Below are 115,343 nucleotides of genomic sequence, written 5' to 3' on the forward strand. Positions count from 1 at the left end.
GAGCCGGCAAAGCAATCGAGTACGGCTGCGTCACGTGTATCTTGCATTAGCCAGTTAAATACAGTCTCTTTAATACGATCTGTCGTCGGACGTAAGCCCTGCACATCTTTTACGGGCAGTTTTCTGCCACGGAATTGACCACTTATGATACGAATAAAGCCATTGGCTGCTTTATTGTTAGCGGCTTTAACTGGGCGTTTAGCTGTTGATTTTTTTCTCATTTAACTCACTAATCATTGGTAACTGACCACTTGCTCAGATAATATTGTAAGCAATGGCTAGCGTGTCATTTTTCTAAAGCGCTAAAAGTGTTAGTATTGCGACCCTAGCGATAGATGGTATCCGTTTTAGTTTGGCTAAATTAGCTGGACTACCACCAAACTATTATTCATGTAAGTTTATCAGATTTTTATAAGTGGTTATTAGCAAGTATGGCAAAAAAAAGTAAATTCTTGTCTTGGTTTGGTTTTGGCAAATCAGAAAAACAAAAAGCAGAGCAAACAGCGACTGAGGCTGATAACCAGAAGCAATTAGAAGAGCAACAGCGCATCGCTGCTGAAAAAGCAGAAGCTGAACGTTTAGAACAAGAACGTATTGCTGCAGAAAAAGCAGAGGCGGAACGTTTAGAGCAAGAGCGCATCGCTGCTGAAAAGGCTGAGGCTGAACGTTTAGAGCAAGAGCGCATCGCTGCAGAAAAGGCCGAGGCTGAACGTTTAGAGCAAGAGCGTATTGCTGCAGAAAAGGCCGAGGCTGAACGTTTAGAGCAAGAGCGCATCGCTGCTGAAAAGGCTGAGGCTGAACGTTTAGAGCAAGAGCGCATCGCTGCTGAAAAAGCAGAGGTGGAACGTTTAGCTCAAGAGCAGCAAGCGGCAGAACAACAACGCCAAGAACAACAAGCTCGTCTTGCTGAGCAAGAAGCAGCTATGAAATTAGAGCAAGAACGTGCTGCAGCAGAACAGGCGCAGCGTGAAGCTGAGCAACTTGCAGCAGAAAAACGCGATGCTGAACGTGCAGAGCAAGAACGCATTGCTGCCGAAAAGGCTGAGGCTGAACGCTTAGAACAAGAGCGTGTTGCTGCCGAAAAGGCTGAGGCTGAACGTTTAGAACAAGAGCGTGTTGCTGCCGAAAAGGTAGAGGCGGAACGTTTAGAACAACAGCGCATCGCTGCCGAAAAGGCAGAGGCGGAACGTTTAGAGCAAGAACGAATTGCTGCAGAACAAGCAGAGGCGGAACGTTTAGAACAACAACGAATCGCTGAAGAACAAGCAGAGGCGGAACGTTTAGAACAACAACGAATCGCTGAAGAACAAGCAGAGGCGGAACGTTTAGAACAAGAACGAATTGCTGCAGAACAAGCAGAGGCGGAACGTTTAGAGCAAGAAAAAGCTGCTCAAGCTGCGGCTGAAAAACCAAAGAAAGAAGGTTTCTTCGCACGCCTTAAAAAAGGCCTATTAAAAACTCGCGTTAATATAGGTTCAGGCTTTGCGTCTATTTTTAGTGGTAAGAAAATAGATGATGAGTTATTTGAAGAACTAGAAACACAATTACTGACTGCTGATTTAGGTGTTGATACAACAATGAAGTTGATTGATAACCTAACTGATGCAGCAGACCGTAAGCAATTAAAAGACGGTGATGCGCTTTACGAGCTGATGAAGCAAGAAATGGCAAGCATGCTCAAAACGGCTGAGCAGCCGCTGGTTATTCCTAGTGACAAAAAACCATTTGTTATCTTAATGGTAGGTGTAAATGGTGTTGGTAAAACCACCACGATTGGTAAATTAGCTAAGCAGTTCCAAAACGAAGGTAAGTCAGTGATGCTTGCAGCTGGTGATACTTTCCGAGCTGCAGCGGTTGAACAGCTACAAGTGTGGGGCGAGCGTAATAGCATTCCGGTTATTGCCCAGCACACAGGTGCAGACAGTGCGTCAGTGGTATTTGATGCATTTCAAGCTGCAAAAGCACGTAACATTGATGTGTTAATCGCCGATACAGCAGGGCGCTTGCAAAATAAAGACAACTTAATGCAAGAGCTTGAAAAAATTGCTCGTGTAATGAAAAAAATCGACCCAGATGCGCCACATGAAGTCATGTTAACTATTGATGCTGGCACAGGGCAAAATGCAATTAGCCAAGTTAAACTATTTAATGAATGTGTTGGTTTAACTGGGATCACCTTATCTAAGCTTGATGGTACAGCTAAAGGTGGTGTGATCTTCGCTGTTGCAGATAAATTTAATATTCCAATTCGTTACATTGGTGTTGGTGAGAGTATTGATGATTTACGTACATTTAATAGTAATGACTTCATTGATGCACTATTCAGCCAAGATGAGGACGATGCATAATTAATTAAAAGGGAGCGTGCTCCCTTTTTCGCTGCAAGATGATTGATAATTAAAATGATAAATTTTCAGCAAGTCAGTAAAACATACCCAGGTGGCCACCGTGCCCTTGAGAAAGTTAGTTTTCATATAAAGCCTGGCGAGTTAGCCTTTTTAACGGGTCACAGTGGCGCAGGTAAAAGTACTTTGCTAAAGCTCATAAGTTTGATGGAGCGACCATCGGCAGGGCAGGTACTTATTAATGGTGTAGACTTAAACGCTGTTAAATCGCGGCAAATACCTTATGTGCGCCGCGATATAGGGATCATCTTTCAGAATCACCGCTTATTAGAACGTTACTCTGTGTTTGATAATGTTGCTTTGCCTTTAATAATCGAAGGGACGCATCATAAACAAATTGCAAAACGAGTAAATGGTGCGCTTGATAAAGTGGGCTTACTTGATAAAGCCAAATGTAATCCTGCGACACTATCGGGTGGTGAGCAACAACGTGTTGGTATAGCCAGAGCAATCGTCAACTCCCCCCCGATTCTACTTGCCGATGAGCCAACGGGTAACTTAGATCCTGAGCTTTCTATGGATATTCTGCGTTTGTTTGAAGATTTTAATAACCACGGTACTACAGTGCTTATTGCGACTCACGATATAGGTCTTATTGCACGCATGCGCTATCGCAGTTTAACGCTCAAAGATGGTCGTATGATTGAAGACCCGTTAGCTGAGGGGGCACTATGAGTTTATTATTTAAAAGCCGGCCTAGCCAAAATGAGCGCCAAAAAAAATCACTTTTAGCAGCGCCGTACTTCTTTATTCTTAACCTTATTCGTCAAGGTATTCACAGTTTGGGTGAAATGTGGCGAACGCCTCTTGCCTCGTTAATGACCATTGCGGTATTGGGGTTAAGTTTAACGCTCCCTGCGACACTTTATTTAGTAGTCAAAAATGTCTCACAAGTAAGCAGTGGCTTTGAAGATGCAGCAGAGATCTCATTGTTTGTTAAAGAAACTATGACAGAGCAACAAACGCAAACTTTAGTTAAGCGTTTAGCACTCTACCCAGAAGTTGATAAAGTGGAGTTTATCTCAAAAGGTGATGCCCTCACTGAATTCAAACAAGTATCAGGATTTGGTCAAGCACTTGAGTATTTAGACGCTAATCCGTTGCCAGATGTTGTGATTGTTACGCCTACAGCACGATACCGTCAGCCGAATACAGCCAAGCAATTACTGCAAAAGCTGGAAGCCGAAAGAGAAGTTGATTTTGGTAAGCTCGATATTGCTTGGCTTGAACGCTTAAATGCACTTTTAAGTTTATTAAAAGAAAGCGTTATTACCATTGCTCTACTATTATTAACTTCCGTCACTTTGATCATCGGTAACACTATCCGATTGTCAATTATGGATAAGAAAGATGAAATTCAAGTGATGAAATTAGTTGGCGCAACGAACACCTTTATTCATGCGCCATTTTTATGGACAGGGATTTGGTACGGCATTATTGGTGGTTTGTTCTCTTTTATTTGTGTTGCTTTAATGATGTGGTGGCTAGGAGCTGCGGTGAGTGAAGTGGCTGGCGTATATGAAACAAGCTTTGATTTAATCGGATTAACTTTGGCTGAGTTTGCTATTTTAGTTGCTCTTGCAACTGGATTAGGATTTGTTGGTTCTTACTTATCTGTAAACCGTTATATAAAAGAAATAGAACCTGATAAAGTTTAGCTAGTCGTATTGAGCGCTATAATTTTAGCGCTTTTTACTGTCGTTAATTTGTCATATTTAGCCGTTATGCTGTTTATTTAGGTTTGGAAGGGATACTCTATTTACCTTTCAAAACGCCTAAAAAGCTAGAATTCATCGCTTATTCAGCGCCTTAAAGTAAAATAAAATTATCTTAAAAAAACCACTTGATTTGAACTTTAAAAAAGTTTTTAATTCAAGTTAGCACTCTCGCTTAAAGAGTGCTAAGATGGTTTCAAATGTTTATCACTGAGGTGAAAAATGAGTAAAGATTTATACGCAATGGCACTTACTGCAGGTCAACAGAGCGCAAGTATGGACGGCTACCTTCAAGCGGTTAGCACTATTCCTATGCTTGATGCAGAGAAAGAAAAGCAGTTGGCGACACGTCTTCAGGAAGAAGGTGATCTTGAAGCTGCGAAGCAACTCATTATGTCGCATCTACGCTTTGTTGCTCATATTGCGAAAAGCTATTCAGGTTATGGCTTACCGCAAGCTGATTTAATTCAGGAAGGTAACATCGGTCTGATGAAAGCGGTAAAACGTTTCGACCCAAGTGTAGGTGTTCGCTTAGTCTCATTCGCAGTACATTGGATTAAAGCTGAAATTCATGAGTACGTACTGAAAAACTGGCGTATCGTGAAAGTTGCAACAACAAAAGCGCAACGTAAATTATTCTTCAACCTACGCAAAAATAAAAAGCGTTTAGGTTGGTTTAACCAAGCTGAGGTTAGCACAGTTGCTAATGAGCTAGGTGTAAGCGAAAAAGAAGTACGTGAGATGGAATCACGTATGAGTGGCCAAGATATGGGCTTTGACTTAACGGGCGACGACAATGACGATGCACCGACAAGCACATACTCGCCAGTACAATATTTAACAGATGGCAGTGCTGACCTTGCTGACGATATCGAAGAGCAGCAATGGCAAGAGCAATCTCATGCTCGTTTATTCAGTGCGTTAAAAACCCTTGATGAACGTTCACAAGACATCGTAAGTGCACGTTGGTTAGCTGATGACAAAGCAACACTGCAAGAACTTGCTGAGAAATATAACGTTTCAGCAGAGCGTGTTCGCCAGCTAGAAAAAACAGCGATGAAAAAACTGCAATCAGCAATGAGCTAATAGCAATCGCTATAGCAAACCATCTTTAGTAGACTACAAAGCCTCGCAAATGCGGGGCTTTTTGTTTTAAGGACGCGGTATGTCACAGATTGATTATCAACACGTATTAGATGAAATCACAAAAGAAGTTCAGCCATTACTGAGTCAAGGTAAGGTTGCTGATTATATCCCTGCACTTGCAGAGGTTGAGCCCAACCAGTTCGCTATTGCGATTCATACCGTGGATGGGAAAACCTACTGTGCGGGTGATTGTGGTGCACGTTTTACTATTCAATCTGTTTCTAAAGTAATGACCTTAACCTTAGCACTTCAGCGTTATGGTGATGAGCTGTGGCAACGAGTCGGAAAAGAGCCTTCAGGTACTGCCTTTAACTCACTAACACAGCTTGAATTTGAACAGGGTATACCACGCAACCCATTTATTAACGCCGGTGCTATTGTCACCTGTGATGCTTTATATAGTCGTTTATCAGCACCGATGCATTCAATGCTTGAGTCATTTCGTCAGTTATCAGGGAATCCTCAGGTTGTTATAGATAAAAAAGTCGCAAATTCTGAATATGAGTTTCGTCACCGTAATGCCGCCATGGCGCATTTAATGAAATCATTTGGCAACTTTAATAATGAGGTTGATGATGTGTTATGGGCCTACTTTAACTTCTGTGCCATTGAACTTAACTGCGTAGAATTAGCAAAAGCTTACAATTACTTAGCGAATCAAGGTAAAGATGCCAGCGGCAATAAAGTGCTCAGCGCCAGACAAAATAAGCAGTTAAACTCGTTACTGTTTACCAGTGGTTTGTACGATGCTGCGGGAGATTTTGGCTACCGTGTTGGTATGCCGGGTAAATCAGGGGTATCGGGTACCATATTAGCTGTGTTACCGAATCAATTTACTGTGGCTGTTTGGGCGCCAAGGCTTAATTCGTATGGTAACTCAGTAGCTGGGATAGCCGCTCTTGAGCGTTTATCCCAGAAACTGGATATTTCGATTTTCTAAAAGCGGTTACTGATCCCAGTAAACTTGCTCTAAACAATCTTCACGTTCAGGTAAACCACGCGATAAACGTGGAGAGTGCTGAACAAGTACTTCATAACTTGCACGGTTAGCGTATTTACTAATTTGTGCAAGTGATGAGTAAGTCATTGCAGGTTGCTGATGCTTCGCTGAGTTTGCCACATTAAGTTTGTGGTAAACGTTTGCTGATAAGTCATGTAATACCGCAGCAAGAGCACAATCGCCAGCACCATTGGTGTTTTTAATGCTGTCTGGGCCACCCATAAATGGTGCTGTGTGGCTATAAGCACGAATAGGGTTTTGGCAATCGTCTTTACGCATAGCGCGCGAAAATTCATAGCGGTTAAAGTCAGCAATCGCACCCGGTAATAGTGGATATTCTGTTTCACGCTTGAATGAATCGTCTACATAACCTGCCATAAATAAGCCTTTTTCGCCGGCAGTGCAAATAACTAAGTCTGTCCAGTCTAGTGCTTTGTCGGCAGCTAGAAGTGGGTCTTCAAAGCCAGTAATAGCAAGCCCTTCTTCTTCGTTCATCGCAAGAATATCAACATGTTCTTTAACGAAATCAGCCCACCAGGTAGGGTCTTGTTCAATTAAGAACTTAGTTCCAAGGGTTAAAACCACAGGTACGCCTGCATCATTGGCATATTTTACTGCCTGCATGGTGGCTTCTGTCATGGTTTCATCACCTTGCGTACGCATTAGGTATGCGCTGATCACCAGTGCTGAAGAGTTCTCAATAAGTTCTTGATCGATAGATTCAGGGCGAAGATGATTCATAAGTCCAGCGCTGATCGCAAAGGTACGTTCACCTGTTTCGTCAATCAAGGTAAAGCAGCGACCAATTGGGCCGTCTACAGGCTGAAGATAATCAAGATCAACACGGCTAGAGGTATTACATAAAAAGCGGTATGCATAGCTACCAATTTTAATGTTTTCACTCATGACCCCTAATAACACTGAACGGTCGTCAGCTAGTGTTGAGTAGTTGTGCATGGTGTTACCTACTGTACCGCCGGCAAACTCATAGTCGATCATGTTGTCGAGTTTCAGTCTGTCGTATAACGCATTGGTAATATCGCTATCGATTACTTGCGACATGCCACGGCGCAATTGAAATTCATCTAGGAAAGCTTGATCAACTTTCGCTTCAATATCCACCACAATTTGGTCGATACCCGTAATATAACTACGTTGTAGTCGTTCGGTTGAGTTAAGTTGATTCGTCAGTGGATCTTTGGCTTCCACCGGAAAATAATGTTTATGCCTGCGGCGTCCAGGAAATTTCATTTGCTACCCGTGTTGTAAGCTAAATAAAAAAAGCGCGAGATTATAGCGCAATATGAGGCTGTTGAGCCATGAAAAAGCCACTAAATTTTGCGTTAATTTTTAAGTGTAGCAGTATTTATTGCCGACATTTTTCACTAACTAGGTATAATTACTCACAGTTTTACAAGATTTGTGTGATATATGAGCGAACAATTTAGCGACCAGTATTGGATGGAAAAAGCATTGAGCTTTGCCAATGAAGCGGCAGCGATTAATGAAATTCCGGTTGGTGCTGTGCTCGTAAAAGACAATCAACTAATAGCTTTTGGCTATAACCGCTCAATTACCGATAACGACCCATCCGCTCACGCAGAAATGATGGCAATCCGCGAAGCAGGCAAAGTACTTAATAATTATCGCCTAATAGATTGCACCTTGTATGTCACCCTCGAGCCCTGTTCGATGTGTGCAGGACTATTGGTTCATAGCCGCATCAAGCGACTCGTATACGGTGCTAAAGATGCCAAGACGGGCTCTGCGGGTTCTATTATGAATCTATTACAAGAACCAAGGCTTAATCATCAAGTTGAAGTAACTGGTGAAGTTATGAGTGAGCAGTGTGGGGCGGTGATATCTAAGTTTTTTAAGCGTCGTAGAGAAGAGAAGAAGGCGGCTAAGCTTGCAGCTCGCAACGCCTAGTTATACAACCGGCGTTGCAGGAACTTGAGCTTCCATTAACTGCATCGCAAATAAGCGGCGACGCCAAATAACTTTTTTGTGTGTATTACGCAGCATGATACGACGGCGTGTCGCTGTTGAGTAAATAACATTACGCTTGAACTTATGTGTCTTGCGTCTTCTTTTTAACATGTGTGCTCCTTAAGTGAGAGAAAAGCATTATATACCCAAGCCACCTCAAGATGCGAGTTTCAGTTGGAATTAAAAGCGATTTAGGCAAGGCATTGATTGCAAGTAATAGTGGTTCTATTGTTAAAATCAATAACGCAGTATAAATCGCTTTTAAACCAACCGTTTGGGCGTTTCACAGGCACTTACTCTCATCGTTGTTACTTCTTAAAAGGGATGGCCATTCTTGCAAAGTAACGCCTTGATATTAAGCACCTGTGAAGCGCTGAATTCTGCATCTTGAGGTGGCTTGGGTATATTGATCTCTACAGGAAGATAATGATCATTTGATGACAAGTAAACAGATTTCTGGTGCTTTAGGTTAGTTGTTTTCTAACGTCTGCTGCTCTTGGGAGTCTGGTTGTGTTGTGTCGTTTGGCTTTTCGCTCGTTTCTGTGGAAGTGTTAACCTCTTCAATGGTTTGCTCTTCTTCGCTTGGGTTAGCAATTGCATCATTTTCATCAAGCCAAACCAACGCATCGTAATAACGACGAATATTATCAACATACTGCACGGCAACATCGCCACGTGCATAACCATATTTGGTTTTACGATAATAACGCTTTTTAATTAAAAGCGGTAAGCGCTTTTTAACATCAGCCCACTTATCGGGGCTTGCACCTTCTTGCTCGGTAATAATTCGCGCGTCATTTACGTGGCCCCAGCCAACATTATAAGAGGCTAAGGCAAACCAAGTTCTATCGGGTTGTGGAATACGTTCAGGGATCCACGAAATAACCTTCGCTAAATATTCGGCACCGCCTTTGATATTTTGCTCAGGCTCTAAACGGTTAGTAACACCAACTTGTTTTGCTGTAGTTTGCGTAAGCATCATGATCCCGCGAACACCTGTCGGTGACTTGGCTTTAGGGTTCCACATTGACTCTTGATAGCTCAAGGCGGCCAGTAAGCGCCAATCAATATTCCCTGAATATTGCTCAAACCAAGGTTGATATTTGGGTAGTGTTTCTTTGATAGCTTCGATATAGGCTAGGGTATTAACATAATTAAACTGACGAACGTGGCCAAAATACTTTTCTTCTAATACATAAAGTTGGTTGTTTTGTTTTACATCACCAAAAAAGGGCACCATCAAGGCATATAAAGAATCGTCACCATCCTTTCTTAGTAACCAAGCGATAGGGTCGTTACGAGTCACTGAAAAGCCAATACTTAAATTAGGGTGGTAGCGGCGAAATAATGACAAGGTGTGAGAGTCTGCGAGAGTGTAATCAATTTCACCATCAATGACAGCTTGCAGAAGTTCTTCTTCATCCATATCTTCTGTTTCATGCCATGTTAAGTCTGGATGAAGCTGTTTAAGTTGCTGTAATGCAAGTGAGTGACTACTTTTCGCAAGAACCGTTAGGTTCCCCGTTAAATCGGCAAATTCTCGAGGGCGAGTGCGGCCTTGCTTGTATACTAGCTTTTGGCTAATGGTGCGGTAAGTTGGCCCAAAACGATAATGTTCAGCCCGAATGGTATTATAAGTAAGTCCAGAGGCAATAATGTCTAAATCACCACTTTCGAGGCGAGAGAACATATCTGTAAGATTAAAAAAAGGCACCATCTCGAGCTCTACGCCAACATAATCGGCAAACTCTTGTGCTAATTCGTACTCAAAACCCTGCACACCTTGCGGTGCTTGATAGTAATTACTCGCGCCGGCTAAGGTGCCGACTCTTATCTTATTCTGTGCTTTGATATGAGCAAGTTGTGATGGTTGTTGTTGCATATCGCATGCACACAACATGAGCACAAGCGTAAATATAGCGAGTATTTTTTGCATAAATTAGAAATGCCCCTTAAACCATTACGTTACCGTTATAGCAAAACTTCACTGCCACGTCACTTCGCATATAGTTTTATATCTCTATTTAAAAATTAATAACTGTAATAGTGGCGGTAATAGATAAGTCATACAGAACAACAGCCTGCGGGAAAATAAAGAGTACTAAGATAGTTAATTGTTGCAACCATAATCGCGGTTATGAAGATTATTTAAATAAAAGCGCAATTTTGAGTTAAATCTAGACGTTATTTGCACTATAATACGCGCCTAAAATATCGTTCAATCCCTAACCCCGGATGAAAATACCTATGTTGATCCTTCGTGGTGCACCAGCACTTTCCGATTTTAGAGTTCAGAAAATTTTAGCGCGTTGCCAACAGGCACAACTTCCAGTCACTAACGTTTATGCTGAGTTCATGCATTTTGCTGATCTTACTGCTGAGCTTTCAGCAGATGAGCAAACAAAGCTTGAAAAGCTGCTTACTTATGGTCCAACGATTGCAGAGCACAGCCCTGCAGGCACGTTAATTCTTGTAACGCCGCGTCCTGGCACTATCTCGCCTTGGGCATCAAAAGCAACCGACATCGCACACAACTGTGGCTTAAGCCAAGTTCACCGTGTTGAACGTGGTATTGCATACTACGTTGAAGGTAATCTATCAGCTGAGCAAACAGCTGAAGTAGCAGCGTTATTACACGACCGTATGACTGAAGCAACGCATGCGGATATGGCTGATGCAGCTAAATTATTCCGCCACGATGAACCGCGTCCAATGTCATCAGTTGACATTTTAGGTGGTGGCCGTGAAGCACTTGCTAAAGCCAATGTTGAGCAAGGTTTTGCGCTTGCAGATGACGAAATCGATTACTTGGTAGAAAATTTCCAAAAGTTAGGGCGTAACCCGAACGACATCGAATTATTTATGTTTGCACAAGCAAACTCTGAGCATTGTCGTCATAAAATCTTTAATGCTGATTGGACAATTGATGGCATCGAACAGCCAAAATCATTGTTCAAAATGATCAAAAACACTTACGAGCAACACCCTGAAAATGTGTTATCTGCATACAAAGATAACGCAGCGGTAATGAAGGGCTCAGTAGCGGGTCGTTTCTTCCCGAACAGTGAAGGCGAGTACGCATACCATCAAGAAAACATCGAAATCTTGATGAAAGTTGAAACTCATAACCACCCAACAGCGATTGCGCCATTCTCAGGTGCATCAACAGGTTCTGGTGGTGAGATTCGTGACGAAGGTGCTACAGGTCGTGGTTCTAAACCAAAAGCTGGTTTAGTGGGCTTCACTGTATCTAACCTTCGTATTCCTGGTTACGAGCAACCATGGGAAACCGACTTTGGTAAGCCTGGTCGTATCGTTAATGCACTAGATATCATGACTGAAGGTCCATTAGGTGGCGCGGCATTCAATAACGAATTTGGTCGCCCTAACTTACTTGGTTACTTCCGTACTTACGAAGAAAAAGTATCAAGCCACAACGGTGAAGAAGTACGTGGTTACCACAAGCCAATCATGCTTGCAGGTGGTTTAGGTAACATTCGTTCTGAACATGTTCAAAAAGGTGAAATCCCAGTTGGTGCAAAACTTATCGCACTAGGTGGTCCGGCAATGAACATTGGCCTTGGTGGTGGTGCTGCGTCTAGTATGACATCAGGTCAATCGAACGAAGATTTAGACTTTGCGTCGGTACAACGTGAAAACCCAGAAATGGAACGTCGTTGTCAGGAAGTTATCGACAAATGTTGGCAGTTAGGTGATGCAAACCCAATCGCTTTCATTCACGATGTGGGTGCAGGTGGTCTTTCAAACGCATTCCCTGAGCTTGTAGACGACGGTGGTCGTGGTGGTAAATTCCAACTTCGTGATATTCCAAACGATGAGCCGGGTATGGCACCACACGAAATTTGGTGTAACGAATCTCAAGAGCGTTACGTATTAGCAGTTGCAGCTGAAGACTTCGCGCGCTTTGAAGCAATCTGTAAACGTGAACGTGCACAATACGCGGTTATCGGTGAAGCAACAGAAGAGCGCCACTTAACGGTTGAAGATAGCCACTTTGGTAACAACCCTGTTGACCTACCGCTTGATGTTTTACTTGGTAAAGCACCAAAAATGCACCGCGAAGTTGATTCTAAAAAAGCACAATCGCAACCATTAGACGTTGCAAACATTGATGCTGCAGATGCTGCACAACGTTTATTACGCTTACCAACGATTGCTGAAAAAACATTCTTAATCACCATTGGTGACCGCACGGTAACAGGTTTAGTTGCGCGTGACCAAATGGTGGGTCCTTGGCAGGTGCCAGTAGCAAACTGTGCGGTAACAGCCGCTGCGTTTGATACTTATCACGGTGAAGCAATGTCACTAGGTGAGCGTACACCAGCTGCACTGTTAAACTATGGAGCTTCTGCTCGTTTAGCTGTGGCTGAGTCATTAACGAACATCGCGTGTGCTAACATCGGTGGCCTTGAAAATATCAAGCTATCTGCAAACTGGATGGCTGCTGCAGGTCACCCTGGCGAAGATGCAGGTCTTTACGAAGCTGTTAAAGCGGTAGGTGAAGAGCTTTGTCCGGCACTTGGTTTAACAATCCCTGTGGGTAAAGACTCAATGTCGATGAAAACTCAATGGGATGAAAACGGTGAGCAAAAATCGGTTACTGCACCATTATCACTAATCATCACTGCCTTTGGTCGTGTTGAAGATGTGCGTAAAACAGTAACGCCACAGCTACGCACTGATAAAGGTGAGTCATCACTATTATTAGTTGATTTAGGTGCGGGTCAAAACCGTATGGGTGCATCAAGCCTTGCACAGGTTTATAAGCAATTAGGTGATGTAACACCTGATGTTGATAGCCCTGAGTTATTAAAAGGTTTCTATGAAGCAATGCAAGCGCTTGTTGCTGATAACAAGTTACTTGCCTACCATGACCGTTCAGACGGTGGTTTATTCACAACTATCGCTGAAATGGCATTTGCTGGTCACACTGGTGTTACTGTTGACCTTGCAGGCCTTACAGGTTCAGACATCGAAGCGCTTTATAATGAAGAGCTAGGTGCGGTTATCCAAGTGGCAAACGCTGATTTAGATGCAGTGAAAGCCGTTCTTGCTGCTCACGGCTTAGCAGCTATCAGCCATGAAATTGGTACATTAAACGCTGATGACCGTGTGGTATTCACTCGTGGTGATGATGTGGTGCTTAACCACACGCGTACTGAGCTTCGCACTATTTGGGCTGAAACAACTTACCAAATGCAAGCACGTCGCGATAACCCTGAGTGTGCTAAGCAAGAATTTGACGCTAAGTTTGACGCAAAAGACCCAGGTCTTAACGTAAAACTAAGTTTTGATTTAAACGAAGATGTTGCTGCGCCTTACATTGCAACTGGTGCGAAGCCGAAAATGGCGATTCTACGTGAGCAAGGTGTTAACTCTCATTTAGAAATGGCTGCGGCATTTAACCGTGCAGGCTTTGCAGCGGTTGACGTACACATGAGCGACATCCTTGAAGGTCGTTTAACACTTGAGCAATTTAAAGGCTTAGTGGCATGTGGTGGCTTCTCTTACGGTGACGTATTAGGTGCTGGTGAAGGCTGGGCTAAGTCAATCTTATTTAATGAGATGGCGCGTGAGCAGTTCCAAAGCTTCTTCCACCGCGAAGATACATTCAGCCTAGGTGTGTGTAATGGCTGTCAAATGCTTTCAACATTGAAAGAATTGATCCCAGGCACTGAGCACTGGCCACGTTTTGTAACCAACAAGTCAGAGCGCTTTGAAGCTCGCTTTAGCCTTGTAGAAGTGCAAGAAAACCCATCAGTATTCTTTAACGGTATGGCTGGTTCTCGTATGCCTATCGCTGTTTCTCATGGTGAAGGTCATGCTGAATTCGCTAACAGCGATGCAGTTAAAGCTGCGCTTGAGTCAGGCACTGTGGCAGTGAAGTTTGTTGATAACTACGGTAACCCAACAACGCAATACCCAGCTAACCCGAACGGCTCGCCTGAAGGTATCACAGGTATTACCTCTACTGATGGTCGTGCCACGGTTATGATGCCGCACCCAGAGCGTGTATTCCGTACTGTTGCTAACTCATGGCACCCAGATGAGTGGACAGAGGATAGCCCATGGATGCGTATGTTCCGCAACGCACGTAAAAACGTTGGCTAGAACTTAGCTATATACCTAGCTATACAAGCTAGGTTCATACAAACCGTTTAAACTAAAAAGGCTGCACTATTAAGTGCAGCCTTTTTGTTTATAATGGTGCTAGTAAGTGTAAGTTCAAAGGCAAGGAGAGTTTTTTGAGTTTTAAGCGGGTAAGCGTAGGGTTGCTAGGTATTGTGCTAAGCATGCTGCTGTTGGCGTATCTGTTCAGGCTACCACTGACATCGTGGTACTTAACGCCTATGCTTAGTAAAAATGGCGCTGAGCTTCACTGCATTGATTGGTCATTGACCAGCCAGCTTGATTTAAATATCGAGAAATTATGCTTAACTTATCAAGGGCAGCAAATAGAGTTAGCTGGCATCCTTGCTAACAAGCAACAGGTTAGGGTTTCTCGCGCTAATCTCATCGTTAGCGACCTTGCAAATAAACAACAACCAGAATCAGCACAGACTGAATTTAAAAAGCTCGCTTTAGTATTACCAGAGCAAAGACCGCTAATAAGCATTGAGCAGCTTGATGTAGTCTCACCGTTTACCGATAGCCCTGTTAGGTTGGCAATACAAGAAAAACGCTTAAACCATTTTACGATTTCACGTGATCTTAATGCAGATGTTGAAATATCTAATTATGAAATAAAAGCCGATCTCACCCTTGATGAGCAAGTAGCTAGGCGGTTCATAACATTGCCAGCAAGCAGCCATTTTAGCACTCAATCGCAGGTTAAGTTTGATGGTATTACGGTTGCAATTGAAAGCACCGTCAATGCAAGTTATCAGCATGCTCTAGCGCAATGCGACCTAGGTTTTACCACTGAAGGGCAACTGAGTGCGAAGTATCAATTAAACCAACAGCATTTATCTGCGGATTTATCAGCGTTACAAAATCAACTTAGCGCAAACCAAGCGTGTTTAAGCATCATCACAGACCAACAGCATCAATCATTTATTGAAGCGCAGCTACCGCTTACTTGGCAGTTACACATTGAAAAACCAGTTAGTGTAGAAGCCGAGCAGCTATCAGTCCCAATCGTAAAACTGCTAGCAACTGAAGGGCAAAGTGAAGTGACAGTCAGTAATACGACCCTTTCTTTACAGGATCCGCTCGCATCACTTAATAGCCAAGTTAGTATTGATTTTAACAGTAAAGATATTGATGAGCTTAAGCTAAATGCGCATTTGCATGAAAGTGACGTTAGCGCTGATTTTCAACTGTCACTTGATTCACTCCCTGCATTTTTAGATTTTCAGGCTGACGGTGTTCTGGTTGAGGGTATTGGGGCTAAAGGAAAGCTAAAAATTGATGAGTTATTTTCTAGCCCGATAGCTGCTAGATTGAACGCAAATGTCAGTGTTAAAAACGCGCTTATATCAGGTGCTCAGATAGCTGACTTTACCAGCACGATTGAGGCTGAGCATAATGCCGAGCAACACTTAATTGTTAAAGCCAACAGTAAGGTTAAATCATTAAATTATAATGATATTCACGCAGCAAAAATCAGTAATGAGCTAACCCTTAGTACAGATCTCAGTGTGGGGGAATTATTTGCTGATATTGATGCCAAAACCACGGCTGCTAAATTATCAACACCTGAACTTACTTTAAATAAGTTGTCTGTCGTTACAAATGCCTTACAAAGCCGCGCCTTGCAGGCAACGCATCATGTGTTTGCTGATGGCTTTGAAGCGCTTGTTAGCCATCATATGTCTAAGGTTGCGCACCCATTTGAATTGGTGATACCTGAGCAGGCAGTATCCAAGCTTAATCCGATAATTGCTCAGTTTGAGCCCCTTGCAACCATCACTGATGGGGTGGTTTCAGGGATTATTAAAGGTGATGTAAATCTTCAGCAAGCAGAAGGTAGTGTTCACATTAATAAACTCAGTGCGCTTTATAATGACTACCTAGCAAATGATTTTGCCGTGGATTTAGATGGGACGTTTAATTCAGGGAAGCTTAATATTGCAGCGACTAAATTTACACTCAATGAACTGCGCGCAGGTGCTGTGGTCAAAAATATGCAGGGTCAGTTGCAGGTAACGGCTAATCAGCCTTGCGCAGCTGATCTAACCGGTCAAGTTATGGGCGGCAAATTTGTGGTGAATAAATACTGCCCACTGAGTGACAACCAAACCGCGACCGTTAAGTTTGAAAATATTGATGCCAGCAAATTAGTCACCCTTGATGCTGAGTCTGGAATTAGTTTAAGCGGGCGCTTAGCGGGCACCTTACCTGTTGTTATAAGCAAACAGGGAATAGAGGTAAAGCAAGGGCAGCTAGTTAATCAAGGTGATGGTAAATTACTGATCACCAATAATGCGGGTTTTGAAGCTGTAAAAGCGCAGCAACAGGAGCTGAGTACCACGCTGAGTTTACTTGAGAATTTAGATATTAAAAAACTACGCAGCAGTGTTAACCTCAAACCTGATGGTTGGTTACATTTAGGTGTTAATTTAGAAGGTTATAATGAAGCGCAGCAGCAAGCAGTGAACTTTAATTATAACCATGAAGAGAATGTATTTACTTTACTTAGAGCGCTGCGTTTAAGTGATGAAATTACTCAAAAAGTTGAGAAAGAGTATGCAAAAAAAGGAAGCAATGATGGCTAAGTGGTTAGTAATGCTGACGGCAGTAGGCATGCTGAGTGCCTGTACTCACCGTGTTGAGGTGGCAGCAAAAGAGCCGATTACAATCAACTTAAATGTAAAAGTTGACCATGAGATCCGCGTAAAAGTGGATAAAGAACTTGATACCTTATTCAGTGATGACAGCGAATTATTCTAAGGAGCACACATGCGTAAATTACAACTTAAAAAACTAAATGTGATCACCTTGATCAGTGCTGTTTGTTTCTCTTTTTCTGCGTGGGCTATTAGCCTTGATGACGCAAAGAGCCAAGGCTTAGTGGGTGAAGATAGCTCAGGCTATTTAGGTTTAGTGGTTAATAATAGTGAAGCAAAAGCAGTCGTTGATGAAATTAATGCAAAGCGCAAAGAGCAGTACTTAAAGCTAGCGAAAAAGAATAACCTTTCGTTAGCGCAGGTAGAAGCACTTGCAGCTGCTAAAACTATCGAGAAAACTAAGCCGGGCCACTACATTGAAGTGAACGGTGAGTGGGTAAAAAAATAACTCACTAAGTTAAATTAGAAAAGCCAGCATTGCTGGCTTTTTATCTTTATAACGCCGGCAGGCGTTAGCGTTTATCGATGCAGCTTTGTAATAGCTGCTGCCAAAAGTCGATGCCTTTACGTCTTGCAAGTTTAATGTTGTGCTCTGGGATAGACTCAGGTTCATTGTAGTTATCTAACGCTTCGCTCATACTGGCTTCACGGATCAAATGTAGTGTTGGATAAGGTGCGCGGTTAGTATAGTTTGCAGCATCGCTGTTATCGCTATCGGCAAACACATAGTCAGGATGAAAGTTAGCTATTTGATACTTACCCTCATAACCTTGCGCAGCTAAAAGTGCATTGGCTAAATCGACTAAATCTAAGAACTCTTCAAAATCCTTAAAGCCTTGCTCAAACATCAACAGGGTTGTTTCACGCTGTGCTTGTTGGTCTAACTCGCTACACTGCTCAAGCATATCCATTACCGCATCATCAAGTGTAATAGACTGGCTGATTTGATAATGAATGCAATTGCTTTCAACTTCTTTGCGGGCAAACGGGCAGAAATTGTATTTCACGATTACACTTGATACCCATTCGCGCATTTGTTTTTCTGGGCGATTCATCACTTGCTTTGAAGTCACGTTATTTCTCTATTCTATGTCTCTATTTTACTTTTCTAAGTAAAGCTCAATTAAATTAACCGTTTTACTGATAGCACCTTGATTATTAGCCACGCATTTTGCAGCTTGTTGACCAAGCTTTATGGTCTGTTCTGCATCATTACTCAAAGCGATAAGCGTGTCAGCAAGTTGGTTTTCATCAGTGACAATTTTAGCTCCTTGAGCACTAATAAGCTCAGGGTATATATGGTCAAAGTTATAGGTATGAGGGCCTGCTAATACGCCAACCGAAAACGCTGCTGACTCTAACGGATTATGGCCGCCTCGCTCTATTAAACTACCGCCAATATAGCTGATGTTTGCCACTCCATATAAGCATTGTAGCTCGCCTAACGTATCCGCTAGCACAACTTGCTGGTTGTTATAGTTATCTGCACTGCGACGGCTAAAGCTCATATCTGAGTTTTTTAATATCTCCGCGACTTTATCAAATTGCTCGGGGTGACGCGGAGCAATAATCAAAAGAGCGTTGGGCAAGGCTTTTAACAGCTTTTTATGAGCACTTAAAATAAGCTCATGTTCAACAGGGTGAGTGGAGCCTGCAACCCAGATAAAGCGCTCGTTGTTATACTGATTTTTAAGTGCTGCGACTTTATTTAATTGCTCATCTGACGGCGTGATATCAAATTTAATTGAGCCAAACACGCGAGCCTTTTCAGGTTTTAAACCTAGTTCAATAAAACGTTTGGCATCATCTTGATTATGACTAGCAAGGTCGCTAATTGATTGCATGATCAGCTTAGTCAATGGCATCACCTTTTGATAGCCTTGCTGTGATTTAGCTGAAAGCCGGGCATTTAAAACAAGTACTTTTGTGCCGGTGTTGTTGCTTTGAGCCATAAGGTTAGGCCACAGCTCTGTTTCTAAAATACACAGTACCTTTGGCTTGATACGCTTTAAAAAACGCTGTGTAGAGAAGAAAAAATCAATCGGTAAATAACAGCAGCTAACAGTATCGTTAAAGTTGTTTTTTATTTGCTCGCGGCCAGTTGGGGTATTGCAGGTTACTAAAATCGTAAGCGCAGGGTGTTCGGATTGAACTGCCTTAATAAGCGGGGTTGCTGCTAGCACTTCACCTACAGAGGCACAATGAAAAACAATATCGTGGCGCGATAAATCTGCATAGCCAAAGCGTTCAGCAAAATGCATTCGGTAGCCTTGGTTTTTCTTACCTCGCAAAACATATAAGTAAAAAACAATTAGCGGACTCAAAATGTATAGGAGTAAAGAATATATAATACGCGCCATTGGTTAGCCTATATGAATAAAACCCTATGATAGCGTGGAACATACGCTATCTAAATATAAAATGTTAAATAGGGTTATCTATGAGAGTTTTAAGTGTTTAGTTTCAGGTAATTTGGTAGTATTTCGATTACTTATTAAATAAACGAAGCAGTTATGAAATTTAAAATGATAAAAGCCTCGGTAGTAGGTGCTCTCTTAAGTTGCGCTATGCCTTTATATGCAACACCCACCGCTTATTTACCTGTTGGCATGGACGCACAGCTTGATCATCAATTAGATACTTTGTTTGCACTAACAATTGGCACTCCTATGGCTAAACCATATCGTTTAGCAGAAGTAGAGAAAGCACTTCTTGTACTTGAAAAGGAGGAGCCTGGGTTAGTTGCTGCTATTCGTTCAAAAATAAAGCCATATCAAAGTGATGATGCAGTGACTCGTGTCGGTGTAAAACTACAAGTAGATACGGATAATGCAAAGAAAATAGCGAATCAAAGAGGCCTAAGCTCGGATGAATGGGGGCAAGGTTTTTTTGAAGGTATTTGGCGTGCTAATGATTATACCTTGGTACAAGTGGGTGTAGATTACCGAGCCAAAGCTAATAAATTTGTAAATTATAATTCGTTTATAAGTTTTGCTGGCGAAGATTTACAGTTAAATCTTGGTTATAAAGAACACTGGTTCTCGCCGTTTAAACATTCTGCGCAGATTATTTCTACCAATGCTAAAACAGCACCTTCGATTTCATTGGGTATGGTAAAACCAGCCCACAATTGGTGGAATTTTGATTTTGAGCTTTATTATTCTGAGCTTGAGCATGTCGATAATGGTATTCTTTATCAAAATGAGCTCCATAGCGGCACACCAAAGCTCGCTGGGACGCATTTTAGTATTGAGCCGCTTGATGGTTGGAAGCTGGGCCTTAATCGTATGATGCAGTTTGGTGGGGGCCCCCGCAAAGTCGATGTTGGTGATGTGGTCGATGCATTTTTTGATCCTGCGGGTAATGACAACTCAGGGCTCACTGGTAGTAAAGATAATGAGTTAGGTGACCAATACGTAACAATTACCAGTACGGTGAATTTTAATTGGGGAATGCCAGTTGAACTTTACTTTGAATATGGTGGTGAAGACACAAAAGACCACAAAAACTACCAATTTGGTAATACTGTTAGCAATTTTGGCTTCTTCTTGCCAAAACTGAGTAATACAATGTCGCTTAGGTATGAATATACCAACATGCACAGCCTGTGGTACGTCAATGAGATTTATCCAGTATATGGTAATACAGTGGGTGGTTTTGTAACGGGTCATTATGCGGCTGATCAACGTTATACTGAGTTACATGCGAATGGTGTTGCGAGGGTTTATGCAGATGCGCCACCGACGCAAGTGCACAGCATGGAGTTAACTTATAGTGAAAACTACCGTTCACTTTGGCGCAGTAAGCTCACACTGATAGAAAACGAAAGTAATTACCTAAATGAGTGGGGTCAAACGACCGGAGACTATGAGCGTGCCGTTGAACTGCAATTAAGCAATACACGCCAATTAAACGAGCATACATTAGAGACAACTCTTACCTATGGCGAAGATGTATTTGGCGATAACTATACGTGGTTATCTGTTGCCTATTTTTGGTAAGTAAGCCGTTAATACTTTTTAAGGAATTTATATGTCTAATCTTGATTCTGTAGCGGCAAGCTACCTCGAAAGTTTAAATCGCCATCAAATGTTGTTTGAAACGATGGAGACCTACCACCCAGAAGTGATGCAATTACTTGAAGCATGTCACAGTGCTTTGCAAGCGGGTGGCAAAGTCATTTGGTTTGGTAACGGCGGAAGTGCGGCAGATGCACAGCACTTAGCTGCTGAGTTTGTGGTGCGTTATAAATTAGAGCGCGGTCCACTTGCTTCAATCGCACTGACTACTGATACCTCAATTTTAACAGCGCACAGCAATGACTATCACTTTGATACTGTATTCGAGCGCCAAGTTCAGGCCCTGTGTAAGCCAGATGATTTGGTTATTGGCTTAACTACCTCGGGTACTAGCCCTAATATTAATTTAGCGCTTGCTGCTGCTAATGAAATCGGCGCTTTTACCGTAGCATTAACAGGCCGAGATGGTGGCAAAGTAAAAGACATCGCTAAGTTACCTATTATTATTAAAAATGATGAAACCGCACGTATTCAAGAAGCCCACATGTTCATCGGGCATTGGCTATGTGAAGCCATCGATATGGTTGTAGCGGAGCAAAAGTAATGGATTTAGCGTTACTAAAAAACCTTTCAAAGGCACGTATTTTAGTTGTTGGTGATGTCATGCTAGATAGATACTGGCATGGCGATTCTGGGCGAATTTCACCTGAAGCACCGGTCCCGGTAGTGAAAGTGAGTAAATTTGAAGACAAAGCCGGTGGTGCAGCAAACGTCGCAAAAAATATTGCTCGTTTAGACGGTAAAGTTGGCCTATTAGGTTTAGTCGGTGAAGATGAAAGCGGGCAAATTCTTGAAACCATCTTAAGTTCAGAAAAAATTGATTCGCAACTTGTAAGTGTGTGTGACTTACCGACAATTTCTAAAATGCGTGTTATTAGTCGTCATCAGCAAGTTGTTCGTTTAGACCTTGAAGAAACCTTCACTGAGCAGCACAGTCAATTATTACTTAATCGCCTAGAGCTAGTATTGGATGATTATGACTTTGTGTTGTTCTCTGATTACAACAAAGGCTCACTGAGCTTAATCCAACAAATGGTTCAGGTTGCAAAGAAAGCAGGCAAAACAGTGCTTATTGACCCTAAATCATCAGACTTAAGCTTATACCGTGGTGCTGACTATATTACGCCTAACCTAAATGAGTTTAAGCTTGCTGGTGGTTTGACGGACTCTGAGCAAAACTTGACTGACAGTGCTCGTAAATTAATTAGTGAAGCGGGCATAGCTGCGATGCTATTAACGCGCTCAGAGCATGGTATGTCGTTAATTAGTCAGACAGAAAAACATGATTTTGCAGCCCAACAGCTTGAAGTAAGCGATGTAACCGGTGCCGGCGATACTGTAATTGCGACATTAGCAGTGATGCTAGGCGCTGGTATGGCAGCAAAAGATGCGGTTGAAATTGCCAACCTTGCAGCAGGTATTGCTGTAAGCAAGCTTGGAGCTGCCACTGTTTCGCCTGAAGAACTCAGCCGTAAGCTTGGTCAATATTTACAGCAAACTGGCGAGCATTATCAAACACCGTTTGAAGATGTACTTCAGCATATTGAGTTTGCCAAACAAAATGGTGAAAAAATTGTTTTCACTAATGGCTGTTTTGATATTCTTCATGCAGGTCACGTACGCTATCTTGCACAGGCAAAAGCTCGTGGTGACAGGCTTGTTGTTGGCTTAAATAATGACGAGTCTATCACTCGCTTAAAAGGTCCACAAAGACCAATTAATCCACTCGATGAACGTGCCATGGTTTTAAGTGCGCTGGCGTCTGTTGACTGGGTTATTCCATTTGGTAGCGTTGAAGAGAATGACACGCCAGCTAAGCTCATTGAGCAAATTAGCCCCGATGTACTAGTAAAAGGTGGCGATTACACTGTTGACCAAATTGCCGGAGCTGATCATGTATTACGCCATGGCGGTAAAGTCGAAGTGCTTGAGTTTCTTAATGGTTGCTCAACATCTAACGTAATTAGCAAGATTAAGTCTTAAGCAAAGCTTGGTAGTCGCATATTAGTGACTGCCAATCACTTTGTCGCCAATGCATCTGTTCGTTACGGCCTTGCTCTTTTGCAAATGAACGAGCAAGGCGTTTAATATTCTCTGTTTGCCAGCTAGGGTGCGGCTTTTTGATTTCGCCGCGGTCAAAGTCGATGATAAACACCTTGCCTGTATCATCGAACAAGATGTTATTGATGTTTAAATCTGCGTGGTATACCCCGTGATTGTGAAAATCGCTGAGGGTGGCTGCAATCGCTTTGAGTTCAGACTGGCTTAGTGGGCGCGTGATTAAAATATCTAATACACTTTTTGCGCCTGTCACTGCCTCGGTGATGATATCGCCCCGATAGATAAAGCCGCTGGTTTTAATTTTGGCCCCAATCGGTGTGGGCACATTCAGGCCAAGCTCACGCAAACGCATCATTAGTGTAAATTCTTTATAAACTCGGGTTTGTTTTAAGCCAAAGTATAGGTACTGATCGCTGAGTAACTTACCAACGAGTCCTCCTCGCCAATAGTGGCGCAGAACACCTGTGAGCTGTTGATGTTTAAAAAACCACGCTGTTGCTCGGCCTTTTTTTGCGCCAACTATTTTTTCTTGTTGTTGCCAGTAGCTGGCATCGAACCACTGTTGCGTGAGCTCATCTTTATAGTCAGGGTGACACAAAAGGGTGGTGTTTTGTAGATGCTGAGTTTCGAACATAACAACTTCAAGATTAAATAGAATTAGCGCTATCTTACCGTATTTTTAGCTTTTCGCATAAGTGCTTGCATTAGCATCAAGTTAATTTAAGATCGCATATTATTTGCTGTAGCTAAGGGCGCACGTGACTCAATCAACCTCCTATTCAGATATTTGTATTTTAAGGCTTTCGGCTATTGGTGATGTATGTCACGCAGTATCCGCAGTGCAAGCAATTCAAAAGGCACATCCGAAGGCAAAAATTACCTGGGTGATAGGTAAAGTTGAGGCTATGTTGTTGGCTGATTTACCGGGCGTTGAATTTGTTGTATTTGATAAAAAACAGGGTAAACAGGCCTATCAGCAACTAAAAGATACTTTCAAGGGGCGTAAATTTGATGTGCTCTTACACATGCAAGTAGCACTAAGAGCAAATTTAGCAGCTCGTTGTATTCCGGCAAAAGTCAAAGTAGGGTTTGATTGGGCTCGTTCAAAAGAGTTACATAGTTTATTCATTAATAAGCGTATTGCCCCGCAATCTGAGGCACATGTCCTTGAGGGCTTTAAGGGCTTTGCTCAAGCGATTGGTGTGCCTGACTATACGCCTCACTGGCAAATGCCAATCACAGATGAACATCAACAAGCTGCTGATGCCTTATTGGGTGAAGAACGTTTAGCTGGGCGTATTTTTGTTATCTCACCTGCGGCAAGTAAAAAAGAGCGTAATTGGTTGCCCGAGCGTTATGCGGCACTTGCAGAGCATGCGTATCAGCAAGGTTTTTCGGTGGTTATCACAGGAGGACCAACACCTTTAGAAATAGAGTTGTCTGAACAAATAATTTCGCAAACGAATGCGCCTGTGCTTAACTTAGTAGGTAAAACTAAGCTTAAAGAGTTGTTGTGTGTATTGAAGCGCGCTTCTTTAGTTTTAGCTCCTGATACGGGGCCTGCACACATGGCTGTAACTGTTGGTACACCTGTAATAGGTTTGTATGCCCATTCAAACCCGAAACGTACAGGTCCATACTTGTATCTAGATTACGTGGTTGAGGTGTACCACCAAAACTTACGTGAACAGACAGGCAAAACAGCTCAAGAGCTACCTTGGGGAACACGCGTTAAAGGAGCTGATTTAATGACGCAAATAAGCATTGATGAGGTTATAGCTATGTTTAACCGTGTTGTAGATAAAGAGCAATTGTCATGAGTAAAGTACTGTTTTTAGACCGCGATGGTGTGGTTAATGCTGATCACGGTTATGTATATAAACCGGATGAGTTTGAGTTTTTACCCGGTGTGTTTGATGCGTGCAAAAAGTTTATTGATGCAGGTTATGAAATTGTCATTGTGACTAATCAGTCAGGTATTGGGCGTGGCTACTATTCAGAACAAGACTTTTTAAACCTTACAGACTGGATGAAAGCTGAGTTTATGCGTCATGACGTGCCAATTCTTGATGTGTACTTTTGCCCGCATCATCCGACTAAAGCAGAGCCTGCCTATTTACAGGATTGTCATTGTCGTAAGCCTGCTCCTGGCATGCTGTTACAAGCCATTGAAGAGCATAGTATTACTCCCTCACAAAGTATTATGGTAGGCGATAAGCTGGGCGACTTAATTGCAGCAGAAAGAGCGCAAATCGCGACCCGTGTGCTGGTTCGTTCAGGGCAAAGTTATGCTGAATCAACAGAACAACATGCTGATTACGTATGTGAGTCTTTAGCTGATTTACCTGCTTTAATTTTACAGTCTTAGCAGGTAAGACCAGTTTTATTTCTTTAGCCTCAAGGTTTGCGACGAACTGCAAACAGTGCAATTGTTCGTCTAAGCTTTTACAATAGGCGCAAATTTTACAGTCATGCTAATCATTTCTGGTTAGATACAAGAATATTTGGAGATTACAGATGAGAGCATCTGCGTTTTTTAATCAGCTGCAACAGCAAATCGACGAAGTAAAAGCTGAAGGTTTATACAAAAGTGAACGTGTTATTACATCGCAGCAGCAAGCTCAAATTGAAGTTGCCTCAGGTGATAAGGTAATCAATTTTTGTGCGAACAACTATTTAGGTTTAGCCAATAGCCCTGAGCTGATCAAAGCCGCGCAACAAGGTTTAGATGATCATGGTTTTGGTGTTGCTTCTGTGCGTTTTATTTGTGGTACTCAAGATATTCATAAAACATTAGAGCAAAAGATTTCTGAGTTTTTAGAAACCGAAGATACGATTCTTTACTCATCTTGTTTTGATGCAAACGCTGGTTTATTCGAAACAATTCTCGGCCCAGATGATGCAATTATCTCTGATGCGCTAAACCACGCCTCAATTATTGATGGTGTTCGCCTTTGTAAAGCAAAACGCTTCCGTTACGCTAATAACGACATGAGCGACCTTGAAAAGCAACTTATTGCTGCTGATGAAGCGGGTGCTAAAACAAAACTAATCGCAACTGACGGCGTTTTCTCAATGGACGGTGTGATTTGTAATCTTAAAGCGGTTTGTGACCTTGCTGACAAATACGATGCCTTAGTTATGGTTGATGACTCTCACGCTGTTGGTTTTGTCGGTGAAAATGGTAAAGGTACGCCGGAGTACTGTGGTGTTCTTGACCGTGTTGATATCATCACAGGTACACTTGGTAAAGCACTTGGTGGCGCATCAGGCGGTTACACATCTGGTAAAAAAGAAATTGTAGAGTGGTTACGTCAGCGTTCTCGTCCTTATCTTTTCTCAAACTCACTTGCGCCATCAATTGTTACTGCGTCGATTAAAGTACTTGAAATGCTGAGCAATGGCGGTGAGTTACGCGCAAAACTTTGGGATAACGCAAAATATTTCCGTGAACAAATGGAAGCGGCAGGATTTACCTGTGCAGGTAAAGACCATGCAATTATCCCAGTTATGTTAGGCGATGCAAAAGTCGCTTCTATGATGGCAGACAAATTACTTGCCGAAGGTATTTATGTAACAGGTTTCTCATTCCCTGTTGTACCTAAAGGCCAAGCACGTATCCGTACGCAGATCTCTGCGGCGCATACAAAAGAGCAATTAGATACCGCTATTGCTGCTTTTACCCGTATTGGTAAAGAAATGGGTGTTATCTAATTTTATTTCCTAAACCGAAGCTTTTGCTTCGGTTTTGTTTAATTGAGTGTAAATCATGAAAGCATTATCTAAATTAAAAGCAGAACCAGGGATCTGGATGACTGATGCGCCAAAGCCTGAAGTTGGCCATAACGATCTGCTTATTAAAATCCGCAAAACAGCAATTTGTGGAACAGATGTCCATATTTATAAATGGGATGAGTGGGCACAAAATACAATTCCAACTCCTATGGTTGTTGGCCACGAGTATGTTGGTGAAGTAATTGATATGGGTCAGGAAGTACGTGGTTTCCAAGTAGGTGACCGTGTCTCTGGCGAAGGCCATATTACTTGTGGTCATTGCCGCAACTGCCGTGCTGGTCGTGTGCATTTATGTCGCAATACAACTGGTGTTGGTGTTAATCGTGAAGGCGCATTTGCAGAATACCTTGTGATCCCTGCTTTTAATGCATTTAAAATTCCAGATAATATCTCAGATGAATTAGCCTCAATTTTTGACCCATTTGGTAATGCAGTTCACACCGCATTGTCGTTTGATTTAGTGGGTGAAGATGTATTAATTACAGGTGCAGGCCCAATTGGTATCATGGCAGCTGCGGTTGCTAAACATGTTGGTGCGCGTCATGTAGTTATCACAGACGTAAACGAATACCGCCTAGATTTAGCACGTAAAATGGGTGCGACTCGTGCAGTAAATGTAGCAAATGAAAAGCTTGAAGATGTAATGAAAGAGCTTGGCATGACAGAAGGCTTTGATATTGGTCTTGAAATGTCAGGCGTACCCGTTGCATTTAATAGCATGCTAAATAACATGAACCACGGCGGAAAAATCGCTATGCTAGGTATTCCACCTTCAGATATGGCGGTTGATTGGAACCAAGTTATTTTTAAAGGCCTTATCATTAAAGGTATTTATGGTCGCGAAATGTTTGAAACTTGGTATAAGATGGCGAGTCTAATTCAGTCTGGTCTTGATCTTAACCCAATTATCACGCATCAATTTTCGGTAGATGACTTCCAAAAAGGTTTTGATACAATGATTTCAGGCCAGTCTGGTAAAGTTATCCTGAATTGGGATTAAATGAAGGTCTAAAAGCCTCAAAATTAAGGCGGCTTTAGGCCGCCTTTTTAGTTTAGAGAGTATTATGTCGTATAAACATATTTCAGTTAGCGAAACCTTTTCGCTGTTAGACAAAGACGATGTCGTGATTGCCGATATTCGCGATCCGAATTCATTTCAAAGCGGACATATTCCAGGCGCTGAGCATTTATCGAATGCAAATATCAGCGAGTTTATGATGAACAAAGAGTTTGATCAGCCAATCATCATCGTTTGTTATCATGGCGTAAGTTCTCAAGGTGCTGCGAGCTATTTAGTTGAACAAGGCTTTGAAGATGTTTACAGCATGGATGGTGGCTTTACTGCGTGGCAAACGCAACTTCCGGAGCATATAGAACGATGATTGAACTGGGCAGCATTAATAATCCGCGCGCCGCACAAGGCTTTATTGACTACATTAAAAGTAAAGGATTACAGGGTGAACTGCGCTCGCAAGATGGACAAACTGTGATTATTTGTGTTGCTCCAGAGCATTTTCATCAAGCTCAACCTTTATGGCAAGAGTTTGCTGAAAATCCCAACGATGAAAAGTACTTACAAGCTTCATGGCAGGTAGGAAGTACACAATCGCCGTTGTCATATCAAGGCCAATCACTTGATTTAAAAGCGCGATTTAAGGCTTTAAGTTGGCTTAATCGTACCGTAACCTTAGTATCTATAGTCATCTTTGTTGCTTTTCTGATGGGTGGCTTTGAAACTATTTATGGCATGCTCCAATTTAACCCTGCCAAGCCACTTACTTGGCTTACCCCTGCCATTGTGCATTTTAGCTCTATCCATCTTATTTTTAATTTGATCTGGTGGATGACGCTGGGTAACGATATTGAAAAGCGCAGCGGTAAATTAACCTTAGTAGGGTTATTTTTAGTTACGGCGTTTATTAGTAATTGGGCACAATTTATAGTTGTAGGCCCTAATTTTGGTGGATTAAGTGGCGTTGTTTATGGTTTGCTTGGGTTTTGCTGGATTTATAGTGCAATGCGCCCTAACGAACCACCTTTAGTCAGCAATAGTATTGTTGGTTTTATGTTGGTTTGGCTTATTCTAGGCTTTGTAGATATGTTGCCAGTGAGTATGGCGAATTGGGCTCACTTAGCAGGTTTGCTGGCTGGTATGGCATATGCGGTGTCTGATAAGCTGCTTACACGTAAATAAAAAAGGCGGTTAAACCGCCTTTTTTATTAAACAAACTATTAATGGTACAAATACTTAGTAAATAACACTTCTCTGACAATTTCTTGGCCAGTTTCTTGTTTAAGTAGTGACTTTAATTTTGTAGTACAGCGTTTTCTGATTTCTTCTCGACCAGTAAGCGATTTAATGTTTTCTTCAGGCTCTTTTGAGAGTATTTCAACAATCGCATCACGCAGTAGAGGGGTGTGATGTTCAACAACGCTGATATCGGCTGTATCATTTAGCATAAGGTCAACGGTAATGCGCACGTAGCCTAGCTTCTTATTACCTTGGCCTATGTAGTTGGTGATGATATCAGGCTCAAAACCAAAGTAGCCAACTTTTGACTCAGCCTGTGCAGACAGACTGGTCATTGCGCCAATTAGTAGCATACTGACTAAGTAAATTGATAACACTGATGTTTTCATAATTAAAAATATTCCACCCTTTCAATGGTTTTAGTCTATACCCAAATTCGCTTGAGATACAGGCTGTTCTGTGATTTTTAACCGTGCTTGAGATTAAATCATGACTTTTGCCAAACGTGCAGCAGTGATATCATTTGCACGGTTTTTAAAAATAATGAGTCGTTGTGATCACATTCCCAGTTTCATTAGCTGCAAATTGGCAGCCTGCTTCAGCATTTCCAGATTTGACGCAACAACAGCAAGGTTGGCTGCTTGAAGCCGGTTCATTAACAGCTAAGCTCAAAAGTCACTGTCAGGCTTTTTCAGTTGAGGTACTAAACGAAGCGCCTTTTGATTTAACTGCCGAGCAACAAGCGCTACTAAATACCTCTTTAAGTCAGGCATTAAACCGCGAGGTGCTATTATTGTGCGATGGTAAACCTATGGTTTATGCGCAGAGTTGGTTACCAGCAGACGATACTTTAAAGAAACAGCAGTTGTTAAATATGGGGACGAGGCCGCTTGGCGATGTTATTTTTCAAGACCCCAGCTTGCAGCGAACAGAAATCGAGGTGGCTGAATTTTCTCAGCAGCATGCTATTCAAGCGTTAACAGCTCACCTTGGCTTACCGTCAAATTCATTGTGGGGCCGACGCAGCGTGTTCGCATTATCAAATGCTCACTTTCTTGTGGCTGAAGTGTTCTTACCTGAGGCATATATCTACTTATGAAATTAGCTGCATTACATCGCGCAAACATTCCTTATTACAAACAACTGATGCGAACGGATAAGCCAATCGGTACTTTGTTGCTATTGTGGCCAACATATTGGGCTTTATGGCTTGCTAATCAAGGCACGCCTAGTTTGTTAAATTTTGTAGTGTTTAGCTTAGGTGTCTTTGTGATGCGAAGTGCAGGTTGTGTGATCAATGACTTTGCCGATCGTAAAATCGATGGTTCAGTAAAGCGAACTGCTCAGCGCCCTCTGGCTGCAGGACTGGTTTCTAGTGCAGAGGCAATGAGTTTGTTTGTGTTACTTATTGCAGTGGCGTTCGGATTGGTTATGTTACTTAGCTGGTCAACTATTTTGCTTTCATTTGGTGCTTTAGCACTGGCGTTTTGTTACCCATTTATGAAGCGTTATACCCAATTACCGCAAGTAGTGCTTGGTGCTGCATTTAGTTGGGCAATTCCGATGGCCTATATGGCATCAATTGGTTCAGTACCATTAGAAGCCTGGCTACTATTTACCGCTAATCTTGTTTGGACTGTGGCTTATGACACCATGTATGCCATGGTTGATAGAGATGACGATTTAAAAATAGGGGTTAAGTCAACGGCAATCTTGTTTGCCAGCTATGACAGACACATCATCTTTTTACTCAATGCCTTATTTATCGCGATTCTTGTTTTCATCGGCATGAGTAACCATCTTGGCTTGCCTTATTGGTTGGGTTTAGCGGCAGCGGTTGGGTTTTTACTTTATCAACAAATGCTTATTGATAAACGAGAGCGAGACCCTTGCTTCAAAGCATTTTTGAATAATCACTATGTGGGGTTAGTGATTTTTATCGGATTAGCAGCATCCTTGCCACTGCCATTTTAATTATCTAGGTGGGTCGATAATACCGCTGATCGAGGCATTTTTTCTGAACCAACCCGCAATAGAGTAGCGAACATCATTTGCGGGTAATACCTCATGCATAAAGCGTTCGCTTTCAAACATTACCAGCATGCCAGCTTGAGGTTTTACGACAATCTCAATATCTTTACTTTTCGGCTTGTAAATCACCAACTCACCGCCAGATTCTGGCGTATTTAAGTAACAAACTGTTGTGAAAATACGGTTCGAACGGCCTTTGAAGGCATCATAGTGCTTTTTATAAAAGTCACCCTGTTGATACTTTGCATAATGGCATTCGTAGTCAAATAACCCTAAATAAAAACTACGATTTAACTGCGTTTTTATCGCTTCCATGGTCGCCAGATAAGTAATTTGTGCTTGGCTTGAACTATCAAACCAAAAGGTCTTATCTTTACGGACATTTTTATCAATTTGTTGGTCGTTTAAACGACCAATACCCGCTGTGTGAAAATGCGGATTTATACGATAGCAGTCGGCGATTAAATCATTGATTAATGTTTCATCAATCGCGTTTTCAACAATAGCATAACCAGCTTGTTCAATTGCATCTAAATAAGTGTCAGAAATCAGCTGAGCGTTCATTTATATACACAATAAAAAAAAGGTGCGTAAGTGTATCTGAAAAATAATGCGATGCACGCTTTTTATGCAATAAATAAGTGATTAGTAAAAGACGGGAGAAGCTAGCCTGTTTAATTCAGGCTAGCAGAAATAAGAGACGACTAATGCTGGCTTGCTAAGGCCATTTTTTCAATAAGATCAAGCAAGTGACTTACATGAGAGTTGTCGTTAATTTTTTGATTTGTTTGTATAACAAGTTGCTCTTGAGCAACACCTTTGTTGGTTTTTAAAAGCTGCAAGGCCGGATCAGAAGCAACATTGTTCGCGTGTTCAATGCTAGCTATTGCAATATGGTTCGATCGTTTTAGTCCTTCCATAACTTGTTCAATACTACCTACTTTAACACTGGCTGACTTATCGAATGAATCAATGGCGTCGTTTAGCATCTGTTGTACTTGTTTCGATTGTGAAAAGCAGCTGTACATAGGGTAGTCGGCAAAATCGCGTTTGCTGATATCACTCTTATTCGCTAATGGATGATCTTTAGCAACAAATAAAATCAGTTGGTCAGGTAAATGGATATCGCTTCCTATACTATTCATTGCTTGCGAACAAACACTAATATCAATTTCACCAAGCTGTAGCTTACGCATTAGCTCGCTTTGCTCTTGTAGTTGCATCTCGATTTTTACATGAGGATACTGCGCTAAAAATTGCCCGCAAGATACAGGAACGACAGCACTGGCTTTATTAGTGTAACCAATAACAAGCTTTTCGCTTGCGCAGCCATTTAGTGATTCGAAAAGATGTTGTTTTGTTTCTTCTAGATTGTCGAGGGTTTGTTGCGCATATTCTAAGAAAATTTCACCTTCTTTGGTTAACTTAACGGAGCGGGTTGAGCGAGTTACCAGCTCATAACCAATTTCGTCTTCAAGAGTTTGAATACTCCGGGTTAACGCTGAAGTGCTTATTTGTGTTTTTTCAGCAGCTTGGCGAAAATGCCTTAATACGCCTAATGCTACAAACTGTTCAAGTTGTTCAAATCTCACTTTATATAGTCCCTTGTTATAAGTAAGCCCTACATCCAGGCAATATAATTATAATCTACAGTGGCATAGTAAATTATAGTACCTGTTTTGGGAAGTTCGTTTTACAGAAAAGTTACATCTAGTCAGGGTAACGATCTTTAATCTCAAGGAAAAGTGGTAAATTTTCAAGTAACAAGTCAACAAGATTTGGATCAAAATGTTTCGAACGTTGCTCTTTTATCAATGACAGTGCTTCATCTAAGGGCCAAGCAAGCTTGTAGCAACGGTCGCTACATAGCGCATCAAACACATCGGCAAGGGCGGTTATGCGACCAACAATGTTGATTTCATTGCCAATTAAACCTTGCGGATAACCTGAACCATCCCATTTTTCGTGATGCTGATATGAAATCAAAGCGCCGCAAGTCAGAATTTCGTTACTTGAATTTTTTAAAATTTCGTAACCCACTTCTGCATGAGTTTGCATTATTTTCCATTCTTCATCAGTTAATTTACCTGGCTTATTTAAGATGCTATCAGGAATACTAATTTTACCAATGTCATGTAGTGGTGAAGCGAGCTTGATAATTTCACATTGAAATGGACTGAGTTGTGATAGTTTTGCAAGTAATTCACTATATAAAGCAACGCGCTTAACATGGGAGCCTGTTTCTTTAGAGCGTTTTTCAACGGCTTCACCTAAAATGTAAGACAACTCTTTTTGTGATTCTTTAACCATTTCTCTAAGCTTAAGGTTGTCGTAGGCTAGGGCAATATTGTTCGCGTAAAACTCTAATAGTTGATGATCGGTTGTTTGCAGTTTACTTCCTTTATGAACATATAACATGGTCTCAAGGCCTGCTTTTGTCGGAAAGTAACCAATATAGTCGGTGCTCGTTTTTAATGATGATTTACGCTCATGGGCGTCAATAAATAAACTTTTCACCTCATCTGGAATAGTATTTTGATTCGGCGTTGGCCCAACTCCCGACGCGGCTAATAGTTGAAAATCTTTCGCCGGTGAGGACTGAAAATTAACTGCTGCAGCGCAATAGATTTGTGCGTCATTAATTCCCATTACATTCGTGACGTGACTTAAAATAGTGGATGCAAATTCGTTAACACTATCGCATTTTAAGAAATTAGCAGACGCATTAATAATTTGCTCTAGGCCACTTTTATGGCGATCAATAATTTGTATATCGCGATGCCCTCTGAGTGCAGAATAAAGAAGCGTCTTAATTTTTATAGCCGTTAGTTCGGTTTTATTCTTGTAATCGTTTATATCATAATCACGGATAATCGACTCTTCAGGTGCCTCTCCAGGCTGACCTGTACGCAGAATTAAGCGAATATCATGGTTTTCTATTTCATCGCGAATGTATTGAATAAGCTCAAGACCTGCATGGTTTGTTTCCATGACAACATCGACAAGCGCGACTGAAAAAGGAATATTTTGCTTTAATAACTCTTTTGCTTCGGCTGCTGAATAGGCGTCATAAAAGCGCAGACCTTTATTTTCGAAAGTGAAGCCAGCTAGCACTAATTTCGTAACTTGGTGAATATCTTCTTCATCGTCAACAACAAGAATATGCCAACATTCTGATTCATCAATAGGAACGTTATTTTCTTCTAGCTGCTCATCAGAAAATAAAAAATCTTCCACAAACACACCACTTATTGTTGCATCTCGTAACAATAAGTATAGAGGCAGAAATTTACTCTGCCTTATCAGCTACTGGTTTTTTTTCGATATTTTTTAATTCGATTTCGATGGCATCGCATGAAATGTGGATCTCATACAAAGAGGTTAAAAGTGACATCGCTAAGCAAGCTAGGCTAATCCCAAATAAGATGATGCCTGTGGTATTAAATTCTATAAATAAAGCGAACATTGATAAGGTGCACATTAAAAATGAGGCAACGCCGTATACTTGCATCACTCTTATTAACTTAATGCGCTTTCTTAAGTTGGTAATTTGTGCGACAACAAGAGGGCGAATACTTTCCCCTTCGCGCGCATTCAGTTCACGAATAAGTTGAGCGAGCACCAAAAAACGATTGGTGTAAGCGAGTAAAAGTAAAGAAATCGCAGGAAATAGTAGTCCTGGTGTCGTTAATGTCATGTAGTTACCTTGAAATAAGCATTGCGGCAAAGCTTTTGTAGTTTAGGTTTTATATTTAGAAAAGTAAAAGAGAAGTAATTTGCAAAATAAGAAATTAAATCAAACCGCTAGCTCAGAACCGTTCAAATGGGTACGAGTATTTCAGGCTGAAAACAGCCTTGAAGCGAATATTATTAAAGGGCTGTTAAACAGCAAAGGCATTGAGTGTCAGTTACAAGGTGAGCTCTTACAAGGGGCATTGGGAGAGATACCCTTTGAACAGACGGGAGTTGATATGCTTGTTTACGCATTAAAAGAGCGCCAGGCGCAAGAAATATTGTTAAACTATCAGCAAGTAAAACAATCGGCTCCTGATTGGGTGTGCCCAAAGTGTCAAGAGCTTAACGGATCAACATTTGAACTTTGTTGGTCTTGCGGGACTGTTAAAAATGACGAAAGCGAATAATTTTCAACGCATTAGAGAATTAAACTATTTACAAAAAGCAGTATTAGGTGGTGCTTTGTTAGAACGCATGCTGCCTAATTACAGTTTATTCTGTGAAGCCACAGGGTTTGGTGATGCTGCGGTTTTTCGTAGTGCTTTGAATGTTTGTTGGGAGAAGATTTTACTGCCAAAAAGTAAAATTAGCCTCGAAAAACAAATCGAAAAAATAGAGCCTAATGTGCCTGAACTAACTGATTTTGATATGTTTGGCACTTACCCTGCTATTGATACAGCAACAGCTTTACTGGGCATGTTACACGGCTTAATGGCAAAAGATGACCAAGAGTTTTTGAACATTAGTAAAATTTCACAGGCATCGGTGGCACGTTACATTGAATATCAACTTACCGTTGATGGTGAAGTAGCTGACAATAAAGCAGTTCGTGAACACCCATTAATGCAATATGAAATTGAAGTACTGGCTGAGTTAATTGATTTTGTTGAGCAAATGGGCCGAATTAGCTCTGAAAACGTAAAAGAACTCAAACAGCTTGCGGTATCAGATGGTCAAACCAACATTGGTATTGCAATTTAATATTCAGTAATGCGTATTTTCACTGTAAAATACGCGTTTATTTTTCTTGGCGGAGTAATTGATGCGAATTTTAGGTATTGAATCATCATGTGATGAAACAGGTATTGCCATTTACGATGATGAACAAGGCTTATTAGCACATCAACTGTATAGCCAAGTAAAAGTGCATGCTGACTACGGCGGTGTCGTACCTGAACTTGCGTCACGTGACCACGTGCGTAAAACCTTACCTTTAATTGATGCCGCCTTTGCACAAGCGGGCTGTGGCCCAGAAGATTTAGATGGCATTGCTTATACTGCGGGCCCTGGATTGGTTGGCGCACTCCTTGTGGGTACTTCTATTGGTCGTTCTTTAGCCTATGGTTGGAATATACCAGCGGTAGCGGTTCATCATATGGAAGGGCATCTTCTTGCGCCAATGCTTGAAGAAGACAAACCTGAATTTCCGTTTATCGCGTTATTAGTATCTGGCGGCCACACCATGATGGTTAAAGTATCTGGTATTGGTGAATACGAAGTATTAGGTGAGTCAGTTGATGACGCCGCAGGTGAGGCATTCGATAAAACGGCGAAATTACTTGGGCTTGATTACCCAGGAGGCCCGCGTTTGGCAAAACTTGCTGAGCAAGGTACACCTGAGCGCTTTGTATTCCCGCGTCCGATGACTGACAAACCCGGCTTAGATTTTAGTTTCAGTGGTTTAAAAACGGCTGCGTCACTCGCTATTCGTGATAGCGATGATGATGAACAAACTAAAGCGGATATTGCTCATGCATTCCAAACAGCGGTTATTGATACCTTAATTATTAAGTGTAAACGTGCATTAAAGCAAACCGGTATCAAGCGCTTAGTGATTGCTGGGGGCGTGAGTGCAAACGTGCAATTGCGTGCGCAACTTGAGCGAGTAATGCAAGGTATGAAAGGGCGTGTGTACTACCCGCGCACGGAGTTTTGTACAGATAACGGTGCGATGATCGCTTACGCTGGTATGCAGCGCTTAAAAGCAGGGCAGTTTGCTAGCCTTGATATGAAAACAAAGCCGCGCTGGCCAATAGACTCGTTAGAGGCTATTTAACATCAACCTTCTTCATGTTCAGGGGCTTTTTTCTTAGCCCCTACTTTTGGCTCTTCACCGGCGAGTAAGCGAGTGATATTTGCTCTATGACGGAAAATTATCAACACGGTTAAAAAGGTCACAGGCAACGTATACAAAGGTTTTATCCACCAAGTATAAAGAGGTGCTAACGAAACCGTGACTAGTGCTGCAAGAGATGAGTAGCGCGTGATAGCAACAATTAAGATCCAAGTTGCAATTAACATCCCACCTAACGATAAACCAATGGGTAATAACGTGCCAAAAGCGGTCGCGACAGCCTTACCGCCTTTAAAACTGAAAAACAGCGGGTACATATGGCCTAAACAGGCTGCTACACCAATCAAGCCGAGCATAAGTGGCTCTATTTTTAAGAAGTAAGCACCCCAAACCGGAATGGTTCCTTTTAAAATATCAAAGACAAGAACAAGTACAGCAGGGACTTTTCCACCTAAGCGATAGACATTCGTTGCACCTGGGTTGTTCGATCCGTGACTGCGTGGGTCCGGTAGTTTAAACAGCCGAGAGACAAGGATTGCGGATGAGACCGATCCCAGTAAATAGGCTAAAACTAACATTAGGGCTGTTAACACGCGCTTCCTTATTTTTAAATCTGCACTTTTGGGCTATCATTGGCGGCAAAACCATCTGCCACTATTTTTGAGTAGAACATGTGAGCAATAATGCATCGCATCTACCCGTTATTGTAGGGGTAATTTTTATATATTAAAACAGTATGACAACTTATAGCGCGGATTATTCAAATCAATAAGCGTTTAGTATGAGAGGTGTTTTAATATTTATGTCACTTGGAGTATCAATGGACAAGGTATATATATCACAATTGCATGTAGACACCATTATCGGTGTGTATGATTTTGAAAAAGAAAGTAAACAAAGCCTGTATTTTGATATTGAAATGCTATGTGATATTTCTGCGGCAGCTGCGACTGATGATATTAACCTTGCACTTGATTATGCAAAAGTCAGCGAGCGGGTTATCGCTCATACAACAGCAAAACCAGTAGAGCTGCTTGAAACCTTAGTTGAACAATTAGCGGCCATTATCTTAACTGAGTTTGCAACTGAGCAAGTGACCATTCGCGTGAGTAAACCTGCAGCAGTGCCACAAGCCAAAACGGTGGGAGTCGAAATCACCCGTCGCAAGGCATATTAACATGGCGCAAATTTTTATTAGTTTAGGCTCTAACGTTAATAAAGAGCATTATATTCGTCAGGCGCTTGATGCTCTAAAAGTACATTTTCCTGATTTTATTCACTCATCAGTTTTTGAGAGTGAAGCGGTCGGTTTTGCAGGCAGTAACTTTTATAACTCAGTATTAGGGGCGCAAACTGATATGCCACTACCTGAACTGTGTAAGTTATTGAAAGAAATTGAGCTTGAAAATGGCCGTACCCGTGATGACAAAAAGTTTAGTCCACGAACGCTTGACCTAGATCTTTTATTTTATGATGACGTAATTTGTGATTCGCCTGCACAGTTACCTCGCGATGAAATTACCAAAAATGCATTTGTTCTTCAGCCTTTAGCTGAAATAGCCCCTGATTTTTTTCACCCTGTAGCAAAATGCACGCTAGCAGAGCTATGGGATAATTATAATAATCCGCAACAAAAACTATGGAAGGTGGAGTTTTCTTACCCATGAGTATTATTGAGATAATTGTTTTAGCCTTAATTCAAGGATTGACTGAGTTTTTACCTATTTCGAGCTCAGCACATTTAATTTTACCTTCGCAAGTTTTAGGTTGGCACGATCAAGGTTTAGCATTTGATGTGGCCGTTCATGTCGGTACTTTAGGTGCCGTGGTATTGTATTTCCGTAAAGAAGTGGTAGACATTCTAGGCGCGTGGTTTAAATCGTTTGGTTCACAAGGCGCAACCGATGACAGCCGCTTAGGCTGGTGGATTATTGTCGCAACCATTCCTGCATTATTAATTGGTTATTTGTTTAAAGATTTCGTTGAAAGTTACTCGCGAAATGCGTGGGTTATTGCCACCTCTACTATTGTGTTTGGTTTGTTACTTTGGTATGCCGATGTAAAAGCAAAGCAAGTTAAGAACATTTACCAAATCAATTTTTTCAGTGCGCTATTGTTAGGCTTTTCACAAGTGCTGGCTATGGTATTCCCTGGGACATCGCGTTCAGGTATTACCATCACCGTAGGTTTAATGCTGGGCCTTAACAAGCAAAGTGCTGCGCGTTTTTCATTTTTAATGTCAATTCCGGTCATTGCAGCAGCGGGTTCCTATTATGTGTATCAGCTTGCAACAGCGGGCGAGGCGATTGATTGGCATGCGATTTTACTCGGCGCAGGCTTATCATTTGTATCAGCTTATGCGTGTATTTTCTTTTTCTTAAAAGTTATTGAGCGCATGGGTATGATGCCATTTGTTATCTACCGCTTGTTACTTGGTGTTGGTTTGTTTGCATTCTTAATGCTGTAAATAACCATTCAACTTAATTCGAAAAACACCTCAAATTTGAGGTGTTTTTTATGATGGCTATTTGGCAATACTCTATTGACCGCTAGTCATGGTAAGTAAAGCTTATATTTGGCATTATAACGCTTTAGTTTATCTCTCATTCATTTTGCTCAGGACAGTAGATGCATATTCATATTCTTGGAATTTGTGGCACCTTTATGGGTGGTATTGCCGCAATCGCTAAATCGTTAGGTCATACAGTGACAGGCTCTGATCAAAATGTGTACCCACCGATGAGCACGCAATTAGAAGAGCTAGGTATTACGCTCACCCAAGGTTATGACGTTGCTCAACTAGAGCCTGCGCCAGATATGGTAGTAATTGGTAACGCTATGAGCCGAGGCAACCCTTGCGTTGAATACGTGCTTGATAAAGGCTTACCTTATACTTCAGGTCCTGAATGGTTAAAGCATAATCTGTTGCAAAATTCGTGGGTGTTAGCTGTCGCTGGTACACACGGCAAAACAACAACAGCGAGCATGTTAGCCTGGTTATTAGAGTATGCAGGAATGAAGCCTGGCTTTTTAATTGGTGGGATAGTACAAAATTTTGGCGTGTCAGCACGGGTTGGTGAAACGCCATTTTTTGTTATCGAAGCCGATGAGTACGACACGGCATTTTTTGATAAACGTAGTAAATTTGTTCATTACTTACCACGTACCTTAATTCTTAATAACCTTGAATTTGATCACGCTGATATTTTTGAAGATTTAAACGCAATAAAGAAACAATTTCATCACTTGATGCGTACATTACCCTGTAGCGGTAAGGTTATTTGGCCAAGCCAAGATGAAGCCTTACAAGATGTGATTGAGCGTGGTCTTTGGAGTGAAAGCGAAACGCTGGCAGGTGATTGGGATTACCGTTTACTGAAAGCGGATGGTAGCGAATTTGAAGTGCTACTTGAGGGAGAAGTTCAAGGCGTTGTTAGTTGGCAAGCGATGGGCGAGCATAATGTGAAAAATGCTATCATGGCTATTGCAGCAGCGCGCCATGTCGGGATTGCCGTACCAGTCAGTATTGCGGGCTTGGCTGAGTTTATTTCTCCTAAGCGCCGTATGGAGCTTAAAGCCGATATTAACTCGATTAAGGTGTATGACGATTTTGCCCATCACCCAACGGCAATTAAAACAACTTTGGCAGGGCTTCGTGCAAAAGTGGGCGATGAGAAGATTATTGCCATTTTAGAGCCTCGTTCAAATACCATGAAAATGGGCGTGCATCAGCAAACCTTGATTGACTCACTTGAAGCTGCCGATGAGGTGTATTTATTTGAACCAGACAATTTAAGCTGGTCACTCAAAGAATACGCCGCTGCGGCAGGTATGCATTGTAGCTCTAGCACTGAAGAAATTATTAAACACGTGGTTGCAGGTAAAGCGCCTAAGCAGCATGTTTTAATTATGAGTAATGGTGGCTTTGAGGGGATTCATCAGCGCTTAATTACCGCTCTTGAACACAACTAATCGGTATATGGAGCGTCAAAATATGCAATTTAAAGATAAAATAACCTTAGCTTTTAGCGGTGCCTCTGGTGCGCCATACGGTTTACGGTTATTAGAAGTGTTACTTCAGCAGCAGTTTCAAGTTTATGTGTTGATCTCAAGTGCTGCTCGAGTGGTTTTTGATACCGAATCAAATATCAAGCTATCGGGTAACGAAGATAAAGCGACAGAACAGTTAAGCACGCTTTTTAATGCTGCGCCTGAACAACTAAAGGTGTTTGGTAAAGACAACTGGTTTAGTCCTGTTGCGTCGGGCTCTGCTGCACCGAAAAAAATGGTGGTTTGTCCGTGTAGTGCAGGTTCAGTGTCTGCAATTGCGGTAGGTGCGTCAGATAACTTACTTGAACGCGCCGCCGACGTGGTTATAAAAGAACGGGGGCAGCTGATTTTAGTCCCGCGTGAAACGCCATTTAGCGAAATTCATCTTGAAAACATGCTGAAACTAGCAAGGCTAGGCGTAACAATTATGCCTGCGGCACCGGGTTTTTATCATCAGCCAGAGCAGATTTCAGACTTGGTTGATTTTATGGTGGCGCGAATTTTAGATCATTTAAACATTGAACATACTCTGACCAAGCGTTGGGGTTATGGAGAGGGCAAACAGTGAGCGAAAAAACGATCGCATTAAATATTGAAGGCCTAAAAAAGGTTTATAAAAATGGTGTTGAAGCCGTAAAGGGCATCGACTTACAAGTTCAACAGGGCGATTTCTTTGCTTTACTTGGTCCGAACGGTGCCGGTAAATCAACTACCATTGGTGTTATCTCATCGTTAGTGAACAAAAGCGCTGGCCGTGTCCAGGTGTTTGGGCATGACATTGATACAGATTTAGAAGCCGCTAAGTCTGAACTAGGTTTAGTGCCGCAAGAGTTTAATTTTAGCCAATTTGAAACACTGAACCAAATTTTGGTTAACCAAGCGGGCTATTATGGTGTACCAAGAAAGCTGGCGCATGAGCGTGCTGAAAAGTATCTAAAGCAACTGGGTTTATTTGAGAAAAAAGATAAGCAAGCGCGTACGCTGTCAGGTGGTATGAAGCGCCGTTTAATGATTGCTCGTGCTCTGATGCATGAACCTAAATTACTTATTTTAGATGAGCCAACAGCCGGTGTTGATATTGAGCTACGCCGCTCGATGTGGGACTTTCTTCGCGAGATTAATAAGCAAGGTGTGACCATCATCTTGACTACTCACTACCTAGAAGAAGCTGAGCTGTTATGTAAAAACATCGCGATTATCGACAGTGGCGTGATTGTGGAAAACACCACTATCAAAGCGCTACTTGCCAAGCTCGATAAAGAGACCTTTGTACTTGATTTAAAGCAGCCAGTGCAACCAATTAGCATTGAAGGTTACAAATATACACTAACTGATGACCACACTTTAGAAGTTGAAGTGGCGAAGTCTCAGGGCTTAAACCAAGTATTCAGCGCGTTGACCGAACAAGGTAATACCGTGCTGAGTATGCGAAATAAAGCAAATCGTTTAGAAGAGCTTTTTGTAGGATTATTAGAACAAGGGCGAGGCGAATAATGTTTAAATATGGAGTAGCGCTAAAAAGTATTTGGATCAAAGAGTGTATTCGCTTTTTACGTATTTGGGTGCAAACCTTAGTTCCGCCAGCAATCACGATGAGCCTTTATTTTGTTATTTTTGGTAACCTGATTGGTTCGCGTATCGGTGATATGGGTGGCTTTACTTACATGGAGTTTATTGTACCGGGTCTGATTATGATGTCGGTGATCACTAACTCTTACTCGAATGTAGCTTCAAGCTTTTATTCGACCAAGTTCCAAAAGAGTATTGAAGAGCTATTAGTTGCACCAGTGCCAAATTACATTATCGTACTTGGCTACATGGGCGGTGGTATGACCCGCGGTATGCTAGTTGGCTTAATCGTTACCTGTGTATCATTGCTGTTTGTTGATATCCAAATTCATAATATTTTTGTGATCATGGCGACGGTTATTTTAACGTCGGCTGTGTTTGCGTTAGGCGGACTTATCAATGCAATTTATGCTAATAGCTTTGATGATATTAGTATTATCCCGACCTTCATTCTTACTCCACTGACTTATCTAGGCGGAGTGTTTTACTCAATCAGCTTGTTACCTGAGTTTTGGCAAGGTGTATCGCAAGTGAATCCAATCATCTATATGGTCAATGCATTTAGATATGGTTTCTTAGGCGTGTCTGATGTCGATTTATCGGTAGCTTTTGGGGTACTTGGTTTATTTATTGTGGGTTTATTTACTTTAGCGTTAACGCTTATTAAACGTGGTGTGGGGCTTAGACACTAATGACTGATGCAAATTCGAGAAGTATTGTATCGAATCAGCCTGGCTTACATGAAAAGTTAGACGAAATAGTTTTAAAGCACTTAAGTGCGGATTTTAAAAAGCCGATTGCACAGCACACGCAAGCGGCTTTTGATGAGGTAAATGAAAAGGTTCAAGCGTTTAACGGGCCTATAATCCTTGATTCGTGTTGTGGTGTAGGTGAAAGTACGGCTAACTTAGCTAAGCGTCACCCTGATGCGTTGGTGATTGGTATAGATAAGTCATCTCATCGCTTAGAGAAGCATGAGATAGAGTACAAGCAAACCGATGCGGGCCAGTATATTTTAGTGCAAGCAGACTTAAACGACTTTTGGCGTTTAGCGGTAGCTGCTAATTGGCAACCGACGCATCATTATTTGCTATACCCAAATCCATGGCCGAAAGCAAAGCACTTGCAAAGGCGCTGGCATGGCGCTGCTATTTTTCCGTTTATCATTAAATTAGGCGGTCGTTTAGAGCTCAGAAGCAATTGGGATATTTACGTGAAGGAATTTGCCCGCTCGCTCGAGATTGCAGGACATCCTTGTGATGTTCAATTATATGAGAGCGATATAGCAATCACGCCATTTGAACGTAAATACTGGGCTAGCGGTCAGCAAAGCCACCGTTTAGTGATCAACCTTTAATGAATGTAGGGAGCTGGCGATGAAAAGTGGCTCCCCTGCATTAAATTAATCCCCGCACGAGACAGCGCGTCAGCAATTTGTTCGTTATCGACTTGCTCAGCGATAACTTGCAGGTTTAGCTGATTAGCGTACTTTACTAAATTCTCAATAAACAAAAAGTTATCATTATTACTGTGAATTTGACTCACAAGGTTTTTATCGAGTTTTAAACCATCGATCTCTAATTTTAGAATATGCGGTAAGTTTGAAAAGCCTGAGCCAAACTCATTAATAAACACCTGCGCTCCTTTATTTTTTAAAAGGCTAATAAAGGTTTTTACCTCACTAAAATAAGCAATAGCATCACTTTCATGAAATTGAAAAATAATGTTATGAGGCTGTGGGTAGCGTCTTAGTTGCTGTTCGAAAAACTCACTTAAGCTTGGATCAAGAATATCTTGCGCGGTGATGTTAATGCTCCAGCTTAGGTTGGTTTTTCTAAAATGCTCAACACAACGGGTAAACATGGTACGCCTTAACAGCCCATCCATACGTGAGCGTTTGAGCACCGTCATAAAGTAGTCAGGACTATGAATACGGCCTTGGGCACTGGCTAATCTCGCTAGGCATTGGTAGTGCTCAATCTGCTCAGTGTTGGTATCATAAATAGCTTGAAAGTAAGGCACAATGCGATTGTTATCAAATGCTTCTTTCACCTCTTTGGCAAGCGTTACATTATTTCTAAAGCGCTCTTCGACTTGTTTAAAAACATTTTCATAGCGAACAACTCGCTGATTATTAAACTTTGCTTGCTGTAAGGCTATGTGGGCATTTTCGATAAGCATAAGCTTGTTGCCAGATGCAATGCCTGCATACAAGCTAACGTAAATGAACGGTTCTTTTAACACCGGGATAGCATTGTTGAAGGTGTTAATTATTTCTTCTAATTCTTTGTCAGAGCTGCGCGTTTGCAACAAAGCTATCTTATTCGTGGCAAGGCGATAGGCAAAGCAGTCATTCGGCAAACGTGCTTGGAAGTAGCCAAGTAAACTTGCCATAACTTTATCGCTGACTTCGGTACCGTAAAAACTACTGATATCGTCTAATTCATTAATGACGATAACCGCGAGCTCCATGCGATATTTTGTTGTCTTTTTTAAGTAATACTCTAGCGCTACATGGTTGGCAAAGCCTGTGCGAGCATCTGTTGATAGTGAACGTTTGAGTTGTAAAAAATAGAGGCCTGCAATTAATACTGCTATAAAGAAAAAGAAACAGGCTGTAATTGCTGCGCGAGTAACACTGTATTGCAATTGCTGATTAAAATCGCTAAGTGTTATGTCTGCACCGGTGATGTAGGTCTGGCCGTTGTTATCGACAAAGGTTACGAAAATGCTTTTAAAGTAGCCCCATTGATCTTGTGAAATTTCATAAACAGGTTCTGTTGAATTAAAGGCTTCTTTATTTAATTCTGTTGCTTCAGAGTAGATGTCAAAAAACTCGGTAACTTTGCCTGTATTTTGATCTTTTTGAGTATAGCTTGAAGCACTGAAGTAGACGGTATCATCACGCTTAACCATGGCATAGACATAGGCAAGTTGCATTTGTTTTGCATACTCAGAGAGTGCGCGACTTTTTTCTTTGTATACAGCAGGAGAGATAGCTAAACCAGCATTAACTCGATCATGGTAATCATCACCTAAGATATGTTTTACACTCACAGCAGCATTAAATAATTTGTTATCAACATGCGTGATTATTTCATTGCGAGTGGTTTCATAGGTATAGTAAATGTAACCAAATAAGCTAACAAAAAAAGCGGCAAAGCCATAAAGTAGCCAGCTGGTTTTTTGCATTCCTTTGGGCATAAGTGCTCCCTTAGCTGTTATTACTTGATTATACTGAAAAAAGACTTAATCGATAGTATAAAATTACCGCAAATGTCATTTTTAGATCACTTTTTTGTCATCGAAGACGTGGCTTTTTTGCTTTAGACGAGACATTTTCGTGATATTCCAGTAAAGTTAGCCAATTTCGTAGCAACAGTGCCGCAAAAGTGAAAACGGTGATGTTTCAACATCTAATTCATTTTTAGCTGCTTAGAATGGGTATTAGGATGGATCAAAAGCGTTGTGCCGTCGCCTCAAAAGAAAGCTTGATTCGTATATTTACGGTGCCAGAGGCACCTGACTCAACCTTGAGTAAAATCGAATCAGAAATTTCAAGCAATCTTGCTGGGTTCTTAAATGAGAACATAGCGGCGATTGAGAAGCCCTTGCACGAGATTGAAAAAGATTTTCAGTCGGCCACTATCCCTGAAGAGCCAACTTTCGTCTCTGACTATGCACAAGACATTATGGAGCAGTTAGTTGCGCATTCTGTTCATACTGCAGCACCAAGCTTCATTGGTCATATGACCTCGGCATTGCCGCACTTCGTTTTGCCATTATCAAAACTGATGGTGGGCTTGAACCAGAACCTAGTTAAAATTGAAACATCAAAAGCGTTTACACCCCTTGAAAGACAAGTGTTAGGCATGATGCACCATCTAGCCTATAGTGAAGACGATGCTTTTTACAGCAAGTGGATGCATAGCGCTAAAACCTCTCTTGGGGCGTTTTGTTCAGGTGGCACAGTAGCCAATATCACCGCATTATGGATTGCCCGCAATCGGCTATTAAAAGCCGATGGTGATTACAAGGGAATTGCAGCACAAGGTTTAATCGCCGGTATGTTGCACTACGGCTATAAAGGGTTGGCTGTGCTTGTTTCTGAGCGGGGTCATTACTCTTTGGGGAAAACGGTCGACTTATTAGGTATTGGTCGCGATAACATTATTGCCATCGAAACTGATAAGAATAATAAAGTTGACGTTAATGCCATGCGTAAGAAGGCTTATGAACTCGAAGCGTCAGGTATTAAAGTGATGGCATTAGTAGGGGTTGCTGGCACTACAGAAACCGGCAGTATAGACCCACTAAATGAAATGGCTGATTTAAGTGCTGAACTAGGCTGTCATTTTCATGTCGATGCTGCATGGGGGGGAGCCACTTTACTGTCAACGAATTATCGCCACCTACTAAGCGGTATAGAGCGTGCTGATTCGATCACTATCGATGCGCATAAGCAAATGTATGTGCCTATGGGGGCAGGCTTAGTGTTATTTAAAGACCCTGCTGCTACAGATGCGATTGAACATCATGCCGAGTATATTCTTCGTAAAGGCTCGAAAGATTTAGGCAGTCATACACTTGAGGGAAGTCGCCCAGGTATGGCGATGTTAGTGCATGCTTGCTTACGTGTTATTGGCCGTAAAGGCTATGAAATGTTGATTGACCGCGGCATAGTAAAGGCGCGTACCTTTGCGCAGATGATTAAAGAGGATGAAGACTTTGAGCTTATTTCTGAGCCTGAGCTTTGTTTATTAACGTACCGCTATGTGCCTAAAGAAATTCAGGCCAAAATAAAAGACGCCGACGAAGAGACCAAGCTCGACATCTATGCGTCATTAAATCGCTTTACTGCAAGTATGCAAAAGCGTCAGCGTGAAGCCGGTCGTTCTTTTGTATCGCGTACTCGTTTGACACCTGCAAAATATGACCATCAACCAACTGTGGTATTTCGAGTTGTATTAGCAAATCCGCTCACTTCTAAAGCCATCCTTAAAGATATTTTGGCGGAGCAAAAAGAGCTGGCGAAAACCGATCCGGTATTTAAAAAGTACTTAAGTAAGTACATGGATTAAAAAAGGGAGCGTGATGCTCCCGTTATTCACTAAAGCAGCTTGCTTTAATCATCTTGCTAATTATCTCTTGTGACGGTTTTATTTTTTCCATCGCTAAAAACTCATCAGGCTGGTGGGCTTGATTAATTGAACCTGGCCCCATCACAATCGTTTCGCAACCTAGTTGTTGAATAAAGGGAGCTTCAGTGCAGTAGTTTACAGCAACAGCAGGTTGTCCTGAGATTTTTTCAGCTAGTTTTACAAGCGCAGTATCTGTGCTGCCACTAAATGCAGGGATAGGTTCATGCATGTCGATAACACTCACTGCATTTGGGTATTGGGTATTTATTTCTTCAGCAGCACTTAGCAAAATCGCCTGCAGTTCTTGCACGCTCAAACCGGGCAGTGGTCGCATATCGATGTGCATTTCACAGCAGCCACAAATACGGTTGGCGTTATCGCCACCATGAATATGACCAAGGTTCAAAGTAGGGTACGGAATTTCAAAGTGATCAACTGAATATTTATTCTTTAATTCTTCTTTAATGATTAACAATTTTGTAATCATTTTATGCATCACTTCGATGGCGTTTAAACCACGTTCAGGATCAGAGCTATGACCTGAGCGACCAATTACCCGAATGGCTGTACTCATATGTCCTTTATGAGTGAAAACAGGAGTCATATCGGTTGGTTCACCAATAATACAGCGCGCTGGTTTCAAGTTAGGGTGGCGGCATATTTGTTGCGCACCCGCCATTGTGGTTTCTTCATCGGCGGTTGCTAAGATTAATAAAGGCTCTGTTTGCTTTGTTGCATCAAGCTCACTAATCGCTTGTAAAACAAAGGCAAAAAAGCCTTTCATATCAATACTGCCTAAGCCATATAATTTATTGTTATGCTCGCTGAGTTTGAAGGGATCATAATTCCAGCGGCTATCATCAAATGGCACTGTATCGGTATGACCTGCCAACATTAATCCACTGTCACCTTCACCGCGTTTTGCCAATAAATTATAACGGCCTTTACCTTGCTCCAGTTCTGTTATTTCGCAAGTAAAACCGAGGCTTTCACACCAAGAGGCAAGCAAGGAGATCACCTCTTTATTGCTCATACATAGTGAATCTTCAATTGCACTGATTGAAGGCGCTGCAATCAATTGCTGGTACATAGATAAAAAAGACGGTAAAGACATAAAAAATCCAAAAATAATTATTCAATCTAATTGCATAACAATATAAAAGTATTTATGATGAATATCAATTCACTTTTTAAGCATAAATATTAGTGTAACTGTACTATGAACACAAAACGACGATAACCTGATTTCATTACTTTAGACAGTGTTTTTATTCGCTTTTCAGCGAGAAGTTTTAGGCGTATCGATAAATAGATTTAATAGGTAAAAGTAAGCAATGAATGTAGTGATTATTGGCGCAAGTGGTTATAGCGGCGCAGAGCTAGCAAGTTTAGTTGCTAAGCACCCTAAATTAACCCTACAAGCATGTTATGTCTCAGAGGGCAGTTTAGATAAAGGTAAATTATTAAGTGATTTATATCCTGAGCATTTAGGGCTGTTAGAGTATCCTTTACAAGCACTAACAACAGCTGCTTACAAAGATATTGAAAATAATGCTGATTATGTGTGCTTGTGTACTGATCACAAAGTAAGTGTCGACCTTGCGCCACAATTTTTAGCTATGGGTAAAAAAGTATTCGACCTTTCAGGTGGTTTCCGTTTAGCTGGGAATGAGGATTACCAAACTTATTACGGTTTCGCACATGAACACCCTGAGCTTTTAGCACAAGCTGCATATGGTTTAGCTGAATGGAATAGTGATGCGATCAGTAAAGCAAACCTTGTTGCTGTAGCGGGTTGTTATCCGACAGCAGCGCTTAACGCATTAAAGCCCCTTAAACAAGCAAACTTACTGGCTGAGCAGCCTGTTATTGTTAATGCTGTGTCAGGTGTGACAGGCGCTGGTAGAAAAGCCAGTGTTAATACGCATTTTTGCGAAGTATCACTTGCCCCTTATGGTTTATTTAATCACAGACACACGCCGGAGATTGAGCAGCATCTTGGACATCCAGTGTTATTCACCCCGCATTTAGGTAATTTTCCACGCGGCATCCTAGAAACCATTTATGTGCAGCTAAAGCCAGATGTCACTCCTGAACAGGTTAAAGAGGCATATCAAGTTTTAGCCGATGAGCCATTGATCCGCTTATTAGGTAATAAGATCCCAAGTATAAAAGGTGTTGCAAAACAACCTTATGTAGATATTGCATGGCAACAAAAAGGTCAGCAATTAATTGTAATGTCTGCGATTGATAACCTATTAAAAGGTGCTGCAGGCCAAGCGTTGCAATGTATTAATTTAGCGATGGGTGAACCTCATCATACAGGCCTTAGCGGAGCACTATGATGAAAACATGGGTTATTAAAATTGGTGGTGCAGTATTAAACACTGCCGATGCAGCAAAAGCATTGTTCGATGTTCTAGCATCGCAAGAACACGCTAATTTTGTGATTGTGCATGGCGGTGGAGCGCTTGTAGATGCATGGTTAAAAGAGGCGGGTTTTGTAACTGCAAAGCACCAAGGATTACGCATCAGTCCTAATGAACAAATGCCTTATATTGTCGGGGCACTTGCAGGTTGTGCTAACAAACAGCTTATGAGTCAAGCTATCGGTGCGGGCCATAAGCCTGTTGGTTTGAGCCTTTATGAAGCGGGCGTTGTAGTTTCAGAAAAACTCAAAGTATTAGGCCAAGTTGGTCAATGTAGTGGAAGCTGTCATAGCGTGTTACCGAGCTTATTAGAACAAGGTCGCTTACCTCTTGTTAGTTCAATAGGCTTTGGAGAGGACGGTCAGTGGTATAACGTAAATGCCGATGAAGCAGCCGCAGCCATAGCGAAAGAGCTCAATGCAGAGCTTATTTTTATGACTGATGTAGAAGCTGTACTTGATGCAAATAAGCAGCCATTACATCAATTAAATACGCAGCAAATCGATACACTTATCCTTGAAGGAGTTATTCAGGGCGGGATGGAGGTCAAAGTAAAGACCAGCCTTCTTGCTGCCCAACATTTACGACGTGGTGTGTATATCTCAAGCTGGCTAAAGCCAGAAAACTTAGTCGCTTTATTACAAGGCGAGCACGTAGGAACGAAAATTACACCATAGGTATTTCATGTTAAATCATTTTTTATCGGGTCTAGAGTTAGACCAAAAAGGCGCACTTAAACTTCTTAACCTAGCGCAAAAAATTAAAGCAAATCCTGCAGATTTTAGCCAAGCGCTTGCAGGTAAATCAGTGGTTACTTTATTTGAAAAACCTAGTTTACGTACCCGTTTATCATTTGATATTGGTATTAATAAGCTAGGTGGTCATGCGGTCTATCTTGATTCACAAAATGGTGCCATGGGCGCACGTGAATCAGTTAAAGACTTTGCACTTAATATCTCAACGTGGGCAGATGGTATTGTTGCTCGTGTATTCGAACACAAAACACTTACCACTTTGGGTGAGTTTTCAAGCGTACCTGTTGTTAATAGCTTGTGCGACTTATATCACCCATGCCAAGCTTTGGCTGATTTCTTGACTCTTCAAGAAGTACATGGCGATGTTAGTAAACTTAAGCTAGCTTACTTAGGTGAGGGGAATAATGTAACTCACTCACTGATGCTATTAGCAGCCACTTTAGGTACTGATTTTGTGGCAGTTTGCCCTAAAGGTAGCTCACCTGATTCGCAAATTCTTAAGCAAGCTGAGCAAATTGCAGCGATGAATGGCGCCTCTGTAATGGTCAGTGACCGAATTGAAGCGGCAGTTGGTGCAAATGCAGTCTATGCTGATACGTGGGTTTCGATGGGTGATAAAACACCGCTTGAGCAAGTTAAAGCTAAGTATATGCCGTATCAGCTAAATCAGGCATTGCTTGAGAAGACTGGCGCACAAACTGTGCTGCACTGTCAGCCGGCTCATCGAGAGTTTGAAATTACCTCTGAGGTAATGGATGGCCCGGCATCAAAAATTATTCAACAAGCAGAGAACCGTATGCATGCGCAGAACGCTCTTCTTGTGACATTACTAAATCCAAATTTTGTTTAAGGAACACCAATGAGTTCAATTAAAAAAGTCGTATTAGCCTATTCTGGTGGTCTAGATACATCGGCAATCGTGCCTTGGTTAAAAGAAAACTATGGCTGTGAAGTAATTGCCTTTGTTGCTGATGTAGGTCAAGGCGCAGAAGAGCTCGAAGGCGTTGAAGCAAAAGCGATTGCTTCAGGTGCGTCTGAGTGTCATATAGTTGATTTAAAAGATGAAATGGTAAGTGATTATATTTACCCAACATTAAAAACTGGCGCTATTTACGAAGGTACGTACTTACTAGGTACGTCTATGGCTCGTCCGATTATTGCTAAAGCACAAGTTGAAATTGCTCGTAAAGTAGGTGCCGATGCGCTTTCGCATGGTTGTACGGGTAAAGGTAACGACCAAGTGCGTTTTGAATCATGTTTCGCAGCCCTTGCACCAGACCTAAAGGTGATTGCACCTTGGCGTGAGTGGGACTTATCAAGCCGTGAATCATTACTTGATTACCTTGCAGAGCGTAATATTCCGTGTTCTGCTTCTGCGACAAAAATTTATAGCCGTGATGCAAACGCATGGCATATTTCACACGAAGGTGGTGAGCTTGAAGATCCATGGTGCCAACCAAGTGATCAAGTATGGACTTGGACTAACTCTCCTGAACAAGCTCCTAATGAAGCTGAATATGTGACATTAAATGTTGTTGAAGGTGAAGTGGTTGCTGTGAATGGTGAATCACTAAAACCGTATGACTGCTTAGTTAAATTAAATAACATTGCTGCGCCACATGGTGTTGGTCGTGTTGATATCGTAGAAAACCGTTTAGTAGGCATGAAGTCGCGTGGTTGTTATGAAACGCCAGGAGGCACTGTGATCATGGCTGCATTACAAGCTGTCGACGAACTAGTGCTAGATAAATCAAGCCGTAAATGGAAAGAAGTACTAGGCGGTGAGTTTTCACACTTAGTGTATGACGGTCGTTGGTTTACACCGTTAAAAGACTCAATTTTAGCGGGTGCGGAGTCTCTGGCTAAATTGGCAACAGGTGAAGTAGTACTGAAGCTTTATAAAGGCCAAGTAACTGCGGTACAGAAGAAATCTCCAAACAGCCTTTACAGCGAAGATTTTGCAACCTTTGGTGAAGATGATGTTTATGATCAATCACATGCAGAAGGCTTCATTCGTTTATTCTCGCTTTCTAGCAGAATCTCAGCACTAACGAAAAAGTAATTTTATTATCGCCCCGCTTTGCGGGGCGATAGCCCAATTTGGAGACAGTTCAATGGCATTATGGGGCGGACGTTTTTCTTCGGGTCCAGATGAAGCGTTTAAACAATTTAACGACTCACTTCCTTTCGATTATCAGCTTGCAGAGCAAGATATTATTGGCTCAGTTGCATGGGCCGGTGCTTTAAAGCAAGTTGATGTTTTAAATCAGCAAGAGTATGACGATCTTGTTGCAGCACTGAATACTTTGTTAGAAGAAGTTAAAGCTAATCCACAAGCTGTAGCAGTTGCAGGTCATGAAGATATTCATTCATATGTTGAGTCAGCACTGATTGACAAAGTAGGTGATTTAGCAAAGAAACTGCACACCGGTCGTAGTCGTAACGACCAAGTTGCTACAGACTTCCGCTTATGGTGTCGTGACACCGCAGAGCACATCTTAACAGCAATTAGTGACTTAAAAGCGGAGTTTGTTGCCTTAGCTGAGCGTGAACTCGGTACGATTTTACCGGGCTACACACACTTGCAGCGTGCTCAACCTGTGTTATTTAGCCATTGGTGTATGGCTTATGTTGAAATGCTTGAGCGTGATGAAAGCCGGTTAAATGATGCCAAAAACCGTATGAATTATTGCCCATTAGGTAGTGGTGCATTAGCAGGTACTGCGTACCCAATTGACAGGCAGGTTCTTGCCGAGGGGCTAGGTTTTACCGGGGCAACACGCAATAGTCTTGACGCTGTATCTGACCGTGACTTTGTGGTTGAGCTATTAAGCTGTGCATCAATTTCGATGATCCACTTATCGCGTATGGCTGAAGATCTGATTTTTTATAATTCAGGTGAAGCAGGCTTTATAGAGCTTTCAGATGGCGTAACCTCTGGCTCATCATTAATGCCACAGAAAAAGAACCCTGATGCATTAGAATTGATCCGTGGTAAAACAGGCCGTGTTTTTGGTGCATTTAGCGCCATGATGATGACATTAAAAGCGTTGCCACTAGCCTACAACAAAGACATGCAAGAAGATAAAGAAGGCTTGTTTGATGCAATGCCAACTTGGCTTGCTTGTATTCATATGGCGCAAGCATGTATTAAAGGTATCAAAGTAAAAGCTGATAAAACGCTTGCAGCAGCTAAAGGTGGACACTCAAATGCGACCGAGCTTGCGGACTATTTAGTTGCTAAGGGAATTCCATTTAGAGAGGGTCACCACATTGTAGGAACCTTAGTGCAAATGGCTATTGCCCAAGGGAATAACTTAGAAGATTTAAGTTTAGAAGAATTTAAGTCTGTGCATAGTATTTTTGAGTCAGATGTTTATCCTGTACTAGAGATAGATGCTTGTATTAAAGCCCGCCGAGCTCTTGGTGGCACTTCATTAGAGCAAGTGTCGAGTGCAATTAAGCAGGCAAAAAAAAACAGCAAATAACGGTTCGTGATGCTAACTTAGGTGATGTTGAATCGATAGCAAAGCTTATCCAATATTGGGCTGCGGTAGGTGAAAACCTTCCGCGAGCTAAAAGTGATATGGTTCATTCAATCAACGAGTTTGCTGTTGCACAATGTAATAACAAAATTACTGGCTGCGCATCACTATATATCTATGATACCGGTCTTGCCGAGATCCGCTCGTTAGGCGTTGATCCACAAGCAAAGGTGTCGGGACAAGGTAAGCTACTTGTTGAGCACTTACTTGTAAAAGCCAAAAAATTGGCGCTTAGCAGGATCATTGTACTTACGCGTGTGCCAGAATTTTTTGCAAAGCAAGGGTTTAGCCACTGTAGTAAAGACAGCTTGCCCGAGAAAGTTATAAAAGACTGTGAGCTTTGCTTACGAAAAGATAATTGCGATGAAGTTGCAATGGAATTCATTTTAAAGCCAAGTACTAAAGCGGTGATCCCGTGTAAAAGCGTGGCTTAAATTCCCTGGATAGAAAAAACGCACGGTTACCCCTGTGCGTTTTTTTATGTCTAATAATAAGCTGAAGATCAAAAAGATCATATGTTAACGAAAAGTTGGATCGCTAATTGCTTTTAGATTAGTGTGGTGGCAACATCACATTAATGCACAAAAAAGCGTCAAAAAAATGAGAACGTTAAGAAAGCTTACATTCAGCATGTAAAGTCAAGGTGCACAACAGTTAACTTAAAGGAATTATCTTATGCAAATTTCAAATAATAGCCAATTGCAAATGCAGGCATACAGCCAAATGCAACAAACTAAGCCAGCTTTGGAACAAACTACTAGTAATAAAACCCTGCAATCTGATACAGTAACTTTATCAAATGAAGCGCTTTCTTTATCTGGTGGGGCTGAGATCCAACGCGGTGGCGGTGGTCTAGTTTTTCCAGATAAAAAAGAGACATAATTATTGGAAATAAAAAGTTAGATGTATTTTGATTTAAGCTCGCTTGGTTTACATTTCGATACGATTATAGTTTTAGGGATGCTACTCGCATTTTTACTTAATTTGTTTTTTTATGTAAGTGAGCTTAATAAAGACAAGTCTTTATTAATAACATCTTTTTTCATGGCTGTTTCTTATTTCAGCAGCAACCACTTTATTAATCTTGAAAGCTCTAATACTAACTTATACATCGAATGGTTTATATACGATGTTATTACACTCGCCTTCATTCTCATATCTCATTATTTCTTATCTAAAACATCAATAGCAGCAAAATATATTTATGCAGGGTTAGTAGTTAATAGCGTTCTTTATGCTCTTATTCATATTGATTTAATAGTTCTGTGGAATAGAGAAGTCTGGTGGTTTTGGACTTTTTACTCTATTGGAGTTAACGTTGTTGATTTTTTAATGATTGTAGCTTTAATCACTAACAAAGATTTTCTGTTTATAAGTAAAATAAAACGTAATTTGTTTGGCAATCGTAAAAAACATAAACTTAACTATAGATAATAAAAATTTTATCCGTATATAGCATTTAGCTTAGCTTCTTCCCTGATACAAAAATTTCTTGTAGTGGCATTTCTCTTTCTATGAATTTCAATAGTTTATTGGTAAGCATTCAGCAATCATTCGGTACTTATCTAGCCACATTTATCATGTGGAGTTTTTTTGATGGCTTTCTTATTCAATTTGGTTAAGAGATCATCACTTGTTCATACAGATAAAACATTGATGTGGATTTCTTTGGCAATTTTTCTGTCTTATCTAATGACAGATCCTTTAGTATCTATGGCTTTCGAGATAAAGTTTCTAGAAAGTGCTTCAGGTTTTATTCTCTGGTGTTTTCTAGATTTAGCATGTTTATTCATCATTATGTTCGTGACTCGAGGTAGTTCTATTGAAGATTATCCCGCTAAGTTGTATGTCATTGTTGGGCTGCTTATAAATAGCACTTTGTTCTTTTTTTTATACATAGATGTTGATGTGAATGGTAATGATGAAAGGTGGTTTTTATGGGATTTATACACGGTCACTGTTAACTTGATGGACATAACAATGTTAGTAGCATTACTAACTAATAAGGATTTTTTTAAGTTCGTGGCATTGTTCAAGCTTGTTAGACGTAGATTATTTAAAGTTAATATCGAATGCTTAAATTAATCCAAGAAAACTTTGGGGTCTATCTCGCCGCATTTATTATGTGGGGGTTTCTGATGTCTTTTTTATATAACATGGTGAAGAAGTCGTCTACGCCAAATGGTGACAAAACACTAATGTGGATGTCGCTGGCACTGTTTATCTCTTATATGATGAGTGATCCATTACTAAATATAGCGCTAGGCTATAATATTCTAGACTCGAGCTTTGCTTATATGATCTGGGCTGTTTCGGATCTACTAATACTTTTAATTATTAGCTTAATTGCTCGTGGCAGAAAGGTAACTTTGGTGCCAGCAAAGCTCTATATTTTTACTGGGCTTTTGATCAACACATCGCTTTTTTTAGGTATGTATTATGACATCAATTATGCCTATACGGGTGATTGGTGGTTCTGGAGCTTTTATACGGTTACAGTCAATGTCATGGACATCATGATGCTCATTGCACTTTTCTCTAATAAAGACTTTTTGGGGCTGGTGCGGCTCTATAAGGGTTTAACAGGTCAAGCTAGGCTAGCTTGACCTCAATAAGTTAAAAGCGGTATTCCCAACTGGTTCTGAGGGCCGTGTTGGTTTCGTTGTTATCGTTTAATTCATCTCTTGAAATTAATCCAGTTACTTTCCAAAGACCGCTGAGTAATGCTTGTTGATAGCCTACTTCTAACTGCAATTGGCTACTCTTAATGATATTTTCACTATCAATCCAGCGTAGTTTAGCATGTCCGCCATAGCCGTTGAGGGTGTGATAATAAGCCCCAAGCACTGCTGATTTACTTTGCTCTGGTGTTGAGCTGCCAATTAAACGCGAGCGCTGAGTATAGCTGCCTGAGCCATACACACAGTCACTGGCAATATTACATTGTTGCTGAGTATTCGAGTATTCGAGATACGTTTTTAGCAAGCTATCAGTTGTACCAAAGTAGCTTTCAAAGCCAACGGTGTAAAACGGCTCACTTGGTGCCAAACCGCTTTCGTTGCGGCCCATTAATTCACCATATACGGCAATAGGAACTGACATTAAAGTGGTTGAGTATTTAACATCAATCCCTGTTAAACGATGCGTTTGCTCGTTATTCTCAAGATTAATAGGAGCTAATTCTGGAGTTGTTAAATAGTCAGACCCAGCTGTATTAACAGCCACTTCTAAACCATTTAAAGGGGTACTAGCAAACCTCAACGCCCAATAATCACCTTTGTCGCTTGTATTCAAATATGGCTTTTGTTTGGCATAAATACCAGTCAGTTGCCAATTACCAATAAATGATAACCAACTAGGGCCTACATATTGAGTATTCGCTCTTGTAAAGCGTAAACCTTTCATGGGAGCTGCATTATTTGAAAGTAGTAACGCGTTATCGTTACTTGGTCCCCACCAATGACTGACTTGTTCGGCACTGAGTGACCAATTACCAACCAGCACCGCTAAATAGCTATCTTGGTAGTTTACATGCTGTTCGTCGAGTGCATCATCTGCGTAATTAACACTCACTTTTGCACTTACACGTTTACCCGTTATTGAACCGTAGCTATTAACACCGCTTTGCTGTTGATGGCGTTTACCAAACCCTTGTTGAGTATCAGTGCTGCCATTGTAGTTTAGTCGAACCCCTGAATCTGTTTTTTGCTTGGCAATATTTAACGCGTGTTTCACATGTTGATAAGCAAATTGAGACTGTTCATCAAGTTGATTGCTATCTACAAGGCTAAGATCGCGAGCAATACCTTGCCACATCAAAGGGTAGCTATTTATAGGCTGTTTAATCACACCTTGGTTAAATAACATCTCGATTGAGGCGCGTAATAATGGATCGTCACTTTCAACCCAAGGGCCTGCTATAGTCGGTGTCGAGACCATAAAAAAGGCCCCTAGGGTAAGTATTTTTTTTAGCTTCATCCGCGAATTTTTTCCTGTAAAGCTTTAGCAACAATAGGATCAACAAACTCGCTAACATCACCATTGTGTCTTGCTACTTCTTTTACTAAGGTTGATGAGATAAACGAATTTTTTTCGGCGGGTGTTAAAAATACACTTTCTAAATCAGGGTTAAGTCGACGGTTCATATTGGCTAATTGAAACTCGTAATCAAAGTCAGAAACAGCTCGAATACCGCGAATGAGCACTTCAGCTTTATGGTCGCGAGCTAAATCTGCTAATAGTCCAGAAAAACCAATTACACTCACATTATCTAGGTGTGCCAAGATGTTATTAGCAAGTTCAACGCGCTCATCAAGTGTAAAACACGGTTGTTTACTTGGGTTGTGCGCAATAGCAACGATGACATGGTCGAACATTTTCGCTGCTCGGTGAATTAAGTCAGTATGGCCATTTGTAAGTGGGTCAAATGTACCCGGGTATATTGCAGTAACGTTCATAACTATCAGCGATTTAGAAATTTGCCTGCTATATTAACAGTGTTTTAGCCTGTCTGCAGCTTAGAAAATACGCGTATCTTATTAGATTGTAAAACCCATCTAAGGTACTGCACCGATTGAGGTTATTATTTTTCAAGGTAGTATTTAATTGTCACGCATTTGTTTATACTGCTTGGCTTAGCAGGGCAATAGAATGCAATAACCACAACAACAGAGTAAACAGCATATGAGTACAAAGGATAAAATCATACACACCAGCATCGAGTTATTTAATCGCCACGGTGAGCGTGCTATTACAACCAACCATATTGCTGCACATATGGGCATTAGCCCTGGTAACTTGTATTACCATTTTAAAAATAAAGAAGACATTATCCGTCATATCTTTGCTTTGTATAGTGAACATTTACATACGCATTTTAAACCCTTGTCTCCTGATGATGATGCACTTGAAAACCTAGCAGGTTACCTTGATTCGCTGTTTGAACTGATGTGGCGTTATCAATTTTTTTATGACAACTTGGGCGATATTTTATCTCGCGATGAAGTATTAAAAAAAGATTACATTGATTTTCAAGCGGCGTTGCTAGAGCAAGTGAAAGAAGTTTTATTAGCACTTCGTGCTGGCGGTATCATCTGTATTGAAGATGATGATGTTACAGAGCTTGCACACATGTTAAAAATGACGGTTAGCTTTTGGACCCCGTATATAAAGGCGCGTCGCTTAAGTGGTGAGTTAGCAAGGGAAGATATCTACAATGGTATTTTAAAAGTGCTATTGCTGTTAAAAGCGCATTGCACAGAGCAGCATTTACCACAGGTAAATCAGCTAAGGGCAAAATATTTAGCGCTCAGCGAAGCCTCAGATCCTGAACAATAACCCCAGCCAAGCAGTTTATTTCCTAGACGCTATAATTTTTGTTATAATCGCGCGCCCTTGAGGTTGGTATTGCCTTGGGGCGTGTGAATCCCACAGTCTAAGAGTGAACTATGCTTAAATTTATCGTCAAATTACACCCTGAAATCGCTATCAAGAGTAAATCTGTTCGTAAGCGTTTTACCAAGTTATTAGAAAATAACATTAAGATCGTCTTACGTCGTGTTGACGAAAAAGTACAAGTTAGAAACAACTGGGATAATATTTCGGTTGTGAGCCTTTTAGATTCTGAGCAAGTTCGCCTAGATATCATCGATGGCTTAAAACGCATTCCGGGTATTGTGCAATTTATCGAAGTTACAGAAACAGACTTTGATTCGTTAGACGATATTTATCAAGAAGCCCTTGAGCTAATTGGCCACACTATCGAAGGTAAAACATTCTGTGTGCGTTGTAAGCGTTCGGGTAAACACGATTTCACTTCTAGCGATGTAGAGCGTTATGTTGGTGGCGGCTTAAACCAGCATGTTGCAGGTGCAAGCGTAAAACTATCCCATCCTGAAGTAACCATTCGTTTAGAAGTGCGAGATGATAAAGCGTATATCGTTACTGAAACTCACTTAGGTATGGCAGGCTTCCCGTTACCAACACAAGAAGATGTACTGTCGCTTATGTCGGGTGGCTTTGACTCAGGTGTAGCAAGCTACCAGATGATCCGCAAAGGCGCACGAACTCACTTCTTATTCTTTAACCTAGGTGGGGCAGCTCACGAAATCGGTGTTAAACAAGCCAGCTATTATATCTGGAAACAGTTTAGTTCTACCCATAAAGTAAAGTTTGTCACTGTAGATTTTGAACCTGTTGTAGCTGAAATCTTAGAAAATGTAGAAAACAGTCAAATGGGTGTGGTGCTTAAGCGTATGATGATGCGTGCAGGTAGCCAAGTTGCAGAAAAGTTAGGTGTGCAAGCATTAGTAACAGGTGAAAGTATTGGCCAAGTATCAAGCCAAACACTGGCTAATCTAAGTGTGATTGACCGTGTAACTGAAACTTTAATCATTCGCCCGTTAATCCAACACGACAAGCAAGATATTATTAATATTGCTCGTAAAATTGGGACCGCAGAAATGGCAGAAAGCATGCCTGAATACTGTGGTGTGATTTCTAAAAAGCCAACGGTTAAAGCCAAAATTAAAACGATTCTTGCCGAAGAAGCTAAATTTGATTTTGACGTGTTAAATATGGTTGTTGAAAATGCCCGTGTGATGGATATCCGCGATATCGACACCGAAGCTAAGCAAGAAGTAAAAGAAGCCGAGTCTGTATCTGATTTACCAAAGGGAGCGGTTGTTGTTGATATTCGCTCACCTGAAGAAGAAGACGCAAATCCACTTGAGCTTGAAGGTATTGAAGTTGTGCATTTACCTTTCTTCCGCTTAGCGACTAAATTTGGTGACTTACCAAAAGATAAAGAATATTACTTATACTGTGCTAAAGGTGTGATGAGTCAGCTTCAAGCGCTGATCTTACACGAAGAAGGCTTCAGCAACGTTAAAGTGTATCGTCCGTAAGGGATGGTGATAAAAGCGCGACAGGTTCGCGCTTTTTTAATGCCTGAAATAATTGTCAGAAGCTAGTAACTTTACTCTTTCCTCTAGTAGCTAGCTTTTTATTTTTATCATACTCAGCATGGCTTGGTTATACGGTGTTTTTACACCTAGCTTAGCGCCTTGTTCACACACATAACCACAAATTGCATCTATTTCTGATTGTCGGTTATGGCTGATATCTTGCTGCATAGAAGAAAAGTTTTCTGCAGTTGCAGTCATCACCGAGTAGGCTTGATCCAGTGCTTCGCAAAGCTTTACATCAACACCTTGTTTATTGGCTACCAGACATGCTTCACTCAGTAAATTAATGATGCGAGTGCTAAATTGCGGTGCACGGAGTTGGCCATTTTTAACGTTATGGATTGCTGTTAATGGGTTAATGGCAATATTGACTAACAGTTTTTGCCAGCGCAATGAGTGAATATCATCACTCACTGAAAAGTGTGGCAGGCTGCTAAATAGATGGTCAAGTTCATTGAGTTTTTCAGTTGCTGCTGCATTACATGCGCCAAGCACACTTTCGCCATTTCCTGTGTGGTTTACACTATAGGGCGTTGCTTTAAAGCCAGCTAAACGAGTTGTTAGAAACGATAACCCTTGAGTGTCTAACAGTTGGGCATTAAGTTCATCGACATTACCCATACCATTGTGAGAAATAACAAGTTGGCAGTTTTTAGTAAGGTAAGGTTTTATTTGCTTAAAAGCTGCTTGCACCTGAAATGCTTTAACAGTAATTAATACCAAGTCAAAGGGCGGCGATTGATTTAATTCTGCATAATTAATAAGGCGCGCTTTAATAGGGTGTGATTTGCCATTACTTGCTTGATAAAAACGCGTGGTCAGGGTTGGCTTACGAGTCAGTAATGTGATGTCATGTTGTGCAGATAAAAAATGGCTAAATAGCAGGCCTATTGCGCCATCACCCACTACTAATAAATTAGCCATTACGTTGCTTACTACCTAAATGAAAGCCAAGCTTTATAGCAAAATAGCTTACAGCACCAATAAAGTCAGCGATAAAGTCACCAACTGAGGCTTGGCGATAAGGCAGCATATCTTGCATAAATTCAATGGCGGCTCCGTAGCCTGCTAACAGTAAAATTTGTACCATTAGAGGTAACTTAAATGCCTTGTCCATCACCAAAGCGAGTGTGAAGAAGATACCAAAGTGCGCTACTTTATCGACGTGAGGAAACAGGTTGCCAACCCCTTTAATTTCTTTGGCAAATAAAATCGTAAAGCCAATAATGCTGGCTAAAAAGATAACTTGGTAAACACGCCTTGTCACAATAACCCCTAAAAATGCCGAAATTGAATGGCCAGTATATCAAACAATTTTTGCATCGCACCTGAACAAATCGGATAAAAATAGAAAGAATCGACAAATAAGCGTTATAATTGCCAACCATAAACGAATTTAAAAAAGACTATGTTAGGAGAACCCCATGCCTTCATTTGATATTGTTTCTGAAGTAGAAATGAACGAAGCGCAGAATGCAGTAGATAATGCAAAGCGTGAACTAGAGACGCGTTTTGATTTTCGTGGTGTTGATGCATCAATCGAACTAAGTGACAAAGTAATTAAGTTAAAAGCTGAAGCACCACAGCAAGTGATGCAACTTTTTGACATTCTTGCAGCAAAAATTTCAAAGCGTGGTTTGGATGTATCTAGCCTTGAATTAAGAGACGAGTCGCGTAGCGGCAAATACGTAATGCGTGACGTTGCACTTAAGCAAGGTATCGAAAAAGACGTAGCGAAGAAAATCGTTAAGTTAATTAAAGACTCAAAAATCAAAGTACAAGCCGCGATTCAAGGTGAAGAATTACGTGTAACTGGTAAAAAACGTGATGATTTACAAGAAGCAATGCAAGTTGTTCGTGCTGCTGATTTAGGTCAACCATTCCAGTTCAAAAACTTCCGCGATTAAAACTTATAGCTTTAAGCTGTAAGCCAGTAAGTTTCTGAGCTTTACAAGGAGCGTATCATGAGACGAATATTAGGTTACAGAGAAAAAGATATCTTCTAGCTATTTTCAGCTAGAGGATATTTATGTCAGTAAAAAACAAAACAATTGACCGTAATAAATACGGTAAAATAAACAGAAAATACACAGGTCCACACAGTACTTATTTTTATCAACAAACACCAAGTTGGTGGGTAAAAATGACGATGACTAAGCCAAGAAGACGCTTAAATAAAGCACTTTGCAAGCGTGTGATGAATGGTGCTGACCCAGAAGGAATTGTTTTTCCGTTAGGAAACTCAAAACCTCATGAGTATTTCTGGTAATTATTTGTTTGATAAAAGCCAATCACCATGTGATTGGCTTTTTTACTTTCGGCTTACGGCTTACAGCTTAAAATTTGTCTTTAGCGGTATAGCCGTCCATTGACATTCTTCCCTAAAATCATCACAATAGCAGCCTATTTTCAAGGTGCTTGCTGTATCTACAAAGATACGTGTTATTTCAAAGGGTGAAATAGTCGCAAGATAATCGGGAAGTCGGTGCGTTTTCAGGGAGAAAACAATGCCAACACTGCCCCCGCAACGGTAATGTGTATGCCATACATACGCAGAGTCCGGAGACCGGCCTTGAAGTAACTTACTATTTGCGTGTGCGGTGGGCACAGGCTAGGGGATATCATGCTAAATAAATCTGCGTTAGGCGTAGCGATTGCTGCTGCGTTGTCTTTTTCTGTATCTGCTGACGAGCAATCAATCGAGCACATCACAGTTACTGCCAATAAATTCGAACAATCAATTAATGATGTATTAGCTAGTGTTACAGTTATTGACCGTGCTGATATTGAGGCAAGCTATGTTCGTGACTTACCAAGCTTACTGGCAACTCAAGCTGGCTTTCAAATTAATGCCAATGGTGGTTTTGGGCAAAGCTCAGGTGTTTCATTACGTGGTGCAAGCTCTCGCCATACGCTAATTTTAATTGATGGTGTACGCACCGGCTCTGCAACACTTGGCTATAAAAGTATTAGCAATATTCCTTTAAACAGTATTGAGCGTGTTGAAGTAATTAAAGGCTCACGTGCTGCTGTATATGGTTCTGATGCGCTAGCTGGTGTGATCAATATCATTACGCGTAAAGCACAAAATACGACTTTAGATGTTACTTTTGGCTCAGACTCTTACCAAGAGTACCAAGTAGCGACAGGTGGTCAGTTTGCGGGTGTTGATGTGGCCGTTAATGCCGGTTATGAAAAAACAGATGGCTTTGATGTCCTTCAAGGCTTAGCGCCAGATGAAGACGGCTACGAGAACAAAAACCTTGGCTTTAACCTAGGTTATCAAAATGAGCAGTTAGGTGAGTTTTTAGCGCAAGCACAATACTCAGAAGGCGAAGCACAATACGATAGCGCTTATAGCCCTGCAGACAGCACTGTAGAAAAAGGCGAGTTCGAAAATTACCAAGCTTCACTAGGTTGGAAAAAAGCTTTCGAAAAACACAGCCATGCCATTGATATTGCAATATCAAGTGATAGTTCAGATGACTCACGTATTGATTACACTGGCGCGACAGTAGTCGATAAGTTTGAAACTGAGCGTGAGCAAATTGATTACAATGGCCAATACTTTTTCAATCAAGCGCTGACTCTTAGTGGCGGTTTGAATTGGTATAAAGATGAAGTGAACACTAACTCAGGTACTTACTTAAAAGACAACCGTGAAGTATTCGCTGCGTTCATTGGCGCTTATTATGATGATGAACAAGTACTTGCAAACCTAACTGTCCGCCAAGATGATGACCAGCAGTTTGGTGATGAAACCACTTACACAGCCGCTGTTGGCTATCACTTAAATGACATCGCCACATTCCGTGTAAGTCAAAGTACTGGTTTTAAATCTCCAACTTTTAATGACCTATATTATCCAGGCTCGGGTAATCCAGAGTTAAACCCTGAAACATCAGATAACCAAGAGCTAGGCCTATCACTCAATGTGAATGATATTAGCCTTGATATTGCGATTTTCCGCAGCGAAATCGACAACAAAATCGCCTGGGCGCCAAATGCAGCAGGGCAGTGGATCCCAACTAATATAAACGAAGCTCGCCATGAAGGTGTTGAGTTTAGCTTTAAAAACCAAGTGTTTGGCTTTGATCACAGCTTTAACTTCACTTACCTCTCTGCTGAAGATACCGAAACCGGTCAGTCACTAACCTATGTGTCAAACCACAGTGTGAATTGGTCATTACATAAAGCATGGGGTGATTTTGATGCCGGTATTGATATGCAATACCGTGGTGACCGTGATGGCAAGCTAACTCACTTACCTTCGTATACGTTATGGAATTTAGTCGGTCACTACCAAGCGACTGACAACTTAACTGTGTCTTTACGAGTAGAAAACCTATTCGATAAAGAGTATAACGCCGTTGATGCCTATGGCACTGACTTAGATGGTGACTTTATCAACGACGAGTTTTATTACTACAACACGGCCGAGCGCCGCTTGTTTGTAGGTGCCCGTTATCAGTTCTAATAATAAGGAAAATTATTAGTTCTGCGTCTAAAAGCTCGCTACCTACTTAGCGAGCTTTTTTCATTTTAGTTTATCAGCGAAGTATTGACCGAATTTCTCAAGTTTAGGCGCGATAAGGATACTGCAATAACCTTGATTCGGGTTTTCATTGTAATAGTCTTGGTGATATTGCTCTGCTGGGTAAAAGTTCGATATTGGGCTAAGTTCAGTGACAATTGGCTCACGAATTTGCTTCTGTAAAGCTGCTATCATCGTTTGCGCTTCAGCTTTTTGTTGCTCAGTATGATAATAAATAACACTACGATACTGTGTGCCTACATCGTTGCCTTGTCGATTTAATTGTGTGGCATCGTGTAAAGTAAAGAACATTTCAAGAAGGGTATTATAGCTCACAATACTGCTGTCAAAATCGAGCTGAACAACCTCAGCATGACCCGTTAAGCCAGTACATATTTGCTGATAACTAGGGTTTTCAATTTCACCGCCTGCATAGCCAGAACTGACATTAAGCACGCCTTTCACTCGTCTAAATGCAGCATCAATACACCAAAAGCAGCCACCGCCAAAAGTAGCTATTTGTATGTTGTTATCCATCGTTTATTCCCTCACTGTTTTGCTGACTATAGCTGAAAAAACAAAACGCCGTAAAGACGGCGTTTTATTGTTGCTTAAAGACAGTTCTAAATTTCTTCCAACGGTTTGTCTTTAGCTTGTTGTTCTAACTTGCTTTGTAAATACTCAGGCGACTGAGTATTACGGGCTAGGGCAGTATATGCTGCTGGCACAACAAATAGAGTTAGTAAGGTTGCCACTATTACACCTGTAAATACCACCACACCAATTACCATACGGCTCTCTGCACCCGGGCCACTTGCAAGTACCAGTGGTACCGAGCTCATAACTGTGGTCAGTGAGGTCATAATAATCGGGCGTAAACGCTGCGTTGCCGCTTGGGTAATCGCTTCGTTAAATTCAACGCCTTTATCACGCAGTTGGTTGGCAAACTCAACGATTAAGATACCGTTTTTCGCGCTTAAACCAATCAGCATTACGATACCAATTTGGCTGTAAATGTTTAGAGTGAGATCTGTGTACCAAAGGCCAAATAATGCGCCAACTAAGCCAAGCGGAACAGTCAACATAATCACAAATGGGTGAATAAAGCTTTCAAACTGTGCAGCAAGAACTAAGAAAGTTACTGTGAGCGCAAGAATAAACACATAGGTCATTGCTGATGCGCCTTCATAGAACAGTTGCGACTCACCTTTATAGTCAATTGCACCATCGATGTCGTTTTCTTCAGCGGCAACTTGATTTAAGAAATTAAGCGCTTCTTCTAGGGTATAACCATCGGCTAAGTTTGCACTTAACGTAATTGCGCGCATACGGTTATAACGATTTAAACGTGAAGCGGTGGCTTCTTCTTTTAAGGTAATTAAGCTATCTAGCGGCACTAATTCGCCACTGCGTGATTTTAAGTAGATATTTGAGATATCGGTCGGGTTCGCAAAGTCTTCTTTAGTACCTTTAAGTATCACATCGTATTCTTCACCACGGTCAATAAAGGTTGTTACGCGGCGCTGCCCCAACATGGTCTCGAGAGTGCGGCCTACATCAGACACCGAAACCCCTAAATCCGCTGCTTTGTTTTTATCAATGTTGATTAAAAACTGCGGGAATGTTTCTTTATAATCATGGTCGATTCTTACCAAGCCTGGGTTTTTCTCTGCACGCTTAATAATGCGGTCTCGCCAATCGGCTAGTTGGTCGTAATCATTACCTTGCAGTACAAACTCAATAGGACGTGATGAGCCACCGCCGCCAATACCACGGCGCATAATTGCAAACGCACGCACATCAGTTACTTCGGTCATTTTACTGCTTATCTCGTCCATTACTTCCCAGGTTGAGCGCTTACGCTTATCCCAGTCAGCCATGCCAATGATAGCAACACCACCTTGACCACCCCAGCCAGGCACACGAACAAGCACTCGGCTTAATTCGCCAGACTCAGAGTAAGGCATTAAACGTTCTTCAATTTTCGCCATGTTGGCTGCGTTATTTTCATAACTTGCACCCTCAGGGCCACTCATCATGATAAAGAAAGTACCACGGTCTTCTTTTGGCGTAAGCTCTGATGGCACTTTTTGGAATAGCATAAAGCTGGCAACACCGGCCAAAATCATGGTTAGTAGTAAGCTCCACTTACGGCCCATATTAGAAGTAAGTGAGTTACGATAAGCATTTTCGATTTTGGCGAAGGTTTTATCCATCCACTGGCTAAATTTACTCTCTTTTTCAGAAGCCTTGAGTACTTTTGAACACAGTGCCGGAGAAAGTGTTAATGCCGTAATACTAGAAAAGAATACAGCAGCACTAACAGCCATCGCAAACTCGGTAAATAAAGCACCAATACGGCCATCCATAAACACCAGCGGTACGAACACAGAGATGAGGACGAGGGTAGTGGCAATAATCGCAAAACCAACTTCACGAGCACCACGGAACGCAGCCAATAAAGGTGGCTCGCCTAACTCAATGCGGCGGTGAATATTTTCTAGCATAACAATCGCGTCATCTACCACTAAACCGATAGCCAATACCAGTGCTAGCAGAGTTAATAAGTTGATTGAGTAGCCCATAGCAAGCAAGAACATAAAGCTACCCACTAACGCAACAGGTACTGTCACAGCAGGGATAAGCGTTGCGCGAATATTACCTAAAAATAAGTAGATAACTAACACAACCAGCGCCATTGAAATCGCAAGCGTTCTATATACTTCGTCAATCGATTCTTTGATGAAAATTGATGAGTCGTAGCTGTCTTGAATAGTGGTGCCTTCTGGCAAGTTACGCTTAATTTTTTCGAGCTCAGCACGGGCGTTATCAACTACGGTAAGCGTGTTCGCTTTGGCTTGTTTTACAATACCCAAACCAATCATGTTACGGCCATTACCACGGAACAGGCTTTCGTCGTCAGCAGCTTCTAAATGAACATCAGCTACTTCACCTAAACGCACTAAATAGCCATCTTCACCACGTTTAATTACTAAATTTCTAAAATCTCGCTGATCTTTATAACTACGCGCAGTACGTACTGTAAAATCACGGTCGATAGATTCAATTTCACCGGCGGGTAATTCAACGTTTTCTGTACGTAATGTATTTTCAATATCGCTACTGGTAATGCCGCGTGCAGCCATCGCTTTACGGTTTAACCAGATTTTCATAGCGTATTTACGCTCACCACCAACGCGCACGTTAGAGACACCATCAACAACGGCTAATCGATCAACAATAAAGCGTTGTGCGTAATCAGATAACTGCAATGAATCCATGGTGGTACTGTTTAGTACGAACCATGCGATTGGGCTTTCATCACTGTTTGATTTAGAGACCTCAGGCGGGCGAACCTGCTCTGGTAAGCTATCAAGAGCACGGGCTACACGTTCGCGTACATCGTTAGATGCGGCATCAATGTCGCGGCTGATATTAAACTCAATGGTGATGTTAGAGCGACCATTACGGCTTGATGAGTTAATGCTTTTGATGCCCTCAATACCCGAAATGCGATTTTCGAGTACTTGGGTGATTTTAGTTTCGATAATTTCTGCACTGGCACCGGTATAGTCAGTGCTTACACTAACTATTGGCGTTTCAATATCAGGGTATTCACGCAGTGGTAGCATTGAAAATGCCACCAAACCAAAGGTGAGTAATAACAGGTTTATTACGATCGCAAAAACCGGGCGTTTAACGCTAGTATCTGTAATTTTCATGGTTTATCCCTTGATACTAACTTTACTGCCGGTACGAATTTTAATAATGCCCTCGGTTACAACTTGTTGACCATTTTCAAGACCTTTATCAATAGCAACCCAACCGTCATGACGACCAGCAACATGTACTTCTACTTTGTTTGCTACACCGTCTTCAATTTGGAATACGTAGTGTTTGTCTTGTTGAGGGATTACGGCTTTTTCTGGCACCATTAATGCCTGACTTGAGCTTAGCTCCAATGCGGTGTTTAACAGCATACCAGGTCGTAATAAACCGCTTTCGTTAATAAAGCTTGCGGTGACTTCAACGCTGCGAGTAACAGAATCTATGCGCGAGCTGATGTGGGTCACTTTACCTGTGAAGGTTTTATCAGGATAAGCATCATTTTGCGTCATCACTTTCATACCCAGTTGTAATTGCGCTAAGTACTTTTCAGGTACTTTAAAATCAACTTTAATGATGCTGATATCATCAAGGGTGGTGATGTTGGTAGTGTTGTTAACGTAAGTACCGATAGAAATTTCGCGCTTGCCAAGTAATCCTGTGAAGGGCGCTTTGATGGTCATTTCAGCAAGCTTTGTTTTTGCACTTTCAAGTTGTGCTTCGGTTGCGTCTACGCGTGAAAGTTGCTCTTCTAATAACGATTTAGCGGTTGCTTGCGAGCGTGAAAGCTCGGTTAGACGGTCTAATTGGCGTTTTTCTTCGCGTAGGTTGATACTTAACTCTTTAACGGCGAGTTCTTCTTCTTGTGCTTGTAATTGTACGAGTTTTTGACCTTTACTTACTAAGTCGCCATCATTGAAAAAGATGTCAGTAACATAATCGTTTTGAGCGCTTCGTATGTAAATAGCCTGATTGGCACGTGCGCTGCCTATTGCTTCAATAAGCACTGCGTTTTCTTCAGCGGTGACTGTGTGTGCTTTTACTTGCGTTGTGCGATCGCCAAAATTTGATTGCTCGCCTTGACTTGAAGGTAAGTACAAATAAATACATAACCCTAGCAATAGTGTGATAATAAAAGGAAAAAGAGCTTTACCGGATTGTGTAGAATACATCATCGTGTTACCAGAAAATTAGTTGAGAGTAGTGTACAAAATTAGTACGTGCCACGTATGTCAGATATCTCGTTTATTTGTGAATTTGGCGTAAAAGTTAAAAGTTCGGCAAATTTGTTCCTTTTATGAGATGAAAAGAGAGGTTTTGGTGTGAGTAAAGAACCAAAGTGTAACTATTGTTTAACGATCCGAAAGATAGTTTTGGTCACTATTATTATGTTTATTTTTTATTTTTCGTTTTATGGATAAGCAAGCCCCTATTTTGCGAGTGCGAGCCCAAGCATCTCGACATGGTATTGAATGTTTACTTGTTGGGGGCATTGGGTTGGTGTTTATTATGTTGATTAACCTGCTTAGGCCAGGTGAGATCAGCATTATCGAAATATTTTTAGCAACAAGTTGTATTGCCGCTATTTTCATTGGCTTTTTAAAGACTCAAGAGCCATATTATAGTTTTACTTTTTCTGGGAAATTACTTATTTTTCATCATAAAGCTGGCAATTGGCAGCTGAATCGCGATAATTTTTACCAAAGTGGTATACCAAAAGTGCATCTAGACCTCGAATACCTTGAGTTAAACGCAGTTGGTATTAAACTCAATAATATAGATGAATTTTTAACGCAGCTCCCTCCCAGAATTGCCGGGCGATTATTGATAGAGCAACGTCATTTATTTATGCAAGTTATTAAAAATCATTGCAAAAATGGCGATTGCCCATCAGAATGGCTTATAGAAGACACGGAATACACTGCCCCAAGTGGTCAGCTTTACAAAGGATTGATTGCTATGTTTGCTAATCGCACGCAGCATTTAAGGCAATTGACTGGATATGATTTATTATTGCCTGCCAATGTTCTTGATACTGACATTTGGCAATTTAGTGCAGATTTAAATCGTTGGAAGTTAAACCCAAACAAGTTTATTAATACTCGCTTAAATAATGAGCAGTAGGTGGTAGTAAGTAGGAACAGGCTATGAGTCAAGAACGTGCTTTTATTAAAAGCGGTCGCAACACGATTATTCATAAAGATAAGAAGCTCGACTTGGTGATCGTCAATGGCGAAACTCACCCACGAATTAAAGTGACCCAAAATGGCCTAGAGCCGTTCAAAGATGAACTGCCAAAAAACCGCCGTGAAGCCAAAGAACGTTATTTAGAAATGGTTTATATTTCAAGCACTGATGTGTTTGCAGAAGAAAAGCGATTACTGTTTATTCAAGCCCTTGATGGCAGAGAGTACAAAGTAGACTACAGTAAAGTCGGTACTAAATTGTTTGTCCGTATCCACCAAGAAAGTTACCTATAACCCTTAGCTTGGCACTTAATTTGCTTATTACTTCCTTATTTGTCAGTTCCTAATAAATTGGCGTGGTTAATTTAAGGTGGTAAATATGAGATTAGTGCTTCTTACCTTTGTTGCATTAACGGCACTATCGGCCTGTGGCGGAGGAGGTGGTTCAAGTGAAACCCCACTTGCAGCGACTGTTAATGCTGGTCTTGATCAGCAAATTATCGAAAAAAGTGAGTTTACCGTTTCTGCGAAGGGCTCTCCCGCTGATGGTACGTTTACATGGCAACGCGTCAGTGGTCCTGTTATTGAAGGCTTTCCAGCACAAGGAGCTGAGCAAACACTGACTGCTCCCGATATTAAATTAGATTCAGAGCTTATTCTGAGAGTTAATTATCAAACGACGGATGGGCAACTGGTTTCTGACGAGGTGAGTATTTTTATTACCTCTAATAATCAATTACCTGTCGCTGTAATCACTCAAATTGCCCCTGAAGAGCTGCCATCACAGTATAACGACACAATCGTACTCAGTGGTGCAGAGTCAATCGATATTGACGAAAATGGCTCCGTTGACAGCTATCTTTGGAATAAACTCGATGGCCCAGAGCTCATCGTTGATAGCTTTGAAAATCAAACAATCAGTTTTACCCACCCATTACTTGAATCAAATACGCCAATTACTTGGCGACTCACGGTGACTGATGACGAAGGCGGTTCAGCCAGTACCGAGCAAACATTTACCTTAAACAAAACTCTTGAAGTGATTATTGCCAATGCCGGTGAAGATCAACAAGTAATTGAGTTTGATACGGTCACTCTTGATGCCAGTGGTAGCGAAATTGTTACCGCAACAAAAGAGTGTTTTTGGCAGCAAATGAGTGGCGAAACAGTCACTCTTGCTAATCAAAATCAGTGTATTACCACTTTTGTTGCCCCTGATGTTGATACCGATACCGAGCTTAGCTTTGAAGTAACAGTAACAGACAGTAAATCGCGTAGTGACACCGACACGGTGACTATCGATATTAGCCCAAAACCGCTTGGTTTAATTAACGATACTGGCATGAGTGATTGCTATAACAATTCACAAAAAATAAACTGTAAGAGCGCTGATTTTCCAGATCAAGATGCGGATCTTGGTCGCGATAGCGTTGCAAACCAACTGGATAAAATTGGTCAGGGCGATTTAGCATTCGATTTCACAAAAATGAATGAATTTGCTGATGAACTACCTGATGATGCGACCACATTTAGTTGTGTTCGAGATAACGTTACAGGATTAATTTGGGAAGTAAAATCCCCAAGCACAGCACTGCCTCCAGCCACAACAACTCGCGCTGCGACTAACCACTATACTTGGTATTTAACGACTTCAAACGGCATTCAAGCAGGCAGCGTTCAAGGCGCTGCAAATTCAACTTGCCCAAGTGCAACATCGTGTGGTTTACAAACTTATGTAAATGAAGTGAATGCCACTGACTTCTGCGGCGGAACGAATTGGCGTGTTCCTACTTATACTGAGTTACTCGGGTTACTCGATTATGCTAAACAAGGTGGTACAAGTTTACTATCAACTGAGTTTTTCCCCAATCAGCCAAATGCAATGCAATTAAGTACTGATGGCAGTGCATTCATGCCGTACTGGACTTCACAAACTGCAGCGGATGGTACCAGTTTGTCGCAAGCTTATATCATAAATATGAGTAACGCGAATGACTTAGCTTATCCAAAAGGCAACACGGCTTTTGTGCGTTTAGTAAGAACTCCGGGAGAGTAAAATGATGAAATATCTATCTGCAGCCGTTACTTTACTGGTTAGTGTACCGAGCATTGTCAGTGCTCAGGTCTGTTATGATGCAGCAACCGAAACAACCCCAACAAGCCGCTTTGTCACGCATATCGATGGTACTGTTAGCGATATTAAAACGGGTTTGATGTGGCAGCGTTGTACTTTTGGGCAAAGCTATAATAGCGATATTGATGCATGTGAAGGCACCAGCCAGCAATTAACATGGGGTGAAGCGCTACGTGGTGCTAAAAATGCTACATTCGCTGGTTATTCTGATTGGCATGTTCCTAATATTAAAGAACTTGCAAGCATCTTAGAGCATAGTTGTGTGCAGCCTAGCATTAACGAAACAGTATTTTTATCAACTAAGCTGCAAAACTACTGGAGTAGCACATCCGGTATAACTCGCAGTGATTTAGCGTGGGTGTATCAGTTTGATAAAGGTATCAACAGTTTACATGCTAAAACATCGGATATTTATTTACGCCTTGTACGTTACGAGAAGTAACGACTAATGGCGCTGAGCCGCGCTTGTTCGAGCGCGGTTTTTATATCGGCCCCTTTAATACCTTGTGCGATAAATTGCTGAGGGTTAACAGCCTTTGCTTGATTTGCTGCAAGTGTTAACGACTCATGGCATGGTACGGGGTGCTGTAAACTGATTTCTAACACTTTAAGTACCTGTTGAAAACGCTCTGGGCGTCGCCATAAATCAAGCTGGTTAAAGCAGTTAAAAACCTCGTCGCAACTAGGCTGTTCGCTAGCTAAAACCGCTTGATGGGTTTGCGCGTTAATAGCCAGATCGCGTACTTCATTCGGTAAGCGAATTGTATTTGCGATACTGTTAATTTCCTGACTAGATAAACTTAGCGTTACTTGGCTGAATAAGAGTGCAGTATCATGCAACTGATGGTTATTAGCATAATCGAACCGAGCTTTGAGTGTTTTATAAGTATCCTCATTCCACTGTTTTTCAAGCTCTGCACTGATCACACTCAGGCCACCAATACTTGCAAGAACATTTAAAAAATCGCTAAATGCACCATCGCTTAATGACTTTTCACACTCTAACCACACTCGCTCTGCAGTGAGGGTTGTAAGCTCACCCGCTTTAACCATAGCAATGAGCAACTGTTTAGTTTCGGGGGCAATGGTAAAGCCCAAGTAATGATACCGAGCAGCAAAACGCGCTACACGCAATATCCGTAATGGGTCTTCGCTAAATGCATCGGATACATGACGTAATACACGCTTTTTGATGTCATCTTGGCCACCGAATGGGTCAACTAAGCTGCCATCTTCGGCTTGAGCAATGGCATTGACGGTTAAATCACGGCGAATTAAATCTTGCTCTAGAGTTACCTCTGGAGTGAAATCACAGATGAACCCTGTATAGCCTTGCCCTTGTTTGCGCTCGGTGCGAGCAAGTGCATATTCTTCTTTGGTTTTTGGGTGCAAAAACACCGGAAAATCTTTGCCAACTTGTTGGAAACCTTGGTTTATTAGCTGTTCAGGTGTGGCGCCGACAACCACATAATCGCGTTCTTTAATTTCACGACCAAGTAGAGCGTCTCTGACTGCTCCACCGACTAAATAAACCTGCATAGATCACCTTCAATTTTGTGTTTTCAGTATTTTACGTTATTTGTTCAATAAAATGCGAACAAGGTTTTAAGTAGCGTTGTTTTTTGCCATTATAGGCGGTGATTTTAAACGCAAGGAATATCACGGTGTATTTAAGCTATTTCGGCTTGTCAGAAAAACCTTTTTCGATTGCCCCCAATCCTGAGTATTTATTTCTGAGTGAACGCCATAAAGAGGCGTTGGCACACCTTACTTATGGACTCGGTGAAGCGGGTGGCTTTGTGCTATTAACAGGTGAAGTCGGTACAGGTAAAACAACATTAATAAGAAGCCTGCACGAGCAGTTGCCTGAAAACACCCAAGTAGCGCAAATCCATAATCCAGCTTTGTCGCAGCTAGAGTTGCTTGCCAGTATTTGCGACGAACTGAAAATTGATTACGACAGTGACAATGCCACATTAAAAACCCTCACTGATGTGATTAAAAAGCACCTTGAGGCAAATAACCAAGCTGGTGGCCATACCATCTTAATTATTGATGAAGCGCAATTACTCGCACCAGATGTACTTGAGCAGTTGCGCTTACTGACCAACATCGAAACCGATCACAAAAAGCTGCTGCAAATTGTGTTAGTAGGGCAGCCAGAGCTACAGGAGCTTTTAAAACGTACTGAACTTCGACAACTTGCCCAGCGTATTACGGCACGTTACCACCTACTGCCACTGACTGAAGGGCAAGTATTTGCCTATGTCAAGCACCGCTTGTTTAAAGCGGGCACTGAGCAAGCCTTGTTTTCAGGTGATGCGTTAAAAGCGATTTATCAAGTTACTCAGGGCGTACCTAGATTAATCAATTTATTGTGTGAGCGTTGTTTGGTGGGGGCTTTTTCGCAGCAAAAACTTACCATAGACAGTGAGCTTGTGATGCGTTCAGCCGAAGAGGCATTGCCGCCAACCAGCACTGAAGTTATACCTAAAGGTGCTCGAGAGCCGAGCTATGTATGGCTTTACCCTGTTTCATTTTTAGCCGTATTAGGAATGGGTATTGGTTTATCCTACCTAATTTAACGAGTGATCAATTATGTCATTACTTTTAGATGCAATAAAACAATCGGCTCAACATGAGCAAACAGCCGTTGATCACGATCAGGCTGCTTTACAGCTTAAACAGCAGCAAGAGTTAACACGCTATAAGCGTTTAGCCTTTTCATTTGGGTTATTACTGGCTGCAATTTTAACGCTAATGGCTGGTTTTTCGATTGGTAAGTGGTTACAGCAAAGTAAGCCATTTGCTGAGCAGCCAGCACTAACAAATGAGAATGAAAAAGTACCCAGTGTGACAGCTGAAAATGTGTCGGGTTCTAAAGATCAAGAGCAACTTCAAACAGATAACTCTGTAGCTAAAGTACCGTCTGGTTCGCAACCTGTGGTGGCACAACAGCAAATGATGCAACAACCCCCTCAGCAACAAACCATGATGCAGCAAGTTCCTGTACAAGGTGCTCAGCAGTACCAATGGGTACAAGTGCCTGTAAACACAGTGCCAGTTTATGCAAATCAAGCACAGCCGCAATATGCTCAGCCAGTGTATCAAAATCAAGCCGCTTATCAGCCGCAGCCACAGTTTTCGCAACCGATGCAAATGCAGCAAGCTGCACCACAACCGACAAATAGTAATGGCATTGATTACAGTAAATACAAGGTACTTGGTAAGCCTCTTGATGAGAACGCCAATAATCAAACTAAGCAAGCTGAGCCTGATGATGAGTTAAACGAAGTGTCGGATTCGTTAAAAAAAGCTTTTGCGCAAGCGGTTCAGGATGTTGACCAACAACGTTCTTCGCAGGTAACGCATAGTACTAAAAATTCGTCTTATGCTGATCCGATAGAGCTGCTCCCTGAGTCTATTCAAAATGCAATTCCAACACTTAAATACCAAGCGCACATCTACGCATCTGAGCCATCAAAGCGTTGGATAAAACTCAATGGTCGTGAGCTTTATGAAGGTGATAATATCGGTGTGTTATCGTTAATCGAAATCACGCCAGAGCAGAGTTTACTTAGCTATGATGGCTATGAATTCACTTTAAAAGCACTGCAAGACTGGCCTGAGTAGCCAGTCATGATGAATCAAGCTTAAGGTAGAATTGAGCTTTTGAAAAAACGGATTAGATCGATGTTAAATTCACTCGGTCTGACCGCTGCTTCAAGGCTGTCGTGGCAGCGACTGTTTGCTAAATCGATATCTTGTACTTCTGTATATCGGGTATGTTTAGCGTGATAAAAGACTTTCACTTGAGGTTTAAGTGGGCTTGTTGGGTTGCTGCGAGTAACCACACCAAGTTTTTGGCTTTCTAGCCTTACCAATGTGCCAACTGGGTGAATACCAATGCATTGAATAAATTTAGTGACCAAATCACCATCGAAACTATCTGGGCAGCCATCTTTTAATATTTTGAATGCTTTGATTGGTTCCATTCCTGCCTTGTAGACTCTTTCTGCGGTCAATGCATCATACACATCAACAATCGAGGCCATACGTACATACAGGCTTATTTCATCGCCACTTTTACCAAAAGGATACCCACTACCATCTAAGCGCTCATGGTGAAAGCCTGCAATATCAACGGCAATACCACTGAGACCAGACTGCTCTAATATTTCTTTGCTAAAGCGCGCATGATTTTGAACGAGTTGGTACTCTTCATCAGTCAATTTACCTGGTTTATTGAGTATTTTATCGGGGATATTAATTTTGCCGATATCATGAAGTAATGCACCGGTGGCAAGTTCTTGAATAATCGATTTTTCGATACCTAAATGCTTTGCAAAAATGCTGATCAAAATAGACACGTTGATTGAATGCTCAAGTAAGTAAGCATCTTTTTCTCGCATGCGAGTGATACAGGTTAATGCATCTTGATTTCTAAACACAGAATCGATAAAACCGCTTGCTAGCTCTTGAAAAGGGGCAACATCAATTTTGTTTCCTTCTCGAATGTCTGCAAATGCTTTGCTTTGGAGTGATTTGGCTTCTGTATAAAGACTATTTGCTTTTGTCATCTCTGCCGACATACTGTGCGTAGTGTGCCATGGATCGAATGGCTCAGAAGAGACGGCTGGTGCTGCAGGTTTTGGTTTTTCAGTGATTTTATTGTCACTATCTAGATTTAGCGTTTTATCAGGATCGATTTCAATTTCTAAAATACCAGCTTGCTTAAGCTTATCAATACTGCCTTGTGTTTTTACCCAACCTTGGTTTTTTATACGGATCTTGCCTGTCTGTTTTGTCACGCCGTGAACAAACATGCCAGGTTTAAGTTGATTGATAGGGAGTGTTTTCAAGGCCTTTACTTCTGCTCAGATACAATACTATTAAACTAGCAGAAAATGTGTATTTCAGTAAATATTAATAGTACTTAATGGTGTTTTAAACTGCAGGGCAACCTTAAAAACGACTATAAAAAAAGCCCCCAGCTGATAAGCTGGAGGCCCCTAGAAGTGACAATAAGTTAGATAAACTTATTTACTCGTCGTCTTCAACCAATGTCATAAGTGATGTGTTACCACCTGACGCTGTCGTGTCGATACTGATTGTTTTCTCAGTTAGTAGACGTTTGATTAGCGTATCGTAGTACTCAGAGCTAATTACCGGCAGGATTGCACCTTTACGTTGTGCTAACTGCTGGCTGAAATAGCCTAAGCGAGATGAACGCGCGGCAACAACGGCACCAGCAAGGTGAGGATGCGCTAAAATAGCTTGTAACTGATTAGGTTTAGCTACTTGGAATACACCCTCTGCAATACCTGTTGAGATAAACTTATCTTTAAACGCCACAGCTTCGTCATAGAACAACTCTGAAGCAACAGTGATAACAGTATTACCAGCCGCAAGTGCTGTGATAATAGAAATTGCCCAGAAGTTAAATGACGTACTCTTATCTGCATAACATACTACGCAACCACGTGGTTCTAAGTGTAGCGTGTTTGACTCACCCGTAGGCCCAGGCAACACAGTATGTTTACGCATGTGCTTTTCAAGACGGTTAAGCTGCGCACGTGCATCAGCAAGGGTTAATGCTAAGTCATCAGCAAGCTCATCAATGATTTCAACGGTTGCAACTTTAGCAAGTAATTGACGCACAGCCGAAACTCGGTCATTTAACGGTGTTGAACGCCAGATCTTCTCATCACGTAATGAGTTTTCCATTAACTTAGCAACTTGCTCAGCCGCACCTGAATAGTGGTGAGTATCTAGCTCATCAGGTGTTAGGTTTGTCATTTGCACGTTATCTGGTGATGCTTTCTCTTTCACTAGACGTTGTAAGTAGTTAGGGCCACCTGCTTTCGGACCAGTACCTGATAGACCACGACCACCAAAAGGTTGAACGCCAACAATCGCACCAATCATGTTACGGTTGATGTAAACGTTACCTGCACGCGACATTTTCGCTAAGTATTCACAACGCTCTTCGATACGTGAATGCACACCCATCGTTAAGCCAAAGCCAGTGCCATTGATTTGATCAATCACGTTATCAAGCTCTGTACCTTTGAAACGGATGATATGTACACACGGGCCAAATACTTCACGTTTAAGCACAGATAAGTCTTTGATCTCATATAGACGAGGAGCAAAGAAATAAGCGCCATTTTCGTTGTTATCAGGAATTTCACACTCATAATGAAGTGTTGCGTTACCTTTTAGGTATTCAACATGTTCATTTAAATTTTTCAGTGCTTTTTCGTCGATTACAGGACCAATGTCAGTCGAAAGTAACGAAGGATCGCCAACATGTAGCTCTTTTAATGCGCCTTTAAGCATTTCGATAATGCCATCAGCAACATCTTCTTGTAAGAACAATACACGGAGTGCAGAACAACGTTGACCGGCACTTTGGAAACCTGAGCTGATCACATCGTCAACAACTTGCTCTGGTAGAGCCGTTGAGTCAACGATCATACAGTTTTGACCACCGGTTTCTGCAATTAGTGGTACTTGAATATCGTTACGCGCAGCAAGTGTTTGCGAAATAAGTGTACCTGTTTCTGTTGAACCTGTGAACATAACAGCTTGAATTCGCTCATCAGGAACAATTGTTTTACCTACATCGCTACCACGTGCGATAACAGGTTGTACAACGTGCTCAGGTAAACCAACAGATAACATAAGCTCGATAGTACGTAAGGCAATTAAGCTTGTTTGTTCAGCAGGTTTTGCAATAACTGTGTTACCAGTCACGATTGCAGCAGCAACTTGGCCTAAGAAGATAGCTAATGGGAAGTTCCATGGGCTGATACATAAGATCACACCACGTGCTTCAAAACGTTCATCTTGTGCTAATTCTTCAGCTCGAGCTGCGTAATAGCGGCAGAAATCAACGGCTTCACGAACTTCATCAATACCATCTTTGGTAATTTTACCCGCTTCTTTAATACAGATAGCAACTAGCTCATCGTGATGACGTTCTAGAATATCAGCAATACGGCGTAGTAAGTTAGCACGCTCTTTAACCGGTGTTTGTGACCATGATTCAAATGCTTTTTCTGCATTTTCTAATAATCCTGTCATCTCTTCAGAAGAGTGAAGTTTTACATGACCAATCACTTCTTTGTGATTTGCTGGATTCTTCACTGCTAGAGAGCCTTCAGGCACATCATTTAAATCAATACGATGCTCTGCAAACCATGCATCTAGATTTTCTTTAAATGGAGTGATGACATTGATATCAGTTAAGTCCATGCCTTTTGAGTTAGCACGTTCTTCACCATATAAATCAATTGGCATTTTAATTTGCGTGTTGTACTTGTTACGTAAACCTTGCAGTGTTTCTACTGGGTCAGGTAAAAGTGACTCAACAGGCTTAGTGGTATCAACAATCGCATTTACGAATGATGAGTTAGCACCGTTTTCTAATAAACGACGAACTAAGTATGCAAGTAAGTCTTCGTGTTGACCAACAGGCGCATAAACGCGACATTGAATTTTTTCTTGGGTTACGATTTGGTCGAATAACGACTCACCCATACCGTGTAAGCGTTGGAATTCAAAGCCTTCGTGGTCGCCTTTAGCAACTTCTAAAATAGTTGCTGCAGTGTAAGCATTGTGTGTTGCAAATTGCGGGTAAAGCACATCACGCGCTTCAAGTAGCTTGATAGCACAGGCTTTGTAAGAAACGTCAGTTGTCGCTTTACGAGTAAATACAGGGTAGTGATCTAAACCATCTTGCTGAGTAGTTTTGATTTCTGTATCCCAGTATGCACCTTTAACAAGGCGAACCATTAATTTACGGCCAACGCGACGAGCAAGATCAGCAACCCACTCAACCACAAAAATAGCGCGTTTTTGGTATGCTTGAACAGCTAAACCAAAACCATTCCAGTTACCTAAATCGTCATCACTAAATACAGCTTCAATAACATCTAGTGAGATATCTAAACGATCAGCTTCTTCAGCATCAACAGTGAAGCCGATGTCGTAGCTTTTCGCTGCAAGGGCAAGTTCTTTTAACTTAGGTACGATTTCAGCGATTACGCGCTCGCGATGAGTGAATTCATAGCGTGGGTGAATTGCAGAAATCTTAACTGAGATACCAGGGCTTTTGATAGGACCACGGCCATTTGCCGCTTTACCAATTGCATGGATAGCCGTCATGTAGCTGTTGAAGTAACGCTCTGCATCTTTCATTGTGCGAGCGCCTTCACCTAGCATATCGTATGAGTAAACGTAGCCTTTTTGTTCTTTATCTGCCGCACGTTCAATCGCTTCGTCAATGGTACGACCCATAACGAATTGCTTACCCATGATCTTCATCGCGAAGTTCACAGATTTACGAATAACAGGCTCACCTAAGCGACCAATGGTCTTTTTCAGCACACCAAATTGTTGTTCTTTAGACTTGTCGCTGTAGTTAACCATTTTACCAGTTACTAACAGACCCCAAGATGATGCATTTACAAATAATGAGTCACTGCTACCTAAGTGCGAACTCCAGTCACCTTTAGCAAGCTTGTCACGAATTAGCGACTCTTGCGTTGCTTTATCTGGTACGCGTAGTAGTGCTTCAGCAAGACACATTAAAACAACGCCTTCTTCACTTGATAATGAAAATTCGTTAAGTAGTGCATCTACACCGCTTTGACCATCCTGATCGCGACGGATATTTAAAACCATTTGACGAGCACGTTCCCACGCTCGGCTACGCGCTTTCACGCCTACTTCAGCCAAAGGCAAAATATGATCAATTACCGCGTTTTCATCAATACGGTAAAAATCACGGATTTTTTGTCTTATTGGACATTCAGTTGTCAAATCGCCATTAAATAGCATATGTAACCCTCTGGTGTGTGGAGTCGAGAAATACAATTAACGCATTTCTTGCCATTGATATATTTCGTGCATTCTAATTAAAATCCAGCAGAATATGCTGGTTATATTTTTCGATTTACGATAATTTACAGGGCATACCGTTAACTTAGCCGCATAAAATTCTGTTATGACTAGTCCGAATAGATTACGCATGTTAGATCGCATCGATTTAGCAATTTTAGACGCTCTGCAAAAAAATGGCAGAATATCTAATGTGAACCTGGCAAAACAGGTAAATTTAAGCCCAAGTCCATGTCTTGACCGTGTAAAGCGTCTTGAACAAGAGGGCTATATTGAAGGCTATTATGCCAAGCTAAGTGAAGCAAAACTAAATCAAAGTTTATTAGCACATGTACAGGTATCACTTGTCACATCGAATACATCGGTGTTTAAAGTATTTCGCGAATATATTTTAAATATCCCACAAGTTGTTGAGTGCGATATGGTCGCAGGTGGCTACGATTATTTATTAAAAGTACGAGTTTCAGATATGGATGAATATCGTCAGGTATTGGGTGATTTAGTTGATATACCGGGGGTAGGCACCCATCACACTTATATGGTGATTGAGAAAATCAAGCAAGACAGTGGTTTGCTCTTTGATATCTAAATTAAACAGACAATAAAAAAGCACCTAACGGTGCTTTTTTATTGTTGATAGATTATGCCCAACCATCATATCGCTTACGGCGCGACAACATAATGGTAAGGATAATACCTAACAATAAACCAATAAATGCAATTGCGCCGCCATAGGTAAGTAGCTGACGTTTTTCTTTTGCACTGGCTGTTTGTTTAGCGTTGCGCTCAGATTCAATTGTGTTTTTAAGCGCTTGGATTTGCTCACTTAGTGCTTGGTTTTGCTCTGTGAGGGTTTTATTTTGCTCTTGTAACTGAGGCAGTTCAATTTCTGCTTGGCGAAGTTGCTCTTGCATTAAAGTCATATCATTACTTAATGCTTGAAACTGCTGTTGAATACCTGCATTTTCAGTCACAAATTTTGCTTCTACCCAGCCTTCACGATCTTTGTCGTCACGGATTTTAAAATAACCATTATCTTCAGCTGACAGTAAAGTAACTTGAGTACCTGCATCAACCGAACCTAAAATACGGTAGTTTTTACTCGGACCAGAGTGCATAAAGGTGTAGAGGTTATCGACTATGTATGCGGTGTTTTCGTTACTGCTTGGCGCTTCTTCTGCGTAACTAATAAAAGAGGTGGCCGCTAGGAGCAACCCAAAAATACACTGTTTTAACATCAATCTACCTTGTTAACGTAACCATTGCCTAGAAATGGCCAAATTTATAATTTCTTTATGTATAGAGATAGTAGGGATTTCAACTATTAATAGCAAGGAAGATATTGTAATCCATAGCCAACCTCAAGATTAAAATTCAGGAAAAAGTTTGCATTAAGTAGCTGCTTTGTTTATTTTGATCACTTAATTATTTTAAATGTACTCCGCAAAGCGAATGGATACTGAGATAGAACTGAAGTTTTTGGTGTCAGATGCCGTTGTTCCACTGATCCCCGCATTAATTACTCAATTTGCAAAAACCGTTACAAACAAGCCCTCACGTAGCTTACAAAATGCTTATTACGATACACCAAGCCGAGAATTGCGCGCATTAGATATTGGTTTACGTACGCGTTGCTGCGATAACCAATGCGAGCAAACCATTAAGCTTGCAGGCGAAGTGGTTGGTGGTTTACATCAACGCCCTGAATACAACTTACCGCTTGAGGGTACGCGCCCTGATTTACTTGCTTTTGATGCTGCAATTTGGCCGCATGGTATGCAAGTTGGGTCAATAGCCGATAACCTATACCCAATTTTTAGTACTAATTTTATTCGCCGTACTTGGTTAATCGAAACTGACAGCGGTGCAAAGATTGAAGTCGTGCTTGATAAAGGTGAGATTTCTGCGTCGGGCAAAGTTGAACCCATTTCTGAACTAGAAGTTGAGCTAGTAGAAGGTAGTCGCCAAGAGTTATTTGCTTTAGCCGATAAGCTAGTGCGCGAAAGTAATGTGCGTTTAGGCTTATACTCTAAAGCAGCTCGTGGTTATCGCCTTGCTGATGACAATCCGTTAAAAGCAAGCAAATCAATTGGTTTTGTGCCGTTAAAGCGTGATGCAACGCAAGAGCAAGCGCTTATAGAAAGCATCAACTATGCAATTCGCTTTGTGCAAAAACATGAAGCTTGTTACTTCATCAAGCCAAGCCTAAAAACCCTTAAACGTGTGACCGATGGAATTCGTTTGATTCGCCACACCTTCTGGTTGTTTGATGACATAGTAAGTAAAGATGACACTGATTTATTACGTACAGAGCTAAAATGGCTGCTAAGCGAACTAGCGTGGGTAGAAAATGCAATTCAGCTAAAAACCTACACGTCTAAACGCCACGCTTATTATAAAAAAATTAATAGTGCGCCAGAACTCACGCAAGTTATCAACGACTTAAAACAGTTACAACCAAGCATCGAAGATGTACAAGAGCTGTTTCATAGTACTCGCTATAATCGTTTATTGTTACAACTAACTACATGGTTGATAGAAAAACAGTGGCGTAAATCATGGGGACAAGCTGAGTTTAAAGCGGCTGAAGAGCCCGTTGCTGATATTGCAAAACGTTTATTTGCTAAAGATTGGCACGATATGCATGAGCTCATTCCAGAGCAAAAAGTGTTTACAGACAAAGATTACTTAGCACTGCGCACGCGCCTAGAAAATTCTCTGCTTAGTGGAAATTGTTTAGGGGCGCTATTTAACAAAGACGACCGTAGTGAGTTTCGTATTCCATGGTTAGATATCTCTCATGGTATTTATGAACTAAGTACACTTGAGTATCTAAAACAGCTGTGTGCTGGTCATGAAGATTTAGAACTTGCAAAAATACAGTCTTGGTTGGATCAAAAATCTGAATTTTTAGTAAGTGCAATGGAGCAAAGCCGTCACGCTACATTTGACACAGACCCTTACTGGCTATAAATAAAGTGCGTCTTTGCTTAATAGTTGGGTTAGCTTGGCTGAGTTTATCTGCCTGTGCTAACCCAATTGAATGGCAAATCTACAAGCAACAAGACGACATCAAGGTTAGTTATAAAAAGCATGACACCGGCATAATAGAAATTAATGCTTCTGTGCTGGTTAAAAACGCCAAAGCGAGTGACTTTATGGCGTTATTAAGTGATACAGAAAACGCGCCTAATTGGCTCGAAAACGTGAAAAGCGTAACCTTATTGGAGCGCTTAAGTCCCTCAGAAACTCTTGTTTATACCCACTTTAATTCGCCTTGGCCGGTATCAGATCGAGACTTGGTGAGTTACTCTTGTTATCGCGCTTTAGGTGAGCATAAAACTGAGCTACAAATTAAAAGCCAGCCCTATGCAAAAGCAGAAGTGGCAGGGGTTGTACGAATTAAAAACCTCACTGCATATTGGCGCTTAGAGCAGCAACAAAGTAATTTGTTGGTCAGCCATCAAGCTTATGCAGATCCGAGTGGCTCTATCCCTTATTGGTTAAGTAACAAAGTGTCATTAAAAAGTGTTTATAAAACACTACAATCGCTCAGAGAGCAGTTAACTAATAATCAGTTTTCGCGCACCAAAACCAGCAGCATCCCCGGTAATTGCTAGCAATTAAAACAAGAGTCTTAGGGTGACAGTGTAAGAGTTTATTATTATGATCAGGTTAATTCTGAGGCAGTAGGTAAAAAATGAAAGAACCAAAAATCCCCCTGGTCAATAAGCCAAATGGCCTTGGTGTTGGACGCATTTTAAAAGCAACTAAATGCTCGATTAAAGGCTTTAAAGCGGCGTTTAAAGAAGAGTCTGCATTTCGTTCTGAAATTTATTTAGGACTGTGTTTGTTACCCTTGTCGGTCGTATTGGCGCAGTCACTTAATCACTGGTTAGTGTTGTTTATTCCCTATTTATTATTATTAATCGTCGAGTTACTTAACTCATCAATAGAAGCGCTGACTGACCGAGTTAGCATTGAGTATCATGTATTATCTGGGCGAGCCAAAGATATGGCCTCTGCTGCGGTGACATTGTCGCTGGTGATTTTAGCCTTGGTATGGGGTGTGGCTGTTTACGAAAAAATAGTTTCCTACCTTTAAATCAAACACAAAAAAAGCGCCGTTTGGCGCTTTTTTCATTTTATTTAACCTATTACAGGCCAGCAGCTGCGCGAAGTGCGTCTGCTTTGTCTGTGCTTTCCCAAGGGAACTCATTACGACCGAAGTGACCATAAGCCGCAGTCGGTTGATAGATAGGACGCTCAAGATCAAGCATTTGGATTAAGCCGTAAGGGCGTAGGTCGAAGTGCTCACGCACTAATTCGATTAGACGTGCTTCATCTAATTTACCTGTACCAAATGTTTCGATGCTGATAGATGTTGGCTCTGCAACACCGATAGCGTAAGAAACTTGTAGCTCACACTTGTCAGCAAGACCAGCAGCAACCACGTTTTTAGCAACGTAACGTGCAGCATATGCAGCTGAGCGGTCAACTTTTGATGGATCTTTACCAGAGAAAGCACCACCACCGTGACGAGCCATACCACCGTATGTATCTACGATGATTTTACGGCCTGTAAGACCACAGTCACCCATAGGGCCACCGATTACGAAACGGCCAGTTGGGTTGATGAAGAACTTAGTCGCGCTTGAGATAAGCTCAGCAGGAAGAACCGGCTTAATGATAGTTTCCATTACCGCTTCAACTAAGTCGTTTTGTGAGATTGAATCACAGTGTTGAGTTGAAAGAACAACTGCATCAATACCAACAGGCTTGCCATTTTCGTATGCAAACGTTACTTGAGATTTTGCATCTGGACGTAACCAGTTAAGCTCACCGCTCTTACGAACTTCAGCTTGACGCTGAACTAGACGGTGTGAATAAGTGATTGGTGCAGGCATTAAAACATCAGTTTCGTTACATGCATAACCGAACATTAAACCTTGGTCACCAGCGCCTTGGTCTTCTGGACGAGCACGGTCAACACCTTGGTTAATATCTGGAGATTGTTTACCGATAGTGTTTAGGATTGCACACGAGTCAGCATCGAAACCCATGTCTGAGTGCGTGTAACCGATTTCACGTACAGTTTTACGTGTAATTTCTTCGATATCTACCCAAGCGCTAGTAGTGATTTCACCACCAACCATAACCATACCAGTCTTTACGTATGTCTCACATGCAACACGGGCATGAGAATCTTGCTCTAAGATAGCATCTAGAACCGCGTCAGAGATTTGGTCCGCGATTTTATCCGGATGACCTTCAGAAACAGATTCAGAAGTAAATAAATGTTTTGCCATTGTATTTCTGCTCACAAATATTGCGCTCCACAAACGTCGGTAATAGCGCTAAAAAAATAAGGGGCGTATTTTATCTAAAACAAATATGTTTGCATAGTAATTTTACGCCTAGACGTCCATTTAAAATTACTAATAACGTATTGTTCTTAACAAACGCCCATAAACGGTGCATTTAATGCGGATTTTTAATTGCACTGTACCCTTACAATAAGTAAGAATGGAGCTTCATAAACAACCAGCGCAAATACATAAAGGTAGGAGAATTCATGCCATCACGCAAAGAACTTGCAAATGCTATTCGCGTCTTATCAATGGACGCAGTACAACAGGCCAAATCTGGCCACCCTGGCGCCCCTATGGGCATGGCAGATATCGCAGAAGTACTATGGCGCGATTATCTAAAGCACAACCCTACGAATCCAGAGTGGGCAGACCGCGATCGATTTATTCTTTCGAATGGTCACGGTTCAATGCTGATCTATTCTCTACTGCACTTAAGTGGCTATGACTTACCACTCGAAGAAATTAAAAACTTCCGCCAAATGCACTCAAAAACACCGGGCCACCCAGAATATGGTTATGCGCCTGGTATTGAGACCACTACGGGTCCATTAGGTCAAGGGATCACAAATGCTGTGGGCATGGCAATTGCCGAGAAAGCACTTGCTGCACAGTTTAACCGTGAAGGCCACGATATTGTTGATCACTACACCTATGCATTTATGGGTGATGGCTGTTTAATGGAAGGTATTTCTCACGAAGCCTGTTCATTAGCCGGTACATTAGGCCTAGGTAAACTAGTTGCGTTTTGGGATGACAATGGCATCTCAATTGATGGTGAAGTAGAAGGGTGGTTCAGTGACGATACACCAGCGCGCTTCAAAGCATACGGTTGGCACGTAGTAAGCGATGTAGACGGTCATAACCCTGATGCAATTCGCGCCGCTATTGAAGAAGCACGTAGCATTACTGATAAACCATCACTAATTTGCTGTAAAACAATCATTGGTTACGGTTCACCTAACAAATCAGGTAGCCACGACTGTCACGGTGCACCACTAGGTGAAGACGAAATCAAAGCATCTCGTGAGTTCCTAGGTTGGACAGGTGATGCATTTGAAATTCCAGCTGAAATCTACAGCGAGTGGGATGGCAAAGAAAAAGGTAAGCAACTAGAAGCTAGCTGGGATGAAAAATTTGCCGCTTATGAAAGTGCATACCCAGAGCTTGCAGCTGAGTTTAAACGCCGTACAAACGGTGAGCTACCAGCTGATTGGGCTGAAAAGTCACAAGCTTACATCGAAGAGCTACAAGCAAACCCTGCAAACCCAGCAACACGTAAAGCATCACAAAATGCACTAAACGCGTTTGGTCCGTTACTACCAGAATTCATGGGCGGTTCTGCTGACCTTGCTGGTTCTAACTTAACACTTTGGGATGGCTCAAAAGGCTTAGAAGCAAACGATGCAAGTGGTAACTACATTTTTTACGGCGTACGTGAATTTGGTATGTCAGCGATTATGAATGGTATTGCACTGCATAAAGGTTTTATTCCTTACGGTGCTACATTCTTAATGTTCATGGAATACGCACGTAACGCAGTACGTATGGCTGCACTAATGAAGCAACCAAGTATCTTCGTATACACGCACGATTCAATTGGTCTAGGTGAAGATGGTCCGACGCACCAACCAGTAGAGCAAATTGCAAGCATGCGTTTAACGCCTAACCTAGTGAACTGGCGTCCATGTGACCAAGTAGAGTCTGCGATTGCATGGCAACAAGCTATCGAACGTAAAGATGGCCCAACGTCACTTATTTTCACTCGTCAAGGTCTTGAGCAACAAGCGCGTACTGCACAGCAGTTAGCTGATGTGAAAAAAGGTGGTTATGTACTTAGCTGTGACGGTGAGCCAGAGCTTATCCTTATCGCAACAGGTTCTGAAGTACAGCTTGCACAAGATGCCGCTGCAGAGCTTCGTTCACAAGGTAAAAAAGTACGTGTGGTATCTATGCCTTCAACAGACTTATTTGATGAGCAAGACGCTGCATATAAAGAAAGCGTGCTACCAGCAAGCGTAACACGCCGCGTAGCAATCGAAGCGGGTATCGCAGACTACTGGTACAAGTATGTAGGCCTAAATGGCGCAGTAGTAGGTATGACGACCTTCGGTGAGTCAGCTCCTGCTGATGAGCTATTCAAGCACTTTGGTTTCACTGTTGAAAACATCGTAAATAAAGCAAACGCTTTGTTCTAAGCTTAAGCCACTAAAATTTAAAAGCCCGCCCTGTATGTCACAGTGCGGGTTTTTTTATGCCGGTTTTGGGAGCGGAATGAGTCCAACACACTCAGAGCTGTTAGGTTGGGTATAACGGATTGAAGTCCAACACATTCTAAGCTGTCAGCTTTGAGCCATGATATAGTCCTTAATACAAATAGATACCTAATTATGGTATCAGTTGAGCATGGATGCGAGTTGTGTAACAAAGCGTTCAAGCCAGATTTTTGAACTCAGACTAAAGCAAGAATAATGCATTGGATGAGGTAAAGTAATGTCGTCGCTTATCATGCAGATACTCGCGCTAAAGCACGACCTACCACAATTGCACGATCGGCTTAAAACTGACAGCTAACCCGACTTGATTATTTCTCACCCAGCCACTCTTGAATGCTAAACCGACAACTGGCAATGTTTATACGTTAATAATAAAACATAACAGGAGTAAGTATGACTCAGTTTGACAGTGTAAGTGTTGTAAAAAAAGCGAATGTCTATTTTGATGGTAAAGTTTCGAGCCGTGTTGTGCTATTCGCCGATGGCAGCACTAAAACATTGGGCTTTATGCAGCCGGGAGAATTTGAGTTTGGTACAAATCAGAAAGAGCATATGGAGTTACTAGCAGGAGAGTGGCAAGTATTACTGCCTGGCGAAACTGAGTGGCAAGCCATGAAAGCTGGAGATTCATTTAACGTAGACGCACACGTGACATTCCGCGTGAAGGTATCAGACTTTGCTGACTACTGTTGTTCGTACACTTAATGAACTGTTGTTAACCTTTATAAAAAGCCCGTGTGATGCGGGCTTTTGCATATTTTATCCGCAACGCATGATCTAAATCATCTGTGGTTACAATCAATTACTAATTATCTGCAATTTTCGCTTGTGTTAATTCAATTCGCCCCCAATACTAACTGTGAGGTAACAAGAAAAAAGGATACCCTATGAAGATTAATATTTCTGGTCATCATGTTGACGTTACTGAGGCTGTTAGAGCTCATATCAACGAGAAGTTCTCGAAAATTGCTAGCCATTTTCCATCATTAATATCTCTCGATATTATTCTTTCAAAAGAGCATCACAAATACCAAGCTGAGATAAGCACTACCTATGAAGGCGCACGCTTATCAGTAAAAGGTGAAGACGAGGTGATGTACCCAGCAATTGCAAATGCTGCAAAAAAACTAGATGCATCATTGAAACATCGTAAAGGGCAAATGAAAGCCAAACTACACGAAAAGCCGGTCAGTACAACTCCGGAAATTGCCCACGAAATTATTCAGGAAATGGATTTAACTTAATTTTACTTAATAAAGTGCCGCGCTAGGTTTAGCTAGAATCTAGCGTTTACAATCAAACTAAGAAAGCCAACCGTTGTGAAACGTTTGGCTTTTTTGGTTTTAATATTCAGCCGTCAGATTGAAGTTCCAAAAGTTAGCGAGTTACTTGATTCGTTAGCTAACTTGCTAACGTGCTCTGCTTCCAATCTCACCTAAAACGCTGTAAGTTGCTTGTTACTAAGAATAAAACACACAAAGCATATGCAATCAGCAGTATCAAATTGGCAGTCTAAATTAAATGCTTTAGGGCCGGGGATTTTAATGGCCACAGCCGCCATTGGTGGCTCACATTTAGTGGCGTCAACACAAGCCGGGTCGTTATTCGGCTGGCAGCTATTTTGGCTAATCATAGTCGTAAACGTATTGAAGTATCCATTCTTTCGATTCGGTATGGAGTACACCCTTGCGACCAAACAAAGTTTAGTTGAGGGCTACAAGCAAAAAGGGCCGGGGTATTTCTATAGTTTTATTGCGCTTAATATTGTTGCCGCTGTGGTGAACACCGCTGGAGTTTTATTATTAACGGCCAGTCTGCTGCACTATGCATTACCTATCACTGTTTCTGTAACCTTATTATGCTGGCTGATTTTATCTGTGTGTTTGCTTATTTTGTTGTTGGGGCATTTTAAGGCGCTCGATAATGTTTCAAAGCTAATTATGGGGCTGTTAACGGTTACCACCTTAGCTGCGTTAGTTGTCGCTATTAATAATGGTCCTATGGCTCCTGTTGACTACGTGGGCCCGTCGCCTTATGAGCTTGCCATGCTTGGCTTTATGGTGGCGCTTATGGGCTGGATGCCTGCTCCTATCGAAATATCAGCAATTAGCTCACTGTGGCTAAAAGAAAAGCAGCACCAACAAGCGCTGACAAAACAACAAGGCTTGTTTGATTTTAATTTGGGTTACTGGCTTACCGCAGCACTTGCGTTAGTATTTTTCTCACTAGGTGTATTAGTGCAATATGGTCAAGCCCAGGCTGTGCAATTAGGTGGTGTTGCCTTTGCAAAACAGCTAATTGATATGTATGCCCTCACTATGGGCGAGTGGGCAAGGCCTTTGGTTTCGGGTATCGCTTTTTTATGTATGTTTGGCACTACGCTAACAGTGCTTGATGGCTACGCCAGAACATTAAATGAGTCGCATAAACTGCTACCGATTAAACAGTCTAAACACAGTTTAAATATGTGGTTATTACTGCAAGCATTTGCTGGCATGGCAGTGATTTTATTCTTTAAATCGGCCCTTGGCCCAATGCTTACTTTTGCTATGACCCTCGCTTTTGTAACCACTCCAGTATTTGCGTGGCTGAACTTTAGTTTAGTGCGCTCAGAAGCCAGCATTCATCACTCACCTTTTTTACGCACCCTAAGCTGGCTAGGCTTGGTTTATTTGGTGGGCTTTGCGCTGGTGTTTTTGGTTTGGAAGGTAATGTAAAGGGAGCTGTCAGCTTTCAGCCGTCAGTTTATAGCTGATCGAGAAGGGGCTTAGTTATTTGTGTTTATAAACAATTGTAACTTTACATTCATGTCTCGGTTTTTATGCTGTTTGACGGCTCTAACTCAATTCCCTAATTGCATTACTAATCCCATCTAGCGTGAGTGGATACATACGGTTATCCATTAACTGCTTTATAAAATCAATTGATTGATAATAGCGCCAGTGTTCAACGGGTTGCGGGTTGAGCCAAGCGACTTTATCAAAGTGATTAGTTATGCGGTTTAGCCAAGCGCTGCCGGGTTCTTCATTCCAATGCTCAACGCTGCCACCGGGGTAGGCGATTTCGTAGGGGCCCATGGTGGCATCGCCAACAAAGATCACCTTGTAGTCGCTGGTGAACTTGTTAATCAAGGTCATGGTATCAATTACGTTTGAGTGACGACGCTGATTATCTTGCCAAACATGCTCATACAAACAGTTATGAAAATAGTAAAACTCTAGGTGCTTAAATTCGCTATGAGCGGCGCTAAATAGCTCTTCGCAGGTATGAATGTAATCATCCATTGAACCGCCGATATCAAACAGCATCAATACTTTTACTGCATTGTGGCGCTCAGGTGCCATTTTTACATCGAGCATGCCGCCTTGCTTTGCAGTTGCGCGGATGGTTTCAGTTAAATCGAGGGTATCGCTGGCACCAGTACGGGCAAATTTACGCAGTTTTTTTAGGGCAAGCTTAATGGTGCGTGAGCCAATTTCACGGTCGCTATCAAGGTTTCGGTAGCTGCGCTTATCCCATACTTTAACGGCACGGCGATGTCGGTTACCGTCTTGACCAATGCGCACACCTTCAGGGTTATAACCATAGGCGCCAAATGGTGAAGTGCCACCGGTACCGACCCATTTATTCCCCCCCGCATGGCGCTTTTGCTGCTCTTCAAGGCGCTGCTTGAGGGTTTCCATGAGTTTATCAAGGCCGCCCATGGCTTGTAATTGCGCCTTTTCTTCTTCGCTTAAGTGTTTTTCAAACTCTTTGCGTAGCCAATCATCAGGCAAGGCATGTTGCTGTTTTAAGCTTTCGAGCAGATCAAGGTCGGCCACGCCACTAAAGTAATCTGCAAAGGCTTTATCAAAACGATCAAAGTGGGTTTCGTCTTTTACCATGATGGTACGCGCCAAATAATAAAACGCGTCAACGTCGGCAAAAATAACCCCTTGCTTGAGCGCATTGATCAAATCAAGTAGCTCTCGCAAACTAACAGGTAAGCGGTATTCGCGAAGCTTGAAGAAAAACGCAATTAACATCTTAACGGCGGCTCATAAACGCAAGTTTTTCGATTAAGCTAATGTCTTGCTCGTTCTTTAATAACGCGCCAAACATTGGCATTAAACCGCCTTTTTGGCTTTTATCATGTAGTGTTTTAGCGTCTATATCTTCAGCCATCAGTAGCTTTAACCAATCGAGTAATTCACTGGTAGATGGTTTTTTCTTAATGCCATTAACTTCACGTAGATTAAAGAACACCTCAAGTGCTTGGCGTACTAAGTCTTGTTTAATATGCGGGTGATGCACATCGATAATTTGCGCCATTTCTTCACTACTAGGAAAATCAATGTAATGGAAAAAACAACGACGTAAAAAGGCATCTGGCAGCTCTTTTTCGTTATTTGACGTGATGATCACAATCGGACGTTGCTTAGCAACAACGCGCTCACCGGTTTCATAAACATGAAACTCCATTTTATCGAGCTCTAATAGCAAGTCGTTGGGAAATTCAATATCGGCTTTGTCAATTTCATCAATCAATAATACAGGGCGTTTGTTATGTTGCTCACCATAAGTAAAGGCTTGCCATAATTTCCCTTTTACAATGTAGTTGCTGATATCGTGCACACGCTCATCACCTAATTGGCTGTCGCGAAGACGAGATACTGCATCATATTCATACAGGCCTTGTTGCGCTTTAGTGGTTGATTTGATGTGCCATTGAATTAGCGTGGTGTCTAAGCTATTAGCAAGCTCTTCGGCCAGCATGGTTTTACCTGTGCCGGGTTCACCTTTTATAAGCAGGGGCTTTTCGAGCAAGATAGCTGCGTTAACCGCTTGTTTTAATGAATTACTGGCAATGTAGTTATCGGTTGAATTAAAAAGCACGATGTCACCTTATCTGGTCTGAGCAGTGATTAATAACGTCATGATGCCACAGTTAGTCGGCGTCTGAAAGGTATGCAAAGCGTGGTACGGTTTTACCCTCTACTGTGACCGTTTCTGTAAACATACTAAGCGGGCGTGCCCACATACCAAATTCTCCGTATAGCGCTTGGTAAATAACAAGTGGCTCATTGCTTTCGCTGTGTGTGGCAACATACTCTACTTTGTATTTTGGGCCTTTATAGTGTTGGTAAATGCCGGGTTTGATTGTCATGTGTTTATCTCGCATCTTGGAGTCATTTGGGTATAATTGCAGTTTGCACATTTTACCCTGAAACAAACTGCCTAAACTATGAATTATATTTCGTTAGATGAATACAAAAAAGCCTGGGTTTTTCGTCATAAAGATATGCCGATAAGCGCAGAAGATGCCGCACAAATAAAACCAATGACAGCTGAGCGCGCTGCGGTTTTATGGACCACTATGGTAAGCCGTGAGCATGATCACCCTGACTTTTTTGATAAAACAGATTGGTGCGGTAAAGATGACAGTTTTTCTGAAACTGTTAACTGGGAAAATGCATGGGAAGCGGGTGATGAGCAACTACCTGAAGAAATCCTTAACCATTTAGAGTGGGAAGCCAATACGACCGTGTATTTTTGTATGGCGCGCGACAATATTATCGAAACCAGCTTTGCCGTATTTAAGCGTTGTTGGCAAAACTTTATGTTTTTAGCCGATGGTAGTTTATTGCTAGGTAAAAAGCGTGATGCTGTGGTGCAGTTTTTAGAATCTGGTAATGCAAAACTGGGTAAAAAAGGCGCAGTAAAGTAGCGCTCAATAAACGCTCTATGCTATAAAACAGTCAAGCAATTGTTTTATAAGAGCGCGCATTGTCTATTTCTCATTCACAAAGTGAAACGTCACAACAAGCTGAAATTTGGCAAACAGATGCCGAACGAGCATTGTATGCACAGTTATGTAACGCGTTTTATGCTCGTGAGATCCCACGGTTAGTTGATGAACCTGATGCAGCAAGGCTAAAACGCTTATTAGCAAGTTTGCCTTACTACATAGAGCGTTTAGCGATGCGTATCGTAAGCGGTGATGCACCATTACAACTTGATTCGCAAAATGGTAGTTGGCTCGAGAAACAAAAGGCATCGCCTCCGGTCTACAGTAAAGAAGACTCAAAAAATTTTTACACTAAATATGCTAAGCGCGGGTTAATTGTTCCTGTGTTAATTAATGATGAGCAATGTACAAGGGTGCGCATAGACAGCTTAGATCAAGTAAGCGACAATAAGGTACATTGTAATGAGCTAGGTTGGTTTGATGTGTCGGGAGAGTCACTAGAACGCATACCAGCGCAAATATTAAAGCCATCAAAATTGGTTATGACAGCTGCATGCTGTGGTCATCAGTGGCAATACAATAAGCGCATAACACCTAAGCGTTTGTCATTAAGAGAAATGCTACTAGCAAGTAATATAAATTGGCGTAATCTAAAACGTCCTTTGACTTAATTTAACCGCGAAGGAGTGTTCAATGCGGGTTTTTCAATTCGCCTTGTTATGTTTGGCATTATTTATTCAGTATCGTTTGTGGTTTGGCCATAATGGAGTGCAAGATTACACTCGTTTAAAACAAGCCGTAGCATCACATCAAGATACGAATGCTAAATTATTAAAACGTAATACGGTACTAAAAGCCGACATTAAAGATTTAAAGCTTGGTCAAGAGGGTATTGAAGAACGAGCGCGTAACGAATTAGGAATGATTAAACCTGGTGAAACCTTTATTCGAGTATTACCAGGTCAGCAGTATAATGAACAATAAACAAATTATTACCGCAATTGTTCCCGCTGCGGGAGTAGGGAGTCGAATGCAACATTCGGCGCCTAAACAATATATCGAGCTTGCGGGTAAAACTATTTTAGAGCATACCTTAAGCAAGCTTGCTGAGCTTGAATGCCTTAATACCATAAAAGTCGCTATTAGTGATGATGATGGCTATTTTGCCGATTTACCGTATATAGATGCGCGAATTGAACGTGTGAGTGGTGGTAAAGAACGCGCCGATTCAGTGCTAAACGCCTTGCTATCACTTGCTGACAACCCACCTGACTGGGTACTCGTTCACGATGCGGCAAGGCCGTTAGTGTGCTTGGCAGATATTCAGCGTTTAATCGCTGAATGTACTGCTGCCAATGAAGGCGGTATTTTGGCATCAAAAGTAAAAGACACCATTAAGCGCGGTCATACCCACAGTGAGCAAACAGTGCCACGTGACGATTTATGGCAGGCGCTAACCCCTCAGTTTTTCCCTTACAAATTGCTGACCGATGCGCTATCAAATGCCCTTCAAAGTGGTGTGACTATTACTGATGAGGCATCGGCAATTGAATGGGCCAAACAGCCTGTTAAGCTGGTTGCTGGTCGCAGTGATAATATTAAAATCACCACCCCTGAAGATTTAGATTTAGCAGCATTTTTATTGCAAAAACAACAAAACGAGAGTACCTCATGATTCGAATTGGCCATGGCTTTGATGTACACAAATTTGGTGGCGAAGGGCCACTGGTGATTTGTGGTGAAAAAATTGATTATCCACAAGGCTTTTTAGCACATTCAGATGGTGATGTGGCAATTCATGCTTTATGCGATGCAATATTAGGTGCACTTGCAATGGGCGATATTGGCAAGCACTTCCCTGATACTGCGAGCGAATACGAAAATATTGATAGCCGAATTTTGCTACGCCACGTGGTTGGGCTTGCTAAAGAGCAAGGTTACGTTCTTGGCAATGCCGATGTCACGATTGTTGCTCAAGCCCCCAAAATGTTGCCACATATTCAAGCAATGCGTGAAAACTTATGCCAAGACCTTGAAGCAGATATTTCACAAGTGAATGTAAAAGCAACAACTACAGAGAAGTTGGGCTTTGAAGGTCGTAAAGAAGGTATCTCAAGTCATGCTGTGGTAATTATGAGAAAGCAAGATTGATGAGTGAACTAAATTACCTTTACGGCAAACCTCTTTCGAAAGCTGATTTTAAAACCACTGCCGAAGATTTTATGGTTGATGAAGACTTGGGCATTGAGTTTACAGGCTCTGGTGAGCATGTCTGCTTACAAGTGGTAAAAAAAGGTGAAAACACTCAGTTTGTTGCTAAACGTATTGCTGAAAAAGCCGGTGTTTCCCCGCGTGATGTGAGTTACGCGGGCTTAAAAGACCGTCATGGTGTATGTACACAATGGTTTAGTGTGCCAGTGCCAATTAAAAAGCATATTGAATTTAGTGAACTGAATAACGAGCAGTTTTTTGTTATTTCGCAACAGCGCCACAATCGCAAACTCAGAACCGGCTGCCATAAAGGCAACCGCTTCACCATCACTTTACGTAATGTGACTGAACCACTGGATATTTTATGCCGTATTAACGCGGTGCGTGCCGGTGTGCCTAATTACTTTGGTGAACAACGCTTTGGTCATGGTGGGCACAACCTTGAAATGGCAAAACGCATGTTTGCCGGAGAGCGTATTCGCGACAAAAAATTACGAGGTTTAGTGATCTCTGCAGCGCGCTCTTATGTGTTTAATGAAATTGTGAGCTTGCGCGTTGCTGAACATGGCCTTGCGAAAACCATGCACCGCGAAGTATTTATGTTAAGTGGCAGCAATGCCTTTTTTGAAGATAACATTAGCGACGATAATATTGCCCGCTTAGCGTCTGGCGATATCGTGATGTCGGCCCCTATGGTTGGTAAAGGTGAAAAAGGCCTTACCGAGGCCGAAAAAACGTGGCTCGAACCTTATCAGTCTTGGATAGCTGGCCTTAGCGAACTTGGTCTTAAAAACGAGCGTAGAATGTTACGCTTGATCCCAGATTCATTAGCGGTTGAAACCCTAGACGAGACAACATTAAAGCTGAGCTTTGGGTTACCAAAAGGGTGTTTTGCCACAGCCTTGTTGCGTGAGCTGGTGGACTATCAAGATGCCAGCCCAAAAGAACAAAAACAAAAGGATGCGTAGATGAAAATTTTATTAAGTAATGATGATGGTGTAAATGCAAAAGGGATCGCAGTTTTATATCAAGCCCTGACCCAAATTGCTGATGTGACACTTGTTGCACCTGATCGTAATTGCAGTGGTGCAAGTAATTCATTGACCTTAATGAATCCACTGCGTGCAACAACCTTAGAAAATGGTTTTATTTCCATTAATGGCACGCCAACTGATTGTGTGCACCTTGGTGTCAATGAGTTAATGGATGAGCAGCCGGATCTTGTGGTTGCAGGCATTAATCATGGTGCCAACCTAGGTGATGATACTTTGTATTCAGGCACTGTTGCTGCTGCAACCGAGGGCCGCCATTTAGGGCTTCCGGCTATCGCCGTATCCTTGTGTTCTAAAGAAGGGAATCATTTTGAAACCGCCGCCGCTGTTGCTGTGAGTATCATTAAAGAATTAGCTTCGCATCCGTTACCAAAAGATCAAATTATCAATCTAAACGTACCTGACGTGCCACTTGTTGAATTAAAAGGCGTGAAAGTAACACGCTTAGGAGCACGCCATAAAGCCGAAACCATGACTAAACAGCAAGATCCATGGGGCCGCGATATATACTGGTATGGTACCTTGGGTGCTGAAAGTGATGCAGGGGAAGGCACTGATTTTTATGCCATTAATAATGGCTACGCATCAGTCACACCACTTAGTGTTGATATGACGGCTAAAGAAAGCCTACAAGCCGTTGATAGCTGGTTAGCAAATATGGAGATTAATGGTGCTGACTAATTATAATCGCAGTGCACTTGCATTAGCTGAATTATTAAAGCGCGAGGGTGTCGAAGACAGTGTCGTGCTAGAGGCAATTGCAACAACGCCTCGCCATATCTTTGTTGATGATGTTTTACAGCATAAAGCCTATCAAAATACCGCATTACCAATTGGTCAAGGGCAAACTATTTCGCAGCCTTACATTGTTGCACGTATGACAGAGTTACTTCGTTTAGCTGGGGTTCGCGATAAAGTGCTTGAGATAGGCACTGGGTCTGGCTACCAAACAGCGATTTTAGCTAAAACCTTCACCAAAGTGTGCTCAGTTGAGCGCATTAAAGCACTACAGTGGCAAGCGAAGCGCCGCTTACATAAGCTTGATTTATACAATGTCACCATGAAGCATGGCGATGGCTGGCAAGGATGGCAGTCACAAGCGCCCTTTGAGGGGATCATTGTCACTGCTGCGGCAGCAACAATGCCGCACGGATTACTTGAACAACTTGCTGATGGTGGCGTGATGATTGCACCCATTGGTGAGCAAGATCAGCAATTAATGATGGTTGTTAGAAATGGCGACACATTTACAGAACATAAAGTTGCACCAGTGAGATTTGTACCTTTGGTGCCTGGTGATATTGAATAGGACCTAATACTTTGAAGTTGTTTACTAAGTTATATGATATGGCGCTTGTATGGGCTAAACACCGACATGCTGAGCGTTATTTAGCAGGGATGAGTTTTGCTGAATCTGTTTTTTTTCCGGTGCCGCCTGATGTCATGCTAGCACCGATGTCGCTTGCACAGCCAGATAAAGCATGGCGCTTTGCCAGCTTTACCACCATTGCTTCTGTGATTGGTGGTATTTTAGGTTATTTACTTGGCTTTTGGTTATTCGAACCAGTTGTTGAACCTCTTATTGCGCAAATGGGTTGGCAAGCTAAATTTGATACAGCCCTAAGCTGGTTTGAAAATTACGGTGTTTGGGTGGTTTTCTTAGCTGGATTTTCGCCTATCCCCTATAAGGTATTTACCATAGGCGCAGGTCTAATGCAGATGGCATTTTTACCATTTTTACTTGCTTCTGCTGTTGGTCGTGGGGCACGTTTCTTTCTTGTTTCGGCACTAATGAAATGGGGTGGAGTTAAAATGGAGCAAAAATTACGTCAATATGTTGAAGCCCTTGGCTGGGGATTGGTTGTTTTAGTGGTGGTTGCGTACTTTTTACTACGATAAGCCATAAAACCATTAGTTAGTACGATAAGGAGCATTTTACGATGAGCAGGCAGATAACAGTCTATGTTACTTTGTTTACTAGTATTTTGCTCTTTGGCTGTACGTCTCGCGAAGCACCCGCTCCGGTCAGTAGTTTAGATAATCATGTAAAGCCGACGACGCGCAAAGTAAATATCACAGGCTCAAAATACACAGTGAAAAAGGGTGATACTTTATATTCAATTGCCTTTAGTTCTCAACGAGATTTTCGAACCCTCGCAAAAATAAACAATATTCCAGCACCTTACACTATCTTTCCCGGCCAACGTATCTTGATTACAAAGCAGGAACAAAAACACAAAAAGGCGAAAAAATATACGAATTCGAGTAAAAAGTCTACTTTTTCCATACAAAAAAATAACAAAAAATTAAAGAAAGAGCTTGATCAGCCAAAACAACGAGAGTATGTTCAGAAACAAGCCAACAAAATAATTAGTGACAAAAACGGTAATTCTAATTCTAAAGTTGTATGGAGCTGGCCGGCTAAGGGCAAGGTCACGCGACGCTTTTCTAATAAAGAAAACGGCTTTAAAGGGTTACAGATCACTAACAAAGAGGGGGCTTCTGTTTTAGCTGCTGCACACGGAACTGTGGTATACGCGGGTAACGCGTTGCGAGGTTACGGTAATTTAATTATTTTGAAACATAATGATGATTACCTAAGTGCTTACGCGCACAATTCAACGTTGCTTGTAAAGGAAAAACAGGAAGTAAAGGCAGGGCAGAAAATAGCAGAAATGGGCAGTTCAGACTCTTCGGTTACGGCTTTGAGATTTGAAATTCGTTATCGGGGTCAAGCAGTCAATCCTGCTAAGTATCTACCTTAGCCATTAGGGTATTGATAAAAGTGATTTAGCTCAATCACATATTTGCTCGGGAGGACGCTTATGGGTCACACAGCAAAACTAGAGAAAACAACTGACGCGATTGACGATAAATTTGATGACACGGTAGTCGAAGATGATGCTTCTGAATTATTAGAAGAAGTTGATAACGAAGAAGATATATTTGCAAAAGACGAAGTTGCTAAAAACTTAGATGCAACCCAGCTGTATTTAGGTGAAATTGGTTTTTCTCCACTGTTAAGTGCAGAAGAAGAAGTATTTTTTGCTCGCAAAGCATTGAAAGGCTGTGAAGCCTCTCGCAAGCGAATGATTGAAAGTAATTTACGTCTAGTAGTGAAAATTGCCCGCCGTTATAACAATCGTGGCCTTGCACTACTTGACCTTATTGAAGAAGGTAATCTAGGCCTTATCCGAGCTGTTGAAAAATTTGACCCAGAACGTGGTTTTCGCTTTTCAACCTATGCAACATGGTGGATCCGTCAAACCATTGAACGCGCCATCATGAACCAAACACGTACAATTCGTTTACCAATTCACGTAGTTAAAGAACTAAATGTGTATTTAAGAACTGCACGTGAACTAACCCAGAAGTTAGACCACGAACCAACCGCAGAAGAAATTGCAGAGTGCTTAGATAAGCCGGTTGAAGACGTGACTAAAATGCTGCGTTTAAATGAAAAGATAACTTCAGTTGACACTCCTATTGGTGGTGAAAACGATAAAGCTCTGCTTGATATCATAGCCGATGAAAAAGGCTCTGGTCCTGAGGGAGAAGTACAAAATAACGACATTAACAAACACATTGTTGATTGGTTAGGTGAGTTAAATCCTAAACAACGCGAAGTACTCGCTCGACGTTTTGGTTTACTCGGTTATGAGCCATCAACTCTAGAAGATGTTGGTCGTGAAATTGGCTTAACACGTGAGCGTGTAAGACAAATTCAGGTGGAAGCATTACGTCGCTTAAAAGACATATTGCAACATGAAGGTTTAAGCACTGATAGCTTATTCGACCAATTCACCTGATATATAGCAAATTAGACAACAATACATAGGCTTTAGGGTCTAGAACACACAAAAAAGCTGACATTGCGTCAGCTTTTTTTATATCTTAGTTATACCTACAGTAAATCTTTTAATTGATACAGTAGTTGGTGTGCTTGTCTTGGCGTTAGGCTGTCTGGATCAAGCTGTTTTAAGGTTAATTCAAGCTCAGACGGTTCATCATCAAAACTTAATGTTTGCTGTTGCTGCTCAATGGGGGCCGTGACAGGTTGGTGGTTTTCGAGCATTTTTAGCTTTTGTTTGGCTTGTTGGATCACCGCTTTTGGAACACCGGCCAAGGCAGCAACTTGTAGGCCAAAGCTTTTGCTTGCTGCGCCTTCAAGCACAGTATGCATAAAGGCAATTGTGTCGTTATGCTCAATGGCATCTAAATGCACATTTACCAACCCTGTTTTTTGCTCGGCCAGCTCTGTTAACTCAAAATAGTGAGTTGCAAATAAGGTTTTAGCGGCAATTTTTGAAGCTAAATAGTCAGCTGTTGCATAGGCTAGCGATAAACCATCATAGGTCGAAGTACCGCGACCAATTTCATCCATTAGCACCAGTGATTGTGCTGTGGCGTTATTTAAAATAGTTGCCGTTTCTGTCATCTCAACCATGAAGGTTGAACGCCCTGATGCTAAATCATCGCTTGCCCCAATACGTGTAAAGATACGGTCAATATTTCCGATTTCAGCACTATCTGCAGGTACATAAGAGCCAATGTGTGCCATTAGCACGATAAGTGCTGTTTGACGCATATAGGTTGATTTACCACCCATATTTGGGCCTGTGATAATCAACATTTTACGGTCGTTATTAAGCTCCACTGGGTTGGCAATAAACGGGTCTTTCATTACCTGTTCAACCACCGGGTGGCGACCTTGTTTAATACTGATGTTATCGTTATCGCACAGTGTTGGCTTAGTATAATTAAGCGCTTGTGCTCGTTCTGCCAAATTGTTTAAAACATCTAAATCAGCCAGTACGGCAGCCATAGTTTGTAACTGTTCAATGTGCGGAGCAATAAATTCGAACAGTTGCTCGTAAAGCTGTTTTTCAAGCGCAAGTGCTTTTGATTGGCTACCGAGTACCTTATCTTCATGCTCTTTTAGCTCAGGGATAATATAACGCTCATTGTTTTTTAGCGTTTGGCGACGAATATAATCTGCAGGCACTAAATGAGAATTGGCGCGGCTTACTTCAATAAAAAAGCCATGCACTTTGTTGTAGCCAATTTTTAAAGTGCTAATGCCAGTGCGCTCTCGCTCACGCTCTTCAAGCTTTTCAAGAATATCGGTTGCACCTTGGCTTAGTGCACGCCATTCATCAAGCTCACTGTTGTAACCTGGTGCAATAACGCCACCATCACGAATAAGTACTGGTGGGGTTTCGATTACAGCACGTTCGAGTAAATCTTGTAGTTCAGGTAACTGTTGCGACTGAGCAATTATTTGGCTAATACGCTGGTCATTAGCATCCGTCAGTAATTCGTGTAGTGGTGCTAGTGCTTGCAGTGCACTACGCAGGCGCGTTAAATCACGCGGTCTTGCGGTACAAAGTGCTAAACGGGCAATGACACGTTCAATGTCGCCAATTTGTTTTAACGACTCTTGCAGTTCACCACATAATTGCGCATCAATAATGGCGCTAATAGCGTTGAGTCGAGAGTTGAGCTCTGTTTTACTGCGCACCGGTGTATGAATACGGCGTTTTAATAAGCGTGAACCCATCGCTGTCGCAGTTTTATCAAGTACTTGCGCAAGGGTATTTTCGTAACCACCCGATAAGTTAACGGTAAGTTCAAGGTTTTTACGGGTTGCTGCATCTAAGATCACTGCATGTTCGTTTTGCTCAAGGGTAATGGCACGAATATGCGGCAGGGCAATGCGCTGCGTATCTTTTACGTATTGCATTAAACAGCCCGCAGCCACTAAAGCGGCATGTGCTTTGTCTACACCAAAACCAACCAGATCTTTAGTGCCAAACTGGTCGCACAGTAAATGCTGCGCAGTATCTAGATCAAATTCCCATTCAGGGCGACGACGTGCACCTTTAATGTGCTCAATTAAGTGCACATTCGCAAAGGTTTCACTATAAAGTAGCTCTGCCGGTGCTAAACGCTGTAATGTTGAGCTAAATGCTTCATCAGTATTAACTTCTAATACATTGAATCGACCAGAGTTTATATCAAGATAGGCAACTCCATATAAACCTTGCTTGTTTTGCCAAACACTGGTCAGAAGGTTGTCTTGGCGCTCTTGTAGTAACGCTTCGTCAGAAATTGTGCCAGGGGTAACAATACGTACAACTTTACGTTCCACTGGGCCTTTGCTGGTGGCGGGGTCGCCAATTTGCTCGCAAATAGCTACGGATTCACCCATTTGTACAAGGCGAGCTAGGTAGTTTTCAACGGCATGATAAGGCACACCTGCCATTGGTATTGGATCACCACCGGCTTTACCGCGATGAGTTTGAGAAATATCAAGAAGTTGCGCTGCACGTTTAGCGTCATCAAAGAAAAGTTCGTAAAAATCGCCCATACGATAAAACAATAAAATATCCCGATGCTCGGCTTTTATTTTTAGATACTGCTGCATCATAGGGGTTTGTTGTTTTATAGTGTGCGGTGCATAAAGATCAAACGACATGTATTTACCCAAAGGCTGAATATGGAATTACATCAAGAGATTAAAACACTTGCTGCGAAATTAGGAGCTATTTTAACGGATAAACGCTTATGGATCACTACCGCAGAATCATGCACTGGTGGTGGCGTTAGTTATGCGTTAACTGATACCCCCGGCAGTTCGAATTATATTGACCGTGCGTTTGTTACTTATAGCAATCAAGCAAAACAGCAATTAATAGGTGTTAGTGAGCAAACATTAAACAGTTTTGGTGCTGTCAGTGAGCAAACCGTGCTTGAAATGGCATCGGGTGCTGCAAAAGCTGCAAACGCAGATATTGCAATTGCTATCTCAGGGATTGCAGGCCCCGGTGGTGGAACACTGGATAAACCTGTAGGGCTGGTATGGTTTTGTATTCATTTTGCCGGAAAAAACTACCCAAGCGAACAGGTTTTCTCAGGAGATAGAGCTGAAGTTAGATTGCAAGCTATTGTTTATTCATTAAAAACTGTAATTGAATTGATAAAATCAGAAAATTAGCTTGATACTGTGATTTCATACAGTATACTGTCTGCATTAGCCGGATTTGGAGAACAGAATGAACGATAACAAACAAAAAGCCTTAGATGCTGCTTTATCACAAATTGAGCGTCAATTTGGTAAAGGCTCAATTATGAAACTGGGCGACAACAAAGCCCTAGACATTGAAGCTATCTCAACAGGTTCACTAGGTATCGATATCGCATTAGGTATTGGTGGTTTACCTACGGGCCGTATTGTTGAAGTGTATGGTCCTGAATCATCAGGTAAAACAACGCTTACTTTACAAGTTATCGCTGAAGCTCAAAAGCAAGGTAAAACCTGTGCATTCGTAGATGCTGAGCACGCTCTGGATCCTGTATACGCTCAAAAACTGGGTGTAAACATTGACGAATTACTTGTTTCTCAACCAGATACTGGTGAGCAAGCATTAGAAATTTGTGACATGTTAGTTCGTTCAAGTGCTGTTGATGTTGTGATTGTCGACTCGGTAGCTGCTTTAACACCTAAAGCTGAAATCGAAGGCGACATGGGTGATTCACACATGGGCCTACAAGCTCGCTTAATGTCACAAGCACTACGTAAGCTTACAGGTAACATCAAGCGTTCAAATACGCTGTGTATTTTCATCAACCAAATCCGTATGAAAATTGGTGTTATGTTTGGTAACCCAGAAACAACAACCGGTGGTAACGCGCTTAAATTCTACGCTTCAGTACGTATTGATATTCGTCGTATTGGTTCAGTAAAAGAAGGCGACGAGGTTGTTGGTAACGAAACCCGCGTGAAAGTTGTTAAGAACAAGGTAGCGCCGCCGTTTAAACAAGCTGAATTTATCATCATGTATGGTGAAGGTATTTCTAAGCAAGGTGAGCTAATCGACTTAGGTGTTAAGCATAAGATTGTTGAAAAGTCAGGTGCTTGGTACAGCTACAATGGCAATAAAGTTGGTCAAGGTAAGGCAAACTCAATTAAGTTCTTAAAAGATAACCCTGAGATCGCAGATGAGATCGAAGGTAAGTTACGTGAGATGCTATTACTACAGGCAACTGTACAATCAGAAGATGGTGAAGATGCAGGCCTAATAGCTGAAGACGAGCTATAAACACTACTAAAGAGTACAGTTAAGCGTGATTTGACCCGCACTTAACACAAAAAAGACCGCTACACAGTTAGCGGTTTTTTTATGGATGAAAGTTAGAAAGGGGAAAGTTAGCAAGAGTAAAGCGTTTTGAAGCGGGGCAAACTGCCGTTACAGGATCAGGCAGTAGTTTGTAGCAGCGATTTTATATCGCGTTTAATCACTACATTGTGGGCGGTATTCAATGGTTTCGTGTCGCTTTTAGCTGTCAGAACACTCGATAGTGCCTGTAACTTTGCTCTTGCAACTCTTTCATAAAAAAGCCGCATATGATGCGGCTTTTCATGTAATTAAAGCTTAAAACTTTCAGCTTCTAGCTCAAAGCTTACAGTTGCCAGTTGAAAGACACTGAGTAGTTACGTGGTGCGCCGTAATAGCCTTGTGCCCAGAACAGGCTATGAAGATATTTTTCATTAGTGACGTTGTTGATATTAAGGTTAACACTTACATTGTCATTGATGTCATAAGTCGCCATTAGGTTTAATAAGCCATAAGCATCTTGCGTTGTGGTAATAAGAGGGGCATTAGTATCAGCATCACGAACTTGTACTCGCTTGGTGTCGTCTTGCCATTGATAATTTAAGCCAAAAGTTAAGCCATCAACTTCAGGTACTTTGTGTGTTACAGCAAGTTTGAATTGATTTTCTGGTGTGTAGTCTTTAACTAGCTCATCACCATCAATATTTAAATTACTGTAACTGAAACTCGCACTCAAGGTATCGTTAATTTGACCGCTTAATTCTACCTCAAAACCATCACTGTTTATGCCATCAGCACCATAATAACGTGTATCATCAGGAAGTGAGCCTGGCACGGCAACAGCAAGACCTTCCTGTTTAGCATCAAAATAGGCAAGAGTAACAAATAAGTTATCATCAAGTAGCTGTGCTTTTACACCAATCTCGCTGCTTTTACCTGTGATTGGGTCTAAGTAATCGCCATTGATGTCACGTTCAGTTTGTGGCACAAAGGTTTCAGTGTAGCTTGCGTAAGTTGATAAGCTTTCGTTGATATCATACACAGCACCGAAGTAAGGCACAGTTTGCTCACTGTCTTTATCTTTTGCTTTACCATATGACTCGCCCTCTGTTTCCCAGTTTACTTGGCTTACACCAGCTAAAATACTGAAAGCATCTGTGGCACGGATACGTGTTGAAATATACGCAGAACGTTGACGGCTGGTGATATCAGCACCTGTTAAACCATCAGTAAGCGTTGGCACTGGCGCAACACCATTCCACCCACCTAGCTCCGGCATTGCAGGAAAACCATTACCAGTCGTGTAGTCATACAGTGATTTATCTTTGTAATCTATATCTGCTTGGTTTACGCCAAAAGATAGGTCATGTTCCATACCAAATAAATCAAATTTACCCGTTGCGTAAATATCTAAAATGTCGTGCTTATCTTTGTGGTCATATTCACTTGCGTAACCTGTTAAGCCAAGACCTGTTTCTCTGTCTGGGGTACCGTAAACATAGAAAAGTTCTGAGTCTTGCTCATTTTCTAAGTGTGCGTAGCTTGCTTTTAAGAACCAAGTATTGGTAATTGCTTGCTCAATTGATAAAAACAACTGCTCTGTTGTGTTATTCCAGTATGACCAATCAGACGCTGTGCTGGTTGATGTATCAAAGTTTGTTGCAGTACCATCGCTATAATAAAGCGGTAGCGCGCCCCAAAGTGGGCTGTCGGCATCTTTCTTTTGATTTACATAGTTAGCAGTTACAACTGTGCTATCAGTAAGCTGACCTTCGTAGGCTAGGTAATAAATTGTTTTATCTTGCTCGTAACGGTCAAGGTATGACTCTGTTTTGTGCTTGGTGAATACAGCACGCACTGCATGGTTTTCGTTGATAGCAGTTGATGCATCAAGCTCTAGACGTTTGTTATCCCATGAACCATACGATACAGATGCATTTACTTGTGTTTGGTAAGTAGGGCGCTTTAGAACCATGTTGACGGTTGCAGATGGGTTACCAGCACCTGTCATTAAACCATTGGCACCACGTACAATTTCAACACTATCAAAAATAGAGGTATCAAGAGTACCTTGGATTGAACCGTTATCTTGTGGCATACCCATGCCATTAACTTGGAAGTTAGTGATCTCAAAACCACGGGCTTTAAAATAGGTACGGTCAGTTTCGATTTGTTCAACAGTCACACCAGGGGTGCTTTCTAGTACGGCATTTAGGTTATCGAGGGAGAAATCATCCATTAATGCACGTGAAACAACAGAGATTGACTGTGGTGTTTCTTTAATTGTTAGTCCTAACTTAGTTGCTGACTGTGCTTCTTCGGTGATGTAATTTTTATGATGCTGGCCATAAACAGCTATTTTTTCAATAGCTTGTTCTTCTTTTTGTTGTTCAGCTAAAGCGTGTCCACTAAGTAGTGCTGAGGTCACTAGGCTTAACTGCGATAAGCGCAAAAATTTTGTTGATGACATGCAAAGTTCCAATTAGTTCAATTAATAATGAAATTAACGCGTAATCTAAACTAAATGAGAACGATTTGCAATTAAGTTTTTGTGGGGCTTGAAATGTTTTTAAAAATGCAACGCAGGAGAATCCAAACGCTTGATAAAAAAAAGCGGCCGAAGCCGCTTCAGGAAGTAAAACTTTTAATTTTAAAACACGTATTTTGCAGAAAATTGCAGACGATCCATATCGCCATCAGTGCCACTTTCAAGCTCACGTTCTGCATGTTTGAATTCAACCCCAAAAGTCAATTTTTTAACTGGTGAATACAATAGGTTAGCGCTAAAGCTTTGGCTTGTCTTTGTTGGGTCAATAGACATAGCTAATAAGTCGGTATTGTTATCAGCAGAGAAGAATGAATACAGGAAGGTTGAGCGCCATTGGCTGCTCCAGTTTTGTTGATAAGCAATAAAGCCAGATGTTGAATCAATCGCATCTAGATCATCGCCATCAAGTACTGCACCATGAGCAACATTTAAACCAACATAGCGGCCTAAACCAGAACCTTGTGTAAGCATAAATTTAAGATTATTTTCACCAAAATTTACTTTACCTGATGCGCTGATACCAAACGATGATGTATCCGCATCAATGCCATTTTGTTTATAAGTAAGCTGGCGTGCCAGACCTGTTACAACAAGCTCACCCCAATCAGCCTTATGGGCATAACGTGCTGTAAAGTCAGGCATTGAAGCATCATCAGTCGCCACACGAGCACCACCTACAGTGACTGTGCTTTCAGGGTTTTCAACAGAGAATGACCAGTTACCTGTTGTATAGCGAATTTGTGCTTGGCGAGCAAACACAGTACCTTCTGCTGGGCCAACAAAGTCTAAGGTTTCAGGAAGGGCGCCAACGTTTTGGAAGTTTGACCAAGCTTGACCAAATAACCATCCATCATAAGTTACAAATGCTTGGCGTATACGCGGTGCATAAGAGTTTGTAACACGCTCATTTCCACCTGGTGCAGAAGCAAGGAAATCGATTTCTATTTTGGTTTTAATTGTTTTCCCATCATCTAATTTAGTTGCTGTGCCTAGGCTAAATCGAGACTGGCGAGCATGCATATCAAAGACAGCATCACTGTCGCTGTCTGCGCCCACGGGGGTCGTACTTGGGACATAGAAGTCGCGGCCAATGCTGCCACCGGCTGGTACACCTGCAGAGTAATCACTCCACATCGCATCTAGTTTTACATAGCCACCATAAGAAACGTCGGTGTTACCAATGGTTGCAGCGTTAGCGGTACCTGCAAGTGCACATAAAACAGCCGAAGCTGTCAGTGTTTTTAATGCGGTTACTTTTGTTGTTGTCATAATGTGTATTCCTGTCGAAGCTACTTGTTGATTGCATTAATGTTGTTGTATCACTGTTGTTTAAGAAATGACTTCTCTCAATTATCTATTGGTCTATTAGACTAAGGTGGTAAGCGACTCAAAATCGCTTACCTGCGAACATTGGACTAGATTATAGAAGGCGATTTCGAAGTTTTTTGTGAAATGACAAGATATACAACTAAGGTCTAATACTTTCAGGGGCTTTGCTGAGTGATCCTTGAGGCAGGCCGAAGGCAAGTAATTAAAATGGAGACGACAACAATGTCAGAAAGTATCTATCCAGTACCAGCGCATATCAAGAATGCAGCATTAGTTGATAACGATAAATATAATACAATGTATAAGCAATCTATCGATGACCCTGAAGGATTTTGGCGAGAGCACGGTAAACGCCTTGATTGGTCAACTCCTTATAATAAAGTAAAGAACACCTCATTCGACAAAGGCCACATCAGCATCCGCTGGTATGAAGACGGCCAACTTAACGCTTCATATAACTGTATTGACCGCCACCTTGCTACTAAAGCAGATAAAACAGCCCTTATTTGGGAAGGTGACAACCCTGAACACAGCGAAAATATCAGCTACCAACAACTTCACGACGAAGTAGCAAAATTGGCAAATGGCCTTAAAAAGTTAGGCGTATCAAAAGGTGATCGCGTTGCTATTTACATGCCTATGACACCGCAAGCTATTTACGCTATGCAAGCATGTGCGCGTATTGGTGCGATTCATTCTGTGGTATTTGGTGGTTTCTCTCCATCAGCGATTGCTGACCGAATTAATGACTCAGGCGCTAAAGTGGTAATTACTTCAGACGAAGGTCGCCGTGCTGGCAACTGTGTACCACTTAAAGCAAATGTTGATGAAGCGGTATCACAAGACTCAGTAACTACGGTTGAACACGTTATTGTGCATCAGTTAACCGGTGGCGAAGTTGAGTGGAATAGCCACGATATTTGGTGGCATGAACTTGTCGCTGACCTACCTGCTGAGTGTGAACCAGAGCCAATGAATGCAGAAGATCCGCTTTTCATTCTTTATACCTCTGGCTCAACAGGTCAACCAAAAGGGGTGGTTCATACTACCGGTGGTTACCTCGTTTATGCATCAATGACACATGAATACGTGTTTGATCTAAAAGAAGACGATATCTTCTGGTGTAGCGCTGATGTGGGCTGGATCACAGGGCACAGCTACATTGCCTATGGGCCATTAGTAAACGGCTGTACGCAAGTGGTTTTTGAAGGTGTACCAACGTATCCAACGGCGGGTCGTATGGGTGAAGTGATTGATAAGCACAACGTGACTATCCTTTACACTGCACCAACAGCTATCCGTGCTTTAATGGCGAAAGGTGATGAGCCAACAGCTACCTCAACACGTAATAGTTTACGTATCATGGGTTCAGTGGGTGAGCCGATTAACCCTGAAGCGTGGGCTTGGTATTACGAGCACATTGGTAACGAAAACTGCCCAATTGTAGATACGTGGTGGCAAACAGAAACAGGCGGCATCATGATCACACCGTTACCAGGTGCGACAGATATGAAACCTGGCTCTGCAACTCGTCCTTTCTTTGGTATTGCACCGGCACTTTTTGATGCTGAAGGTAATACACTTGAAGGCGCGGTTGATGGCAACCTTGTTATTTTAGATAGCTGGCCGTCACAAGCTCGTACAGTTTATGGTGACCATGAACGTTTTGAACAAACCTATTTCTCAGCATACCCAGGCGTGTACTTCACAGGTGATGGTTGTCGCCGTGATGAAGATGGTTACTACTGGATCACTGGCCGTGTGGACGATGTACTTAATGTATCAGGCCACCGCCTAGGTACGGCAGAAATTGAAAGTGCATTGGTTGCTCACGAAGCTGTAGCAGAAGCTGCTGTAGTTGGTTATCCGCATGACATTAAGGGTCAGGGCATTTATGTTTACATCACACCAAATGAGGGTGTTGTAGTCAGCGATGAACTAACAAAAGAAGTGCGTAACTGGGTTCGTAAAGAACTAAGCCCAATTGCTTCACCAGATATGATCCAATGGTCTCCGGGTCTACCGAAAACACGTTCTGGTAAGATCATGCGTCGAATTTTACGTAAAATTGCGGCAAATGAGCATCAACAGCTAGGTGATACATCAACTCTTGCCGATCCAAGTGTGGTAGATGAACTAATCGAAAACCGATTAAATCGTTAAAATCACGTTAAAAACTTGATTAGAAGTTGATTCTAAACGTAGTATATCGGCTGTCACTTAGAAATAGGTGTCAGCCGAATTTATTAGGAGTGAACCATGAGTCAGTTTTTAATAGCGGACGATCATCCGTTATTTCGTGAAGCGCTGAAAGGGGCATTAAGTGCTAAGTTCGCTGATTTAGAAGTGTTTGAATCGGAAAACTTTGAGACCACTTTACAGGTGTTAAACGAACAAGAAGATCTTGATATCTTACTACTAGACCTTCACATGCCAGGCAATGGCGATTTATACGGCCTTATTCGCATTCGCGAAGATTATCCTAGCTTACCAATTGCTGTTGTTTCTGGCAGCGAAGATATTAACGTTGTCTCTAAAGTAATGGCCTATGGTGCAATGGGATTCATTCCAAAATCATCATCGTCAGATGATATTGCCATGGCAATCAACCACATTCTTGAGGGTGATGTGTGGCTACCATCAGAATTAAAAGATAAAGTCTCTGATGTTGATGGCGAAGATAAAGAAATTGCCGCTCAAGTTGCATCGCTTACGCCACAGCAATATAAAGTTTTACAATACTTACACGAAGGCTTGTTAAACAAACAGATTGCTTACGAGTTACATATTTCTGAAGCGACAGTGAAAGCACACATTACTGCAATTTTTAGAAAGCTAGGTGTGTATAACCGTACTCAAGCGGTATTAATTGCCTCTAAATTACAACTAGAGCCTATTGAGTCGGCATAACAAAAGATAATAACAACAATAAAGAGGCCATACAGCCTCTTCATTTTATTGCTTAAGCGAACACCACTGTTCGATTTCCATTGATAAACAGTTTATGTTCAGACGCGAGTTGCAGCGCTTTGCAAAACACCGTTTTCTCAACATCTTTCCCCATTTTTGCCATCATCTCAGCGGTATCCGCATGGCTAACATGTGTCACATCTTGTAAAATAATCGGCCCTTCATCAAGCTCGTTATTAACAAAGTGAGCGGTCGCACCAATTATTTTTACACCGCGCTCAAATGCCTGATGGTAAGGCTTTGCACCAATAAAGGCAGGCAAAAACGAATGGTGAATATTAATAATCTTACCTTCAAAACGCGCCACAAATTCAGGGCTTAAAATACGCATATATTTAGCTAGGCCGATAATGTCAGGCTGATAGCTGGCAATTAAATCACCCACTTGTTGATCATGCTCAGCACGGCTTAAACCTTCGTGCGATACTACATGAAACGGCACGCCAAAGCCTGCAGCCAGTGGCGCTAAATCTGCATAGTTGGCAATCACAGCCAGTACTTCGATGTTTAATGCTTTTTCGAATTGCTTAAGTAATACACCACCTAAACAATGTGCTTCTTTGGTGGCCAGTAATACCACTTTGGTTTTTTCACTGCTGTGCAGCGCAAGCTCTGCGCCATCAGGAAGTAGCTCAGCAAGGCTTGGTAAAAAATCATCTGAAATAACGCCGCTTAACTCTGTACGCATAAAAAAGCGTTTAGCGTCTTTATCTACAAATTCGTTATTACGTGTAATGTTTAAATTATGCTGATGACAAAGACCGGTGATCTTGGCAATTAGACCAACATCATCATCGCATTGTGTGGTTAAAATCGTGTTCATAGTCCTCA

The 115,343-nt window shown here is 41.7% G+C and carries 108 protein-coding genes, 1 pseudogene and 1 riboswitch (1 of these 110 only partly in view); of the genes and pseudogenes, 75 read left to right on the top strand and 34 right to left on the bottom strand.

Features of this window, described 5'->3' with window-relative positions; all coding sequences use genetic code 11:
• On the bottom strand, positions 1–221 hold the 5' portion of the coding sequence (gene rsmD, locus NH454_RS03770; protein WP_253038255.1) for a 16S rRNA (guanine(966)-N(2))-methyltransferase RsmD. 397 nt of this gene lie to the left of the window's left edge; only the first 221 of its 618 coding nucleotides appear in the window; its start codon is at positions 219–221; its stop codon lies beyond the left edge, outside the window.
• Positions 222–431: 210 nt separating this feature from the next.
• Here rsmD and ftsY point away from each other — a divergent pair, with 210 nt between their 5' ends.
• The 5 genes from ftsY to glsB all read left to right on the top strand — a co-directional run bounded on the left by ftsY (position 432) and on the right by glsB (position 6,206).
• Entirely contained in the window at positions 432–2,348 is a 1,917-nt protein-coding gene (gene ftsY, locus NH454_RS03775) for a signal recognition particle-docking protein FtsY (RefSeq protein WP_253038257.1), read from the top strand.
• A gap of 54 nt (positions 2,349–2,402) precedes the next feature.
• Entirely contained in the window at positions 2,403–3,080 is a 678-nt protein-coding gene (gene ftsE / locus NH454_RS03780) for a cell division ATP-binding protein FtsE (protein WP_135926099.1), read from the top strand.
• The gene (ftsX, locus tag NH454_RS03785) at positions 3,077–4,063 is read left to right on the top strand and encodes a permease-like cell division protein FtsX (protein ID WP_135926098.1); all 987 of its coding nucleotides are present in this window, start codon (positions 3,077–3,079) and stop codon (positions 4,061–4,063) included. The genes ftsE and ftsX overlap by 4 nt, the downstream gene beginning before the upstream one ends.
• A 279-nt stretch (positions 4,064–4,342) precedes the next feature.
• The gene (gene rpoH / locus NH454_RS03790; RefSeq protein WP_054551048.1) at positions 4,343–5,206 is read left to right on the top strand and encodes an RNA polymerase sigma factor RpoH; all 864 of its coding nucleotides are present in this window, start codon (positions 4,343–4,345) and stop codon (positions 5,204–5,206) included.
• A gap of 79 nt (positions 5,207–5,285) precedes the next feature.
• The gene (gene glsB / locus NH454_RS03795) at positions 5,286–6,206 is read left to right on the top strand and encodes a glutaminase B (RefSeq protein ID WP_199527376.1); all 921 of its coding nucleotides are present in this window, start codon (positions 5,286–5,288) and stop codon (positions 6,204–6,206) included.
• Positions 6,207–6,212: 6 nt separating this feature from the next.
• On the opposite strand, the gene NH454_RS03800 is transcribed toward glsB, so the two are convergent.
• On the bottom strand, positions 6,213–7,517 hold the full coding sequence (locus tag NH454_RS03800; protein WP_135926096.1) for an inosine/guanosine kinase: 1,305 nt from the start codon (positions 7,515–7,517) through the stop codon (positions 6,213–6,215).
• Positions 7,518–7,697: 180 nt separating this feature from the next.
• On the opposite strand from NH454_RS03800, the gene tadA reads away from it, so the two are divergent.
• Positions 7,698–8,195, top strand: coding sequence for a tRNA adenosine(34) deaminase TadA (gene tadA, locus NH454_RS03805; RefSeq protein WP_135926095.1), 498 nt, complete (start codon positions 7,698–7,700; stop codon positions 8,193–8,195).
• On the opposite strand, the gene NH454_RS03810 is transcribed toward tadA, so the two are convergent.
• On the bottom strand, positions 8,196–8,366 hold the full coding sequence (locus tag NH454_RS03810) for a hypothetical protein (protein ID WP_167658517.1): 171 nt from the start codon (positions 8,364–8,366) through the stop codon (positions 8,196–8,198).
• A gap of 358 nt (positions 8,367–8,724) precedes the next feature.
• The gene (mltF, locus tag NH454_RS03815) at positions 8,725–10,191 is read right to left on the bottom strand and encodes a membrane-bound lytic murein transglycosylase MltF (RefSeq protein WP_253038259.1); all 1,467 of its coding nucleotides are present in this window, start codon (positions 10,189–10,191) and stop codon (positions 8,725–8,727) included.
• 311 nt (positions 10,192–10,502) lie between these two features.
• On the opposite strand from mltF, the gene purL reads away from it, so the two are divergent.
• The 4 genes from purL to NH454_RS03835 all read left to right on the top strand — a co-directional run bounded on the left by purL (position 10,503) and on the right by NH454_RS03835 (position 17,513).
• Positions 10,503–14,387, top strand: a complete 3,885-nt coding sequence (gene purL, locus NH454_RS03820; protein ID WP_253038262.1) for a phosphoribosylformylglycinamidine synthase — start codon at positions 10,503–10,505, stop codon at positions 14,385–14,387.
• Between the two features lie 134 nt (positions 14,388–14,521).
• Positions 14,522–16,993: a YdbH domain-containing protein gene (locus tag NH454_RS03825; RefSeq protein ID WP_253038264.1), complete on the top strand. Its 2,472-nt coding sequence runs from the start codon at positions 14,522–14,524 to the stop codon at positions 16,991–16,993.
• Positions 16,986–17,168, top strand: a complete 183-nt coding sequence (locus NH454_RS03830) for a YnbE family lipoprotein (RefSeq protein ID WP_054551055.1) — start codon at positions 16,986–16,988, stop codon at positions 17,166–17,168. Before NH454_RS03825 ends, NH454_RS03830 begins: the two co-directional genes overlap by 8 nt.
• Positions 17,169–17,177: 9 nt before the next feature.
• Positions 17,178–17,513 (top strand): YdbL family protein, encoded by a 336-nt coding sequence (locus NH454_RS03835; protein ID WP_135926091.1) that lies wholly within the window; start codon positions 17,178–17,180, stop codon positions 17,511–17,513.
• A 64-nt stretch (positions 17,514–17,577) separates the two neighbouring features.
• Here NH454_RS03835 and NH454_RS03840 read toward each other — a convergent pair whose 3' ends face one another.
• A complete protein-coding gene (locus NH454_RS03840) occupies positions 17,578–18,120 on the bottom strand; it encodes a DUF1415 domain-containing protein (protein ID WP_253038351.1) in 543 nt (180 codons plus the stop codon).
• A gap of 45 nt (positions 18,121–18,165) precedes the next feature.
• A complete protein-coding gene (waaA, locus tag NH454_RS03845) occupies positions 18,166–19,425 on the bottom strand; it encodes a lipid IV(A) 3-deoxy-D-manno-octulosonic acid transferase (RefSeq protein WP_253038265.1) in 1,260 nt (419 codons plus the stop codon).
• A 153-nt stretch (positions 19,426–19,578) separates the two neighbouring features.
• Here waaA and NH454_RS03850 point away from each other — a divergent pair, with 153 nt between their 5' ends.
• Genes NH454_RS03850 through hldE form a run of 3 tightly spaced genes read left to right on the top strand, consistent with a single transcriptional unit; the run spans position 19,579 to position 23,127 of the window.
• The gene (locus tag NH454_RS03850) at positions 19,579–21,066 is read left to right on the top strand and encodes a capsule assembly Wzi family protein (protein ID WP_253038266.1); all 1,488 of its coding nucleotides are present in this window, start codon (positions 19,579–19,581) and stop codon (positions 21,064–21,066) included.
• Positions 21,067–21,097: 31 nt separating this feature from the next.
• Entirely contained in the window at positions 21,098–21,688 is a 591-nt protein-coding gene (locus tag NH454_RS03855) for an SIS domain-containing protein (RefSeq protein ID WP_135926088.1), read from the top strand.
• Positions 21,688–23,127: a bifunctional D-glycero-beta-D-manno-heptose-7-phosphate kinase/D-glycero-beta-D-manno-heptose 1-phosphate adenylyltransferase HldE gene (gene hldE / locus NH454_RS03860; protein WP_199526333.1), complete on the top strand. Its 1,440-nt coding sequence runs from the start codon at positions 21,688–21,690 to the stop codon at positions 23,125–23,127. Before NH454_RS03855 ends, hldE begins: the two co-directional genes overlap by 1 nt.
• On the opposite strand, the gene NH454_RS03865 is transcribed toward hldE, so the two are convergent.
• Positions 23,117–23,839 carry a 3-deoxy-D-manno-octulosonic acid kinase gene (locus NH454_RS03865; protein ID WP_253038267.1) on the bottom strand — a complete coding sequence of 241 codons (723 nt, stop codon included), beginning with the start codon at positions 23,837–23,839 and terminating at the stop codon, positions 23,117–23,119. The two genes, hldE and NH454_RS03865, sit on opposite strands and share 11 nt — an antisense overlap.
• Before the next feature lie 124 nt (positions 23,840–23,963).
• On the opposite strand from NH454_RS03865, the gene NH454_RS03870 reads away from it, so the two are divergent.
• The 6 genes from NH454_RS03870 to glpG all read left to right on the top strand — a co-directional run bounded on the left by NH454_RS03870 (position 23,964) and on the right by glpG (position 29,194).
• Positions 23,964–25,025, top strand: coding sequence for a glycosyltransferase family 9 protein (locus NH454_RS03870; RefSeq protein WP_253038268.1), 1,062 nt, complete (start codon positions 23,964–23,966; stop codon positions 25,023–25,025).
• Positions 25,022–25,573, top strand: coding sequence for a D-glycero-beta-D-manno-heptose 1,7-bisphosphate 7-phosphatase (gene gmhB, locus NH454_RS03875; protein ID WP_138557234.1), 552 nt, complete (start codon positions 25,022–25,024; stop codon positions 25,571–25,573). The genes NH454_RS03870 and gmhB overlap by 4 nt, the downstream gene beginning before the upstream one ends.
• A 149-nt stretch (positions 25,574–25,722) precedes the next feature.
• On the top strand, positions 25,723–26,919 hold the full coding sequence (locus NH454_RS03880; protein WP_135926083.1) for a glycine C-acetyltransferase: 1,197 nt from the start codon (positions 25,723–25,725) through the stop codon (positions 26,917–26,919).
• A 55-nt stretch (positions 26,920–26,974) separates the two neighbouring features.
• Positions 26,975–28,000 (top strand): L-threonine 3-dehydrogenase, encoded by a 1,026-nt coding sequence (tdh, locus tag NH454_RS03885; RefSeq protein ID WP_135926082.1) that lies wholly within the window; start codon positions 26,975–26,977, stop codon positions 27,998–28,000.
• A gap of 64 nt (positions 28,001–28,064) precedes the next feature.
• Positions 28,065–28,382, top strand: coding sequence for a thiosulfate sulfurtransferase GlpE (glpE, locus tag NH454_RS03890; RefSeq protein ID WP_199526330.1), 318 nt, complete (start codon positions 28,065–28,067; stop codon positions 28,380–28,382).
• Positions 28,379–29,194, top strand: coding sequence for a rhomboid family intramembrane serine protease GlpG (gene glpG, locus NH454_RS03895; RefSeq protein WP_135926080.1), 816 nt, complete (start codon positions 28,379–28,381; stop codon positions 29,192–29,194). Before glpE ends, glpG begins: the two co-directional genes overlap by 4 nt.
• 38 nt (positions 29,195–29,232) lie before the next feature.
• Here the strand turns inward: glpG and NH454_RS03900 are convergent, their stop codons facing one another.
• Positions 29,233–29,604 (bottom strand): flagellar basal body-associated protein FliL, encoded by a 372-nt coding sequence (locus NH454_RS03900; RefSeq protein ID WP_249930199.1) that lies wholly within the window; start codon positions 29,602–29,604, stop codon positions 29,233–29,235.
• A 200-nt stretch (positions 29,605–29,804) separates the two neighbouring features.
• Here NH454_RS03900 and NH454_RS03905 point away from each other — a divergent pair, with 200 nt between their 5' ends.
• Positions 29,805–30,350 carry a chorismate lyase gene (locus NH454_RS03905; RefSeq protein WP_135926078.1) on the top strand — a complete coding sequence of 182 codons (546 nt, stop codon included), beginning with the start codon at positions 29,805–29,807 and terminating at the stop codon, positions 30,348–30,350.
• Positions 30,347–31,225, top strand: a complete 879-nt coding sequence (gene ubiA, locus NH454_RS03910; protein ID WP_253038269.1) for a 4-hydroxybenzoate octaprenyltransferase — start codon at positions 30,347–30,349, stop codon at positions 31,223–31,225. Before NH454_RS03905 ends, ubiA begins: the two co-directional genes overlap by 4 nt.
• Here the strand turns inward: ubiA and NH454_RS03915 are convergent, their stop codons facing one another.
• From NH454_RS03915 to NH454_RS03930, 4 genes are all read right to left on the bottom strand, one after another.
• A complete protein-coding gene (locus tag NH454_RS03915; protein WP_135926076.1) occupies positions 31,226–31,846 on the bottom strand; it encodes a 2OG-Fe(II) oxygenase in 621 nt (206 codons plus the stop codon).
• Between the two features lie 140 nt (positions 31,847–31,986).
• Positions 31,987–32,874: a LysR family transcriptional regulator gene (locus tag NH454_RS03920; RefSeq protein WP_135926075.1), complete on the bottom strand. Its 888-nt coding sequence runs from the start codon at positions 32,872–32,874 to the stop codon at positions 31,987–31,989.
• 118 nt (positions 32,875–32,992) lie between these two features.
• The gene (locus NH454_RS03925; protein WP_135926074.1) at positions 32,993–34,519 is read right to left on the bottom strand and encodes a DUF3369 domain-containing protein; all 1,527 of its coding nucleotides are present in this window, start codon (positions 34,517–34,519) and stop codon (positions 32,993–32,995) included.
• 52 nt (positions 34,520–34,571) lie between these two features.
• Complete coding sequence (locus NH454_RS03930; RefSeq protein WP_135926073.1) at positions 34,572–34,979, bottom strand: DUF2721 domain-containing protein; 408 nt, start codon at positions 34,977–34,979, stop codon at positions 34,572–34,574.
• A 79-nt stretch (positions 34,980–35,058) separates the two neighbouring features.
• Between NH454_RS03930 and NH454_RS03935 the strand changes: the two genes are divergently transcribed.
• The 3 genes from NH454_RS03935 (at position 35,059) to tsaD (ending at position 37,073) form a co-directional block, all read left to right on the top strand.
• On the top strand, positions 35,059–35,424 hold the full coding sequence (locus NH454_RS03935; protein WP_135926072.1) for a DUF2007 domain-containing protein: 366 nt from the start codon (positions 35,059–35,061) through the stop codon (positions 35,422–35,424).
• A complete protein-coding gene (locus NH454_RS03940) occupies positions 35,408–35,998 on the top strand; it encodes a YjaG family protein (protein ID WP_135926071.1) in 591 nt (196 codons plus the stop codon). The genes NH454_RS03935 and NH454_RS03940 overlap by 17 nt, the downstream gene beginning before the upstream one ends.
• Before the next feature lie 61 nt (positions 35,999–36,059).
• A complete protein-coding gene (gene tsaD, locus NH454_RS03945; protein WP_135926070.1) occupies positions 36,060–37,073 on the top strand; it encodes a tRNA (adenosine(37)-N6)-threonylcarbamoyltransferase complex transferase subunit TsaD in 1,014 nt (337 codons plus the stop codon).
• 2 nt (positions 37,074–37,075) lie between these two features.
• Here the strand turns inward: tsaD and plsY are convergent, their stop codons facing one another.
• Positions 37,076–37,684 (bottom strand): glycerol-3-phosphate 1-O-acyltransferase PlsY, encoded by a 609-nt coding sequence (gene plsY, locus NH454_RS03950; protein WP_135926069.1) that lies wholly within the window; start codon positions 37,682–37,684, stop codon positions 37,076–37,078.
• 227 nt (positions 37,685–37,911) lie between these two features.
• Between plsY and folB the strand changes: the two genes are divergently transcribed.
• The 8 genes from folB to NH454_RS03990 all read left to right on the top strand — a co-directional run bounded on the left by folB (position 37,912) and on the right by NH454_RS03990 (position 44,067).
• The gene (gene folB / locus NH454_RS03955) at positions 37,912–38,268 is read left to right on the top strand and encodes a dihydroneopterin aldolase (protein ID WP_135926068.1); all 357 of its coding nucleotides are present in this window, start codon (positions 37,912–37,914) and stop codon (positions 38,266–38,268) included.
• Between the two features lies 1 nt (position 38,269).
• Positions 38,270–38,758: a 2-amino-4-hydroxy-6-hydroxymethyldihydropteridine diphosphokinase gene (gene folK, locus NH454_RS03960; RefSeq protein ID WP_135926067.1), complete on the top strand. Its 489-nt coding sequence runs from the start codon at positions 38,270–38,272 to the stop codon at positions 38,756–38,758.
• Entirely contained in the window at positions 38,755–39,558 is an 804-nt protein-coding gene (locus NH454_RS03965) for an undecaprenyl-diphosphate phosphatase (protein WP_063703109.1), read from the top strand. The genes folK and NH454_RS03965 overlap by 4 nt, the downstream gene beginning before the upstream one ends.
• 161 nt (positions 39,559–39,719) lie before the next feature.
• Entirely contained in the window at positions 39,720–41,063 is a 1,344-nt protein-coding gene (gene mpl, locus NH454_RS03970; protein WP_138557238.1) for a UDP-N-acetylmuramate:L-alanyl-gamma-D-glutamyl-meso-diaminopimelate ligase, read from the top strand.
• Positions 41,064–41,085: 22 nt separating this feature from the next.
• Positions 41,086–41,709, top strand: coding sequence for a flavin prenyltransferase UbiX (locus NH454_RS03975; RefSeq protein ID WP_135926065.1), 624 nt, complete (start codon positions 41,086–41,088; stop codon positions 41,707–41,709).
• Complete coding sequence (locus NH454_RS03980) at positions 41,706–42,635, top strand: ABC transporter ATP-binding protein (RefSeq protein WP_054551082.1); 930 nt, start codon at positions 41,706–41,708, stop codon at positions 42,633–42,635. Before NH454_RS03975 ends, NH454_RS03980 begins: the two co-directional genes overlap by 4 nt.
• A complete protein-coding gene (locus NH454_RS03985; protein ID WP_199526324.1) occupies positions 42,635–43,402 on the top strand; it encodes an ABC transporter permease in 768 nt (255 codons plus the stop codon). The genes NH454_RS03980 and NH454_RS03985 overlap by 1 nt, the downstream gene beginning before the upstream one ends.
• Positions 43,402–44,067, top strand: a complete 666-nt coding sequence (locus tag NH454_RS03990; protein WP_253038270.1) for a methyltransferase domain-containing protein — start codon at positions 43,402–43,404, stop codon at positions 44,065–44,067. Before NH454_RS03985 ends, NH454_RS03990 begins: the two co-directional genes overlap by 1 nt.
• Here NH454_RS03990 and NH454_RS03995 read toward each other — a convergent pair.
• A complete protein-coding gene (locus NH454_RS03995; RefSeq protein WP_235383310.1) occupies positions 44,064–45,914 on the bottom strand; it encodes a GGDEF domain-containing protein in 1,851 nt (616 codons plus the stop codon). The two genes, NH454_RS03990 and NH454_RS03995, sit on opposite strands and share 4 nt — an antisense overlap.
• Before the next feature lie 248 nt (positions 45,915–46,162).
• Here NH454_RS03995 and panP point away from each other — a divergent pair, with 248 nt between their 5' ends.
• Positions 46,163–47,791, top strand: coding sequence for a pyridoxal-dependent aspartate 1-decarboxylase PanP (gene panP / locus NH454_RS04000; protein ID WP_135926061.1), 1,629 nt, complete (start codon positions 46,163–46,165; stop codon positions 47,789–47,791).
• A 22-nt stretch (positions 47,792–47,813) separates the two neighbouring features.
• Here the strand turns inward: panP and argE are convergent, their stop codons facing one another.
• Positions 47,814–48,965, bottom strand: coding sequence for an acetylornithine deacetylase (gene argE / locus NH454_RS04005; protein ID WP_253038271.1), 1,152 nt, complete (start codon positions 48,963–48,965; stop codon positions 47,814–47,816).
• Positions 48,966–49,185: 220 nt separating this feature from the next.
• Here argE and argC point away from each other — a divergent pair, with 220 nt between their 5' ends.
• From argC to NH454_RS04045, 8 genes and pseudogenes are all read left to right on the top strand, one after another.
• Entirely contained in the window at positions 49,186–50,196 is a 1,011-nt protein-coding gene (gene argC / locus NH454_RS04010; protein WP_135926059.1) for an N-acetyl-gamma-glutamyl-phosphate reductase, read from the top strand.
• On the top strand, positions 50,196–50,957 hold the full coding sequence (gene argB / locus NH454_RS04015; RefSeq protein ID WP_135926314.1) for an acetylglutamate kinase: 762 nt from the start codon (positions 50,196–50,198) through the stop codon (positions 50,955–50,957). The genes argC and argB overlap by 1 nt, the downstream gene beginning before the upstream one ends.
• 7 nt (positions 50,958–50,964) lie before the next feature.
• On the top strand, positions 50,965–51,885 hold the full coding sequence (locus NH454_RS04020) for an ornithine carbamoyltransferase (protein WP_135926058.1): 921 nt from the start codon (positions 50,965–50,967) through the stop codon (positions 51,883–51,885).
• A gap of 9 nt (positions 51,886–51,894) precedes the next feature.
• Positions 51,895–53,097, top strand: a complete 1,203-nt coding sequence (locus NH454_RS04025; protein WP_135926057.1) for an argininosuccinate synthase — start codon at positions 51,895–51,897, stop codon at positions 53,095–53,097.
• Between the two features lie 52 nt (positions 53,098–53,149).
• Positions 53,150–55,014: pseudogene (argH, locus tag NH454_RS04030) on the top strand (argininosuccinate lyase).
• Between the two features lie 241 nt (positions 55,015–55,255).
• The gene (locus NH454_RS04035) at positions 55,256–55,462 is read left to right on the top strand and encodes a hypothetical protein (RefSeq protein WP_253038272.1); all 207 of its coding nucleotides are present in this window, start codon (positions 55,256–55,258) and stop codon (positions 55,460–55,462) included.
• 21 nt (positions 55,463–55,483) lie between these two features.
• Positions 55,484–56,014 carry a hypothetical protein gene (locus tag NH454_RS04040; protein WP_253038273.1) on the top strand — a complete coding sequence of 177 codons (531 nt, stop codon included), beginning with the start codon at positions 55,484–55,486 and terminating at the stop codon, positions 56,012–56,014.
• 704 nt (positions 56,015–56,718) lie between these two features.
• Positions 56,719–57,186, top strand: coding sequence for a hypothetical protein (locus NH454_RS04045; protein WP_135926052.1), 468 nt, complete (start codon positions 56,719–56,721; stop codon positions 57,184–57,186).
• Between the two features lie 10 nt (positions 57,187–57,196).
• Here NH454_RS04045 and NH454_RS04050 read toward each other — a convergent pair whose 3' ends face one another.
• Both NH454_RS04050 and coaD read right to left on the bottom strand, forming a co-directional pair.
• The gene (locus tag NH454_RS04050; RefSeq protein ID WP_253038275.1) at positions 57,197–58,519 is read right to left on the bottom strand and encodes a capsule assembly Wzi family protein; all 1,323 of its coding nucleotides are present in this window, start codon (positions 58,517–58,519) and stop codon (positions 57,197–57,199) included.
• 35 nt (positions 58,520–58,554) lie between these two features.
• Entirely contained in the window at positions 58,555–59,037 is a 483-nt protein-coding gene (gene coaD, locus NH454_RS04055; RefSeq protein WP_135926050.1) for a pantetheine-phosphate adenylyltransferase, read from the bottom strand.
• A 226-nt stretch (positions 59,038–59,263) separates the two neighbouring features.
• Between coaD and NH454_RS04060 the strand changes: the two genes are divergently transcribed.
• Together NH454_RS04060 and thiI are read left to right on the top strand one after the other, a co-directional pair.
• Positions 59,264–59,917, top strand: coding sequence for a TetR/AcrR family transcriptional regulator (locus NH454_RS04060; RefSeq protein WP_135926049.1), 654 nt, complete (start codon positions 59,264–59,266; stop codon positions 59,915–59,917).
• Between the two features lie 110 nt (positions 59,918–60,027).
• On the top strand, positions 60,028–61,485 hold the full coding sequence (gene thiI / locus NH454_RS04065; RefSeq protein WP_253038278.1) for a tRNA uracil 4-sulfurtransferase ThiI: 1,458 nt from the start codon (positions 60,028–60,030) through the stop codon (positions 61,483–61,485).
• Positions 61,486–61,575: 90 nt separating this feature from the next.
• On the opposite strand, the gene NH454_RS04070 is transcribed toward thiI, so the two are convergent.
• Together NH454_RS04070 and NH454_RS04075 are read right to left on the bottom strand one after the other, a co-directional pair.
• Positions 61,576–62,469, bottom strand: a complete 894-nt coding sequence (locus NH454_RS04070; protein ID WP_138557244.1) for a 2-dehydropantoate 2-reductase — start codon at positions 62,467–62,469, stop codon at positions 61,576–61,578.
• Complete coding sequence (locus NH454_RS04075; protein WP_253038279.1) at positions 62,462–62,812, bottom strand: VanZ family protein; 351 nt, start codon at positions 62,810–62,812, stop codon at positions 62,462–62,464. Before NH454_RS04075 ends, NH454_RS04070 begins: the two co-directional genes overlap by 8 nt.
• Positions 62,813–62,969: 157 nt before the next feature.
• Here NH454_RS04075 and NH454_RS04080 point away from each other — a divergent pair, with 157 nt between their 5' ends.
• The 3 genes from NH454_RS04080 to NH454_RS04090 all read left to right on the top strand — a co-directional run bounded on the left by NH454_RS04080 (position 62,970) and on the right by NH454_RS04090 (position 66,022).
• Positions 62,970–63,452: a YajQ family cyclic di-GMP-binding protein gene (locus NH454_RS04080; protein ID WP_138557246.1), complete on the top strand. Its 483-nt coding sequence runs from the start codon at positions 62,970–62,972 to the stop codon at positions 63,450–63,452.
• 122 nt (positions 63,453–63,574) lie between these two features.
• Positions 63,575–63,814: a hypothetical protein gene (locus NH454_RS04085; protein ID WP_135926045.1), complete on the top strand. Its 240-nt coding sequence runs from the start codon at positions 63,575–63,577 to the stop codon at positions 63,812–63,814.
• 166 nt (positions 63,815–63,980) lie between these two features.
• Positions 63,981–64,135, top strand: a riboswitch (cobalamin riboswitch).
• Positions 64,136–64,168: 33 nt separating this feature from the next.
• On the top strand, positions 64,169–66,022 hold the full coding sequence (locus tag NH454_RS04090; RefSeq protein ID WP_253038280.1) for a TonB-dependent receptor: 1,854 nt from the start codon (positions 64,169–64,171) through the stop codon (positions 66,020–66,022).
• A gap of 60 nt (positions 66,023–66,082) precedes the next feature.
• On the opposite strand, the gene msrA is transcribed toward NH454_RS04090, so the two are convergent.
• From msrA to NH454_RS04105, 3 genes are all read right to left on the bottom strand, one after another.
• Positions 66,083–66,616, bottom strand: a complete 534-nt coding sequence (gene msrA / locus NH454_RS04095; protein WP_135926043.1) for a peptide-methionine (S)-S-oxide reductase MsrA — start codon at positions 66,614–66,616, stop codon at positions 66,083–66,085.
• Positions 66,617–66,702: 86 nt separating this feature from the next.
• A complete protein-coding gene (locus NH454_RS04100) occupies positions 66,703–69,801 on the bottom strand; it encodes an efflux RND transporter permease subunit (protein WP_253038281.1) in 3,099 nt (1,032 codons plus the stop codon).
• Between the two features lie 3 nt (positions 69,802–69,804).
• Positions 69,805–70,857 carry an efflux RND transporter periplasmic adaptor subunit gene (locus tag NH454_RS04105; protein WP_135926312.1) on the bottom strand — a complete coding sequence of 351 codons (1,053 nt, stop codon included), beginning with the start codon at positions 70,855–70,857 and terminating at the stop codon, positions 69,805–69,807.
• 241 nt (positions 70,858–71,098) lie between these two features.
• On the opposite strand from NH454_RS04105, the gene NH454_RS04110 reads away from it, so the two are divergent.
• The 4 genes from NH454_RS04110 (at position 71,099) to NH454_RS04125 (ending at position 74,447) form a co-directional block, all read left to right on the top strand.
• Positions 71,099–71,809, top strand: a complete 711-nt coding sequence (locus NH454_RS04110; protein ID WP_135926041.1) for a DUF2982 domain-containing protein — start codon at positions 71,099–71,101, stop codon at positions 71,807–71,809.
• 23 nt (positions 71,810–71,832) lie between these two features.
• Entirely contained in the window at positions 71,833–72,165 is a 333-nt protein-coding gene (locus NH454_RS04115; RefSeq protein WP_135926040.1) for a hypothetical protein, read from the top strand.
• Between the two features lie 85 nt (positions 72,166–72,250).
• Positions 72,251–73,927 (top strand): DUF1566 domain-containing protein, encoded by a 1,677-nt coding sequence (locus NH454_RS04120; RefSeq protein ID WP_135926039.1) that lies wholly within the window; start codon positions 72,251–72,253, stop codon positions 73,925–73,927.
• A gap of 4 nt (positions 73,928–73,931) precedes the next feature.
• Positions 73,932–74,447 (top strand): DUF1566 domain-containing protein, encoded by a 516-nt coding sequence (locus NH454_RS04125; protein ID WP_135926311.1) that lies wholly within the window; start codon positions 73,932–73,934, stop codon positions 74,445–74,447.
• Here NH454_RS04125 and NH454_RS04130 read toward each other — a convergent pair.
• Positions 74,435–75,544 (bottom strand): tRNA nucleotidyltransferase, encoded by a 1,110-nt coding sequence (locus NH454_RS04130; protein ID WP_253038282.1) that lies wholly within the window; start codon positions 75,542–75,544, stop codon positions 74,435–74,437. The two genes, NH454_RS04125 and NH454_RS04130, sit on opposite strands and share 13 nt — an antisense overlap.
• Positions 75,545–75,669: 125 nt before the next feature.
• Between NH454_RS04130 and NH454_RS04135 the strand changes: the two genes are divergently transcribed.
• On the top strand, positions 75,670–76,590 hold the full coding sequence (locus NH454_RS04135) for an AAA family ATPase (protein WP_135926037.1): 921 nt from the start codon (positions 75,670–75,672) through the stop codon (positions 76,588–76,590).
• Positions 76,591–76,603: 13 nt separating this feature from the next.
• Complete coding sequence (locus tag NH454_RS04140; RefSeq protein ID WP_253038283.1) at positions 76,604–77,638, top strand: general secretion pathway protein GspB; 1,035 nt, start codon at positions 76,604–76,606, stop codon at positions 77,636–77,638.
• A 20-nt stretch (positions 77,639–77,658) separates the two neighbouring features.
• Here NH454_RS04140 and NH454_RS04145 read toward each other — a convergent pair whose 3' ends face one another.
• Both NH454_RS04145 and putA read right to left on the bottom strand, forming a co-directional pair.
• Positions 77,659–78,867, bottom strand: coding sequence for an HD-GYP domain-containing protein (locus NH454_RS04145; RefSeq protein WP_253038284.1), 1,209 nt, complete (start codon positions 78,865–78,867; stop codon positions 77,659–77,661).
• A gap of 181 nt (positions 78,868–79,048) precedes the next feature.
• Positions 79,049–82,852: a bifunctional proline dehydrogenase/L-glutamate gamma-semialdehyde dehydrogenase PutA gene (putA, locus tag NH454_RS04150; protein WP_253038285.1), complete on the bottom strand. Its 3,804-nt coding sequence runs from the start codon at positions 82,850–82,852 to the stop codon at positions 79,049–79,051.
• A 166-nt stretch (positions 82,853–83,018) separates the two neighbouring features.
• Between putA and NH454_RS04155 the strand changes: the two genes are divergently transcribed.
• Positions 83,019–83,501, top strand: a complete 483-nt coding sequence (locus tag NH454_RS04155) for a winged helix-turn-helix transcriptional regulator (protein WP_135926033.1) — start codon at positions 83,019–83,021, stop codon at positions 83,499–83,501.
• A gap of 52 nt (positions 83,502–83,553) precedes the next feature.
• Here the strand turns inward: NH454_RS04155 and NH454_RS04160 are convergent, their stop codons facing one another.
• The gene (locus NH454_RS04160) at positions 83,554–84,150 is read right to left on the bottom strand and encodes a TIGR04211 family SH3 domain-containing protein (protein WP_135926032.1); all 597 of its coding nucleotides are present in this window, start codon (positions 84,148–84,150) and stop codon (positions 83,554–83,556) included.
• Between the two features lie 214 nt (positions 84,151–84,364).
• On the opposite strand from NH454_RS04160, the gene NH454_RS04165 reads away from it, so the two are divergent.
• The 3 genes from NH454_RS04165 (at position 84,365) to NH454_RS04175 (ending at position 87,017) form a co-directional block, all read left to right on the top strand.
• Complete coding sequence (locus NH454_RS04165) at positions 84,365–85,885, top strand: CYTH and CHAD domain-containing protein (RefSeq protein WP_138557255.1); 1,521 nt, start codon at positions 84,365–84,367, stop codon at positions 85,883–85,885.
• A gap of 5 nt (positions 85,886–85,890) precedes the next feature.
• Positions 85,891–86,532, top strand: a complete 642-nt coding sequence (locus NH454_RS04170) for an START domain-containing protein (RefSeq protein ID WP_253038286.1) — start codon at positions 85,891–85,893, stop codon at positions 86,530–86,532.
• A gap of 80 nt (positions 86,533–86,612) precedes the next feature.
• Positions 86,613–87,017: a diacylglycerol kinase gene (locus NH454_RS04175; protein WP_253038287.1), complete on the top strand. Its 405-nt coding sequence runs from the start codon at positions 86,613–86,615 to the stop codon at positions 87,015–87,017.
• Between the two features lie 52 nt (positions 87,018–87,069).
• Here the strand turns inward: NH454_RS04175 and metK are convergent, their stop codons facing one another.
• Complete coding sequence (gene metK, locus NH454_RS04180) at positions 87,070–88,221, bottom strand: methionine adenosyltransferase (protein WP_135926028.1); 1,152 nt, start codon at positions 88,219–88,221, stop codon at positions 87,070–87,072.
• A 266-nt stretch (positions 88,222–88,487) separates the two neighbouring features.
• On the opposite strand from metK, the gene tkt reads away from it, so the two are divergent.
• The 4 genes from tkt to NH454_RS04200 all read left to right on the top strand — a co-directional run bounded on the left by tkt (position 88,488) and on the right by NH454_RS04200 (position 93,274).
• Entirely contained in the window at positions 88,488–90,479 is a 1,992-nt protein-coding gene (gene tkt / locus NH454_RS04185; RefSeq protein ID WP_138557258.1) for a transketolase, read from the top strand.
• A 471-nt stretch (positions 90,480–90,950) separates the two neighbouring features.
• Entirely contained in the window at positions 90,951–91,262 is a 312-nt protein-coding gene (locus tag NH454_RS04190) for a pyrimidine/purine nucleoside phosphorylase (RefSeq protein ID WP_135926026.1), read from the top strand.
• A gap of 182 nt (positions 91,263–91,444) precedes the next feature.
• Entirely contained in the window at positions 91,445–91,801 is a 357-nt protein-coding gene (raiA, locus tag NH454_RS04195) for a ribosome-associated translation inhibitor RaiA (RefSeq protein WP_135926025.1), read from the top strand.
• 240 nt (positions 91,802–92,041) lie between these two features.
• Positions 92,042–93,274 (top strand): divalent metal cation transporter, encoded by a 1,233-nt coding sequence (locus NH454_RS04200; RefSeq protein WP_253038289.1) that lies wholly within the window; start codon positions 92,042–92,044, stop codon positions 93,272–93,274.
• Positions 93,275–93,394: 120 nt separating this feature from the next.
• Here the strand turns inward: NH454_RS04200 and NH454_RS04205 are convergent, their stop codons facing one another.
• From NH454_RS04205 to NH454_RS04215, 3 genes are read right to left on the bottom strand one after another with little or no spacing between them, the layout of a single operon-like run.
• The gene (locus tag NH454_RS04205) at positions 93,395–94,582 is read right to left on the bottom strand and encodes a VWA domain-containing protein (RefSeq protein ID WP_063703231.1); all 1,188 of its coding nucleotides are present in this window, start codon (positions 94,580–94,582) and stop codon (positions 93,395–93,397) included.
• 1 nt (position 94,583) lies between these two features.
• Positions 94,584–95,432, bottom strand: a complete 849-nt coding sequence (locus tag NH454_RS04210; RefSeq protein ID WP_253038291.1) for a MoxR family ATPase — start codon at positions 95,430–95,432, stop codon at positions 94,584–94,586.
• Positions 95,433–95,484: 52 nt separating this feature from the next.
• Positions 95,485–95,703, bottom strand: a complete 219-nt coding sequence (locus NH454_RS04215; protein ID WP_138558398.1) for a DUF1653 domain-containing protein — start codon at positions 95,701–95,703, stop codon at positions 95,485–95,487.
• A gap of 78 nt (positions 95,704–95,781) precedes the next feature.
• Here NH454_RS04215 and NH454_RS04220 point away from each other — a divergent pair, with 78 nt between their 5' ends.
• The 11 genes from NH454_RS04220 to rpoS are packed head-to-tail and all read left to right on the top strand — an operon-like array spanning position 95,782 to position 103,357.
• On the top strand, positions 95,782–96,264 hold the full coding sequence (locus NH454_RS04220) for a DUF2947 domain-containing protein (protein ID WP_135926021.1): 483 nt from the start codon (positions 95,782–95,784) through the stop codon (positions 96,262–96,264).
• A 59-nt stretch (positions 96,265–96,323) separates the two neighbouring features.
• On the top strand, positions 96,324–96,956 hold the full coding sequence (locus tag NH454_RS04225; RefSeq protein ID WP_253038293.1) for a hypothetical protein: 633 nt from the start codon (positions 96,324–96,326) through the stop codon (positions 96,954–96,956).
• 22 nt (positions 96,957–96,978) lie between these two features.
• Positions 96,979–97,269, top strand: a complete 291-nt coding sequence (gene ftsB, locus NH454_RS04230; protein WP_135926019.1) for a cell division protein FtsB — start codon at positions 96,979–96,981, stop codon at positions 97,267–97,269.
• Positions 97,259–97,960, top strand: a complete 702-nt coding sequence (gene ispD / locus NH454_RS04235; RefSeq protein WP_135926018.1) for a 2-C-methyl-D-erythritol 4-phosphate cytidylyltransferase — start codon at positions 97,259–97,261, stop codon at positions 97,958–97,960. The genes ftsB and ispD overlap by 11 nt, the downstream gene beginning before the upstream one ends.
• Positions 97,957–98,436 carry a 2-C-methyl-D-erythritol 2,4-cyclodiphosphate synthase gene (gene ispF / locus NH454_RS04240; protein ID WP_135926017.1) on the top strand — a complete coding sequence of 160 codons (480 nt, stop codon included), beginning with the start codon at positions 97,957–97,959 and terminating at the stop codon, positions 98,434–98,436. Before ispD ends, ispF begins: the two co-directional genes overlap by 4 nt.
• Entirely contained in the window at positions 98,436–99,464 is a 1,029-nt protein-coding gene (locus NH454_RS04245) for a tRNA pseudouridine(13) synthase TruD (RefSeq protein ID WP_135926016.1), read from the top strand. Before ispF ends, NH454_RS04245 begins: the two co-directional genes overlap by 1 nt.
• Positions 99,465–100,229 (top strand): 5'/3'-nucleotidase SurE, encoded by a 765-nt coding sequence (gene surE / locus NH454_RS04250; RefSeq protein WP_135926015.1) that lies wholly within the window; start codon positions 99,465–99,467, stop codon positions 100,227–100,229. It begins immediately after the preceding gene.
• Entirely contained in the window at positions 100,219–100,857 is a 639-nt protein-coding gene (locus tag NH454_RS04255) for a protein-L-isoaspartate(D-aspartate) O-methyltransferase (protein WP_135926014.1), read from the top strand. Before surE ends, NH454_RS04255 begins: the two co-directional genes overlap by 11 nt.
• An 11-nt stretch (positions 100,858–100,868) precedes the next feature.
• Entirely contained in the window at positions 100,869–101,447 is a 579-nt protein-coding gene (locus tag NH454_RS04260) for a YqaA family protein (protein ID WP_135926013.1), read from the top strand.
• Between the two features lie 41 nt (positions 101,448–101,488).
• A complete protein-coding gene (locus NH454_RS04265) occupies positions 101,489–102,313 on the top strand; it encodes a peptidoglycan DD-metalloendopeptidase family protein (RefSeq protein ID WP_253038295.1) in 825 nt (274 codons plus the stop codon).
• A 60-nt stretch (positions 102,314–102,373) separates the two neighbouring features.
• Complete coding sequence (rpoS, locus tag NH454_RS04270; RefSeq protein WP_135926011.1) at positions 102,374–103,357, top strand: RNA polymerase sigma factor RpoS; 984 nt, start codon at positions 102,374–102,376, stop codon at positions 103,355–103,357.
• 95 nt (positions 103,358–103,452) lie between these two features.
• Here rpoS and mutS read toward each other — a convergent pair whose 3' ends face one another.
• Complete coding sequence (gene mutS, locus NH454_RS04275; protein WP_253038297.1) at positions 103,453–106,026, bottom strand: DNA mismatch repair protein MutS; 2,574 nt, start codon at positions 106,024–106,026, stop codon at positions 103,453–103,455.
• A gap of 21 nt (positions 106,027–106,047) precedes the next feature.
• Between mutS and NH454_RS04280 the strand changes: the two genes are divergently transcribed.
• Both NH454_RS04280 and recA read left to right on the top strand, forming a co-directional pair.
• The gene (locus tag NH454_RS04280) at positions 106,048–106,545 is read left to right on the top strand and encodes a nicotinamide-nucleotide amidohydrolase family protein (protein WP_253038302.1); all 498 of its coding nucleotides are present in this window, start codon (positions 106,048–106,050) and stop codon (positions 106,543–106,545) included.
• Between the two features lie 58 nt (positions 106,546–106,603).
• Positions 106,604–107,650 (top strand): recombinase RecA, encoded by a 1,047-nt coding sequence (gene recA, locus NH454_RS04285; RefSeq protein WP_253038304.1) that lies wholly within the window; start codon positions 106,604–106,606, stop codon positions 107,648–107,650.
• Positions 107,651–108,011: 361 nt separating this feature from the next.
• Here recA and NH454_RS04290 read toward each other — a convergent pair whose 3' ends face one another.
• Positions 108,012–110,135, bottom strand: coding sequence for a TonB-dependent siderophore receptor (locus NH454_RS04290; protein WP_253038306.1), 2,124 nt, complete (start codon positions 110,133–110,135; stop codon positions 108,012–108,014).
• Between the two features lie 180 nt (positions 110,136–110,315).
• Positions 110,316–111,482, bottom strand: a complete 1,167-nt coding sequence (locus NH454_RS04295) for a DcaP family trimeric outer membrane transporter (protein WP_135926006.1) — start codon at positions 111,480–111,482, stop codon at positions 110,316–110,318.
• Between the two features lie 282 nt (positions 111,483–111,764).
• On the opposite strand from NH454_RS04295, the gene acs reads away from it, so the two are divergent.
• Together acs and NH454_RS04305 are read left to right on the top strand one after the other, a co-directional pair.
• Positions 111,765–113,705, top strand: coding sequence for an acetate--CoA ligase (acs, locus tag NH454_RS04300; protein WP_253038308.1), 1,941 nt, complete (start codon positions 111,765–111,767; stop codon positions 113,703–113,705).
• A gap of 96 nt (positions 113,706–113,801) precedes the next feature.
• Positions 113,802–114,452: a response regulator transcription factor gene (locus NH454_RS04305; protein ID WP_135926004.1), complete on the top strand. Its 651-nt coding sequence runs from the start codon at positions 113,802–113,804 to the stop codon at positions 114,450–114,452.
• Between the two features lie 52 nt (positions 114,453–114,504).
• Here the strand turns inward: NH454_RS04305 and purU are convergent, their stop codons facing one another.
• On the bottom strand, positions 114,505–115,335 hold the full coding sequence (gene purU / locus NH454_RS04310; RefSeq protein ID WP_055021009.1) for a formyltetrahydrofolate deformylase: 831 nt from the start codon (positions 115,333–115,335) through the stop codon (positions 114,505–114,507).
• Positions 115,336–115,343: the final 8 nt, after the last annotated feature.

This window comes from Pseudoalteromonas sp. Ps84H-4 (assembly GCF_024124645.1).
In the GTDB taxonomy this organism is placed as follows: Bacteria; Pseudomonadota; Gammaproteobacteria; order Enterobacterales; family Alteromonadaceae; genus Pseudoalteromonas; species Pseudoalteromonas lipolytica_C.

What these genes read in the sequence shown, in the direction of transcription:
- ftsY (WP_253038257.1), top strand. Translation starts at nt 432, where the DNA reads ATGGCAAAAAAAAGTAAATTCTTGTCTTGGTTTGGTTTTGGCAAATCA.
- ftsE (WP_135926099.1), top strand. Translation starts at nt 2,403, where the DNA reads ATGATAAATTTTCAGCAAGTCAGTAAAACATACCCAGGTGGCCACCGT.
- ftsX (WP_135926098.1), top strand. Translation starts at nt 3,077, where the DNA reads ATGAGTTTATTATTTAAAAGCCGGCCTAGCCAAAATGAGCGCCAAAAA.
- rpoH (WP_054551048.1), top strand. Translation starts at nt 4,343, where the DNA reads ATGAGTAAAGATTTATACGCAATGGCACTTACTGCAGGTCAACAGAGC.
- glsB (WP_199527376.1), top strand. Translation starts at nt 5,286, where the DNA reads ATGTCACAGATTGATTATCAACACGTATTAGATGAAATCACAAAAGAA.
- NH454_RS03800 (WP_135926096.1), bottom strand. Translation starts at nt 7,517, where the DNA reads ATGAAATTTCCTGGACGCCGCAGGCATAAACATTATTTTCCGGTGGAA.
- tadA (WP_135926095.1), top strand. Translation starts at nt 7,698, where the DNA reads ATGAGCGAACAATTTAGCGACCAGTATTGGATGGAAAAAGCATTGAGC.
- NH454_RS03810 (WP_167658517.1), bottom strand. Translation starts at nt 8,366, where the DNA reads ATGTTAAAAAGAAGACGCAAGACACATAAGTTCAAGCGTAATGTTATT.
- mltF (WP_253038259.1), bottom strand. Translation starts at nt 10,191, where the DNA reads ATGCAAAAAATACTCGCTATATTTACGCTTGTGCTCATGTTGTGTGCA.
- purL (WP_253038262.1), top strand. Translation starts at nt 10,503, where the DNA reads ATGTTGATCCTTCGTGGTGCACCAGCACTTTCCGATTTTAGAGTTCAG.
- NH454_RS03830 (WP_054551055.1), top strand. Translation starts at nt 16,986, where the DNA reads ATGGCTAAGTGGTTAGTAATGCTGACGGCAGTAGGCATGCTGAGTGCC.
- NH454_RS03835 (WP_135926091.1), top strand. Translation starts at nt 17,178, where the DNA reads ATGCGTAAATTACAACTTAAAAAACTAAATGTGATCACCTTGATCAGT.
- NH454_RS03840 (WP_253038351.1), bottom strand. Translation starts at nt 18,120, where the DNA reads ATGAATCGCCCAGAAAAACAAATGCGCGAATGGGTATCAAGTGTAATC.
- waaA (WP_253038265.1), bottom strand. Translation starts at nt 19,425, where the DNA reads ATGGCGCGTATTATATATTCTTTACTCCTATACATTTTGAGTCCGCTA.
- NH454_RS03850 (WP_253038266.1), top strand. Translation starts at nt 19,579, where the DNA reads ATGAAATTTAAAATGATAAAAGCCTCGGTAGTAGGTGCTCTCTTAAGT.
- NH454_RS03855 (WP_135926088.1), top strand. Translation starts at nt 21,098, where the DNA reads ATGTCTAATCTTGATTCTGTAGCGGCAAGCTACCTCGAAAGTTTAAAT.
- hldE (WP_199526333.1), top strand. Translation starts at nt 21,688, where the DNA reads ATGGATTTAGCGTTACTAAAAAACCTTTCAAAGGCACGTATTTTAGTT.
- NH454_RS03865 (WP_253038267.1), bottom strand. Translation starts at nt 23,839, where the DNA reads ATGTTCGAAACTCAGCATCTACAAAACACCACCCTTTTGTGTCACCCT.
- gmhB (WP_138557234.1), top strand. Translation starts at nt 25,022, where the DNA reads ATGAGTAAAGTACTGTTTTTAGACCGCGATGGTGTGGTTAATGCTGAT.
- NH454_RS03880 (WP_135926083.1), top strand. Translation starts at nt 25,723, where the DNA reads ATGAGAGCATCTGCGTTTTTTAATCAGCTGCAACAGCAAATCGACGAA.
- tdh (WP_135926082.1), top strand. Translation starts at nt 26,975, where the DNA reads ATGAAAGCATTATCTAAATTAAAAGCAGAACCAGGGATCTGGATGACT.
- glpE (WP_199526330.1), top strand. Translation starts at nt 28,065, where the DNA reads ATGTCGTATAAACATATTTCAGTTAGCGAAACCTTTTCGCTGTTAGAC.
- glpG (WP_135926080.1), top strand. Translation starts at nt 28,379, where the DNA reads ATGATTGAACTGGGCAGCATTAATAATCCGCGCGCCGCACAAGGCTTT.
- NH454_RS03900 (WP_249930199.1), bottom strand. Translation starts at nt 29,604, where the DNA reads ATGCTACTAATTGGCGCAATGACCAGTCTGTCTGCACAGGCTGAGTCA.
- ubiA (WP_253038269.1), top strand. Translation starts at nt 30,347, where the DNA reads ATGAAATTAGCTGCATTACATCGCGCAAACATTCCTTATTACAAACAA.
- NH454_RS03915 (WP_135926076.1), bottom strand. Translation starts at nt 31,846, where the DNA reads ATGAACGCTCAGCTGATTTCTGACACTTATTTAGATGCAATTGAACAA.
- NH454_RS03930 (WP_135926073.1), bottom strand. Translation starts at nt 34,979, where the DNA reads ATGACATTAACGACACCAGGACTACTATTTCCTGCGATTTCTTTACTT.
- NH454_RS03940 (WP_135926071.1), top strand. Translation starts at nt 35,408, where the DNA reads ATGACGAAAGCGAATAATTTTCAACGCATTAGAGAATTAAACTATTTA.
- tsaD (WP_135926070.1), top strand. Translation starts at nt 36,060, where the DNA reads ATGCGAATTTTAGGTATTGAATCATCATGTGATGAAACAGGTATTGCC.
- folB (WP_135926068.1), top strand. Translation starts at nt 37,912, where the DNA reads ATGGACAAGGTATATATATCACAATTGCATGTAGACACCATTATCGGT.
- folK (WP_135926067.1), top strand. Translation starts at nt 38,270, where the DNA reads ATGGCGCAAATTTTTATTAGTTTAGGCTCTAACGTTAATAAAGAGCAT.
- NH454_RS03965 (WP_063703109.1), top strand. Translation starts at nt 38,755, where the DNA reads ATGAGTATTATTGAGATAATTGTTTTAGCCTTAATTCAAGGATTGACT.
- mpl (WP_138557238.1), top strand. Translation starts at nt 39,720, where the DNA reads ATGCATATTCATATTCTTGGAATTTGTGGCACCTTTATGGGTGGTATT.
- NH454_RS03975 (WP_135926065.1), top strand. Translation starts at nt 41,086, where the DNA reads ATGCAATTTAAAGATAAAATAACCTTAGCTTTTAGCGGTGCCTCTGGT.
- NH454_RS03985 (WP_199526324.1), top strand. Translation starts at nt 42,635, where the DNA reads ATGTTTAAATATGGAGTAGCGCTAAAAAGTATTTGGATCAAAGAGTGT.
- NH454_RS03990 (WP_253038270.1), top strand. Translation starts at nt 43,402, where the DNA reads ATGACTGATGCAAATTCGAGAAGTATTGTATCGAATCAGCCTGGCTTA.
- NH454_RS03995 (WP_235383310.1), bottom strand. Translation starts at nt 45,914, where the DNA reads ATGCCCAAAGGAATGCAAAAAACCAGCTGGCTACTTTATGGCTTTGCC.
- panP (WP_135926061.1), top strand. Translation starts at nt 46,163, where the DNA reads ATGGATCAAAAGCGTTGTGCCGTCGCCTCAAAAGAAAGCTTGATTCGT.
- argE (WP_253038271.1), bottom strand. Translation starts at nt 48,965, where the DNA reads ATGTCTTTACCGTCTTTTTTATCTATGTACCAGCAATTGATTGCAGCG.
- argC (WP_135926059.1), top strand. Translation starts at nt 49,186, where the DNA reads ATGAATGTAGTGATTATTGGCGCAAGTGGTTATAGCGGCGCAGAGCTA.
- argB (WP_135926314.1), top strand. Translation starts at nt 50,196, where the DNA reads ATGAAAACATGGGTTATTAAAATTGGTGGTGCAGTATTAAACACTGCC.
- NH454_RS04020 (WP_135926058.1), top strand. Translation starts at nt 50,965, where the DNA reads ATGTTAAATCATTTTTTATCGGGTCTAGAGTTAGACCAAAAAGGCGCA.
- NH454_RS04025 (WP_135926057.1), top strand. Translation starts at nt 51,895, where the DNA reads ATGAGTTCAATTAAAAAAGTCGTATTAGCCTATTCTGGTGGTCTAGAT.
- NH454_RS04035 (WP_253038272.1), top strand. Translation starts at nt 55,256, where the DNA reads ATGCAAATTTCAAATAATAGCCAATTGCAAATGCAGGCATACAGCCAA.
- NH454_RS04040 (WP_253038273.1), top strand. Translation starts at nt 55,484, where the DNA reads ATGTATTTTGATTTAAGCTCGCTTGGTTTACATTTCGATACGATTATA.
- NH454_RS04045 (WP_135926052.1), top strand. Translation starts at nt 56,719, where the DNA reads ATGTCTTTTTTATATAACATGGTGAAGAAGTCGTCTACGCCAAATGGT.
- NH454_RS04050 (WP_253038275.1), bottom strand. Translation starts at nt 58,519, where the DNA reads ATGGTCTCGACACCGACTATAGCAGGCCCTTGGGTTGAAAGTGACGAT.
- coaD (WP_135926050.1), bottom strand. Translation starts at nt 59,037, where the DNA reads ATGAACGTTACTGCAATATACCCGGGTACATTTGACCCACTTACAAAT.
- NH454_RS04060 (WP_135926049.1), top strand. Translation starts at nt 59,264, where the DNA reads ATGAGTACAAAGGATAAAATCATACACACCAGCATCGAGTTATTTAAT.
- thiI (WP_253038278.1), top strand. Translation starts at nt 60,028, where the DNA reads ATGCTTAAATTTATCGTCAAATTACACCCTGAAATCGCTATCAAGAGT.
- NH454_RS04070 (WP_138557244.1), bottom strand. Translation starts at nt 62,469, where the DNA reads ATGGCTAATTTATTAGTAGTGGGTGATGGCGCAATAGGCCTGCTATTT.
- NH454_RS04080 (WP_138557246.1), top strand. Translation starts at nt 62,970, where the DNA reads ATGCCTTCATTTGATATTGTTTCTGAAGTAGAAATGAACGAAGCGCAG.
- NH454_RS04085 (WP_135926045.1), top strand. Translation starts at nt 63,575, where the DNA reads ATGTCAGTAAAAAACAAAACAATTGACCGTAATAAATACGGTAAAATA.
- NH454_RS04090 (WP_253038280.1), top strand. Translation starts at nt 64,169, where the DNA reads ATGCTAAATAAATCTGCGTTAGGCGTAGCGATTGCTGCTGCGTTGTCT.
- msrA (WP_135926043.1), bottom strand. Translation starts at nt 66,616, where the DNA reads ATGGATAACAACATACAAATAGCTACTTTTGGCGGTGGCTGCTTTTGG.
- NH454_RS04100 (WP_253038281.1), bottom strand. Translation starts at nt 69,801, where the DNA reads ATGAAAATTACAGATACTAGCGTTAAACGCCCGGTTTTTGCGATCGTA.
- NH454_RS04105 (WP_135926312.1), bottom strand. Translation starts at nt 70,857, where the DNA reads ATGTATTCTACACAATCCGGTAAAGCTCTTTTTCCTTTTATTATCACA.
- NH454_RS04110 (WP_135926041.1), top strand. Translation starts at nt 71,099, where the DNA reads ATGGATAAGCAAGCCCCTATTTTGCGAGTGCGAGCCCAAGCATCTCGA.
- NH454_RS04115 (WP_135926040.1), top strand. Translation starts at nt 71,833, where the DNA reads ATGAGTCAAGAACGTGCTTTTATTAAAAGCGGTCGCAACACGATTATT.
- NH454_RS04120 (WP_135926039.1), top strand. Translation starts at nt 72,251, where the DNA reads ATGAGATTAGTGCTTCTTACCTTTGTTGCATTAACGGCACTATCGGCC.
- NH454_RS04125 (WP_135926311.1), top strand. Translation starts at nt 73,932, where the DNA reads ATGAAATATCTATCTGCAGCCGTTACTTTACTGGTTAGTGTACCGAGC.
- NH454_RS04130 (WP_253038282.1), bottom strand. Translation starts at nt 75,544, where the DNA reads ATGCAGGTTTATTTAGTCGGTGGAGCAGTCAGAGACGCTCTACTTGGT.
- NH454_RS04140 (WP_253038283.1), top strand. Translation starts at nt 76,604, where the DNA reads ATGTCATTACTTTTAGATGCAATAAAACAATCGGCTCAACATGAGCAA.
- putA (WP_253038285.1), bottom strand. Translation starts at nt 82,852, where the DNA reads ATGCTATTTAATGGCGATTTGACAACTGAATGTCCAATAAGACAAAAA.
- NH454_RS04155 (WP_135926033.1), top strand. Translation starts at nt 83,019, where the DNA reads ATGACTAGTCCGAATAGATTACGCATGTTAGATCGCATCGATTTAGCA.
- NH454_RS04160 (WP_135926032.1), bottom strand. Translation starts at nt 84,150, where the DNA reads ATGTTAAAACAGTGTATTTTTGGGTTGCTCCTAGCGGCCACCTCTTTT.
- NH454_RS04165 (WP_138557255.1), top strand. Translation starts at nt 84,365, where the DNA reads ATGGATACTGAGATAGAACTGAAGTTTTTGGTGTCAGATGCCGTTGTT.
- NH454_RS04175 (WP_253038287.1), top strand. Translation starts at nt 86,613, where the DNA reads ATGAAAGAACCAAAAATCCCCCTGGTCAATAAGCCAAATGGCCTTGGT.
- metK (WP_135926028.1), bottom strand. Translation starts at nt 88,221, where the DNA reads ATGGCAAAACATTTATTTACTTCTGAATCTGTTTCTGAAGGTCATCCG.
- tkt (WP_138557258.1), top strand. Translation starts at nt 88,488, where the DNA reads ATGCCATCACGCAAAGAACTTGCAAATGCTATTCGCGTCTTATCAATG.
- NH454_RS04190 (WP_135926026.1), top strand. Translation starts at nt 90,951, where the DNA reads ATGACTCAGTTTGACAGTGTAAGTGTTGTAAAAAAAGCGAATGTCTAT.
- raiA (WP_135926025.1), top strand. Translation starts at nt 91,445, where the DNA reads ATGAAGATTAATATTTCTGGTCATCATGTTGACGTTACTGAGGCTGTT.
- NH454_RS04200 (WP_253038289.1), top strand. Translation starts at nt 92,042, where the DNA reads ATGCAATCAGCAGTATCAAATTGGCAGTCTAAATTAAATGCTTTAGGG.
- NH454_RS04205 (WP_063703231.1), bottom strand. Translation starts at nt 94,582, where the DNA reads ATGTTAATTGCGTTTTTCTTCAAGCTTCGCGAATACCGCTTACCTGTT.
- NH454_RS04215 (WP_138558398.1), bottom strand. Translation starts at nt 95,703, where the DNA reads ATGACAATCAAACCCGGCATTTACCAACACTATAAAGGCCCAAAATAC.
- NH454_RS04220 (WP_135926021.1), top strand. Translation starts at nt 95,782, where the DNA reads ATGAATTATATTTCGTTAGATGAATACAAAAAAGCCTGGGTTTTTCGT.
- ftsB (WP_135926019.1), top strand. Translation starts at nt 96,979, where the DNA reads ATGCGGGTTTTTCAATTCGCCTTGTTATGTTTGGCATTATTTATTCAG.
- ispD (WP_135926018.1), top strand. Translation starts at nt 97,259, where the DNA reads ATGAACAATAAACAAATTATTACCGCAATTGTTCCCGCTGCGGGAGTA.
- ispF (WP_135926017.1), top strand. Translation starts at nt 97,957, where the DNA reads ATGATTCGAATTGGCCATGGCTTTGATGTACACAAATTTGGTGGCGAA.
- NH454_RS04245 (WP_135926016.1), top strand. Translation starts at nt 98,436, where the DNA reads ATGAGTGAACTAAATTACCTTTACGGCAAACCTCTTTCGAAAGCTGAT.
- surE (WP_135926015.1), top strand. Translation starts at nt 99,465, where the DNA reads ATGAAAATTTTATTAAGTAATGATGATGGTGTAAATGCAAAAGGGATC.
- NH454_RS04265 (WP_253038295.1), top strand. Translation starts at nt 101,489, where the DNA reads ATGAGCAGGCAGATAACAGTCTATGTTACTTTGTTTACTAGTATTTTG.
- rpoS (WP_135926011.1), top strand. Translation starts at nt 102,374, where the DNA reads ATGGGTCACACAGCAAAACTAGAGAAAACAACTGACGCGATTGACGAT.
- mutS (WP_253038297.1), bottom strand. Translation starts at nt 106,026, where the DNA reads ATGTCGTTTGATCTTTATGCACCGCACACTATAAAACAACAAACCCCT.
- NH454_RS04280 (WP_253038302.1), top strand. Translation starts at nt 106,048, where the DNA reads ATGGAATTACATCAAGAGATTAAAACACTTGCTGCGAAATTAGGAGCT.
- recA (WP_253038304.1), top strand. Translation starts at nt 106,604, where the DNA reads ATGAACGATAACAAACAAAAAGCCTTAGATGCTGCTTTATCACAAATT.
- NH454_RS04290 (WP_253038306.1), bottom strand. Translation starts at nt 110,135, where the DNA reads ATGTCATCAACAAAATTTTTGCGCTTATCGCAGTTAAGCCTAGTGACC.
- NH454_RS04295 (WP_135926006.1), bottom strand. Translation starts at nt 111,482, where the DNA reads ATGACAACAACAAAAGTAACCGCATTAAAAACACTGACAGCTTCGGCT.
- acs (WP_253038308.1), top strand. Translation starts at nt 111,765, where the DNA reads ATGTCAGAAAGTATCTATCCAGTACCAGCGCATATCAAGAATGCAGCA.
- NH454_RS04305 (WP_135926004.1), top strand. Translation starts at nt 113,802, where the DNA reads ATGAGTCAGTTTTTAATAGCGGACGATCATCCGTTATTTCGTGAAGCG.
- purU (WP_055021009.1), bottom strand. Translation starts at nt 115,335, where the DNA reads ATGAACACGATTTTAACCACACAATGCGATGATGATGTTGGTCTAATT.